We start from the raw sequence: 113,765 nt of genomic DNA on the forward strand, positions 1-113,765 counted from the left end.
GCGCCATCGGTCTTGGCCGCCTCGAACACGTCCTGCGGCAGGGATTCGAGTCCGGCGAGGAACAGCAGGAAGCAGAACGGCATCCAGTGCCAGATGTCCACGATCACCACCGACAAGAGCGCGGTGGAGGCATTGCCCAGCCAGTCATGCGGGCCAAGGCCGAAGAGCCCGATGAACTGGTTCAGTAGCCCGAAATCATAGTTCATCATCAGCTTCCAGATCGCGCCGATGACGATGCCGGGGATCAGGATGGGGAGGATGAAGATGGCACGGTAGAGCACCTTTCCACGCTCGATGCGCGAGACGAGATAGGCGAGCATGAAGCCCAGCACCATCTGCCCGGTCACCGCCAGAAAGGCGAAGATCAGCGTATTGGTCAGCCCGGCATGCAGCAGGGCGTCAGAAAGCAGGCCCTGGTAGTGGGTGGGGCCCACAAACGTCCAGATCCCCTGCCCCTGCTCCCAGGTGATGTTGAAAAAGCTGGTCGCGAACAGGTTCACGAGCGGCAGGACGCTGAGGAACAGCATCAGCAGCAGCGCCGGCGCAAAGGTCAGCCAGCGCCAGAGCCCATCCGGATCCCTGCCCCGCCTGGGCACGCGCGCCGCTGCCGGCGCCGAAGCCATCGATGTCACGGCCATCCCGGCCTCCCTTGTTTCATTCCGAGTGGCCCAAGACACGCCTTCGAGAGGCCATCACCCTGAGCCTGTCGAAGGGCGAGGACCGCTTGCTCGGTGCATCGCGCCCTCGTGGTTCGAGACGCGGCTACCGCCGCTCCTCACCATGAGGGCTGAAACTTCGCGTACCGCCCTCTCGGCCCCATCGTCCCCTCTCCCCACCGGGGAGAGGGCCAGGGTGAGGGGGCCTTGCCCCACGCGTGATCGCAAGGCCCCCTTACCCGGCCCACGGCCGACCTCTCCCCCAAAGGGAAAGGTGAAGAGGGCATCACTCCCCCAAGAGGCCCTCACCCTGAGGAGCCCCACCGGGGCGTCTCGAAGGGTTCTGAGCCGCCCATGCAAAGGCCAGTGGACCTTTGCCGCGAAAGAACGTCCGAAGTGCTACGCGCCCAAGGGCACTCCTCACCATGAGAGCTCAAACGCCGCCCTCGCGGCCCCATCGTCCCCTCTCCCCACCGGGGAGAGGGTCAGGGTGAGGGGCCTCGCCGCTTGCTCCGCGCTCCCCTCAGCTCAGCGCCGGCAGCGTGCCTGTCTTGTAGTTGTAGCGGCTCATGATGGTGTGGATCTCGTCCGCCATCGTGTTGAGCGCGTCGGTCGAGGTGATCTCCCCACCGATCGCCCGGTTGAGCCCCAGCTCCAGCACCGCGATGACTTCGCTCGCCTCGGGGAACTGGTAGATGTTCACCGACGTCTTGAGCGCCTCGTCGAGCGGCTTCATCCAGCGGAAGTTGCGCTCTTCGGCCATCGGCTCGCGATAGACCGCCGCATTGATCGGGATGCCGCCGGCCTGGGCGGCCGCGATCTGGGCTTCCTTGGTCTGGAACCAGCGGAAGAACTCCACGGCGGCGCGCTTGCGATCGTCGGGGATGTTCTTGGAAATGCCGCCCAGCCAATGGCCAAGGCCCGGCGCGGAGGGAATGCCCGGCAGGCTCGGGGGCGCGGCGAATTCCACCTTGTCCACCACGATGGACTTGGTCGGGTCATCCATCTGCGACCAGGCGGCGATCACCATCATGATGTGGCCGGCCTTGCCGGTCACCATGTTCTGGATCACTTCGGCCTGGTCGAGCGCGGCCGTCTGCGGATGGCCGGCTTCCTGGGCGAGGCGGATGTAATAGTCGAGCGCTTCCTTGCCCTCGGCGCTGTTGAGCGTCACCGAATAATCCGACGCCAGCTGGTCGGCAAAGATGCCGCCGCCATGGCCGTAGAGATAGGGATAGAAGTCGAACGCCACGGCATGGGCGGCACGGGCGCCGCGCTGCACGATGCCATACATGCCCGGCGGGTTGTGCAGGGCGCGGGCATTGGCCTCGAGCTCGGCAAAGGTCTTGGGAACCGTGAGGCCCTTTTCGGCATAGAGATCGCCGCGATAATAGAGCAGCGGAATGAGCGGCGAGATCGGCATGGACATGAGCTTGCCGGTGGCCGGCATGGTCCGCGTCGCCTCGTCCCAATAGACGGTGTCGCCCAGGGTATAGACTTCCGGATCCAGCTGGAAGCCGGGGTCGATATCGGTGATCGCCTCGACGAAGCCGCCGGCATACATTTCGGCGAACCAGCCCGAATTCATGATCAGGATGTCGTACTGGCCGGCCGCAGAACGCACCGAATTGCGCTGCTTTTCCAGCGAGCCGGCAAACGGGTTGACGTCGAGCTCAACCTGGTTGCCCGTCTCGGCCTCATAGAGCTCCACGGTCTTCCGGAAGCTGTCGAACCAGGGCGACTGGTTGATCACGATGGTGATCGGCGCCACGCTCGACTGGGCAAAGCCCGCGCGCGGCAGGCCCGCAAGCGCGGCGCCCGCACCGATACCCACAAGCGCCTGACGGCGATTGAGTTTGAAAAGGCTCATTGGTTCAGTCCTCCCTCTTGCACCCTTTGGGTGCGTTGAGATCGACAATGACATGGCCTTCGCCATGCCCACAAATAATAAGCATTCCACCTGCCATAGCCCATTGGCATGGCAGCAGAAGCGTGCGCGCAGTGTGGCCACCCCGCGCGTCCCTGTCCAAGCATGGTCCCATCGCCAGGCCGTCCTGAAGCGAAAAAGCGATGCGCAAATCGCCCCTGCGGCGCAGCGATTGGTCTAGCGGTTCGATGGACTGGCTCCCGCGTCCCCCCACACCTACGCCCCACCCACCGCGTCGTCCCTGCGGAAGCAGGGACCTCCGTTCGCCAGTCCGCCCCCCCAAAACAGAGGTCCCTGCTGTCGTAGGGACGACTTCGGGAACGGGGTTGGAAGGGTGCTGAAACAAGGGACTCTCGGCGCTCTTCACCACGAGGCGCCTCTCTACAATTCCCGAAATCCTCATGCTGAGGAGCCTCGCAGAGGCGTCTCGAAGCACGAGGACCGGCCCCCTCAGTTCATCGGGTCCGCCACGCAGATGGCCCGCAACTCCGCGATCACCTCGCGCGCCGCCGGGTTGAGCCAGCCATCCTTGCGCGTGATCACCCCGGCCTCGCGCCGCGCGGCGAGCGCCGGCACGTCGAGCATGCGCAGCCCCGCCGCCTCGGGCGCCAGCAGCGTCGTCGAGACCGTGAAGGTCAGGGCGTCCGAATGGCCCAGCATCTGCAAGAGGAACGCCATGGATTCGGTTTCGCACACGATGGTGGGCGGCGGCAGGTCGTGCGACACAAAGAGCGCATTGAGCCGCCTCTGCGCCCGCGTCCGGTGCGGCGGCATCACCCAGGGAAAATCCAGCAGCGCCCTGAGCGGCACGCCCTTCCGCCCCGCCAGCGGATGCCCCGCCCGGCAGCAGGCCCCGAGGCTGTCGGCCGAGAGCGGATCGATCGCCAGGTCGCGCGTCATTTCGGGCGAGGGCAGTTCGGCCACGACGAAATCCACCTCGCCCGAGCGCAGCGCCTTGAACAGCATGTCGTCGAACCCGCCCACCACATGCACCCGCACCGCCGGATGCCGGGTCACGAGCCGCGCCACCGCCTGCGGCAGGTGCCGCCTCAGCCAGGCCGGGCCGGCCCCGATCGTCACCGTGCCGCTTTCCCCGCCCGAAAGCGCCGCCACTTCCTCCCCGGCATCCTTGACCTGCAGGGCCACGCGCTCGGCATGGCGCATCAGCACCGCCCCGGCCGGGGTGAGTTCCACCCCGCGCGGCAGGCGCTCGAACAGCGTGGTGCCCAGCTCCTGCTCCAGCCCGCGGATGGATTTGGTCAGCGTCGGCTGCGCCACCCCCAGCTCCCCCGCCGCCGCCGTAAAACTCCCCGTCCGCGCCACCGCCAGCAAATAGTCGAGCTGTCTCAGATTCATGCTTCAGGGCCCCCGAATATCCGCGAGGGTAGCATACGCCACGAGCCGCTCTCCTATCCCTCATAGTCGATCGCCTCCCGCCGTCCGCTGCGGGCCGACCGATAGGCCGCGTCGATCATCGCGAAGGCCCGCCGCCCATCGGCGATCGTCACCGGCACCGGCGCACCGGTCACCAGCGCCTTCACGAACGCCGAGGCGACCTGCTCGTGGAACAGTCCGGTCTTGAACCCGGGCACCGTCGGGCTCGTCCGCCAGCCTTTTCGCGGCCCCTCGCGCTCGAAGATCGACAGGAACCCCGTCTCCCGCGTCGGCCGGCTGGCGATGTCGACGCCCGAGAGCAGCAGCGTGCCGCCCGTGCCATAGATCTCGATCGAATGGTCGGCCGCCGCAAAGCTCCAGCTCGTCGCGACCTCCGCGATCATGCCGTTGGCATAGACAAAGCTCGCCACCGCGCTGTCTTCCACCCGCAAGCGCAATGGCGAGGCGATGGTCGCCGACACGCTTTCCGGCTCGCCGAAGCACCAGCGCAAAAAGTCAGCCGCATGAATGCCCTCATCGATGAGCGTGCCTCCGCCCGAAAGCGCGGGGTCGCAGAACCATTGGGCACCAAAGCTCGGGTCGAGCCCGTGGCTGTGCCCGTGCCGCACGCGCACCAGCGTGATCCTGCCCAGGGCGCCCGAGGCCAGCACCGCGCGGATCTCGGCGTTGATGGGGTCGAACCGCTTGGGAAAGCTCTGCATCACGGTGAGCCCGGCATCCTCGGCCAGGGCCGCGATGCGGGCGCCCGCCTCGACGCTGGTGGCAAGCGGCTTTTCGCACAAAACCCATTTGCCGCGCCGCCGCGCCACCGCTGCGATCAGCCCCTCATGGTCGGCCGTTGCCGAGCAGATGGCGAGGCCGTCGCAGGCGGCGATCAGCCCGTCGCGCTCGGTCCAGCGATCGATGCCATGCTCGGCCCGCGCCGCGTCCGCCAGCCCGTCATAGGCCTCCCAAAAGCCCATGAGGGCGATATCGGGGGCGGCCTTGAAAGCCCGGGTCCAGAAATTGGCATGATAATGAGCAAAGCCCAGGATGCCGATCCGCCGGCGGGTCATGCGCCTCGTCCCCTCACGACATCGCTCCCTTTTCCCTCATCCACGACCCTCGGCGCGTCTGGCAGTGCCGCTGCACAGTGCATCCATCAGGCGAAGAGCTGCACTTTGCATCCCATGGAATACGCGCGGTCTCTGCCCGCGTCCACACGAACGAGCGGCAATCATCGTATTCCGCGTGTCAGGCACCTGAATTCCACGTGGGCGGGCTTGCCAATCATGTGCGCTGGGCTATGCATCTCACAAAGATACAGTTCCGCTGACGTGAGGATCGGCGCCTTGGCATCGTACGAAACCGTGCTTGCGGCACTGCGCGATCTGGCCACGCGGCTCGAGGATGGTGCGCGCCTGCCCACGGTTCGCGACCTTATGAAACGCTTCAAGGTCAGCCAGGCCACCGTGCAGCAGGCCTTCGCCGAACTGCGGCGCGAGGGGTTGCTGGTCAGCCAGGTCGGGCGCGGCACCTATCTGCGCAAAGCCGCCGATGGCGGCCTTCATGCCGATGTCACCCCGCCATCGGCCCTCTCAAGCCTCCTGATGCTCTCGAGCATCCGCATGAACGAGCGCTGCGTTCTCGTGCAAAATCAGATCGTTGCGGCCATGACCGGCGAAGGCACGCGCGTCGTCCAGATGTCCTGGCACGATCCCGATCACCTCATGCAGATCCTGCAATCCGTGCCGCGTTTCGATGCCGCCATCCTGCAATCTCATTATGACAGCGTGCCGATCCGCCTGCTCGACCTGCTCAAGCAAAAGACCCGCGCCGTCGTCGTCGATGGCCACTCCCTCTGGGGCATGGACATCGACCATATCGGCACCGATTGGGAGGATGCGCTGGATCTGGCGCTGGCCGAACTCACCGCGCTCGGCCATCGCCGCATCGGGCTCGTCACCATAGACAGCCCGGCCCAGCCCATCGTCGCCACCCGCCGCGCCTTCGCCCGCCTTGAGAACTGGCGCGGAACCGGGCTCGATCCCTTCCCGCCCATCGTCATGCCGGGCATCGCCAATCCCACCCAGCTCGTCGCCGAAGGGCTTGCCGATACCCTTTCACCGCTCATTTGCGAGGATGGCGGCCTGCCATTCACGGCGCTCTTAACCCTCGGCATCTCCGATGGTCCGGGCATCGGCCAAGCCCTTGCCCGCCTTGGCCTCGATGGCCCGGCCGGCCCCAGCATCTTCGTGCTCGGCCATCACGATGTCTCCTCCGAGCATTTCGGCACCTATGCCATTGCCGGCTCGTCACACGTCGAAGCCGCAGCCGCCCTCCTCCAGGCCATCCGCGACCGCATACGCTCCCCGCTGGCCCCGCCGCGCGTTACCTTCCTCGCCTGCGCCGCCACCCCGCGCCCCTCGATCCGGCCCCTCCCCTCCCCCGGTGCACCCCGCACCCGCATCCGCTCCGTGTGAGGCGGAAACAGCGGGGATAAAGTCCCACTTATCCCCGCGAAAAGCGCTTCCGGGCGGGCCTTTTTCTGGCGTATTGAGGATGCAATAGGTACATATTGTACATCCTGAAGCGGGGTCAACATGCTGAAACGTCGCCTGCCCGAGCGGCTGATGCCGCTGGCCACCAGCCTCGGCGTTCGCCCGCTTTACGGCGATGTCCACAACCATTCCAACCTGTCCTATGGCCACGGATCACTCGCGGACGCGCTCAGGCGCGCTGCCCGGCAGCTCGATTTCGTCTCCATCACTGGTCACGCTCACTGGCCCGACATGCCCGTTGACGACCCGTCGGTCGCCCATATCGTGGCATTCCATGTCGAGGGTTTCGCCCGCCTGCAGCGGCTCTGGCCCGGCCATTTCGCAACCCTTGCCGAAGCCAGCGGCAGCGGCCTCACTGTCTTCCCCGGCTATGAGATCCACTCCGGCGAGTGGGGCGATTACACCATCCTTTACAAGGACTTGACCCCGCGCGACATCGTCCTCGCCGATGGTCCGCAAGCGCTGCGCAAAGCCCTCGAAGCCCGCTATCCGGGCGCCTACATGGCCTTCCCCCACCACATCGCCTACCGCCAGGGCGCCCGCGGCATCAACTGGTCGGGCCTTGATCCAGAGCTCTCGCCGGTGCTCGAAATCGTCTCCATGCACGGCCTTTCCGAGACCTCGCTGGGCGACCGCCCCTTCCTCCATTCCATGGGTCCGGGCGATGGCACCCAGACCCTGGCGCATGGCCTCGCCAGTGGCCACGTCTTCGGCGTCCTCGGCAATACCGATCACCACTCGGCCTATCCCGGCTCCTATGGCCACGGCCGCACCTGCCTCTATGCCGCTGAAAACACACGCCAATCGATCTGGGATGGCCTCTGGGCCCGTCACACCAACGCCCTGACCGGAGACTGCACGCATCTCCTCATCGCCCATGGCAATGCCATCCAGGGCGACATCGTCCGGCCCGGCCCCTGCGACCTCCGGCTCGAAGCCGTGGGCGGTGGACCGATCGAGCATATCGACATCATCCGCGACGGCCGGCTCGTCCACCGCATCTCGCCCGAACTCACCCCTGCCCCCGTCGACGCCGGCGATGGCACCGAGACAATCCTTGTGCTGGAAGTGGGCTGGGGCGCCCGCGGCTCCTCGCATCGCTGGCAGGGCACGCTCAGCCTCGATGGCGGCGAGATCCTCGCCGTCGAGCCGCGCCTCCGGGGCTCGGAAGTCGTCTCTCCCCTCGAAGGCGAGGCGGATGCCGCCGATAGCGACGAAATCCTCTATGCGGACAATGTCATACGCTTCGATATCCGCGCCCACGCGAATCCGAATAATCTGACACCGATGATGCAGGCCATCGCCGCCCGCATCCGCCTGCCCGATAGCGGTGCCGTGCGCCTGTCCTTTGGGGGTGAGGAGATCGTGGTTCCCGCCGAGCGCCTGCGCTATGCCGCGCTTTCGGGCAATATCGGGCCGATCGACAGCCCCGCCTGGCGCCTCCATCCCCTGCCCCGGCCCGAGCGTTGGCAATGGCAGGGCAGTGTGCCCCTTGCACCGCTCGAGGCGGGCGAGACGATCTATACCCGCATGCGCCAGTCCAGCGGCCAATGGACCTGGACCTCGGCACTGTTCTGCCGGGCCTGAGCCGAAACGAAAAATGGCGCCCTCCTTTCGGACGGCGCCATTCCTGGGTTCGCGACAGACGAACGACTACTGGAGGCGATAGCGCACGGTGCCGCGAAGCTCGTGGATCATGTTGTGGTCGATAAAGTAGGGCCCGAGCGCCGGCGGAGCCAGGGCCGCATCGCCATTGCTGATCTGGGGCATGTAGATACCGCGATAGCCCACATCGGCGACCATGGCGCCCAGGTCATAGGCAAGGCCGGCCATGACGGCACCGGCCGCGGTAAAGGTCTTGCCCTCGGGGCCCGGATTGGGTCCTTCCGAGCTGACATGGTTGTGAGCAAAGCCGAGACCGGCACCCACATAGCCGCCGAGCCCATAGCCCTGGCCGACGCCGCTGATCGGGAAATCGTAATAGACGTTGGCGAGCGCCAGCGTAGACCGCAGGTCGACGTCATAGACGCCGTCGCTGATGTCGTTGACCGAGAGATAGTCGATGGTCAGGTCGGCGCGCAGGCCGTCGCCCGTCTCGTAACCGATACCGGCGCCGATGGAATAGCCATAGCCGGCCCCGATCACCTCATTGGTCACGACCTCCGGCTCGCCGACGCCGCACGGATCATCCGGGCACTCGCGATAGCGCATCTGCTTGGCCCACCACGCATTTCCCGCCAAGGACCCGCGCAGGTAGAAATTGCCCCCCATGCCCTGGTCGACCGGGGGAATCTCGATTTCGGGATAGAGCATGTCGGCGGCCAGGGTCGGGCTGGCTGCCATAGCAATCGCGGTCGCAGCCGCCAGTGCCAGAAATTTCCGCATTTTCAGGTCCTCAGTTCTTGCACGACGACAGCGCTCGAATTGAAGCCAGATTGACGCGATTGTCTTAAAAGCCGCTTAACCCTAAGGCTTAACCCTAATATTCTCTTGCATCGGTTTTGCCTGATGTCTCGCCCCAAGACCTCCGCTCCCGGCGCCCTCGACTGGGCGGCGCTGTTCCTGCTCATCGCCGTGTGGGGCACCTCGTTCGCGGTCATCAAGATCGCGCTTGCCGGCATCGGCCCGAACTGGCTGGCGGCCGGCAGGCTGACCATTGCCGCTATGCTCGTGGCCATCGTGATCGCGCCCCGGCTCCGCCCCCTACCCCGGCGGCGGGACTATCTCGCACTCCTGCTGCTGGGGATCGTGGGAAACACCGTGCCCTTCGTCTTCATCGGCTGGGCCAGCCTCACTGTGCCGTCCGGAGTGGTCGGCCTCGTCATGGCGACGAGCCCCATCCAGGTCATGCTCCTGTCGCTCGTCCTGCTGCCCGAGGAAAAGCTGACGCCGGCTCGCCTCGCCGGCCTGCTGCTCGGATTTTCAGGTGTCGCGCTGGTCATCTTCGGGCGCGAACAGACCGGGGTCGCCATGGCCCCTGCTGCCGATGTGCTGCCCTATCTCGCGCTTCTCGTGGCAGCCGGCTGCTATGCGCTCAACACCATCATCGCCAGAAGGCTGGGCGCCATCCCCGTTGCCGCGCGGGGCTTCGGGGTGCTCGCGGGAGCGGGACTGGCAGCAACGCTCTTTGCGGCGCTTACCGAGCCCTTTCCCGTCACGGCGCCGGCCGAAAGCCTGCTGGCCCTGCTCTATCTCGCCGCCATCCCCACGGCGGCAGCCGGCATGCTGGTCTACTGGCTGCTCGATCGCACATCGGCGCGCTTCGTCGTCCAGACCAATTACATCGTGCCGGTCATCGCCGTGGCGGTGGGCGCGGTGATGCTGGGTGAAACCCTTGGCCCGCTGCAATATGGCGGCGTGCTCGTCATCCTTGCCGGCCTGCTGCTCGCCGAGCAGGTCTGGCGACGGCGATAGAGGGCGCAGCCGGCAACCGCAAGGCAGGCCGGCAACGCCGCGTCGATCGAGGGTCAGGCGACCTCGCGGATCGCAGCCGCGATGTCGTTGACCACATGGCTCACCAGCGTCTCGTCATCGCTTTCGGCCATGACGCGGATAACAGGCTCCGTGCCCGAGGGCCGGATGACCAGCCGGCCACCGGTGCCGAGCCGGGCCTGGCCTTCGGCGATCACCTGGCGCACGAGCTTGTCGTCGAGCGGCTTACCCTGCTTGTAGCGGACATTGTGCAGCAGCTGCGGCACCTTCTCGAAACGACGGCAGACCTCCGAGACAGGCCGGCCCTCCTGCTTGACCACCGAGAGCAGTTGCAGCGCCGCGACGAGCCCGTCTCCCGTCGTGGTGAAATCCGAAAGGATGATGTGGCCCGATTGCTCGCCACCGACATTGAAGCCCTTGGCGCGCATGGTTTCGAGCACGTAGCGGTCGCCGACCTGGGTGCGCTCGAGCGACAGGCCGATCGAGCCGAGATAGCGCTCCAAGCCCAGATTGGACATGACGGTGGCCACGAGGCCACCGCCGCGCAGCTCGCCCCGCGCTGCCCAGGATTGCGCGATGACCGCCATGAACTGGTCGCCATCAACGATCTCGCCCTTCTCGTCGACGATGATCACCCGGTCCGCATCGCCATCAAGCGCAATCCCGATATCGGCGCGCAGTTCGCGCACCTTGGACACCAGAGCCTGCGGCGCGGTCGAGCCGACCTTGTCGTTGATGTTGAAGCCATCGGGCTCCACCCCGATGGTGAAGACTTCGGCACCAAGCTCCCATAGGGCCACCGGAGCCACCTTGTAGGCGGCGCCATTGGCGCAATCGAGCACGATCCGCAGGCCGGAGAGGTCGAGCTCCTTGGGCAGGGTGCGCTTGGCAAACTCGATATAGCGGGTGCGGGCTTCCTCGTCGCGCCACGCCCGGCCGATCTCGCGCCCTTTCGCGAGATGCTGGCAGAGGTCGCCGTCGATCATGTCCTCGATATCGGCCTCGATTTCGTCCGACAGCTTGTAGCCGTCGGGCCGGAAGAGCTTGATGCCATTGTCATCATAGGGATTGTGCGACGCCGAGATCATGACGCCCAGATCGGCGCGCAGCGAGCGGGTCAGCATCGCGACGGCTGGGGTGGGCATCGGCCCCAGAAGGTAGACATCCATGCCGACGGCGGTGAAACCGGCCGTCAGCGCGCTCTCGATCATGTAGCCCGATCGCCGCGTATCCTTGCCGATCACCACGCGGTTGCGGTGGTCGCCGCGCACGAATTTCAGGCCCGCGGCCATGCCCAGACGCATCGCCAGGTCGGGCGTCAGCTTGTCGCCATTGGCGAGGCCCCGCACGCCATCCGTGCCGAAATACTTTCGCGCCATCTTGCACTTTCCCCGCTGTCAACTCGCCCAGCCTCGGGCTTTGCTGCGACTATAGGCAGTCTATAGCAAGAAATGGGTTAACTGGGCGATGGGGCGCGGTTTGGGCGGATTGAGGGCAAAGAAAAAGGCCGCTTGAAAGCGGCCTTTTTGCATCACCCTTCGGGCTGGGGCTCCAGCCCCGGATCGGCATCCGGGCGCTTCTTGCCCACCTTGCCGGCGCTCGGAACACCCGAAACCTTCGGAGCAGGTTCGGCATCGGCATCGCGATGCGGCATCTGGCCGTTGATGATGCCGCGAATCTCGTCGCCCGAGAGGGTTTCGAACTCGAGCAACGCCTTGGCGATGCCGTGCAGGTCATCGATATTCTCGCGGATGACCGTCTGCGCCGTCTTGTAGCCATCGTCGACGAACCGCTTGATCTCCTCATCGACGATCTTCTGCGTCTCGTCCGACATGTGGGTCGAACGCTGCATCATAGAGCGGCCGAGGAACACCTCGTCCTGGTTGTCGCCGTAAAGCAGCGGCCCGAGTTTGTCCGACATGCCCCATTCGGTGGCCATGGCGCGCGCAAGGCCCGTCGCCATCTTGATGTCGGCAGAAGCACCCGAGGTCACCTTGTCGTAGCCGAAGATCTCCTCTTCGGCCACGCGGCCACCCATGGCAACCGCCAGGTCGGCAAAGGCCTTGCGGCGGGTCAGCGAGACCTGGTCGCGCTCGGGCAGGCGCATCACCATGCCAAGGGCCCGGCCGCGCGGGATGATGGTGGCCTTATGGATCGGGTCCGAGGCATCCATCTTGATAGCGAGCAGGGCGTGGCCGGCTTCGTGATAGGCGGTGAGCTTCTTGTCTTCTTCGGTGAGGCTGAGGGTGCGGCGCTCCGCGCCCATCATCAGCTTGTCCTTGGCGTCCTCGAACTCGGCCATGGTCACGAAGCGCTTGTTGCGCCGCGCAGCCAGAAGGGCCGCCTCGTTGACGAGGTTCATGAGGTCGGCGCCCGAAAAGCCCGGCGTACCACGCGCGAGAACCTTGAGATCGACATCGGGGGCCAGCGGCGTCTTGCGCACATGCACCTTGAGGATGCGCTCGCGGCCGATGACATCGGGATTTGGCACCACGACCTGACGGTCGAAGCGGCCCGGACGCAGCAGCGCCGGATCGAGCACGTCAGGGCGGTTGGTAGCCGCGATCAAGATGATGCCCTCATTGGCCTCGAAGCCGTCCATCTCGACGAGAAGCTGGTTCAGCGTCTGCTCGCGCTCGTCATTGCCACCACCGAGGCCCGCGCCACGGTGACGGCCGACGGCGTCGATTTCGTCGATGAAGATGATGCAAGGGGCATTCTTCTTGGCCTGCTCGAACATGTCGCGCACGCGGCTGGCGCCGACGCCCACGAACATCTCGACGAAGTCCGAACCCGAGATGGTGAAGAAGGGCACATTGGCTTCGCCGGCAACCGAGCGGGCGAGCAGCGTCTTACCGGTACCCGGCGGGCCCACCAGCAGCACGCCACGCGGGATCTTGCCGCCCAGGCGCTGGAACTTGCCCGGATCGCGCAGGAATTCGACGATCTCCTCGAGATCCTGCTTGGCTTCGTCGACGCCCGCCACGTCTTCGAAGGTGATCTTGCCCTGCGCTTCGGTCAGAAGCTTGGCGCGGCTCTTGCCAAAGCCCATCGCGCCGCCACGACCCCCGCCCTGCATCTGGCGGATGAAGAAGAACCACACGCCGATGATGACGATGAAGGGCAGCCAGCTCGAGAGCAGGATCGACCAGAACGGGCTTGTATCCGGTGCACGGGCGGTGATCGCCACGCCGCGCTCTTCGAGCCGCGAAACGATGTCGGCGCCGGCCGGGACCACCGTTTCGAAGCGCGATCCGTCGCGCAGCGTCCCGGTCACGATATTGTCCGTGATCGTCACGCTCGACACGCTGCCGGCATTCACCGCCGACACCAGCTCGCTATAGCTGCGGTCAGCGACCGAAACCGAGCGCGTCGAGGACTGGAATACCTGGAACAGGCCCATCAGCATGAACAGGATGACGAGCCATATTGCGAAGTTACGGAAGTTGACGTTCATTGAAACCCGATCCGATCGCCGGCTGGCGGGGTCTGATGCCGGCTTTGACGCGAATGTAAGCCCCGTACTAAGGCGTTACAAGGGCAGCTGCTCAAGCCCTTCCGGTCGGAACGCCGCACCCTTTGCCCGTTTGGGTTAATACGCAGTCACGACCGCAGCGGTTCCTTTGTCGATCTTCGCGGTGGCGACCGCCGGGCCGGCTCGGGCCTGATGCGGATGGTGACGGGCCCCGCCGAGACCACGCAGCCATTCAGCGTCGTCCGAAAAGTGCCCTGCCCCAGCCGCTCCACCAGCCTTTCGACCGCCGAAAGCCCATGGGGCCTTTGCGCCCCCCCGACATCGCGGAGGAGCTTTGAGACGAGCCGTGTAGCCACTGCTTTGGGCAGGAGGGAGAGGTCTCGGCGCAGGACTGAGACGCCCAAGGGATCGATCGGCGTGACGAGCGCACGAGCCCTCTCCGCTTCAGCAGTCAGCGCCGCCTCGGCCTCGCCCGCACGCCGGGCGAAGGTGGTAATACGCTGCGCATCGAGCCCAAGCGCCGCAAGCTGCGGCAGCATCTGGCGCCAGCGCACGCGCTCGTAATCGGTGTCGGCGTTGGATGGATCGGCGGCAGGCACGAGGCCCTCGTCCCGGACCAGCGCCCTCAGTGCCTCGGGATCGACATGAAGGAGCGGACGGACGATCCGGAGACCGTCGATCACGGTGTCGCGGTCCATGCCCCGCAAGCCCTCGAGCCCGCTGCCGTGGGCCATGCGCATCATCACCGTCTCGGCCTGGTCGCCGAGGTGATGGGCCGTTGCGAGGGCTTCGCAGCCATCCTCTCGCATCGCCGCGTGGATGAGCTCATACCGAGCCGCCCGGGCCGCAGCCGACACACCGGTTGCAGGCTTGGGCCCCGTCCAGACGAGCCCTCTGGCTGGCAACCGGCGGGCGGCGGCCACAGCGAGCACCATCGCCACTTCGTCGGCCGCTTCGGGCCGTAGCCGGTGATCGACGGTATAGACGGTGTATCGACCGGGGTGGCCCAGTGCCGCCTCATGCCTCTGGGCGAGGAGCAGGAGGGCGAGGCTGTCGGCCCCTCCGGAAACGGCGAGGCCGACTTTGGTGAACCGCTCGAGCGGGGCGAGAAGCGCTTGGGCGTCGAGCCCGGCCGCCGCCATGCTCAGGCGGGGCACTGATGCCGGGTGCGTTCCTCGGCGAGCCGGTTGGCGAAGGCAGGCGAAACGCTGGTATAGCGCCGGCTGACTTCGGAAAAGGTGCGGCAGGCGGTTTCAGGCTCGCCCGCACCCGCAAGCGCGATGCCCAGCTTGAGCAGCAGGTCGGGTGCACGCGGCGATTCGGGATAGGCCTGGAAACCGGTCAGCAGCGCATCTGCCGCCTCTTCATAGGCCCCGCGCGCCATCAGCGCCTCGCCCAGCCAGTTGGTCGCATCGGGCGCCTGCGCATCCTGCGGATAGAGCGCCACGAACTGCCGGAACTGTTCCTCGGCAAACCCGTAGTCGCCCCGCACGATGGCGTCGTAGCCGGCTTCGTACTGCGCCCGCGCATCGCCGTTGGAGACATCCTGTCCGCCATCGAGGCTGAGATTGAGCGGTCGTCCGCGCCCGAGATTGGCGAGATCCTCCTCGCTCAGCGTGCCCAGCGCACTCTCGCGGCCCGGTCCGCCCAGAAGCGGATCGCGGCTGTCGCCCAGCCCATCGCCCGGCTGGGCCAGAGGCACGGGCGAGAGCGCCGGGTTAGCCGGCGGTTCGGCCGGAAGACGATCGGGGATCTGCGGCAGCCCCGCGGCTGGCACAGCGCCGCCGGATTGGACTGCCGCATCAGTTTTTCCCGCGTCACCGCCTTCCAGGGCCGTGAGCCGCGCTTCGGTATCCTGGGCTGACCGGTCGACCATCTGCTTGAGCTGGTTGACTTCGTATTGCAGCGTCTCGACCTGGCCGGTGAGGCTGCGGATCGACTCTTCCATCTGCTGCATGCGGAAGATGAGCTGCGCCAGCTCCTGGCTCTGCGCCATCGCGCTTGTCGGGATCATGGTGGTCGAGATCAGGGCAAGCAGCCCGATCCGTGCGCACCAGCGTCTCGTGGTCGATCGTTTCAACGCGCCCATGGGCACCTCTCGTCATTGCCTCTGATCGGGGCATATAGGCACCGATCATGGTCAAAACAAAGCGCCGGACACAAGACGTGCCCGGCGCCAGACTGTTGATATCGCCGGAATTACTGGACGACGGTGACGGCGCGGCGGTTCTGCGAGAAGCAGCTCTCCTGCGAGCAGATCGCCACCGGACGCTCCTTGCCGAAGGACTTGGACGTGATGCGGTTGGCGCTCACGCCGCGGCTGACGAGATAATTCACCACCACGGCAGCACGGCGTGCACCAAGCGCGATATTGTATTCGCGCGTGCCCATCTCGTCGGCATGGCCTTCGATCATCACGCGGTAATTGCCGTAGCGATTGAGCCAGGCGGCCTGCTTGTCCAGCGTTGCCTGGGCCTCGGCGGTGAGGCTCGAGGAATCGACCGTGAAGAAGACGCGGTCGCCGACGGTGACGAGGAATTCCTGCTGGCTGCCCGGAGCGGCGCCGCCGGGCCCGAGATTGCCGACGCCGGTGGCCGGATTGCGCGAACAGGCGGCCAGAACGACGACGAGGGCGACCATCGCGACAGCGCGGATGAAGCCGAAGGGGGGCGTGATGGAACGCATCCGCTTATGTCTCCTGAATTCGATAAGAACTTAGGCACGCTGTTTACTGCGCGTAACCTTAAGCCCGCGTGTGCCGATAGGGTTAATCTTGCGTCAATCGGGCCCAAATGTGGCCGGAAACCGGGGTTTGAGCTGCCGTTGCAAATGCGCAACAGGCCGCCGCCTCATCGCGAGATGGTTAGGATCGGTCGTCCACGCCGGTGAGCGTGCCCTGCGCAACGGCAGTCTCGAGCTGCTCCACTGCGTCGGCGAGCTTTTCGTCGATGATGGCGAGATACCGCGTCCAGTCGGCGAGCCCGCCCAGTTCGGCATCGCCATCAGAGATGCCCCTGAGCCCGATGAGCGGCAGCCCGAAATGCCGGGAGACGCGGGCCACGGCATAGGTTTCCATATCCACCATATCGTCGGCGATCGCGTCATAGGCCTTGCCCGAGACGATGTCCGAGCCGCTTGACAGGGTGGCGCGGGATAATCCGGGAATGAACGGCCCCAGCCTGAGGGTGGGCGGCAGGTCCAAAAACGGTACGACGCCCCGCGCAAATCCCAGTGGCGTCGCATCCATGTCGCGCCAGCTGACGGCGCTGGCTTGATGAAGGCTGCAGGGCGGCAGGCGGGCGGACCCTGCCGACCCCAGAGACACCACGAACTTTGGCATGCTGCCGGCAAAGTGCCGCCGGGTCAGCGCCTCGGTCAGATGCAGCGTCGTCTCGACGAGTCCGACGCCCGTGATCAAGGGATCGATGCGGCCGCGCAGCGACGGGCCATATTCCTGCGCCGTCGCCATCACGTAGAGGATATCCGCCATCGTCGGCCGCCCGAAATCAGGCGCGCAGCGGCGACCAGGCCGGGTCCGATGCAAAGCTTTCGGTGCGGATCTGCAGCTCGTTGCGGCCCCAGATGTCGATGGAATGGAGGCTCGGCCCGCCATCCCCACCGGGATCCTTGAAGAACATGATCACCCGGCCATTGGGCGCCCAGGTCGGCCCCTCGGCGCGGAAGCTCGAGACGAGGATACGCTCGTTCGAGCCATCCGGCGCCATCGTGCCGATGTGGAATTGCCCGCCTGACTGGCGGGTGAAGGCGATGAGATCGCCCTTGGGCGACCAGACCGGGGTGGAATAGCTCCCCTGCCCGTAGGAAATGCGCTGCGCCCCGCCGCCGCCGGCGCTCATCACATAGACCTGCGGATTGCCGCCGCGATCGCTCTCGAACACGATGCGCGAACCGTCCGGCGAATAGCAGGGGCTGGTATCGATGGCTGCCCCGCTGGTCAGTTGCTGGGGTTGGCTCGATCCGATCGGCAAAACGAAGAGATTGGTGGTACCCGCCCGTTCCACCGAGAACACGACATTGCGGCCATCGGGCGAAAAGCGCGGGGCGAAGGTCATCTGGCCGAATGAGCCCAGCCGCTGCTGGCTGCCCGTCGCCAGATCGAGCAGATAGACCTGCGGATTGCCCTCGTCGAAATTCATGTAGGTCAGCATCTGCTGGTTGGGCGAAAAGCGCGGCGTCAGCACCAGCGAGCGGCCCGAGGTGATGTACTGCACGTTGGCGCCATCCTGATCCATGATGGCGAGGCGCTTGACGCGATTGGCCTTGGGCCCGCTTTCGGCGACATAGACGACGCGGGTGTCGAAATACCCGGTCTCGCCGGCAAGCGCCTCATAGATGGCGTCCGAAATGATATGCCCGATGCGGCGATAGCTTTGCGGGCTCGTGGCATAGGAGCGGCCGACCACCTGCTGGGCCTGGGCGATGTCCCAGATGCGCACCGCGCCGTCGATCTGGCCACCGCGCTCGGCCGACCCCATCACAAGGCCTTCGGCCCCGGTATTGCGCCAGGCGGCGAAATCGGGCTGGGCAGCCACATCGCCCACCTGCTGCGGCAACCGGCCGGGATCGACGACGGCGAAGAGCCCCGAGCGCGACAGGTTGTTGCGCACGATATCGGCCACTTCGCGCCCGAAGGCGGGGTCCGAGGATGCGAAATCGGGGATGGCGACGGGGAGCGGCTGGAAGTTTGCGCCCTCCACCACGATCTGTAACTGGGCCAGGGCCGGCAGGCCACCTGCGAGCAGCGCCCCGCCGGCAAGGCCGAGCTTGAGCGCGTTCCGGCGCGTCATGAGGGTCATCTCGTCTCTCCGTTTCAGCGCAGCCTTCTGGCCACGGCATTCGTCATCAGGGTCTGAGTTCAACGTCGATCTGCCGCCATTGGTCGTAGGAGGCAGGAGAAAGCATGGTGTAGGGCCCGCACTGGGTCACGGCGCGCGCGGCAGCGCGGGCGATCTGCCCGCCCTGCGGGGAGGGATCGGCGCGCAGAATCTGCGGTTGCCCCGAGACCGACCCGTCGGGGTTGAGATCGACAAGGAGCCGCACCGCGAGCCCGCTGCCGATATCGCTGGGCAGAAGGGTCCAGCAGGTGCGGATCTTGGCGATGAGCCCGGCGATCTCGGACTGGCTCAGCGTCGCCGAGGTGCCGGTTTCACGGCCCAGCGTCGGCGTGCCGCCGGCCCCGGTCGTGGCGCCGCGCGAAGTCTCGTTGTTGATCAGTTCCGAAATGCGATCCGCGTCGCGCTGTTGCTGCTGCTGGGCCTGGCGCTGGCGTTCGGCTTCGGCGGCACGGTCGCGCTCGGCCTGCTGGGTGCGCTGGCGCTCCTGCTCGGCACGACGCTTGGCCTCTTCCTCCTCGCGCTTCTTGCGCTCGGCGGCCTCCTGCACGGCACGTTCCTGCTGTCGCTTGTATTCGGCGCGCTTCTGGTCGATCGAGGCCGTCCGCATCACGGGGCGCGGCGCAACCTCGCGCGGCTCTTCCACCGTGGTGGGCGCGGCAAGTTCGGGCGTCTGGGGCGCCGGCTCGGGCTCCGGGGCAGGCTCGGGCTCTGGGGCAGGAGGCGGCGGCTCGGGAACCGGCGCGGGCTGGGGCGCCGGCGGTTCGGGCGCGGGCGGCTCGGGTTCGGGCTCAGGCGGTGTCGGCTCGGGCTCCGGTGCCGGGGGCGGCGGAGGCGGCTCGGGCACCGGCACGGGGTCGGGCTCCGGCTCGGGCTGGGCCTCGGGCGCGCTCGATATGGTAGGGGCCGGCGTCGGCGTGGCCGTCGCCTCGGGGGTCGGCTGGTCCTCGCTGGTATTGCCGGTCGGCTCGGCGATCTCGGCGGGCTGGTCGCTCTCCACGATCGCTGGCGTCTCCGTCTCCACAATGGTGGAATCGAGCACGCCGCGGCGGATGTTGGAAAAATCGGAGATGGGCACGAGGTCGACGGCGATGGCTTCCATCGGAGGCGTCTGCAGGCGGTCGGCCGCGCCCAGGCCCATCAGCCCGAACGCGATCAGTGCCACATGCGAAACTGCTGATACCGTGAGCCCGGTGCGCATGTTAGCGGGCCTGCTCCTGCTCGGTGATCAGCCCGATCCGCGCGAATCCGGCAGCCGAAAGCACGCCCATCACGCGCATGACCGAACCATAATCGGCAGTCATGTCTCCGCGCACATAGATGCGGTCCTCGGTGCCGTTGGCGGCGACCGCGGTGACCTGCTCGACGAGCGTTTCGAGCGACGAGGGATCCTCCCCGACAAAGACGGCACCGTCCGGCGTCACCGAAACGGTGATCGGCTGCTGCTCGGTATTCATCTGCCGGGCCTGCGTCTGCGGCAGGTCGATCGGCACGCCCACCGTCATCAGCGGGGCGGCCACCATGAAAACGATGAGCAGCACGAGCATCACGTCGACCAGCGGGGTGACGTTGATCTCGCTCATCGGGGCCTTGCCGCCGCGACGCCGGCCGCGCCGTCGGCCGCCCGCTCCGCCCCCGCCTGCTGCTGCCATGCCCATCAGCGCTGGCCCCGCGCTTCGAGCTGGCGGGACAGGATGGTGGAGAACTCGTCGGCGAAGCCTTCAAGCCGCGAGATCATCTTGTTGGCGTCGGCCGAGAGCTTGTTATAGGCGATAACGGCGGGAATGGCGGCGAGAAGGCCGATGGCCGTGGCAAACAGCGCCTCGGCGATCGGGCCGGCGACGACGGCCAGATTGGTGCTCGAGGCGGCTGCGATGGCCGTGAACGCGTTCATGATGCCCCATACCGTGCCAAAAAGGCCGATGAATGGCGATGCCGAGCCGACGGTCGCAAGGAAACCAAGGCGCTTCTCCAGCATCTCGCTTTCCCGCGCGATGGCCACGTCGAGCACCTTGTCGAGCCGGCTCTGCATGCCGATGGGCGAGGCGGCGTTCTGCTCGTGGCTGCGCTTCCATTCCTTCATGGCGGCGACGAACACCGTGCCCAGCCCCATGCTCGGGCGCTCGGAAAGTTGCTGATAGAGCTCTTCGAGCGACTGACCCGACCAGAAGACGCGCTCGAACTGGTTCATCTGCCGCCTGACGCGGGAATAGAGCATCGACTTGTCGACGATGATGGCCCACGACCAGATCGACGCCAGGAGCAGTCCGAGCATGACCGACTTGACCACCAGGTCGGCCTGCATGAACAGTCCCCAGATGGAGAGGTCGGTATGCGCGGCAGCCGAGCCTACGGCTTCGAGTTCCATTGGAAATCCCTTTTCGGCCTGGTCATTCCGGCCCTGAGAGCCGGTCGTTGCGGTTCGAATTTGTCAATTTTAAGAGAAATGCCCGGCAGTTCCGGCACTGGCGTCCCTGGGCACGGCTCACGGCCACACTTATGGTCAAGAAGGGGTTAACATTCCGACTCCGTCCCGGCGGCGGAACGGATGGCTGCTATGCGAAATGCGCGACCAGCTGTCGCGGCAGGCGCGTCGCACCCCCGCCGATGCGGATGGCAACCACCGTCAGCGTCACATCGCAGAGCAGCGTCTCGCCGCGAAAGACCTTCTGGCTCAATCTCAGCCGGGCACCCGTCGCGCCAAGGCTTTCCGTCACGACGGCGAGTTCGTTGTCGATCCGCCCGGCTGCAAGAAACCGCAGCTGCATCTCGGTGACGGCAAAGGCGATCCCCTGCCCCGCAAGCTCGGCATGATGGACGCCGGCCGCGCGCAGCATCTCGGTCCGCGCCCGTTCGCAGAATTTGAGATAGGCGGCGTGATAGATGCTGCCGGAAAAATCCGTGTCTTCGTAATAGACGCGGACCGTGAAGCGATGCGGCTCAGTCACGTGCCAGGCCCCGGTCATCGAGGATCAGGTGCTCCGGCGTATCGGGCAGCGACGCGAGACGCATCTGCAACCAGGCCGGCAACAGATTGGCGCGGGCAAGGAACGCGGGCTCGATCGGGATCCAAGAGAAGCGCAGCACATGCCCCTCATCGGGCCGGGTGAGCGCCACCGCCTCGGGGACGAAGGGAAAGGCCTCGGTCAGCGCCACGCGGTAATAGCGCGACAGCTCGTGGAAAACGATCCCATCGCGCTCGAAGATGTTTTCCACCGAATAGGCCAGCGGCCCGAGCGCCGCTTCAAAGCCGGTTTCCTCGGCGATCTCGCGCAGCAGCGCCTCGTCGCTGCGCTCACCCAGTTCCACCCGCCCGCCGGGCAGGAGCAGATAGGGGTCGTCATCCTCGCGGCAGGCAAGCACATGCCCGTCGCGGATTGCGATGCCGGCGGTCCGGAACTGGAAGCGCCAGGGCTGTGGCCGCTCGATATCGAAGGACAGCATGCGGCGGGCGGGATCAGGCATCGCCTGCCTCTGCCTCTTCGAAAAGGCTCGATTGCAGCCCCATGAAGCCCTGCGGCACGGCCAGCCCCATATGCTGGAAGGCGATCGCCGTCAAAAGTCGCCCGCGCGGGGTACGCTGGATGAAGCCCTGCTGAATGAGATAGGGTTCGACGATCTCTTCGAGCGCATCGCGCGGCTCGCTCAATGCCGCCGCCAGCGTATCGATGCCCACCGGCCCGCCGCCATAATGGGTCGCGATGACATCGAGATAGCGCCGGTCGAGCTGGTCGAGCCCGCGCTGGTCGACATCGAGCCGCAGCAGCGCCTTGTCTGCAACGCTCGCCGTCACCCTGTGCGAGCCTTCCACCAGCGCAAAATCGGTCACCCGGCGCAGGAGGCGGCCGGCGATGCGCGGGGTGCCGCGCGAACGTCGGGCCACCTCCATTGCGCCATCGGTCGTCATCTCAACGCCCAAGAGGCGCGCGCCGCGCTCGACGATGAGCACGAGTTCCTCAGGCGTGTAAAAATTGAGCCGCACCGGAATGCCGAAGCGGTCGCGCAGCGGTGTCGTCAGCAGCCCGGCGCGCGTCGTCGCGCCCACCAGCGTGAACTTGGCGAGGTCGATGCGCACCGAACGCGCAGCCGGCCCCTCCCCGATGATCAGGTCGAGCTGGTAATCCTCCATGGCCGGATAGAGGATTTCCTCCACCGCCGGGTTGAGCCGGTGGATCTCGTCGATGAAGAGCACGTCGCGCTCCTCGAGATTGGTGAGCAGCGCCGCAAGGTCGCCCGCCTTGGCAATCACGGGGCCGGAGGTGGCGCGAAAGCCCACGCCCAGCTCGCGCGCCACGATCTGCGCCAGCGTCGTCTTGCCCAGTCCTGGCGGCCCCACAAACAGCACATGATCAAGCGCCGTGCCGCGCGTCCGCGCCGCCTTGATGAACACTTCCAGATTAGCCCGCGCCGCCGCCTGCCCGATGAATTCGGAAAAGCCGGAAGGCCGGAGCGCCACATCGAGCGGCTCGTCCCGGCCGGCGGAGGCTGAGGTGAGGGAGGTCAAAGGCAATCCTCTACCGCAATCATGGCGTCAAGCCGCTGCGCTCGGATGTCAAACGTCGCCGTTGCCCGGCATCCGCGGGCAACATGGGAACGCGCGATGATTGCATCGGCCAGTCCGCAGCCAAGGCGTTCGCAATCTTCGAGCCCCTCGCGGACGATGTCGGCATCTTCAACCACAAACACATCAGAGCGCAGAACCATCCGCAGGGCCGAAATCACGCGGTCGGCTGGAAATTTCTTTACCCGCGTCAACACGGTATACGTCTCCGCCATGACCACGAGCCCGACATAATAGGGATGATTGGCTTCCTGCCCGACAAGGCGGATCGCAAGCGGGGTCTGAACGGGATCGTCGTCGGCCAGAAACCGGACGAGGATGTTGGTGTCAACGCCCAGCACGAATGCGCTCGTCGTCTTCGGCGAGCTCGTCTTCAATGGCCTTGTCCATTTCCTCGACGGTAAGGGCGCGCGCGACAGGCGGTATGCCCAGGACGCGGACAAGATCCGCGATGCGCGCGGTCCTCGGCTTCAGTACGTATTCCCCGTCCTTCTTGACGAAATCGATCTTGTCGCCGGGCCCGATCTTCAATTCGTCCCGTACCGATTTGGGGAGGGTCATCTGGCCTTTTGACGTCAACGTGGCTGTCGCCATGCATTTCCTCCGTTCATCCTTACCGATCTCAAATAGTAAGGAACCGCAGTTCACGCAACCTTACTGGCTCAACTCCCGCAACCCCAACCGGATGAGCTTTTCGGTCGAAATCTCCTCGCCCTCTCGCGCGATCACCCGCGCCACAGCGGCCGAGGCCTGGGCGCCCTGATAGCCCAGATTGACGAGGGCCGAGACCGCATCGGCCACCGGGCCACGGGCGACGCCTTCGCCGATGGCCGATTGCAGGCCCAGCACCCCGGCTTCGGGCGCATCGAGCTCCGGAATACGGCCCTTGAGCTCGGTGACGATGCGGGTCGCAAGCTTGGGTCCGACGCCATTGGCCCGCCCGATCATCGCCTTGTCCTGCAAGGCGATGGCGCTCGCCAACTCGCTCGGGCGCAACACCGAGAGGATCGAGAGCGCCACCCGCGACCCCACCCCCTGCACCGTCATCAGCGTGCCGAACCAGGTCTTTTCGGCTGGCGTAGCAAAGCCGTAGAGCCGGATCATGTCCTCGCGCACCATCATCTCGATCTCGATAACGGCCGCCTCGCCGACGCGCGGCAGGGATTGCAGCGTGCGCGCGGAACAGAACGCTTCGTAGACCACGCCCTGCACGTCGATGAGGACGTAATCCTCGCCGAACCCGTCGATGATGCCCTTGAGCCGCCCGATCATCGCACGGCCGCCTGTATGCGCAGCGCCGTGCGGTGATGGGCATGGCAGATGGCGATGGCAAGCGCATCGGCCGCATCGGCGCCTTCGAACCGCGCCGCCGGCAGCAGCAGCTTCACCATGGTCTGGATCTGCGTCTTGTCGGCATGGCCGGTGCCGACCACCGATTTCTTGACGAGATTGGCGGCATATTCGCTGACCGCGAGCCCCAGAAGCGCCGGCGTCATCAGCGCTACGCCGCGGGCTTGCCCCAATTGCAGGGCCGAGCGCGCGCCGGCGGAAACGAAGGTCTCCTCGACCGCCGCCTCGGCCGGATCGAACCGGCCGATCAGCGCCCGCAATTCCTCGTGCAATATGCGCAGGCGCTCGGCCAGCGCGGCATCGGCAGGCGGCTGCACTGTGCCGGAGGCGACAAAGCTCAGCCGGTTGCCGGCGGCCTCGATGACACCCCAGCCGCAGCGCCTGAGGCCGGGGTCGATGCCGATGATGCGCACAGGAGCGTGCAGGTGAGCCTCCCCGGACTTGAATCGCCGGGGCACTCTAATCCGGCGCGGTCACACTTACCAAGCCGAAAGTGAACAAACCGAAAACGAAAATCAGCCGGCGAGCTTGGCCATGTCCTCGTCGCTCATCTCGTAATTGGCATAGACGTTCTGCACGTCGTCGTCTTCCTCGAGCGTCTCGATGAGCTTCATCAGGGTCGCGCCCTTGTCGGCATCGATGGGCGTCGAGTTCTGCGGCTTCCAGATCGCCTTGACCGATTCCGCCTCGCCCAGCACCTTCTCGAGCGCCGCCGAAACTTCGACCATGGCCTCGAAGCTGGTGTAGATATAGTGGCCCTCTTCGTCGCTTTCGACGTCGTCGGCACCGGCCTCGATGGCCGCTTCCATCACCTTGTCCTCGCTGCCCACGGCAGCCTTGTAGGTGATCTCCCCGACGCGGTCGAACATGAAGCCGACCGAGTTCGTCTCGCCCAGGGCGCCGCCGTTCTTGGAGAAATAGGAACGGACGTTGGACGCGGTGCGGTTGCGATTGTCGGTCAGCGCCTCGACGATGATGGCAACCCCACCCGGCCCATAGCCCTCATAGCGAATCTCGTCGAAATTCTCGCCATCATTGCCCGACGCCTTCTTGATGGCGCGGTCGATATTGTCCTTGGGCATCGACTGGGCGCGGGCATTGGCCACCGCGAGACGCAGGCGCGAATTGAAGGCCGGGTCGGGCATGCCCATCTTGGCGGCCACGGTGATTTCGCGGGCGAGCTTGGAAAAGACTTTCGAGCGCGCCGCATCGGACTTGCCCTTGCGGTGCATGATGTTCTTGGCATGCGAATGGCCGGCCATCGGAGACCCCGTCTGCGGTGCTGTTGAATGTGGTTGGGCCTTATAGGGAGGGGCGCGAAAAAAGAAAAGCGCCGCCGCGCAACTGCCGGCTCGCGATCAGAAATCGGGCCAGGTCTCGGCAAGGCTTCCGCCCACCCGCAGCGCCCCTTGCCTTACCGCGAGCCCAGTGCGCGGATCGGTTTCGACCATGACGCCGCACAGCGTCGCCGGCCCTTCTGCGGGGGTGAAACGCCCCACGGCCACCCCGGTCAAAAACCGGTTGAGCGGCTCGTCGGCTTCCATGCCGATGACGGAATCGAAATCCCCGCACATGCCGGCATCGGCCATCAGCGCCGTACCGCCCTTGAGGATGCGGTTGTCGGCGGTGGGGATATGGGTGTGGGTGCCCACCACCAGCGTCGCCTTGCCATCGAGGAAATGCCCCATGGCCTGGATCTCGGAGGTCGCCTCGGTGTGGAAATCCACCACGATCGCATCGGCCTGCTCGCCCAACGGACACGCCGCGATCGCCGCCTCGACGGCCCTGAACGGATCATCCATGGGTTGCATGAAAACGCGCCCAAGGGCATTGATGACCAGCACGCGGTGCCCGTTGCGCCCCTCGATCAGCGTCGCCCCGCGGCCCGGCGTGCCCGCGGGCATGTTGAGCGGGCGCAGCAGCCCCTCCTCCCGCGCGATATAGGACAGCGTGTCGCGCTGGTCGAAGGCATGATCGCCCAGGGTCACCACATCGGCGCCCGCGCTGCGCAGATCGGCATGGTGCCCCTCGGTCAGACCCCGGCCGTGACTGGCATTTTCGCCATTGATGACGACGAAATCGAGCCTCAACCGCTCGATGAGGCCGGGCAGGCGGTCACTGATCGCGTCGCGTCCGGCGCGGCCCATGACATCGCCGAGAAAGAGAAGTCTCAAGCGGTTCGTCCTTGCTGATCCTGGGGAGCATCGAAAATGACGGTTCCGTCCTCGGTCACCACCCTGTCAAGCGGCAGGTCGTGAGGCCCGCGCGGAATGCTGTCGAGTTGCTGGGCGGCAAATGCGAGCCCCACGCGCAAAGGCCGCTGCGCGAAGGCTGCGAGGGTCCGGTCGTAATAGCCCCCGCCATAGCCGAGCCGTGTGCCTTTGGCGTCAAAGCCCAGAAGCGGAATGATCACCACGGCCGGCTCCACCCGTGGCGCGGCCTCACCGGGGGCGAGCGAGCCGAAGCCGGCCGGATAAAGCTCGGCATCCGCCTCCCAGAGCCGCATCTGAAGCGGCGCATCGGCTGCAGTCACCACCGGCAGGCAGATGGGCTGCCCCATCGCCATGAGCTGGGTAAGGATAGGCAGGCAGTCGATCTCGTCGCGGATCCGCCAGTATCCGGCAACCACGCCGGCCGGGCCGAGCGGAATGTCCTCAAGAAAAAAGCGCGCCGCCTGATGCGCCGCTTCGCGACGATAGACCTCGCCCAGCGCCGCCCGACGCCGGCGCGCTGTTTCGCGAAGCTGCGCCTTGCGGCTCTCGATATCGGCCTCTGCCATGCGGTGGGGTCGAAAAGCCTTCTTTTGCCACCCATCGCCCGAAGCGGTGACGCGGTCGGAATAAGGTGCCGCCCTGGCCGTGGGACAGACGATCCCGGGAACCTACTCACGTAGGTGGGCGCCGTATGTCCGAGCCCACGGGCCCGGTCAGGGACAGCTCCCTTAAGGATCGATAAGGCCCCGGGGATACTGGTGTCCATCACGCACCGGGCAGCGCCACCAATATAGGCTGGCTTGATGCGCCGTGCAAAGGGTCAGAATGCGTCGCCAACATCCTGGTGGCCGTGCAGCACGCGCAGGACGACGATCTCATTTTCATCGACGCGGTAGATAACGTGATGGGATCCGTAGCGGCTCAGCCGCAGATTGCCGAGGTCGGGCCTCAGCGTTCCGTATGAGGGAAACCGCGCGATATGCTGAAGGTGCCTGTCGAGGCCATCATAATATCTGTCGGCCTGCGCAAGACCAAAGTTGAGAATGCTGGCCCGATAGAGGCGCTTGATATCCGTCTTCGCCGGAAGGCTGGTTCTAAGCCGCATCGGCATCGGCGATGCCCAGTTCGGCACGAACTTCGGCGCGAAGCGTATCCATATCCAGATCCACCACCGGGCTTGCCAGCCCTTCGTCGATCAGCGCCTGCATGCGGGCGATGGCGTCGGCCCGCCCCTGCTCCTTGCGGATGAGATCTCGCATCAGGTCACTGGCATTGGCGTATCGGCCGGTGGCCACCTGCGCCTCGACCCAGGCCTTCATCGCATCGGGCAGGGAGATATTCATCGTCGCCATGGCAAACTCCTTCAGCCCACCCTAGCACAGGCGGCGGTCTTGGCAAAGTTTGCCAAACCCTGCCATCAGCCTTGCGGCTGGGGTGCGCCGGTGTCGTCGATGGCGGTTGCGATGGCTTCAACCTTTCGAGCGGCTTCTGCCAGCCGGCGGGCAAAGCGGCGCTCGAGATCCTCGGCCTCCTGCGACAGCGCCTCGCCGGCCGCGGTAAGGTCGGCGACATCCTGCTTGAGCGAGGCGATCCGGCGCTCGGCTTCCCCCAACTCGTCGAGCACCGCGATGCCAGCCATGACGGTGAGGCGGTTGTCCCCGATCTCCCCGAATGCGCCCTTGAGCTGCTCGATCTGCCGGTTGAAGCGCTCGGCAAGGCTCAGCAGATGCGGCTCCTGCCCGTCCTCGCAGGCCATGCGATATTTGCGGCCATTGATCTCGACATTGACTTCCGGCATCGGCGTCCTCCTGTTCGGGGCGAAGTCCCGGCCCCTCGCGGGCAGCTGCTCAGCGCGACAAGACCGCGCGCACATCCTCCATCGCCGCCACGAGACGGCGCGACACATCCTCGGCGCCTTCGTCGAGCCGGCGCATCCGGGCATTGGCCTTGTCGAGTTCGCTCGCAAAACGGGCCCGCTCGGCCACGAGCTTTTGCGTGTCGGCCTCGATGCGGGCATGGGTGCGCATGCGGCCATTAAGGCTGCGCACGCTGGCCTCGAGCCGCGCAAAGGCCCGGTCGAGCCGTGCAGAGGCCGACTCGAAGCCCTCTTCTTCTCTGTTCTCGCTCAATCGAGCACACCCGAAAGCTCGTGCAGGGGAAGCCCATTATTGCCCGAAGCTGCCACGAAGATGCAACAGCGGGTGGGTCCGGCTGGGCATTTCCCCCCGCTTGCCCCACAGATTGACAGGGGGTTGGAACCTGTTAAGCGTCAACCCGCCTTGCCGCCCGGCCATTTCCAAGGCATCCCGGCCGGTAAGGATCAGCGGATGGAGGACCCGGCTATGCCCAACACCAAGACCCAGAACGACCTGGCAAATGCCATCCGGTCCCTCTCCATGGATGCAGTGGAGAAGGCCAATTCCGGCCATCCCGGCCTGCCCATGGGCTGCGCCGATATCGCCACCGTGCTCTTTACCAAGGTCATGAAGTTCGATCCGTCCCAGCCCTGGTGGGCCGATCGCGATCGCTTCGTCCTTTCGGCCGGCCATGGCTCGATGCTGCTCTACTCCTCGCTCTATCTCCTGGGCTACGAGGACATGACCATCGAGCAGATCCGGAATTTCCGCCAGCTCGGCTCCAAGACGGCCGGTCACCCCGAATATCACTTCGCCCCCGGCATCGAGACCACCACCGGCCCGCTCGGCCAGGGGCTCGGCAATGCCGTCGGCATGGCGATTGCCGAAGCCAAGCTCTCGGCCGAATTCGGCGCCGATCTCGTCGATCACCACACCTGGGTGCTTGCCGGCGATGGCTGCCTGATGGAGGGCATCGCGCAGGAGGCGATCTCGCTTGCCGGGCACCTCAAGCTCAACAAGCTCACCGTCATCTGGGACAATAATGACATCACCATCGACGGTTCGGTCTCGAACGCCGATTCCACCGACCAGATCGCGCGCTTCAAGGCCGTCGGCTGGAACACGATCGAAGTCGATGGCCACGATCAGGATGCGCTCGAAAAGGCGCTGCTGACTGCCAAAGCGAGCGATCGCCCCACCCTGATTGCCGCAAAGACCACCATCGGCTTCGGCGCGCCCAACAAGGCCGGCAGCCACGCCGTGCACGGCTCGCCGCTGGGCAAGGACGAGCTTGCCGCCGCCAAGGCGCAGCTGGGCATCGACTATCCCGCCTTCGAAATCCCCGCCGCGATCCTTGAATCCTGGCGCGCCGCCGGCACCCGTTCGGCCAATGCGCGCGGGGCCTGGGAAGGCCGCCTCGCCGCTGCCGATGCCTCCCTGCGCAGCGAGTTCGAGCGCCGCATGGAAGGCAAGCTGCCCGAGGGTTTTGCCGAGGCCATCAACGAGGCCAAGCGCAAGCTCGTCGCCGACAAGCCCAAGGTGGCCACCCGCAAGGCAGGCCAGATGGCGCTCGAGGTCATCAACGGCCTTCTGCCCGAGACCATCGGCGGCTCGGCCGACCTCACTGGTTCCAACCTCACCAATACCAGCCACACCAAGCCCTTCACCGCCACCGACCGGCTCGGCCGCTACATGCGCTACGGCATTCGCGAGCACGAGATGGCGGCGGCCATGAACGGCATTGCGCTCCATGGCGGGTTTTTGCCCTATGGCGGCACCTTCCTCGTCTTTACCGACTATGCCCGCCCCTCCATCCGCCTCTCGGCGCTGATGGAACAGCGCGTGGTCTATGTCATGACCCATGATTCCATCGGTCTGGGCGAAGACGGGCCGACCCACCAGCCGGTCGAGCACCTGACGGCGCTGCGTGCCATTCCCAACCTGCTCGTCATGCGCCCCGCCGATGCGGTGGAGACGCTCGAATGCTGGCAGATCGCGGTGGAAAGCAGCGATGCGCCCGCGATCCTCGCGCTTTCGCGCCAGAACCTGCCGGCCCTGCGCATAACCGACAGCAGCGAAAACCTCTCTGCGCGGGGCGCCTACCGCATAGCCGGAGAGGCGGGTGCGGCTGCCGCGATCTTTGCCACCGGCTCGGAAGTTGCCATCGCCGTCGAGGCGCAGAAGACACTGGCCGAACAGGGCATGTCTGCCCAGGTCATCTCCGTGCCCTCGATGGAGCTCTTTGCCCGCCAGCCGCAATCCTATCGCGACGACCTGCTCGCCGGCGTCAAGGCCAGGGTCGCCATCGAGGCCGGGCTCGGCATGAGCTGGTGGAAGCTTCTGGGCGACAAGGGGCGCTTTGTCGGCATGGAGGGCTTTGGCGCCAGCGCGCCGGCCGAGGCGCTCTACGCCCATTTCGGCATCACCGCCCAGCACGTTGTTGAAGCCGTCACCGCGCAGTTGTAAGAGCGGCGGCAGCCGCCCCGTTCCTCTTAATCCGCCAAGGAGAGCCCCATGGCCGTCCGCGTCGCAATCAATGGCTTTGGCCGCATCGGACGCAACATCCTGCGTGCCATCGTCGAAAACGGCCGTACCGACATCGAGGTCGTGGCCATCAACGATCTCGGTCCGGTCGAGACCAATGCGCACCTGATCCGCTTCGACAGCGTGCATGGCCGCTTCCCCGGCGTCGTTACTGTCGAGGGCGACACCATCAATGTCGGCACCGGACCGATCCGGGTGACCGCCATCCGCAATCCCGCCGAGCTGCCGCACAAGGAGCTTGGCGTCGATATCGTGCTCGAATGCACGGGCCTGTTCACCACGCGCGAGAAGGCTGCCGCCCATCTCGCCGCCGGCGCAAAGAAGGTGCTGGTTTCGGCCCCCGCCGATGGCGCTGACCTGACCGTGGTCTATGGCGTCAACCACGACAAGCTCGCCTCCGAGCATATCGTGGTCTCCAACGCCTCGTGCACCACCAATTGCCTGGCGCCGCTCGCCAAGGTGCTCAACGACACCGTCGGCATCGAGAAGGGAATGATGACCACCATTCATTCCTATACCGGTGACCAGCCGACGCTCGACACGATGCACAAGGATCTCTATCGCGGCCGCGCCGCCGCGCTGAGCCAGATCCCGACCTCGACCGGTGCGGCCAAGGCCATCGGCCTCGTGCTGCCCGAGCTCAAGGGCAAGCTCGATGGCGTCTCGGTGCGCGTGCCGACGCCCAACGTCTCGCTGGTCGATCTCAAGTTCATCGCCAACCGCTCGACCACCGTCGAAGAGATCAACGATGCGCTGAGCGCCGCCGCTTCGGGCGCCCTCAAGGGCGTGCTCGCCGTCACCCGCCACCCCAATGTCTCGATCGATTTCAACCACGACCCGCATTCCTCCACCGTGGCGCTCGACCAGACCAAGGTGATGGGCGGCAATTTCGTCTGCGTTTTGTCGTGGTACGACAATGAGTGGGGCTTCTCGAACCGCATGTGCGACACCGTCGCCGCGCTCGGCCGGACGCTTTAAGACTTCGGCCGCAGAGGCGGCCGCGATCCACAGGTTCGAAGGGCCCGCCGGCATCGCCGCGGGCCCTTCGCATTGAGGGAGGATACCCACGATGCCCGATCATCTGCTGCGCTGGCGCGGGCTCGAAACCGTGGGGCTCGAGCACTGCCATGTGCGCGAAGCCGAAAACGGGGTCACCGTCGAAAGCCTGCTGATCGCTTCGGCCGGTCCAAACCCCATTGCTGCCGCCTACACGATGGTGCTCATGCCGGACTGGACGTTCCGCAGCATCCGCATCGAGCGCCCGGGCCATGCACTCTGGCGCCTTGCCCACGACGCAACCGGCCGCTGGACCATCAACGACACCCCCGCCCCTCATCTTGAGGGCTGCATCGATATCGACCTGTCGGGCTCCCCGCTCACCAACACCCTGCCGATCCGGCGCGCCCGCCTCCTCGCCAATGTTCCGCAACGCTTCGAGATGGCGTGGATCGACGTTGCGGACCTCAGCGTGCATCGCGATGGCCAGATCTACACCCGCCTCGATGCTCATCGCGTCCGCTACCAGTCGGCCGACAGCGAATTCGAGGCGGTGCTGACCCTCGATGACCACGGCTTTGTGCGCGACTATCCGGGGCTCTTCACCCGGCTCGGATGATCGCTCACCCGTTCCGCTCGGCAGCCCACCCTGCTATACCCGCCGCGATTGCATCCAGCGGAGACCGGCAATGGCCAGCTTCAAGACCCTCGAGGACGCCGACCTTTCCGGCAAGACCGTCATCGTGCGCGCCGATCTCAACGTGCCGGTCGAAAACGGCGAGGTCACCGACGCCACACGCATCGAGCGGCTGGTGCCGACCCTCAACGAAATCCTCAAGCGCGACGGCAAGGTGGTGCTGCTCTCCCATTTCGGCCGCCCCAAGGGCAAGGTCGATCCCGAATTCAGCCTCGAGATCGTCGCCCCTGTTCTGGCCGAGCTCGCCCATGCACCGGTCGGCTTCGTGCCCACCGACTGGGTCGACCTCGCGGAGGCCCGCAAGGCGATCGCCGAAGCCCCGGCCGGCGCGATCCTCCTGATGGAAAACACCCGCTTCCACCCCGGCGAGGAAAAGAACGACATCGAGCTCGCCCGCCGCATGGCGTCGCTGGGCGAAATCTATGTCAACGACGCCTTTTCGGCGGCCCACCGCGCCCACGCCTCCACCGAGGCGCTGGCCCATCTCCTGCCCGCCTTTGCCGGCCGCTCCATGGCCGACGAGCTTCTGGCCCTCGAAAAAGGCCTTGGCGCGCCGCGCCGCCCGGTGATCGCGCTGGTCGGCGGGGCCAAGGTCTCCTCCAAGATCGACCTGCTCGAAAACCTCGTCACCAAGGTCGAGGCGCTGGTGATCGGCGGGGGCATGGCCAACACCTTCCTTCACGCGCTGGGCATGGGCGTCGGCCGCTCGCTCTGCGAAAAAGACCTCAAGGACACCGCCCTGCGCATCATGGACAAGGCCGAGACGGCGCGCTGCGCCATCATCCTGCCTATCGATGCCACCGTTGCGTGGAAATTCGAGGCCGAAGCCCCGCACCGCTTCTATGGCGTCGATGCCATCGATCCCGACGGCATGATCCTCGACATCGGCCCCGGCTCTATCGAGCGGGTCAAGGCCGCCATCGACGAGGCCGGCACGCTGGTGTGGAACGGCCCGATGGGCGCCTTCGAGATGCATCCCTTCGATACCGGCACGCTCGACATCGCCCATCACGTCGCAAAGCGCACCAAGGCGGGCAAGCTCGTCTCGGTCGCCGGCGGTGGTGACACGGTTGCGGCCCTCGCCAAGGCTGGCGTCAAGGATGAGCTGAGCTATGTCTCCACCGCAGGCGGGGCCTTCCTCGAATGGATGGAAGGCAAGCCGCTCCCGGGCGTCGAGGCCCTGAAACAGGCCTGAGACCGCGGCTCGGGCGGCACGATCGGCGCGCAGGCCAGGAATTTCGCCTGCGCGCAGAAAGTTCCGCGCCCCGCCATCAAACCAATGTCTAATCGCGCCCGGCCCGGCCTGTGCCTATTTTCCGCGCAGGTCCCAGCAACCCGGAGCAGCACACAGATGGCGTCCCTCAACGCGATAGCCCAGAAACTCGTTGAAAGCGGTAAGGGCATTCTCGCTGCCGACGAATCGGAGGGCACCATCGCCAAGCGCTTCGCGCTGATCGGGCTGCCGGTGACGCTGGAAAGCCGCCGCGATTATCGCGAGATGCTGTTCCGCTCGACCGAGGCGATGACCAATTACATCTCCGGTGTCATCCTGACCGAGGAAACGCTGGAACAGTCCGCCGCCGACGGCACCCATTTCCGCGACATCCTCGCCGAAGCCGGCTGCATCCCCGGCATCAAGGTTGACCGCGGCACGATGCCGATGCCCGGCAGCAAGGACGAGAAAATCACCGAGGGCCTCGATGGCCTGCGCCAGCGTCTCGGCCATTATGCCCGCCTGGGCGCGGGCTTTGCCAAGTGGCGCGGCGTCATCGCCATCACCGGCTATGCCCCCACCCGCAACGGCATCCGCTCCAATGCCCATGTGCTGGCCCGCTACGCCGCCCTTTGCCAGGAGGCCGGCATCGTGCCGGTGGTCGAGCCCGAGGTTCTGGCTGATGGCGAGCCCGGCGATCACGACATCGCCCGCTGCGAGGAAGTGACAGGCGAGACCTTGGAGGCCGTGTTCAGCGAACTGCGCCTTGCCGGCGTCGATCTCTCGGGCATGCTCCTGAAGCCCAACATGGTGCTGGCCGGCACCCGCGCCAAGGATCGCCCCTCGGTCGAGGAGGTCGCGCGCCGCACCGTCGCCACCCTGCGCGCCCATGTGCCGGCCGCCGTGCCGGGCATCGCCTTCCTCTCGGGCGGCCAGTCCGACGAGGAAGCCACCGCCCATCTCTCGGCCATGAACCAGAGCGCCAACCTGCCCTGGAAGCTGACCTATTCCTATGGCCGCGCGCTGCAGACCGCTGCGCTCGTCACCTGGGGTGGCGATCCGGCCAATGTCGCCAAGGCGCAGGAGGCCTTCACCCACCGCGCCCGCATGAATTCCCTGGCCTCTCTCGGCCAGTGGCGGCCCGAGCTCGATCTGGCCGCCTGACCCCCTATTCAGAGCTACGTCTTCCCGACGTAACCTTGGGGCGCCTCGCAAGGGGCGCCCTTTTTCTTGGTCCACGCGCTTGAAGCTCCACGAAAACCTGCGGCATCGCTGCCGGGCGCGCGTGCCCCCGTGCATTCCCCATTGGCCTCGGTTATAACCCCCGCCATGTCAGACGCCTCGCTCTCAACCCAGATCTATCTCGTCATGCCCCGCCAGGGCTCGGCCGGCGACCTCCTGCCGCGTCTCTCGGCGGCGCTTGCCGCCCATCCCGTCGCGGCCGTGCTCGTTCAGCGCGGCGAGCGGCCCGAGGCGGCCTACAAGACCCTTGTGAAATCCCTGCGCGAACCTGTGCAGCAGGCCGGCGCCGCCCTCATCATCGAGGGTGAGCCGGGCTTCGTGCGCCTCCTGGGCGCCGATGGGCTGCATGTCACGGGCGGCACGGGCGCCGTGCGCGAGGCGATCGAGACGCTGCGGCCCGATTTCATCGTCGGGGCCGGCGATGTGCGCACCCGCCACGATGCCATGGCCAAGGGCGAGCTCGAGGTCGACTACATCCTATTTGGGCCGCTTTCCGGGTCTATCTCGGACGAAAGCCGCGAAATGGCGCGGTGGTGGGCTGAGACGATGGAAATACCGAGCGTGCTTGCCGATCCCGAGGCCGATCTGGCCGATCTCGACCCGGGCGTGTGCGAATTTGTCGGCGTCGGGCTTGCGGCGCTGGAGCGCGGCTGAGATGGCGCGGCGCCTTGCCGCCCTCGGGCTTGCGGTGCTGCCCCTGCTCTTTCCGGCAAGCCTGCTCGCCCAGCAGGGCGGCGATGCCGAACAGGCCGAGCAGGCCCGCTCGATCAGCGAGCAGATTTTCGGCGCACCCGAGCCGTCGGGCGGGACACCCGTGGCGCCGGCCCTCCCCACTGCGAGCGATGCGCCGACCCTGCCGTCCCCCACGGAGCCTGCCCCCGCCGCCGCACCCGCTGCCCCGGCCAACGAAGTGACGCCCGAAGTGCCGCAGGCACCGGCCCGTCCGATCGACGAGGCCTATGGCGCCTTCCAGCGCGGCTATTTCCTCACTGCGCTGGCCATCGCTCTGCCCCGCGCCGAAGCCAATGATGCCGCCGCCCAGACCCTCATCGCCGAAATCTACGCCAAGGGCCTCGGGGTGGGCCAGAATTTCGAGCGCGCTGCCGGCTGGTACACGCTGGCAAGCCGCAATGGCGACCGGCTCGCGACGTTCGAGCTCGCCATGATGTATAATGAGGGGCTGGGCGTGACACGCGACCGGGCGCGCGCCGCCGAACTCTTCCGCCAGGCCGCCGACCAGGGCTATCCGCCCGCCAAGTACAATCTCGCCCTGCTCCATGTCGAAGGCCAGTACGCCACCCCCAGCCTCACCCGCGCTGCCGAGCTCATGGCCGAGGCCGCCGCTGCCGGTCTCCCCGAAGCCCAGTATGATTATGGCATCATGCTGATGGAAGGCGCCGGCATTGCCCCCGATGCCGCCGCCGGCGCGGCCCAGATCGAGCTCAGCGCCCAGCAGGGCTATGTCGCCGCCCAGGTCGAATATGCCACGCTGCTCTATCTCGGGCGCGGCGTCGAGCGTGACCGCGCAGGCGCGGTGAACTGGTATCGCGAGGCCGCCAATGCCGGCAATGCCGTGGCCCAGAACCGCCTTGCCAAGCTGCTCGCCGTCGGCGAAGGCGTCACCCTCGACCTCGAGGACGCCGCAATGTGGCGCGCCCTCGCCCGACGGCAGGGCCTCAACGATCCCGAGCTCGATCGCCTGCTCGTCTCGATCCCCGAGGCCGATCGTGCCCGTGCCGAGGAACGCGCCCGCTTTTGGCCCTCCCAGCCCCCCACTGCCACCGCCGATGCGGGCACGCCCGTGCCCGATTTTGGCGGCGTCGAGCTCGCAACGCCCTGATCTCGCGCAACCGGCCTTGAACCGCGCCCCGATCTGGGGCACAAGGCCGGCCCATCCCCCTTTTCACCGATTTCGAGGCAGAAGATGCGTTCCGCCCTGCTCAATGTCATGGTCCAGGCCGCCCTTGCTGCCGGCAAGTCGCTGGTGCGCGATTTCGGCGAGGTCGAGCATCTGCAGGTCTCGCGCAAGGGCCCGGCCGATTTCGTCTCCAATGCCGACCGCCGCGCCGAGCAGGTCGTCTTCGACGCGCTGCGCAAGGCCCGCCCCACCTATGCCTTCCTGATGGAAGAAGGCGGCGAGGTCGCCGGCACCGATGGCCAGCATCGCTGGATCGTCGACCCCCTCGACGGCACCACCAATTTCCTCCACGGCATCCCGATGTTCGCCGTCGCCATCGCGCTTGAGCGCGGCGACGAGATCGTCGCCTCGGTCATCTACAACCCGGTGATGGACGAGCTCTACACCGCCGAAAAGGGCGGCGGCGCCTGGCTCAACGATCGTCGGCGCCTGCGCGTCGCGGGTCGCCGCCATCTCGCCGACGCCGTGGTCTGCACCGGCATCAAGGTCACCGGCACCGAGAACGATACCCTCACCCTGCGCCAGCTCGGACAGATCGCTCCGGCGGTGGCCGGAATCCGCCGCACCGGCAGCGCATCCACCGACCTCGCCTGGCTTGCCTCTGGGCGCTTCGATGGCTTCTGGGAAGCCAGGCTCGCCCCCTGGGACGTGGCGCCGGGCCTGTTGATGGTGCGCGAGGCCGGCGGCAAGGTCACCGATTACGCCGGCTCCACCGGCGCGATCTGGAACGGCCAGGTCGTTGCCGGCAACGAGCAGATCCAGGGCCAGCTCCTCAAGCTCGTCCAGGGCGTCCGCTGAACCGGCTGTGACCGCTCCGACCGTCAAATGCGCCGGCCCGTGCCCCAGCGGCATGGCCGCCAAGCCATTGTCACGCCTTGATGGTGTGACTAAGGTCCTCTTAACCTCTTCTCATCGCGGGCCCGGCAATGTCGCAGAGCTATGATCCCTATCATCTGGCCAGCCCGACGATCTACCTGATCAAGATCATCGTCTTCCTCGTGCTCGTCGCGCTGGTCGGTGCCATCCTCTACAGCCAGATCCTGACCTTCTTCTGGGCCAACCCGTTCATCAACGGGCTGATCTTCATCACGCTGTTCATCGGCATCATCCTGAGCTTCCGGCAGGTCATACGGCTCTTTCCCGAGATCGCCTGGGTCAATTCCCTGCAGGATGGGCAGATTCCGCAGCAGCAGCCCGTGCTGCTCGCGCCCGTCGCCGGCATCCTGCGCAATCGTCTGGGCGAGGCGATCATCACGCCGGCCTCGATGCGCTCGATCCTCGATTCGGTGGGCAACCGGCTCGATGAAGCCAAGGATACCTCGCGCTATCTCACCGGCCTGCTCGTCTTCCTGGGCCTGATGGGCACCTTTTACGGCCTGCTCGAAACCGTCACCTCTGTGGCCGGCGTCATCCAGGCCCTCGATGTCACCGGGCGCGACACCACCACGCTCTTTGCCGATCTCAAGGATGGGCTGGCGGCGCCTCTGGGCGGCATGGGCACGGCCTTCTCGTCCTCGCTGTTCGGGCTCGCCGGCTCGCTGGTCCTCGGCTTTCTCGACCTCCAGACCAGCCAGGCGCAGAACGCCTTCTATACCGATCTCGAGGACTGGATGACCTCGATGACCGAGCTCGACCATCCCATGACCCAGATGCAGGCCACCGGCCTCGGGCTTTCGGGCGATGAGATGAGCGAGATGTTCGAGCGGCTGGGCACCACCATGCAGTCCTCCAATTCCTCACAGAACGCCATCCGCGCCATGGCGGAGCTGGCGCGCGGCATCGATGGGCTCGTCAAGCATATCCGCGCCGAACAGGCCGATCTGCGCACCCACATCACCGAGCAGGGCGAGACCAACCGGCGCCTGCGCGAGCTGATCGAAGCCATGCTGCGCGAAGACGAGAAGGACAGGCGCACGTGACCGCGCTGCTGCCGGCCCCGGCGAAAGGGCGCTGAGCCATGGCATCGCTCTCGCGCAATCGTCGCTCGCAAAGCGCCAATTACTGGCCCGGCTTCGTTGATGCGCTGTCGAGCCTCCTGCTCGTCATCATCTTCCTGCTCTCGCTGTTCATGCTCACCCAGTTCTTCCTCAACCAGGAGATTCTGGGGCGCGATAGCGCGATGGCGCAGCTCAATTCGCAGATCGCCGAACTGACCGAGATGCTGCAGCTCGAGCGCGCCGATGCCGAGGATTTCGAGACCTCCATCGCCACCCTCAGCGCCACGCTGATGGATACCGAGGCGCAGCGCGACAGCCTGTCCGCCCAGCTTGCGGCGCTGGGGTCCGGCGAGACCGACAAGGACGCGACCATCGCCGGCCTTTCGAGCGATCTCGAGGCCGAGCGCGATCTCTCGCGCGAAGCCTCGGCCCAGGTGGCGCTGCTCAACCAGCAGCTGGCCGCCCTGCGCACCCAGATCGCAGCGCTCGAACAGGCGCTCGAGGCTACGGAGGCGCGCGACACCGAAAATCGCGGCCAGATCGCCGATCTCGGGCGGCGGCTCAACATCGCGCTGGCCCAGCGCGTGCAGGATCTTTCGCGCTATCGTTCGGATTTCTTCGGGCGCCTGCGCGAGATCCTTGAGGGCCGCGCCGATGTGCGTGTGGTGGGCGACCGCTTCGTCTTCCAGTCCGAGCTGCTCTTTGATGCCGGCCTTGCGGAGGTTTCGCCCGAGGGCATACCCGGCCTGCAATCGCTCGCCCAGGCTATCCTCCAGCTCCAGACCGAGATCCCGCCCGAGATCAACTGGGTGCTGCGCATCGACGGGCACACCGACGTCAGGCCCATCAACACCCCGCAATTCCCCTCAAACTGGGAATTGTCGGCGGCCCGTGCCATCTCGGTGGCGAAATATCTCGTCTCGCAGGGCGTCCCCGCCAACCGGCTGGTCCCCGCCGGCTTCGGCGAATTCGCCCCCATCGATCCCGGCAACACCGACGAAGCCTACCGCCGCAACCGCCGCATCGAGTTCAAGCTCACCGAGGGGTGACTCTATTGAGAACCTCATGGTGAGGAGCGCCGCAAGGCGCGTCTCGAACCACGAGGGCCGGGCACTCCACGATTCCTGCCCCCGCAAGTCGCCCCTGCGAAAGCAGGGGCCTCAGTTTACAATGCGTTCCCGGTCAACAGAGATTCCTGTTTTCGCAGGAATGACACCGCGAATGTAGCAACACCACGCCCCCCGCCCTCGTGGTTCGAAACGCCTCTTCGAGGCTCCTCACCATGAGATCGATCGAGCCCTGCGCCAGTCAGACCCTCACCCCGAGGAGGCCCGCAAGGGGCGTCTCGAAGGGCGAGGTGCGGGCACGCCCCCCTACCCTGCCTGCGCCAGCTCGCCCCGGAACTGCAGCTTCGCCAGCTCGGCATAGCGCCCGCCCTTGGCGACCAGCGCGTCATGGGTGCCCTGGTCGATGAGCCGGCCCTTTTCGAGCACGAGGATGCGGTCAGCGTCGCGGATGGTGGCGAGGCGGTGGGCGATCACCAGGGTCGTGCGCCCCTCCATCAGCCGCTCCAGCGCCGTCTGCACCAGTTGCTCGCTCTGGGCGTCGAGGGCGCTCGTCGCCTCGTCCAGCAGAAGGATGGGCGCGTCCTTGAGCAAGGCCCGGGCGATGGCGAGGCGCTGCTTTTGCCCGCCCGAGAGCATCACGCCGCGCTCGCCCACCAGCGACTGGTAGCCATTTTCGAGCGCAACGACGAAATCATGCACCAGCGCCGCGCGCGACGCCGCCTCGACTTCGGCATCGGTGGCATCGGGCCGGCCGAAGCGGATGTTTTCCGCGATCGTGCCGGCAAAGATCGTCGGCTCCTGCTCCACATAAGCAAAGCGCTTGCGCAATTCGGCGGGCCGCACCTGCCGCACATCGATGCCATCGACGAGAATGGCGCCTGCCGTCACGTCGTAAAAGCGCTGCACCAGCGAGAACACGGTGGATTTTCCGGCGCCCGACGCGCCAACCAGCGCCACCGTCTCCCCCTTTGCCACGCTGAACGAGAGATCGGTCAGCACCCGGTCGTCGTCGCGCGTGCGATAGGCGAAATCGGCGTGGCGGAACTCAACCGTGCCCCTGGGCGGCACCGGCAGCGGCAGCGGATTGGCAGGCGCCTCGATGGTCGACTTGGTATCGAGGATCTCGATCAGCCGCTCGGTGGCGCCGGCAACGCTCGCCAGCGTGCCGGCCAGTTCCGAAAGCGCCGTCAGCGCATTGGTCGCCATCAGCGCATAGATGATGAACTGCGCCAGTTCGCCGGCCGTCACCGCACCATCAAAGACCGATTTGGCGCCCCACCAGATCAGCACCACGAGCGCCGTGGTCACCATGAACATGATGCCGCCCATGAGGCCGGCGCGCGCCCCCAGGCGCGTCACCTCGGCGACATAGCTCTCCTCGGCGCGCTGCGAATAGAGCTGGCCCTGCACCGGCTCCTGCACGAAGCTCTTGATGGTCTTGGTCGCGCCCAGCGCCTCGGTCGCCATGGCCGACATCTCGGCGAGCGCATCCTGTGTCCGCCGCGACATCCTGCGCAGCCGCCGGGCCAGCAGGATCACCGGAATGATGAGGCTCGGCGCCACCACCACCACACCCATCGCAAGGAAGGGGCTGGTGAGGAACATCATGATCACCGCGCCCGTCATCGTCACGATGCCGCGCAGGATCATCGAGAGGCTCGAGCCGATGGCGCCACGGATCGTCGCCACGTCGCCATTGAGCCGCGAAGTCAGCTCGCCCACCCGATGAGTATCAAAGAAGGTCGCATCCAGCGTCAGGAGGTGCTCGAACACGGCGCGCCGCAAATCGGTCAGCACCCGCTCGCCCAGAAGCGAAACGAAATAGAAGCGCGCCGCGCTCGCGGCCGCCATCACCGCGGCGATGGAAATGATCAGCCAGCCATAGCTCGCCACCATTTCGAGATTCTGGGCGATGAAGCCCTGGTCGATCACCCGACCCGCGATCGCCGGGATGCCCAGCGAAGCGATGGCCGCGACCAGCAGGAACAGCAGGGTGAAGGTCAGCCGCCACGGATAGCGCAGCACGAAAGGCAGCAGCCGCCGCAGCGGCTTCAGCGATCGGCGCCTCGCCGCCTCGGCGGCATCGGGCTCATTGGGGCCGGCCGATCTTTGCCGACGGCCGAAGACGTTTGGTGCGGTTCTCAAGGCGCCATCGGTATAAGGAGGTTCCCGCTCCCCCGCAAGCGCGGCGGCGCCGCAGGCAGGCATCGGGCCTGCCTCTGCGCCAAAGGCCGCATGCCGGCCCGCCAGCCCTTGCGGAGGCCGGTGTTTTTCTCTAAGGAGACGCCCAAGATCACGCAACGGCTTTGCGGGCGCCTTGGCGCCCGTTTGATTTGAGGCAGCGCCATGAAGAAAGACATCCACCCGGACTACCACGAGATCACCGTGGCGATGACCAACGGCACGACCTACAAGACCCGCTCGACTTACGGCAAGGCCGGCGACGTGCTGCAGCTCGATATCGACCCCTCCACCCATCCGGCGTGGACCGGTGGCACGGGCCAGCTCACCGATCGCGGCGGCCGCGTCTCGCGCTTCAAGGAAAAGTTCAAGGGCTTCCTGGGCAACTGAGCCCGGCGCAGCACTTTCGAAAATGCGAAAGCCCGGCCATCGCGCCGGGCTTTTTGTTGGTCCTTGCCCTGGCGGTCTGCCGGGAGGGCGCCGCTCAGCCCTGCCGGCCGAAAGCGGCCTTGAGCCGGGCCATCTGGTCGGCGAGGTCGTTGGCATGCAGGGTCGCGCGCTCGGGCATGCTGCCGCGCTCGAGCCTGTCGAACTGCACCACCCGCTCGAAGAGCCTGTCGCCGCGCCCGATGAAGACGCGCAGCGTTTCGGGCAGTTCGGAAAAACCGGGGCCGCCCCGCTCCGATGGTGTGGCGGAAAATTTCACCTTCTCTTTTTCCTTGCGGGCATTTTCGGGCGTGATCTCGCCCTCGTTCACCGCCCGCTGCAGCAGCAGCCATGAGGCCAGTTGCATCAGCCGCGTCGTCAGCCGCATCGATTCGGTGGCGTAGAGAAAAGCGCATTCGCGCGACAGCGCCAGGCTTTGCGAGCGTCCGTCGCCATCGAGATAGGCGGCCACCTCCTCGATCAGCGCCATGCCTTCCTGATAGAGCCCGGCAAACCCTCCCGAGGACACGATGCGCGGGCCGATCGCCACTGCGGAGGGAAGATCTTGTGTCATGAAAAGCCGATATCCTGCCTGTTCGGGCCTTGGGCCAGCAGAAACCTGCCCGAAGGTCGCCGCGACAGCATAAACCGCAAAGCGTTGACCAAGCATTGACTTGCCGGCAATTTTGGCCTTGCCGATGCAGCATTGCTGGACAAAGAAAAAGAGCCGCTGAAGACAGCGGCCCTTGAAAGTTAACAGGGAGGCGTCAAACAGAGAGAAAACCGCTCTGCAAGAGTCCAAGCTGGACACTGCTCAATTTAGAGGCAAAAACTTAACCGGCGATTAAGGGCAGAGGATTTCTTAACCCTGATGCGCCTCAGAGCTTGAACAGTGCCTCGGCCGCTGCACGCGTCGACCGGCGTTCGCCGATCGCGGCCCTGAGCCGGGCGATCTCGGCCTCGAGCAGCCCGATGCGCCATTCGAGTTCCTCAGCCGAGAGCGTGTCGATCACCATGCCCAGATCGTGGCTGACGGGTTTGCCCCTGCGCGCGTCCTCATCCATCCTCGCCTCCTCACCATCCTTGCGTCAGACTCTAGCGTGCCCGATCGCGCCTGCAAGCGCCGCGGGGCAAAACAGTGGAATCGGCTGCCAAACCCGCCTGGAGCGGGGACAATTCAATTGAAATGCTGAGGTCCTCCGCCTATATTGGCGCTCGTTCCCCCTCAGCACTGCGCAAGAGGCGGAGCGGTCCGGAAGCTCCCGGGCCGCGCCAGAAGGAGAAGTATTACCATGGCTACGCCGCTGCTTATGCCCAAGGCCACCGCCGTATGGCTGGTCGACAACACGGCCCTGAGCTTCGAGCAGATCGCCGCCTTCTGTGCCCTGCATCCGCTCGAGGTCCAGGCCGTGGCCGATGGCGATGTCGCCGGCGGCATCATGGGCGTCAACCCCGTCCAGAACGGCCAGCTGACCCGCGAGGAGATCGCCAAGGCCGAGGCCGATCCGAGCTACCGCATGAAGATGAGCGAGCCCAAGGTGCGCGTCGCCGCCGCCAAGCGCAAGGGCCCCCGCTATACCCCGATTTCGCGCCGCAACGAGCGCCCCAACGCCATCAAGTGGCTGTTGCGCAACCATCCCGAAATGAAGGATGCGCAGCTCATGCGGCTCGTGGGCACCACCAAGTCCACCATCGATTCCGTGCGTGACAACACCCACTGGAACTCGGCAAATCTGGTCGCGATGGACCCGGTGACGCTCGGGCTGTGCAGCCAGATCGATCTCGACCTCGAGGTCAAGCGCGCCTCCAAGGGCCAGGCCGTGCCCGAGGAAAGCGATGGCGGCACGCGCCTGCTCACCGCCGAGGAAGCCCTCGCCAATGCCGCAGCGCGCAGCGGCGCCACCGAGCATGGCGGGGATCGGGAGGATGTGCGGCGCGAGGAAGAGCTCGATGCCGCCTCAGTCTTCGCCCGCCTCAAGTCGCTGAAGTCGAGCGACGACGAGTAAGCCCGTCCCTGTCCGCGATACGAAAAAGGCCACCGCGCCGCCGCGCGATGGCCTCCGATAAAACCCTAGAACCGGCGAAAATTTCGGCGCCGGCAGCCCGGCAGAAGGTCAGGCGGCGACCTTCATGCGGGCGAGTTCGTCCTTGATTTCGAGTTTCTTGCGCTTGAGGGCCCTGATCAGCAGCTCGTCGCGGGTGGGCCTCAGCATTTCCGCGTCGATCTGGCGGTCCAGTTCATTATGCCGTCTTTCCAGAGCGGCGATATGGCCTTCAGTCGTCATGACAACTCCTTTCAGGGGTTTGGACGAAACGATCGTCACAGAACTTTCATCTGTTGTCGATGGGCTCCCGTCCTTCGCGATCGCGTCGCGCCATCGAATGCTGATGCAATTCCGTTACCGATCCCTTAACCACTTGGGGACGAAATACGAGGCTTCAACCCCGCCGCGAGACGATTCTCATGCTGCCGCTGACACGGGAACAGGAAGCTGCCCTCGGTCTCGAACTGGCCGCCAAGCGGCAGGAGCATGCCGATCTCGATGCGGCCATTCACACCCTCGTGACCTCGGGCGTTGCCGACCGCATGCTCATCCAGCGGCTCAAGAAGCGCAAGCTGACCCTCAAGGACCGCATCGTCCAACTCGAGAAGATCCTGCTCCCCGACATCATCGCCTGAGCCCTCAGCCTTTCGGCTGGCTTGAACGCCGGGCGGCTTTCCGCTATTGCCCGATTTTGCCGCGTCCGGGGGCCTGCCGATGCTCGAATCTCCGCCCGTCGCCATTGTCATGGGCAGCCAGTCGGACTGGCCGACCATGCGGCATGCCGCAGACACGCTCGACACGCTCAAGATCGACTATGAGGCGCGCATCGTCTCGGCCCATCGCACGCCCGAGCGGCTGGTCGATTTCGCCACGCGCGCCAAGACCGATGGATTTCGCATCATCATCGCGGGGGCCGGCGGCGCTGCGCACCTGCCCGGCATGATCGCGGCGATGACCCCCCTGCCCGTCTTTGGCGTGCCGGTGGAATCCAAGGCGCTGTCGGGGCAGGACAGTCTCCTCTCCATCGTGCAGATGCCCGGTGGCATTCCCGTGGGTACGCTCGCCATCGGCAAGGCCGGTGCCATCAATGCCGCGCTGCTTGCTGCGGCCGTGCTCGCACTGTCTGATGAGGACATCGCAGACCGCCTCGACGCGTTCCGCCGCGAGCAGACCGAATCGGTTGCGCTGTTCCCAGCCGATGAGGGCTGAGCCCGCAACCGCGCCCCCTCTCCGCTTCGCGCTGACCCCTTTCACCCGCGCATTCCACTCGCCCTGTCTCAAGGTTTGCCCATGTCTGCTCTTCCCCTCGGCGCCACCATCGGAATTCTGGGCGGCGGACAGCTGGGCCGCATGCTGGCCCTCGCGGCGAGCCGGCTCGGGGTTAAAAGCCATATCTATTGCCCCGATCCGGCCAGCCCGGCCTTCGACGTCACCCCGCTCAAGACGGTTGCGGCCTATGAGGATGAAGAGGCGCTGCGCCGCTTTGCCGCCTCGGTCGATGTCGTGACCTATGAATTCGAGAACGTGCCGGCCGAGACAGCCCGCATCATCGCCGGCATCGTGCCGCTGCGCCCCGGCGCCGAGGCCCTCGCGGTCTCGCAGGACCGGCTGGCCGAAAAGCAGTTCATTTCCGGCGTCGGCATTCCCGTCGCCCCGTTCTGCAAGGTCGAAAGCCTTGCCGATCTCGACGCGGCCATCGCGGCGCTTGGGCTTCCCGCCGTGCTCAAGACCACGCGGCTCGGCTATGACGGCAAGGGCCAGCGCACGATCCACAAGCCCGAGGATGCGGCCGAGGCCTTCGCTGCGCTCTCGCCCAAGCCGCTGGTCCTCGAAGCCTTCATCCCCTTCGAGCAGGAGATTTCGGTGGTCGTCGCGCGAGGGCTCGATGGCGCGCTCGCCGCCTTCGATCCGGCAGAAAACCTCCACCGCCACCACATTCTCAAGACCAGCACCGTGCCGGCCGCCATCCCCGCTTCGCTGGCCGCCGAGGCGGTGCGAACCGCCGGCGCCATCGCCACCGCGCTCGACTATGTCGGGGTCATGGGGGTCGAGTTCTTCGTTGCACCGGGCACACCGGGCGGGCTCATCGTCAACGAGATCGCGCCGCGCGTGCACAATTCGGGCCATTGGACCGAGGCCGTCTGCGTCACCGACCAGTTCGAGCAGCATATCCGGGCGATTTTGGGCTGGCCGCTGGGCGATCCGATGCGGCTGGCCGATGTCGTGATGGAAAATCTCGTCGGCGACGAGATCGCCGCCATCCCCGATTCCCTGGGGCCCGGCATGCGCCCGCACGCCTATGGCAAGGCCGAATCCCGCCTAGGCCGCAAGATGGGCCACATCAACCGGATCATCCGGCGGACCGGCGCAAAATAGGCGAATTTCGGCGTTTCGGGGGAGTGGACAAGGCAGGGGCGGTGCTCTATATACGCCCACCAACGGTGACTGGCATTGCTGGTCGGCGCCCGGCCCTTTGGCCCGGACGTTTATCCTCATAGACCCGAGATGGATGAAGGGCGGTAGCGCTTGCAAGTAGTTGTTCGCGATAACAATGTCGATCAGGCCCTCCGGGCACTGAAGAAGAAGCTCCAGCGCGAAGGCGTCTTCCGCGAGATGAAGCTTCGCAACTATTACGAGAAGCCGTCTGAGAAGAAGGCGCGCCAGAAGGCCGAGGCCGTTCGCCGCGCCCGCAAGCTGGCTCGCAAGCGCGCCCAGCGTGAAGGCAGCCTGCCCACGCCGGTTCGTGCCGCCCGGCCGTAAGATTCGGTCACCTGGAATTTGAAGACGCCGTTCCGCAAGGGGCGGCGTTTTTGTTTGCGCCACCCTGCCCTGCCGATGGATGGCATTGCATCTTTCGCGTTCAGCCGCCGTTCAGTGGCAGCGGTGCAGATGAAGGCCGACCATTCGCGGCCTCACCAAGCCGCGACTGGTGGCGGACGTCCTGATGCGGGAGCCGCAGTGTCGGGGGGCAGGCGCAGCTTGCTTCCCTAATCTGCGCATCTCGAATAGAATTTCCGCCATTGGGGCATCATTCACCGAGGGACTACCCATGAAGAAGATCATTGCCGCGGCCGTCGCGGCGCTCGTTATTGCCGCGTCCGGCACAGCCGCCCAGGCGCAGTCGCGCGTGGAAGTTGGCCGCCTGTCCTGCGATGTCGCTGGCGGCATCGGCTTTATCATCGGCTCGTCCAAGGACATGACCTGCCGGTTCATCCGCAAGGGGCACCGCACCGAGGTCTATCAGGGCCGCATCGACAAGATCGGCTTCGATATCGGCGTCACCGGCCGCACGCAGATCGAATGGCTGGTGTTTTCCGGCTCCACCAACCGCGTCGGCCCCCGCTCGCTGGCCGGCACCTATGCCGGGGCCTCGGCTGAAGCCACGCTCGGCGTCGGCCTCGGCGCCAACTGGCTCGTCGGCGGCTCGCAGCGCGGCTTTGCCCTCCAGCCCTGGAGCATCCAGGGCCAGACCGGCCTCAACTACTCCGTCGCCCTTGCCGGCCTGACGCTCTACTGATCGCAGCGCGTCGTATTCTGAGCGCACTACGATCCTCATCCTGAGCCTGTCGAAGGACGAGGATCGTCTTCCCCGATGACGGTTACAGGCCGGTCTAGCGACCGGCCGTTTTCATTGCGCCATGGCGCTTTCGATGAAGGGCTCCGCCTCGGCCCAGATACCGCGATCCCACAGGTCGCTGTGCCCGGCACCCTGCACGATCCACAACGGCCCCGGATTGCGCAGCCGCTGGTGCACCCGCTCGCCATGGGACACCCCGATGGTCTCGTCGGCGGTGCCATGCCCCACAAAGGTCGGCTCATCGACCATCTCGATCCAGCGCTCCACAGGGAACTGGTCGAACATCAGCCATTCCACCGGGAAGAACCAGTACCGGTCCCGCGCCACCGAAACCGCTGACAAGAACGGGGTTTCGAGAATGAGCGCACGGGCATCCCGTTCGCTCGCCAGATAGCTGGCCGGCCCTGATCCCAGCGACCGGCCCCAGATGACGATGGGAGCACCCTTCTCCGCCAGCCAGTCATAGGCAATGAGCGAATCGGCCAGAATATTGGTCTGGCTGATCTCGCCCGGCGATCCCGGAAAGCCGCGATAGTCGAAGGAGAGGAAGCCGTAGCCGGCCTCCTGGAAGGCCTCGAACCGGTAGTGCTCGAAGGTGTAGCTGCCCGCATTGCCGCGCAAATAGAGGATCACCGGCTTGCCCGGCTCCCTCGGCGGCGCATACCAGCCGGCCACCACCTGTCCGTCGCTCACCGGCAGGCTGATGGTCTCGACGCCGGTAAGCGTCGTCTCGCTCAGCGCATAGACGCGGCCGGTGGGGTCGTACTGAAACTGCCGCTGCAGCACATAGAGCCCCACGAGCCCGGCCAGATAGGCGAGCACGGCGACGAGCCCCAGCCCCACTATGATTCGGCGTATGATCTTCACGCGATCCTCCCGCGAGCGCAGCGTGGTCGCATGCGATTACATCGTCATGCGTGGACGTGGGAAGGGCTCTCAGGCGGCGGGCACGCTCTCTTGAAGGGCGCGGGCCAGCGCCTGGTCGAAGACATCGGCCGGCTGGCAGCCGGACATGGCGAGCCGCCGCTGGAAGATGAAGAACGGCACCCCGTTGATCCCCTGCCGCGCCGCGTCGAGCGCCAGATCCTCGGTTTCGCCCAGCGCATCGGCATCGCCGACGACCTGCAGCGCCTCCTGCCGGTCAAAGCCGAAGCGGATTGCAATCTCGGCGAGGATATCGGGGTCATTGATCTGGCGATGCTCGAGAAAATAGGCCTCGGTGATCGCCGTCGCCAACCCATGCTGGGTGCCCTTGGCCCGCGCGGCCCGGATGAGCGTATGAGCCCTGGCAGTGGGATAGGCCCGCGGCTGCTTGGAAAGATCGAGCGCGATACCCGTCGCCCGGGCCTCACCTTCGACCCGCTCCCACATCTCCTTAGGCTCACGTCCATACTTCTGGCGGAGCATGTCGGCCACCACCACGCCCTCGGCCGGCGCGTTGGGGTCGAGATAGAAGGGGTGGTTCTCGATATCCACCGTCACATCCGGCCCGAGCCGAGCGATGGCCTGATCGAGCCGGGCCGATCCCACGAGGCACCAGGGGCAAACGATATCGGTAAAAACGTCGATTTTCAGGGACGTGGCCACACTATTCTCCGGGTTGCAGCGCGGCACATGGGTGCCATGAGACGGCTTCGCAAGGAGGCACACCGGTGTTTCCGGCTACGCTCAGCCCCAATAGGGCGCCTCGCCCCGCGCCGCCTTCAATGCCCTGCCCCACCACGCCATGCGCTCGAACATCACCTGCGCGGCAGCCCTGGTCGCAGCCAGATCCAGCGGTTGCCCGTCCTCGCCGAAGGTGCGGCTCGACCCGTGAAAGCTCAAGCCCTCCCGCACGTTGACCGCATGCATCTCGACGAACACCTGCCGCAATTGCTCCACCGCCCGCAAGCCGCCAGACATCCCGCCATAGGAGGCGAAGGCCACCGGCTTGGCCGCCCATTCCCGCACCGTCTGGTCGATGGCATGCTTGAGCCCGGCTGGATAGCCGTGATTGTATTCCGGCGTCACGACAAGGAAGGCATCGGCCTCGGCCAGTTGATCGCGGAATGCCGCGACGCCTTCGACTGAGAGATCCCAGCGGCCCTGGATCGGCAGCGAATCGGGCGGGTTGAGCCCCATCACCCTCACATCGAAGAGCCCGCTCTGCTGGGCTTCCCCGGCAAGCCAGCGGCCCAGCACGTCGCCGAAGCGGCCCTCTCCCGTCGTTCCGATGATGAGGGCGAGCCTGAGCCGGTCGGGCATGGATAATCCTTTGAATTGCCTTGCTTCGGCGCTTCCGTTACAACCTCAACTAATGTTGAGGTCAAGGGGTTTCTCACCATGCCGAGGGAATTGTCGGTGGGCGAGGTGGCACAGCGCAGCGGCGTTCCCGTCTCGACGCTGCATTTTTACGAATCGCGCGGGCTGATCCGCAGCCACCGCACCAAAGGCAACCAGCGCCGCTTTGATCGCGATGTGCTGCGTCGGGTCTCCATCATCCGCGTGGCGCAGGAGGTCGGTATTCCGCTGGCGGAAATCGGGGCAGCGCTGGCCGCGCTGCCTGATGCTCGTACGCCGACGCGCGATGACTGGATCGCCCTGTCGCAGCGCTGGGCGGCCGATCTCGATCGCCGCATCGCCCAGTTGCAGAAGCTGCGCGATGGCCTGGGCGACTGCATCGGCTGCGGCTGCCTGTCACTCGAAAGCTGCCCCATCCGCAATGGCGACGATCGTCTCGCCAATGAGGGGCCGGGGCCGCGATGGCTGCTGGCAGGCGGTTCAGCCCCGGGTTGACCAGGCCAGCCAGCCTGCCACGACGACCAGCAGGCCCGCAAAGATCAGGCCCATGCGCCGACGCGGCCCGGCCTGCGTCAGCAGCGGTTGCAGGCTGCCTGCGCCCAGCACCACGCCGGCATGGATCGCCGTCGCAACCGCGACGAAGATGAGACTGAGCACCGCCGTCTCCGAGCGGATGGCGCGTGTGGGGTCGGTGAAGCCGGGCAGCACGGTGAGATAAAACAGCGCCGCCTTGGGGTTGAGCAGATTGCTGATCAGCCCGCGGCGGAAAAAGCGCATGAGGCTGCCGCCGGCATCCTCGTCCAGCGGGCGCCGGGCATCCCTCCAGGCTTCCCACGCGAGCCAGAACAGATACGCCACCCCGCCCCACCGCAACCCCTGATAGAGCAGGCGGTTCTCCATGATCAGGGGGCCAAGCCCCAGACCGACGATGGCAGCGAGGAGCGTCAGCCCGAGAGCGACACCTGCGACGGCGGCGAGACCCGGCCGGGGTCCGCGCGCCGCCGATACGATGGCGAGATAGGCCATGTTGGGGCCCGGCGTCAGCTCGATTGCAATCGCCGTCGCTGCAAACGCCAGGAGGGTGGAGGTGTCGGGCATCGGGCCGGGCCGGCCGGGCGCTCGGCGCCCGGTGTCAGTGCGCCATGGCCTTGACGATCTCCTCGGTCACCTTCTTGGCGTCACCGAAGAGCATCATGGTGTTGTCGCGGAAGAACAATTCGTTCTGCACGCCGGCATAACCAGCCGCCATGCCGCGCTTGATGAAGAGCACGGTGCCGGCATCCTCGACGTTCAGGACCGGCATGCCGTAGATCGGCGAGGTCTTGTCGGTCTTGGCCGCCGGGTTGGTCACGTCATTGGCGCCGATGACGAAGGCGATGTCGGACTGGGCAAACTCGGAGTTGATGTCCTCGAGCTCGAAGACTTCCTCATAGGGCACGTTGGCTTCGGCCAGCAGCACGTTCATGTGCCCGGGCATACGGCCAGCTACCGGATGGATGGCATATTTGACCGTGATGCCTTCCTTCTTGAGCAGGTCGGCCATTTCACGCAGCGCGTGCTGGGCCTGCGCCACCGCCATGCCATAGCCGGGCACGATGATGACCTTGCCGGCATTCTTCATCATGAAGGCGGCGTCATCGGCCGAGCCCTGCTTGACCGGCCGGGTTTCTTCTTCGCCCGATGCCGAAGCGACCTCGGCGCCGAAGCCGCCCAGGATCACGGAGATGAAGCTGCGGTTCATCGCCTTGCACATGATGTAGGACAAGATGGCGCCCGAGGACCCCACCAGCGCGCCCGTGATGATCAGCGCCGTATTGCCCAACGTGAAGCCGATGCCCGCCGCCGCCCAGCCCGAATAGGAGTTGAGCATCGAGACCACCACCGGCATGTCGGCGCCGCCGATGGGGATGATCATCAGCCCGCCCAGCACCAGCGCGACGATGGTGATGAGCCAGAACCAGACCGGGTCGGCGGTCACCGCGAAGAGATAGACCAGCACCAGCAGCACGGCGCCCAGACCCAGATGGATCATGTGACGGCCCGGCAGGATGATCGGCTTGCCCGACATGCGACCATCGAGCTTGAGGAAGGCGATGACCGAACCGGTGAAGGTGAAGGCGCCGATCGCCACGCCAAGGCTCATCTCGATGATCGCCTGCATGTGGATATGGCCGGTCGAGCCGATGCCGAAGGCCTCGGGCGCATAGAGCGCCGCCGCCGCCACGAACACCGCCGCGAGACCGACCAGCGAGTGGAACGCCGCCACCAGCTGCGGCATGTCGGTCATCTTCACCCGCCGCGCCAGCACCGCCCCGATGCCGCCACCGATGGCAAGCCCGCCGATGATCAGCGCCCAGGACACGAGGTCGCGGGGGCCGGCCACGGCCAGCGTCGTCACCATGGCGATGGCCATGCCAATCATGCCGAAGCGGTTGCCCTGCCGCGCCGAGGCCGGGCTCGAAAGCCCGCGCAGCGCCAGGATGAAGAGCACGCCCGATACGAGGTAGAGCAGCGCTGCGATATCGGCCGAGATCATCTCATTTCCCCCTGCGCAAGAGCCTGTCGGCAGCCCTGCGGAAATTCTCGAGTATCTGTTCGTCGCTCGGCGTCCTCGGCAGCTTCGGCCAAGGCTCGTCGAGCCGTGTGATCAACCGTCGGGCTGCATCGCGCAGGCCCGCCTCGTCGAGGTCGTTCTCGCCCCTCAGCGCTGGATCGGCGCAATAGGCGTCCACCTCGTAAAACATCAGGTCGGCAGCGTAAGGAACGCGTTCCCCCCGCGCGGTGGCGTCCCGGCTGGCCGCCAGAAATTCATCCTGAAACTGCGGCCCGTCCATCTCACCATCGAGCAGCGCCTGCATCAGGCGCTCCCAGGGCTGCTTGTCCGGCGCCGGCAGCATCAGGGCCCAGCCTCGCCCCGGCCCCGCAGCAGGAGCCCGGCGGCGACCAGAAGTCCCGCAACCAGCACCCCGCCGCCCGCCACCATGAACATCTCGGCGCCCGCCCCGAGGCTCGTTGCGCCCGTGGCCTGCGACAGCGCGAAGGCCGAAACAGCCAGCGCGATCAGCGAGAAGGCGGTGAGCCGGCCCGAAAGGCTGCGGATTGAAGGCCGGCCCACCGTGCCCACCACCAGCACGATGAAGAAGATCAGCCCGGTGAGGATCTGGAAGAGCGGCGGCAGCATGTCGCGCATGGCTCAGCCCTTCTTGCGATACATCGCCAGCATGCGTTGCGTGACGAGGAACCCCCCGAAGATATTCACGCTCGCAAAGATCAGCGCGATGAAACCGAAGAGCTTGGAAAGCCAGCTCGAATCGCCGGCCAGCGACACGCCCACTGCCAAGAGCGCACCCACCACGATCACCGAGGAGATCGCGTTGGTCACGCTCATCAGCGGAGTATGCAGCGCCGGGGTCACCGACCACACGACGTAATACCCCACGAAGATCGCGAGCACGAAGATCGCGAGGCGGAAGATGAAGGGATCGATGGCCCCGCCTGTCGCGGCGGCGGCGATCGCTGCCGTCGTATCGGCGGCATGAGCGGCTGCAGTGCTGTCCATGACGGGCGTCCTAGGCTGCGGTGCCGGCAGGGGCCGGATCGACCTTGATGTTGGGGTGGACCACGAGGCCGTCGCGCGTCAGGACCGTCGCCTTGACGAGCTCGTCATCCCAGTTGATCGCGAGTGCCTTGGCCTTCTTGTCGATCAGCGTCTCGACGAAGGCGAGGAGGTTGCGCGCATAAAGCTGGCTGGCGCTGGTGGCGAGCCGACCCGGCACGTTGCGGTGCCCCACGATGGTCACGCCACCCACTTCGACCACCGAACCGGGCACGGTCAGCTCGCAATTGCCGCCGCGCTCGGCCGCCAGATCGATGATCACCGAACCCGGCTGCATGCTTTCCACCATGGCGCGCGTGATCAGCCGTGGCGCCGGACGCCCCGGAATGAGCGCGGTGGTGATGACGATGTCCTGCTTGGCGATATGCGCGGCCGTCAGTTCCGCCTGCTTCTGCTGATAGGCGGCCGACATCTGCTTGGCGTAGCCGCCGGCCGTCTCGGCCTGCTTGAATTCCTCGTCCTCGACGGCGATGAACTTGCCCCCGAGGCTTTCGACCTGCTCCTTGGCGGCGGGGCGCACGTCATTGGCCGAAACCACGGCACCGAGCCGCTTGGCCGTCGCGATGGCCTGGAGGCCGGCAACGCCCGCCCCCATCACGAAGACCTTGGCGGGCCGCACGGTGCCGGCGGCCGTCATCATCATCGGCATGGCGCGGTCGAAGGCGGCGGCGGCATCGATCACCGCCTGGTAACCGGCGAGGTTCGCCTGGCTCGAGAGCACGTCCATCACCTGTGCACGGGTGATGCGGGGCATGAATTCCATCGCCACCGCAACGGCGCCGCTGCGCCCGATGGCCGCCACGTCGGCCTCGTTACCATAGGGGTCCATGATGCCGATGACGAGCGCGCCCGGCGCCACGCCCGCAAGTTCGGCCAGCCGCGGCCGCCGCACGCCGAGCACGATGGCGGCGCCCGCCAGTGCTTCGGCCGCGCTCGGCACGATGGTCGCACCGGCGGCGGCGAAGGCCGCATCGGGTATGCGTGCCCCCTCGCCCGCACCGGCTTCGATGCTGACGCTCGCCCCCAGAGTGGCGAATTTGGTCACGGTCTCAGGCGTGGCGGCGACGCGGGTTTCCCCCTCGGCGCGCTCGCGCAGCACGGCAATCTTCATCGGCGCCCCCAGGCCGGTTGTCACCAGTTCAGCCCGGGCGCCCTGCCCGGCCGATCAGGCGATGATCAGGAAATACAAAACCACCAGCAGGACAGCGACACTGATGATGCTCCACTTCAGGAACACCATGAAACCCGAATAGGTCCGCTCGATCATGGGATAGTCCATGGCGGGCGGCTGGGTATCGGCGGCGGCGTGCGGCATCTTTGCCATTGGGTCCTCAGTTCAATCGAGTGTCAGGATGGAGCGGTTGCGGCCAGCTCGTCAATCAGCCTTTCGACCATACCCAGCCCCAGCGACCAGAAGCCCGGGTCGCGGGCATCGAGGCCGAAGGGCTTGAGCAGTTCGGAGTGATGCTTGCTGCCTCCTGCACGCAGAAGGTCGAGATAGCGCTCCGCGAACCCCTCGCTGGCCGTCTCATACTGCGCGTAGAGGGAGTTCACAAGGCAGTCCCCGAACGCATAGGCGTAGACGTAGAAGGGGGAGTGGATGAAGTGCGGGATATAGGCCCAGAACACTTCATAACCCTCGTTGAGGGTGATCGCCGGCCCCAGGCTCTGGGCCTGCACCTCGAGCCAGAAGCGGTTGAGATCCTCGGTCTTGAGCTCGCCCTTGCGGCGCGCCGCATGCACCTTGCGCTCGAAACTGTAGAAGGCAATCTGCCGCACCACGGTGTTGAGCATGTCCTCCACCTTGCTCGACAGCATGGCAAAGCGCAGCCGCTTGTCGGTGGTCTTGTCGAGCATGGAGCGGAAGGTCAGCATCTCGCCAAAGACGCTCGCGGTTTCGGCCAGCGTCAGGGGCGTCGGCGCCATCAGCGGCCCCTGCGGCCCGGCGAGCACCTGGTGCACGCCATGGCCCAGCTCATGGGCCAGCGTCATCACATCGCGCGGTTTGCCGAGGTAATTGAGCATCAGATAGGGGTGCACCGATGGCACGGTGGGGTGGGCGAAGGCGCCCGGCCCCTTGCCCTCGGTCACCGGCGCATCGATCCAGCCCTTCGCGAAAAACGGCTCGGCGACCTTGGCCAGTTCGGGCGAAAAGGCCGAATAGGCCTCCATCACCGTGTCGCGCGCGCTCGCCCAGTCGAACACCCGGTCATCGCTGGTGGGCAGGGGGGCGTTGCGATCCCAGGCGTTCAGCGTCTCCTTGCCGAACCACTTGGCCTTCATGGCGTAATAGCGGTGCGAGAGGCGCGGATGGGCCTCCTGCACGGCCTTTTCGAGCGCATCCACCACCTCGCGCTCGACCGAATTGGCCAGGTGCCGGCTGTCGGCGATATCCTCGAAACCGCGCCAGCGATCCGAGATTTCCTTGTCCTTGGCCAGCACATTGGTGATGTGGGTAAAGAGCCGGGCATTGGCGCCCAGCGTCTTGGAGAGCCCATGGAACGCCGCTTCGCGCTTGGCCTCGCGCTTGTCGGTGAGAAGGTTCAGCGTCCCCTCGAGCCCCAGCGTCTGGTTGTCGACCTCGAATTTGAGGCTCGCCATCGTGTCATCGAAGAGCCGGTTCCATGCCGTGGCGCCCGAGACGGACTTGTCGTGGAAAAGCTGCTCCACCCGGTCTTCGAGCTGATAGCGCTTGGCCTTGCGCAGCTCGGCGAACCAGGGGCGGTAGCGCGCCAGTTCGGGGTCGGCGGCAAAGGCCGCTTCGAGCACGCCATCATCGATCCGGTTGAGTTCGAGCTCGAAGAAGATGAGGCCCGAGGAGAGCTCGGTCAGCGCCTCGCCCATGTCGCCGAGGAATTTGGCGCGATCGGGGTCGGCGGTGTTCTGCACATAGTAGAGATAGGAGTAGGAGCCGATGCGCCCGGTCTTTTCGCCCAGCGCCTCGGTGCGACGGATCGCCTCGATCAGCCGGCCCTCCCGCGTCAGCGTCTCGAGCTTGCCCTGATAGTCGGAGGCGAAGGCCTTGGCCTCGGCCCGGGCCCAGTCGAGGTCGGCGATCCGCTCGGGCGCCTCGGGGCCTGTGTAGAGATCATCGAGGTTCCAGCGCGGCAGGGCGCCCAGCTCCGGCGACGGATCGGCGGCGGGCGCAGCGTCGGCCGCCATGCGGGGAAAATCGATCATCGGGACTATCGGGCTCCACTCGTCAACGCGCGGACCATAGCCAGCCCGCCCCCGAGCGACAAGCATGCGCGCCCCGATTGGCGAAAGGCCGCAGGGTTAAAGGAGGCTTAACCCGAGGGCCCGAAAGTGACCCAGAACGGCACGGGCGATTCGCCTGGCCCCATCCCGACCATCCACGACCCGCTACAGCAATCTTCCATGGCCCGCATCCTCGTCGTCGATGACGATCACGCCCAGCGTCTCCACCTCTCCGCCCTCGTCGCAGCGCTCGGCCATGAGGCCATCCCTGCTCAGGGCGGCGACGAAGCGCTCGCGCTGATCGCGCAGGATGGCGACCTTGCCCTTATGCTGCTCGATCTGGTGATGCCCGAGCGCGACGGCATGGCCGTTCTCGATGCCCTCTCGCGGCACGGGGCCTCCCTGCCCGTCATCGTGCTCAGCGGCCACCCGAGCCGCGACGTCATCGCGACGGCGCGCCAGCGCGGGGCAATCGACTATCTCGCCAAGCCGGTGGTGCCCGAGCGGCTCGAAATGTCGATCGATACCGCGCTCGCCCACGCCGCCCTCCGCCGCCAGCTCGAAGCCGAGCGTCATCGCAGCGGCGGCGAATGTGACCTCTCCCGCGTCGAAAGCGTCGATCCGGCCATGCGCCGCGTCATCGCCCAGCTTGGCAAGGCGGCCCGCTCGGGGCTGCCGGTGCTGCTCGAAGGCGAGGCCGGCACCGGCAAGAGCCTCGTCGCCCGCGCCCTTCACGGACAGAGCGATCGCGCCGGCCGGCAGTGCCTGGCGCTGTCGCTTACCACCATCGCTCCCGAGCGCATGGAAGACGCCCTTTTTGGCAGCACCGCCGCCGGGTCCGACGCGCGCGGCCTCTTGCGCGCCGCCCATGGCGGCACGCTCATCATCGAGGATATCGCCCGCCTGCCGCTTGCGGCGCAGGCCCGGCTCGCGACCTATCTTGCCACGGGCAACGCCGCCCCGGCCGGCCAGCGTCCGGATCGGCCGAATACGCGGATCATCGCCACCACGCGCCGCCGGCTGCTCAATCTCGCCCGGCTGGGCACGCTGCGCGAGGATCTCTACAACCGGCTCAACCTCATGCCGGTCTATCTGCCCCCTCTGCGCCAGAGGCCGGGCGACATCCTCGCCCTGGCCGAGACTGCCGCCCGCCGCATCGGCGCCGAAGAGGGCCGCATCCTGCGCGGGCTCACCGCCGACGCCGAGGCGCTGCTGATGGCGCATGACTGGCCCGGCAATGTCGCCGAGCTCTTGCGGCACGTCGCCCGTGCCGTTGCGATCAGCGAAGGCGAAAGGCTGCGGCCCGCCGATTTTCCTGCGCTTCTCCGGCTCCTGCGGGGGCCGGCTGCAGCTGCCCAGCATCTGTCGGAGGCGGCACGGCCTTCAGCGCCCGTTCATATCGATGCTGCCATCCTCTCGAGCATCGAAACAGCGGAGATCTCTGCAACCGGGACCGCACCCGCCATGTCCGACCGCTTCATCGGCGCGGATGGCACGCTTGCGAGCCTTGCCCAAATCGAGCGCGAGCTGATCGTCTTTGCCCTCGAGCGTCACGCCGGCCACATGTCGAAAGTGGCGCGCACGCTCGGCATTGGCCGATCGACCCTTTATCGCAAGCTGCGCGACTATGGCATCGATGGCGGCTGGGCGGCCGATGCCGCCTGACCCCGTTGCACCTTGGACACAGAGCAGGCTCACAAAACGGTGAGCAATTGTCAGCGTTAAACTTTCTACGCTAAGCCGAAATCATCGCGCGGATTCCATTCAAAGTATCCGCAAAGGCCGGAGTTTCGAATGAACAGACGCAAGGCAGCCCTTCTCATCGGTACGGCCTTCATCGCGCCGGCGACCCTCGCCTCCGGCCAGGAAGTCGTGAAGGTCGCAGGCGTCGAGGCCACCCGCGTGGTGATCGCGCCGCCGCGCACCGAACTGGCCCGCCTCATCCGGGCCGGCCTCTCCGCCGCCTATCACGGCACGCCCAAGGATGCGCCGGGCTATGAACAGGCCCAGAAGCTCTATTTCTTCTATGGCGCGCGCGGCTTCGAGCCCCTCTGGCTCTCGGAGGACGAGAGCGGCACCATCCGCTTCTCGGACAATGCCAGCAAGGTCATCGCGCTGTTCGAAAAGGCAACGTTCGAGGGCTTCCGCCCCTCCGACTATCTCACCCCCGCGCTCGACATCGCCGCCGCCGGCACCGATCCCGCACGGCTCGCCGCGCTCGAAACCGCATTCTCGGCCGCCGCCACGCTTTATGGCCAGCACGCCTATGCCGGCCGCCTCAAGCCCACCGATGTGAGTTCGGTCTGGACCATCACGCCCAAGCGCATCGATGAGGCGGATTTGCTGATCCGGCTGGCCGAAAGCGACACGCCCGACCAGATCCTGCGCGATCTTTCGCCCAAGCACCGCGAGTTCGTCCGCCTGCGCGAGGCGCTCGCCCGCTTCTACGACGGCAGCGTCGTCGATGAAGCCGTAAAGATCCCCGAGGGTCCGCTGCTCAAGCCCGGCATGCGCGACGAGCGCGTCACGCTCCTGCGCCAGCGGCTCGATGTGCCCGAGCCCGACATTCCGGAAACGGCCGGCACAGCCGCCGCCCCCGACTTCACTTATGACGAGCCGCTGGTCGCCGCCGTCCGCGCCTTCCAGGAAGGCCTGGGCCTCACCGTCGATGGCGTCATCGGGCCGGCCACCGTTGCCGCGCTCAATGGCGGCACGGCCACGACGCGCGAAGACATCGTCGCCAACATGGAGCGCTGGCGCTGGGAGCCCGACGCGTTCGGGGATTTCCACGTCTTCGTCAACATTCCCGAGTTCCGCCTCGCGATCATCAACCGCGATCAGGTGCACTACACCACCCGCGTGGTGGTCGGCACGCCCAAGCACCAGACCCCGGTGTTCTCGGACATGATCCGCCACATCGTGGTCAATCCCTACTGGAACGTGCCCGCCTCCATCGCCCGCAACGAGATCGCGCCCAAGCTCGCCGCCAATCCCTATTACCTAGACAGCCAGAACATGGAGATGCTCTATGGCGGCCAGGTGATCAACGCGGCGGCGATCGACTGGCGCAGCACCAATGTCAACCGCTTCCACATCCGGCAGCGGCCGGGCCCGAGCAACGCGCTGGGGGCGGTGAAATTCCTCTTCCCCAACCAGCACGACGTCTATCTGCACGATACCCCGTCCAAGTCGCTGTTCGCGCGCTCCTTCCGCGCCTACAGCCATGGCTGCGTGCGTGTGGAAAACCCGATGCAGTTCGCCGATGCCCTGCTCGCCAACGAGCCCGAGATGAGCGCCGCGCGGCTCGAAGCCATGTATGGCCCCAACGAGCGCTGGGTGAACCTCAAGACGCGCGTGCCGGTGCATCTGAGCTATTTCACCCTGCGTGTCGACGCCGATGGCACCATCCGCTCCTATGGCGACGTCTATGGCGCCAACAAGCGCGTCATCGAGCTGCTCGAAGCCTGATCGGCCGCTGTTCTTCGTGATCTGAGGCGACCCGGTGGTGGATACACATGTCTACCGCCGGGTCGTTCGTTCGAAAGGCCTTGGTTCGGCCCCGTTTTTTGCCTACACATTTGCGCGAGGGTGGCGTTTCACGCTGCCGGGTCTGGCCGTTCCGTCAGCGTTAAGGGTCCGTAATGGACTTGGGTCTAGGCTGGCGCGATCGGACCAACCACGAACGGGTTCTGGGGCGTGACGGGCAGAACAAGCGACGCGATCACGAGGCCTTTGCGCCTTCTGGCTCTGGCGATGGCAGCGATGATGTCGCTGCTCGTCGTAACCGGCGCGGCTCTGGCCGCTTCCGGCGACCGGACACTGACCTTCTATTACACCCATACCCGCGAGACCGGCACCTTCACCTTCCGCCGCAATGGCCAGTATGACCAGAAGGTCCTGGGCCAGCTCAACCAGTTCCTGCGCGACTGGCGCCGCAACGAGCCGGCCAAGATGGATCCGGCGCTCTTCGATCTCATCTGGGAAGTCTATCAGGATGTGCGGGGCAGCCAGCCCATCCACATCGTCTCGGCCTATCGCTCGCCCAAGACCAACGAGATGCTGCGCTCCAAATCCTCGGGCGTGGCCGAAAATTCCCAGCACATGCGCGGCCATGCCATGGATTTCTTCATCCCCGGCGTGCCGCTCAACCGCCTGCGCGAGGCCGCGATGCGCCGCCAGGTCGGCGGCGTCGGCTATTACCCCACCTCGGGCAGCCCCTTCGTGCATCTCGATACCGGCACCGTCCGCGCCTGGCCGCGGATGACGCGGGCCCAGCTTAAATCCGTCTTCCCCGATGGCCGCACCCTGCACCTGCCCACCGATGGCAAGCCGCTCTCCAACGAAGGCCGGCGCTATGCCGAAGCCGAGTGGAACAAGTGCCGCATGGTGCCGTGCAGCGGCGCCGCGCGCCCCGCCACCACCATGCTTGCATCCTCGGGCGAACCGCCCGTTCCCGCGCGACCCAGCCGCACGCTTGCCAGCATGCTGTTCGGCAATGGCCAGCAGCAGCCGGCCCAGCCCGTGGTTGCCGAAGTCGCCGCCCAGGAGCCGGCGCAGCGCAGCGTGCAGACGGTTGCCATCGCCGCGCCCATCCCTGCGCCCCTGCCCGCCCAGCGCGCCGCCTTGCGTGACGACGAGGTTGCGCCCGATACGACGCCCGCCGTGATGGTCACGGCCCTCGTGGCCCCCGTCCCGGCCCGCAAATCCTCAACCATGATGCTCGCGACCCGCGCGCCCTTGCCGCGCGAAAGCGCCGTGACCGCGGTGGCCGCCTTTGGTGGCGCCACGGCGTCCCCGCCCGGGTCCGCCGAGGGTCTCATGGCCGCCTATGCGCCGCCCATGGCGCAGGATCCCGATGCCCAGCGCGCCCTGCGCATGCTGATCGAGCGCGAGACTGCCGCTGCCGCACGCCCCGCCAGCGTGCCGCGCGCTCCCGTGCTGTCGCCCGTATCCGCCCCCGAGATCGGCATCGATTCCATCCGCACAGCTTCGATCGGTTCTTCGGCCATCGATGCGGTCAAGGGCCTCTTCGATACGACCTGGTCGGCCGTGAGCCGGGTCGGCGCTCCCGACCAGATGAGCGTCGCCCTGCAATCGCTCGTCGAGCGCCGCAGGCCCGTTGCCAGCCTCCAGACCCGCCCGGTGACGCTGATCGCGCCCGAAGTCGACCATGTCAACGAGACCCTCGTCCATCCGGTCTTGATGTCGGACGGGCATTTCGCCGTGCTCTATGATGCCGAGGGGTATCTCGACAAGGCCACGGAACTGGGCCCGCGCACCGCCAGTTTCGGCTTCGTGCCGGAGACCACCCCGCTCCCGGTCTCGGATCGCTTCGTGGGCAACACTCCCCAGTTTCTCGCAATCCGCTGAGACCGGCGCGGTTGCAATGGCTCGCGGGCCTCTCTAAACCAAGCAAGGTGCTCTGCCGTAGCAGAGCTTGAGGGGAGTGTCCCCTGCCGTTTCGAGGGGCTGCCGTGTCGGATAAACCAAAGACGCCACTGCTCGACAAGGTCAGCTATCCTGCAGACCTCAAGGGCCTGAGCCGCGAAGAGCTCAAACAGGTCGCGGACGAGTTGCGCACCGAGGTCATCGACGCCGTGTCGGTCACCGGCGGGCATCTGGGCGCCGGGCTCGGCGTCATCGAGCTCACCGTCGCGCTGCACGCCGTGTTCGACACCCCCGAGGATCGGCTGATCTGGGACGTCGGCCACCAGGCCTACCCCCACAAGGTGCTCACGGGGCGTCGCGACCGCATCCGCACCCTGCGCCAGAAGAACGGGCTCTCCGGCTTCACCCGCCGCGTCGAAAGCGAATACGATCCCTTCGGCGCCGCCCATTCCTCGACCTCCATTTCCGCCGGCCTGGGCATGGCCGTGGGCGCACAGCTTTCCGGCAAGAAGCGCAATGTCGTCGCCGTCATCGGCGATGGCGCCATCACCGCCGGCATGGCCTATGAGGCGATGAACAATGCCGGCGCCATGGATGCGCGGCTCATCGTGGTGCTCAACGACAACGATATGTCGATTGCCGCACCCACCGGCGCCATGCGCGCCCATCTGGCCAAGCTCGTCTCGGGCCCCACCTATCGCGGCCTGCGCCACACCGCCAAGCAGATCGCCAAGGCCCTGCCCCCGATTTTCCACGAGCCGGCGCGCCGCGCCGAGGAATTCACGCGCGGCTTCTTCACCGGCGGCACGCTCTTTGAAGAGCTCGGCTTCTACTATGTCGGCCCCATCGACGGGCACAATCTCGACCACCTGATCCCGGTGCTCGAGAACGTCCGCGATGCCGAGGAAGGGCCGATCCTCGTCCACGCCATCACCAAGAAGGGCAAGGGCTACGGCCCGGCCGAAGCGGCCGCCGACAAATATCACGGCGTCAACAAGTTCAACGTCATCACCGGGGCGCAGGCCAAGGCGCCCTCGAACGCCCCTTCCTACACCTCGGTCTTTGCCCAGAGCCTCATCACCGAGGCGCGCGAGGACGAGCGCATCGTGGCGGTCACAGCCGCCATGCCGTCGGGCACCGGGCTCGACAAGTTCGCCGAGCACTTCCCAACCCGCACCTTCGATGTCGGCATCGCCGAACAGCATGCGGTCACCTTTGCGGCAGGGCTCGCCTGCGAGGGGCTCAAGCCCTTCGTTGCGATCTACTCCACCTTCCTCCAGCGCGCCTATGACCAGGTGGTGCACGACGTGGCTCTGCAGGGCCTGCCCGTGCGCTTTGCCATCGATCGCGCCGGCCATGTCGGGGCGGATGGCCCCACCCATGCCGGCAATTATGATTCGGCCTATCTTGGCGCCATCCCCGGCATGGTGCTGATGGCGGCCGGCGACGAGGCCGAACTCAAGCACATGGTGGCCACCGCCGCCGCCTATGATCAGGGCCCCATCGCGTTCCGCTATCCGCGTGGCGACGGGCTCGGCGTCGAGATGCCCGAGCGTGGGCTGGTGCTGCCCATTGGCAAAGGCCGCATCCTGCGCGAGGGCTCGACTGTCGCCATCCTGTCCTATGGCACGCGACTGGGCGAAGTTCTGGCCGCCGCCGAGCGGCTCGCTGCTTTCGGGCTCAACCCCACCATTGCCGATGCGCGCTTCATGAAGCCGCTCGACGAGGTGCTGATCCGCCGGCTCGCCGCCGAGCATGAGGTGCTGCTGACCGTCGAGGAAGGCAGCATCGGCGGCTTCAGCAGCCATGTGGCCACCTATCTCGCCGCCAATGGCCTGCTCGATTCGGGCCATCTGCGCTTCCGCCCGATGATGATCGGGGATCGCTATGCCGAGCAGGGCTCGGTCGATGGCATGTATGGCGAGGACCATCTCGACCGCAACGGCATCGTCGCCACGGTGCTGCGCGCGCTCGGCAACGAAGCCGAGGCCATGCGCATCCTCAACGCCGGCCGCGACTGACAGACGGCCTAGAGCGTTTCCAGGCGAACTGGGTACCGGTCCGCCGTCCGAAAACGCGACGAAAAAGCTATAGATGTAAGTGTGGCGACGCGCAGAGCGTCGCCCGGGCGCTCCGGCGGCAGAAGCAGAGCCCCCGCCGCCAGCATAAGCGCGATCAGAACCGCTACTTCACCGCCGCGAGCGCATCGAGCACCCGCACCCAGGAGCGGATGCCCTTGTGGAAGCTCTTGAGGTTGTACTTCTCGTTGGGCGAATGAATGCGGTCGTCGATGCGGGCAAAGCCGATCAGCAGCGTATCCATGCCCAGCCGGCGCTTGAATTCGCCCACCACGGGGATCGAGCCGCCTGAGCCGACAACCACAGCCGGCTTGTTCCACTCATCGGTAAGCGCCGCAAGCGCCGGGGCGAGATAGGGGCCATCGACCGGCACGGTGATGGCCGGCGAGCCGCCATGGGGCTTGAAACTGACCGTGCAGTCGGCGGGCAGCCGGGCTTCGACATGGGCGCGGAAGGCGGCGCGGATCTTGACCGGATCCTGCCCCGAAACGAGGCGGAAGGAAATCTTGGCGGAGGCCTTGGACGGAATCACCGTCTTGAAGCCATCCCCGGTATAGCCGCCCCACATGCCGTTGATCTCGCAGGTCGGGCGCGACCAGATCTGCTCGAGCACGCTGCGTCCGGCCTCCCCCGCCGGCGTCTTGAGCCCCACGCTGCCGAGATAGCCGGCTTCGCTGAACCCCAGATTGCGCCACTGCTCGGCAACCGCCGCCGGCACTTCGGCGACATCGTCGTAAAAGCCCTCGATGGCGACGCTGCCATCGGGGTTCCGCAGGCTGGCGATGATCTCGGCCAGAACCTGGTTGGGGTTGCGGGCCGCCGAGCCGAACATACCCGAATGCAGGTCCTTGTCGGCGCAGGTGATGGTGAGTTCCTCGCCCACCAGCCCGCGCAGCATCGAATTGATCGAGGGTGTGTCGGGTCCCCACATGTCGGTGTCGCAAACCAGCGCGACATCGGCACGCAGTTCGTCGCCGGTGGCATCGAGGAAGGGCAAAAGGCTCGGGCTGCCGCTCTCCTCCTCACCCTCGAAGAGGAAGGTGACGCGCAAAGGCAGCGTGCCGTGCACGGCCTTCCACGCGCGGCAGGCCTCGACGAAGGTCAAGAGCTGCCCCTTGTCATCCGAGGTGCCGCGACCGGTGATTTCCTTCTCGCCATCGGGCCCCTCGCGCAGCGCCGGTTCGAACGGGTCCGAGCTCCAGAGGCCGATGGGGTCGACCGGCTGCACGTCGTAATGGCCATAAAACAGCACATGCGGGCCCGAGGTCGCGCCCTTGTCATGGGCCACCACCATCGGGTGCCCCGCGGTCTGGCGCAGCGAGGCATCATAGCCCTGCCCCGCCAGATCATCGACGAGCCACTGGCCGGCCTTGGTGCACTGGGCCGCATAGGCCGGGTCGGTCGAGATCGAAGGAATGCGCACCAGCGCCATCAGGCGCTCGAGGCTCTCCCCGATATGGGCATCGACATGTGCGAGGACGGGATCGACGGCGGCGGACATGGGGAACTCCGGAAGAGGCCCCCATGGCGCGACAGGCTCACCATGAGGGGTGCGGAACGTTGTGAGGACCTCATCCTGAGCCTGTCGAAGGACGAGGTCCGGACACAAATCAGAGGCTCACGACGAGCCGGCGCCATCCTGCCGCACGAAGGCGATGCGCAGCATGTTGGTGGCGCCGGGGGTGCCGAGCGGCACGCCGGCGGTGATGGCGATGCGGTCGCCCGGGCGGGCGAAGCCCTCCTGATAGGCGATGACGCAGGCGCGATCGACCATGTCCTCGAGGTTCACCGCATCCTGGGTTTCGACGCAATGGACGCCCCACACCACCGAAAGCCGGCGCACGGTGCGCAAATTCGGCGAGAGCGCGAGGATGGGCTTGGAGGGCCGCTCGCGCGCCGCGCGGATGGCCGTCGAGCCCGACGAGGTATAAGTGACGATGGCCGCCAGATCGAGCGTTTCGGCGACCTGCCGCGTGGCGGCGGAGATCGCGTCGGCGGCCGTCGCCTCGGGCTCGGTGGCCTGGGCGCGAATGATGCCGCGATAGTTGATGTCGGTCTCGACCGCGCTCGCCACCTTGCTCATCATGGTCACAGCTTCGACCGGATACTGGCCGGAGGCGCTTTCGGCCGAGAGCATCACGGCGTCGGCGCCCTCGAACACCGCGATCGACACGTCCGACACTTCGGCGCGGGTCGGCACGGGCGAGGAAATCATCGATTCCAGCATCTGGGTGGCCACCACCACCGGCTTGCCATAGCGGCGCGCCACGCGGATCATGCGCTTTTGCAGGCCCGGCACGGTCTCGAGCGGCAGCTCGACACCCAGATCGCCGCGCGCCACCATGAAGGCATCGCACAGCTTGATGATCTCCTCGAGCCGCTCGACGGCCTGGGGCTTCTCGATCTTGGCCATCACGCCGGCGCGGCCCTGCACCACCTTGCGGATATCGATGATATCCTCGGGGCGCTGCACGAAGCTCACCGCGATCCAGTCGGCCTCGTTCTCGAGCGCCTTGAGCAGGTCCGCATGGTCCTTCTCGGTGAGCGAGCCCATGGCCAGCAGCGTATCGGGCAGGCTGACGCCCTTGCGATCGCTGAGCTTGCCGCCATAGATCACCTCGGTCTCGATGGCCCCGCCACCGACCTTCACGGTGCGCAGCTGCAGCTTGCCGTCGTCGAGCAGCAGCCGGTCGCCCACGCCCACCGATTCGATGATTTCGGGATGGGGCATGAACACGCGATCGACGGTGCCCGGCGCGTCGGAGCTGTCGAGCGTGAAGCGGGCGCCGGCGGCCAGCTGGATGCTGCCTTCGGCGAAGCGCCCGATGCGCAGCTTGGGGCCCTGCAGGTCGACCAGCACCCCCAGCGGATGCCCCAGCCGCGTCTCGACCGCGCGGATGCGGTTGACGGTCTGGGCGAGGAGCTCATGGCTGGCATGGCTCATGTTGATGCGGAACACATCGGCACCGGCGCGGGCGAGATCCTCGATGGTCTTCTCGTCCTGCGAAGCCGGTCCGAGGGTCGCGACGATCTTCACGCGTCTCGAGCGTTTCATGGATTGGTGCGCCTTCCCGGTTCGACTGGGCTGCCGGCAAGAGGGGCCGGGCCCGCTGTTATTGGTGCAGACCTTCCGTTCTGATGCGGAAATATCGTGCTTTTCTGGTCTTGAAGTTCCCGGGATCGACGGATCAGCCCGCCCGGAAACGGTTACGGTCCTCGTCACGACACGCGTCCGGAGCGACGGCGTCGTCTCTCCGTTCCGGAGATGCCGGGAGCCTTTTCACCGCCCTGTCGGGATGGCGATAGGCCCCAGCGCCTCGTCTGGTCGCCGTTCCCAATCGCAGAACCGCTGCCGGTTCTGCTGGAAACGCTCTAGTCCGCCGCCCCCTCGTCATCCGGCCCGATCCCGTCTTCCATCGGAACATCCTCGTCTCCCGCAGAGACGGTGGCGCCCGATGCTGACGGCTCGGTCAGTTGCAGCATCCAGTTGCTTCGGTTCTGCGTGTCGACCTCGAAGAACCCTGTTCGTTCGTAGCCGCGCGCCAGACAATCCTCAACCCCGAATATGGTGAAAGTCTCGTCGCGGGTGCACATGTACACCTGCCCGTCCCACGAGCCGCCGCCGATGTCATCGGCTGCGTACACATAGTAGTAGCGTGCATCCAGCCGGCCATTATAGACGGTCTGGCATTCGCCGGGGCCCGCGACCCACCACCCTTCCGATTGCCAGCCGCGCTCGGCCCGATAGCCGAAGGCGATCGATACCGGATTACCCGTCTGGTTGCAGACGCGGAAGCTGCCATCGGTGGAATCGGCCTGGATCGGCTGGTTTGCGGCCGCAGGCGCCTGCGGCGATGCCGCATCGGCGGCCGGAGCGGGCACGCTGGCCTGCGCGACGATCACCTGGGGTTGCGCCGCATTCACCGGGGCGGGCGAACGGCTCATGAAGAACCAGGTCGAAAGTGTCGCCAGGATCGCGACGGAAACGGCTGAAAGGATAAGGAGTGGGCGCACGCTCAGGTCCGGTCGAGGCTCGTTGATCATCCCGACGCCAGCGTTTTCGCGGGCACGGCGGGGAGTGTCAACGGGTAACGAACGCTTTTGTCGGAAATGGGGGTGAAGAGGACGCAATGATTCGCGTCCCCGGCCTTGAACCCGCCCTCGCCTTAGGGTTCAAGGACCCCACAATCTAGGACGCCCAGAGCAAGGAGTAGCCATGGATACCGATAGCGTTGCACAGGACCAGCTGAGGGCCTTCGTCGAGCGGATCGAGCGCATGGAGGAAGAAAAAGCCGCCATTGCTGAGGATATCAAGGAAATCTACGCTGAGGCCAAGGGCAACGGCTTCGACACCAAGGTCCTGCGGCAGATCATCCGCATCCGCAAGCAGGACCACAACGAGCGCATGGAGCAGGAGGCCATCCTCGAACTCTACCTCGCCGCCCTCGGCATGCAGGCCGCCCCGCCCGAGCGCTGAGGCGTGATTTGACCGGAGGACGGGTGGGCATGACGCTGCCCGCCTTCTTACTTTCCCACCCCGGTCATCCCTGCGAGAGCAGGGCCGACCGGGGTGGGACCAGAACCGTGCTCCCGCCCTCGTGGTTCGAGACGCCTCTTCGAGGCTCCTGACCATGAGGTCTCTCCCAAAATTCACAAAGGTCCTCATCCTGAGGAGCCCGCAGGGGCGTCTCGAAGGACGAGGGCCGGGCGCAGATGCCTCGGCTCCATCGTCCCTCTCCCTTTGGAGGAGAGGGCCAGGGTGAGGGGGCCTTGCCCCACGCGAGATCGCGAGGCTCCCTCACCCGGCCTTCGGCCGACCTCTCCCCCAAAGGGAGAGGTAAGGTGGGCGCGAGCCTCCGGAGTCGAGACAGTTCCGGCAGGCTACCGGGCATGACACCTCTCTTCACCTCTCCCTTCGGGGGAGAGGTCGGCGCGTCAGCGCCGGGTGAGGGGGCCGTGGCCACAGGCACGAAATTCCGTATGTCACTGAGATCGCTACTGGATTCCCGCTTTCGCGGGAATGAACCGGTGGGGAGGCGTCTAGCACCGTGCTCCCGACCTCGTGGTTCGAGACGCCTCTTCGAGTCTCCTCACCATGAGGTCGCTTCCAAAATTCACAAAGGTCCTCATCCTGAGGAGCCCCGCAGGGGCGTCTCGAAGGACGAGGGCCGGGCACAGATGACTCGGCTCCACCGTCCCCTCTCCCTTTGGAGGAGAGGGCCAAGGTAAGGGGGCCTTGCCCCACGCAAGATCGCAAGGCCCCCTCACCCGGCCTTCGGCCGACCTCTCCCCCAAAGGGAGAGGTAAGGTGGCGCGAGCCTCCGGAGTCGAGACAGTTCCGGCAGGCTACCGGGCATGATACCTCTCTTCACCTCTCCCTTCGGGTGAGAGGTCGGCGCGTCAGCGCCGGGTGAGGGGGCCTTAGCCGCAGGCACGAAATTCCGTATGTCACTGAGATCGCTACTGGATTTCCGCTTTCGCGGAATGACCCGGTGGGTGGGACCAGAACCGTGCTCCCGACCTCGTGGTTCGAGACGCCTCTTCGAGGCTCCTCACCATGAGGTCTCTCCCAAAATTCACAAAGGTCCTCATCCTGAGGAGCCCCGCAGGGGCGTCTCGAAGGACGAGGACCGGGCACAAGACTCCTCGCATTTCACGGTCGTTCCTGCGCAAGCGGGAACCTCCGTTTCCGATGCAGATCCAGTCAACAGAGGCTACAGCTTTCGCAGGACCGACTTGGTGGGGCTTACCACCGCCCCCCCCCGAAATCGGTGACCTCCGCCCCCCAAAACAAAAAGGCCCGCCGAAGCGGGCCTTTTGCATGTCTTAGCCGATGCGGCCGATCAGCCCTGGCGGGCCTTGTAGCGCTTGTCGACCTTGTTGATGATGTAGACACGCCCGCGACGGCGGACGAGCTTGTTGGCACGGTGACGGGTCATCAGTGCCTTGAGCGAATTCCGGACTTTCATCGTCGAACCTCAATACGAACAAAAAGAGGCGCGACGCGCCCTCAGGGATTGGCCGGACTGATACGGGCAAACCGGCCTCCTGTCAACGCTCGGCCGCCTGTTTCCGGCGCTTTCCAAGCCAATGGCGCGCGCCGATTAACCGTCTCGAAACACCCCCGCCCTAGCGTTGTCTCAAAACCGCGGGTGCCCATGTCCACACCGTCCATCGAACGCCTCAGCGTGCTGATCGTCGAGCCTTCCCCGCAGATGGCCTCGCTGGTGGCCTCCATGCTGCGCACGCTGCGCATCCGGCTGATCCAGGATTGCGCCGATGCCAAGTCGGCCGGCCGGCTGGTGCAGACCCGGGCCTTCGATGTGATCATCATTGATGATGCTACTCCGCCGATCGGCGGGGTGGGCTTCGTAAAGGGGTTGCGGGGCTCCACCGATTCGCCCTCGCGCCAGGCCGCGGTGATCATGATGTCCTCGGCGCCCGATACGGCCAACATCATCGCGGCGCGAGATGCGGGCGTCACCGAATTCCTGCGCAAGCCCTTCGCGACCGACCACCTGCGCACGCGGCTCGTCTCCATCGTCAGCCGCCCGCGCGACTTCGTGGAAAGCCCGGCCTATGTCGGGCCGGACCGGCGTCGGCGGGAACAAGGTCCCGAGGGCGAGGAGCGTCGGGCGCCCAAGCCCGACTGACCTTGCTTCAGGCGCGTTCGACCAAGGCCGCCACGCCCATGCCGCCGGCGGTGCAGACCGAGATCAGCGCCCGCTGCTTCTGCTCAGCCTGCAGCAGCTTGGCGGTGAGCCCGAGAATGCGCGCCCCAGTCGCCGCGAAGGGATGGCCATAGGCAAGGCTCGAGCCCTTGACGTTGATCTTTTCGACCGGAATGGCACCCATGGGTGTCTCGCGCCCCAGAACCGTGCGGCAATAGTCAGGGTCTTCCCAGGCCCTGAGTGTGCACAGCACCTGCGCCGCGAAGGCCTCGTGGAGCTCAAAGAAGTCGATATCGTCGAAGCCGAGACCGGCCCGGGCCAGAAGCTCGGAGACCGCGATGGTGGGGGCCATCAACAGCCCGTCGCCATGGGCGAAATCATTGGCCGCCACCCGCCCCATGGTGAGATAGGCCAGAACCGGCAGGCCGCGTTGCCGCGCCCAGTCTTCGGAAGCCAGCAGCACGGCGGCAGCGCCATCGGTCAGCGGGGTGGAATTGGCTGCCGTCAGCGTACCCTGCCCCGATTGGCGATCGAAAGCGGGCTTGAGGCTCGCCATCTTCTCCAGCGTCGAATCGGCTCGCACATTGTTGTCCTTGAGCACCCCGGCATGGGGCACCACGAGGTCGTCGTGGAAGCCTTCGTCATAGGCGCGCGCCGCGTTGAGATGGCTGCGCAGCGCCAGCTGGTCCTGCGCCTCGCGGGTGATGCCCCATTGCCTGGCCATCAGTTCGCAATGTTCGCCCATCGAGAGGCCGGTCCGAGGCTCGCCGGCCGTCGGCGCTACGGGCTTGACCTCGCCGAAGGAGAACCCCTTGAACGTCTCGAGCCGCTCCTTGGCCGTCCGCGAGCGCGACAGCGCGATCATGCGATGGGCGAAGCGGTCCGAGAACACGACCGGGCTGTCCGAGACGGTGTCGGAGCCGGCCGCGATGCCGCTCTCGATCTCGCCCGAGGCGATCTTGCTGCCCAGCATCAGCGCTGCCTGCAAGGATGTGCCGCAGGCGATCTGAAGATTGGTGCCGGGGGTGGAGGGCGAAAATCCGGCGTCGAGAAGCGCCTCGCGGGCGAGGTTGAAGTCGCGCGTATGGGCCAACACGGCTCCGGCCACGACTTCATCGATTTTGGCACCTGAAAGTGCGTGTTTCTCACCTAATCCCGCAAGCGCGCGTGCGAGCATCGAGAGGTTGGTTTCGCGCCCATAGGCGGTATGGGCGCGGCAGAACGGGATACGGGAGGAGCCGATAATGGCGACCCTGCGTAACTCAGCCATGGCGATCTCCTATGCCCTTCCGTCCTTGCGCGCCTGCAGCGGCCCGCCGAGGAACGGGGCGAAGCCCGTTCCGAGGATAACGCCGATATCGGCCAGGTCGTCATTGGCGACAACGCCCTCGCGCACGACGATTTCTGTCGTATCCACAAGGGGTTGAACCAGTTCCCGGCCCAGCGCCACGAGGTTGGGATGGTCGGGCGGATCGGCCTTTTGCACCTTGCCCTTCTCCCATTTGTAAAAGCCCTCGCCGGTCTTGCGACCGAGCTTGCCCTCGGCGATCAGGCGGGCGAACTGGCTGTTGTCGGGCACCGAATGGCCCAGTTCCAGGGCCACGAACTTGCCGACGTCGAGCCCGATCGTATCCATCAGCTCGATTGGCCCCATCGGCATGCCGAAAGCCACGGCGGCTGCGTCAAGTAGTTCTTTATTCTCGCCTTTTTCCACCCGCTCCACCGCCGCCATCATATAGGGCAGCAGCACCCGGTTGACGAGGAAACCCGGAGCCGAGCGGACCACCACGGGGCTCTTGCCGATGGCGAGGGCGAAGCTGGAACCAAGGGCGATCTGGCGGTCGGTGTTGAAGCGGGAACGGATGATCTCGACCAGCGGCAGCTGCGCGACGGGATTGAAAAAGTGCAGCCCGATCAGGCGGTTGGGATCCTTGAGGGCCTCGGCGATACGCTCGAGTTCGATCGATGAGGTGTTGGTGGCGAGAATGGCGTTGGGGCCGGCCTTGGCTTCGGCTTCGGCGAAGATCTTCTGCTTGATCTCGAGCTTTTCGACCACCGCCTCGATGACGACATCGGCGCGGGCGAGCCCCTTGCCGGCAGGATCGGCCTCGAGGCGGGCTACGGCCGCGTCGATTTCTTCTTTTGTTTTCAGTCGCTTGCGAAAGAGAGACTTGGCGCGGGCGAGCGCCGGCTTGATGCGATCGAGATCGAGATCCTGAAGCGTCACGCCCATGCCGCGCAAGGCGCACCAGGCAGCGATATCGCCCCCCATGACGCCCGCGCCGACAACATGCACGCGCGTGAAATTCGGCTTTTCCACGCCCCGCAAACCCTGTTTTTTGAGGCTTTCCGTGAGAAAGAACACGCGCCGCAGGTTGGTCGCCGTTTCGGACGACAGCAGCGGCACGAAGGCCTCGACTTCGCCGGCAATCATCGCCCGCCAGTCATTGCCCTTCTTCTCGAAGAGCTCGATCAGCGCCCAGGGCGCCGGGTAGTTGAGCCGCGGCGCTTTTCGCGCGACGGACTTGCGCATCTGGTTGGCGACATAGTCGCGCATGGGTCCCATGGCCATGACGCGCTTGGCAAAGCCGGCCGGCTTGGCGCGCCGGTCCTGCAGCACCGCCTTGCGGCCTTCCCAGCGCAGCATGTCGCGATGGCGGACGAGCTTGTCGACAAAGCCCTTGGCCCGGGCTTCGCTCGCACGCATCGGCTTGCCGGTGAGCATGGCGGTCATCGCATCGACGGGCCCGGCCTGGCGGATCGAGCGGCCCGTGCCACCAAAGCCCGGGAAGATGCCGAGATTGACCTCGGGGAAACCGATGCGGGTCTTTTCGTCGTTGACCGCGATGCGATAGTGGCAGGCCAGTGCCAGTTCCAGCCCGCCGCCGAGGCAGAAGCCATGGATGCCGGCAACCACCGGCACCTTGAGCATCTCGATCCGCGCGAAGAGGGAATGCGTGCGCCGCAGCATGTCGGGCAGGATCGAGAAATCGGCCATGGAGTCGAATTCGGAGATATCGGCCCCGGCGATGAAGCCGCTCTCCTTGCCCGACAGCAGCACCACGCCCTTGATCTGCCCGGAAGCAGCAAGGTCCTCGATGCGGGTGACCATGGTCTCGAGCTCGGCCAGGGCCTGCCGGCTCAGCGTGTTGACCGGCCCCTTGGGGGCATCGATGGTCAGCCAGCCGATGCCCTCGACATCCGTCTCGAAACGCCAGTGCTGGGTTGCGGGCAATTGGGAGTCGGGCATGGCGCGTTCCTGAACCTCTTACTCGGCAGCCGTACCGGAATAGCGAGTCAATTGACGGGGCGCCAGTTCATCCGGATCGAAATCATCAACGCGGATAACGCGATCGGTCGCCTGATCGGCCAGCCGCAGCAGCGCGGCCTCGGCCTCGGTGAGGATGCCGGCATCCACCGCATCGGAGATCGCATCGCGGTCGAGGCGGCGCTCCACCTGCCCTTTCTTGATGGCACGCACGAACTTGGTCTCGATCTCCTCGGCGCGCGCCACCTTGATCAGGGCATCCTCGAGAACGCCCGTCACGTCCTTGGGGTTGCTGGTCTGATAGGTGCCCGCCGTCAACCGGTCGCGGAAGCCGCCGGGGCGAAGCACCGAGCGCACGAGGCGATAGGTCTCCTTGTCGGACGCAGGCTTGGCATGCCGACCCAGCGGAAAGACGAGGACGCGCATCAGGGTCGCCAGCACCGGATTGGGAAAATTGGCGAAGACGGCGGCGAACTGGGTTTCCATGGCATGGATGCAGTCGCGCGCGATGGCATCGACCAGAGGCCGATCCTCGGCCTGACGCCCCTCGTCCTCATAGCGCTTGAGAACTGCGGAAAGCAGATAGAGCTCGGAGAGGATATCGGCCATGCGGCCCGAGAGCCGCTGCTTGCGCTTGAGATCGCCCCCGAGGAACGCCACAGTCCAGTCGCCGACAAGCGCGAAGCTCTGCGCGTAGCGGGCCAGTTGCCGATACCAGCGCGACATTTCGTGATTGACCGGAGTGGACGCGAAAGCGCCACCCGAAAGTCCGTGGAGGAAACTGCCCGTCATGTTGCGCAGCATGAAGCCGACATGGCCGGAAAACGCGGTGTCGAAGGCGCGTAGGCCTGCCTTGCGGTCGGCGTTCTGGGCCGCTGCGATCTCGGCATAGAGATAGGGATGAGCCCGCAGGGCCCCCTGCGCGAAGGTGATGAGCGAGCGCGTCAGGATATTGGCGCCCTCGACGGTGATGGCCACCGGCGTCGTGGCATAGCCGGCAAAGAGATAATTGGTCGGACCATCCTGGATAGCGCGCCCGCCATGGATATCCATGGCATCGTTGACGGCAAGCCGCATGGCTTCGGTTGTGCGATATTTGAGCAGGGCCGACAGCACCGAGGGCTTCTGGCCTTCATCGACCATGGATGCGGTGAGGGCCCGGGCCGCCTCATAGGTATAGGCGGTGCGCACCATGCGCGAGAGCGGCTCGGCGACCCCTTCCATCAGGCCCACCGGAATGCCGAACTGCCGGCGAATGCGGGCATAGGCGGAGGTGACGCGCAGGGCGTGCTTGATCGAGACCGTGCCGATTGCCGGGAGCGAAATGGCGCGGCCGGTGGCAAGACACTCCATCAGCATGCGCCAGCCCTGCCCCGCAAAGGCCGGACCGCCGATGAGATAATCCATCGGCACGAAGACGCTGCGGCCGCGGGTCGGGCCATTCATGAAGGCCGAGCGCGCCGGGAAATGCCGGCGGCCGATCTCGACGCCCGAATGATTGGCCGGAATCAGCGCCAAGGTGATGCCGATATTTTCTTCGCCACCCAAGAGACGTTCGGGATCGCGGAGGTGGAAGGCGAGGCCCAGCAGCGTCGCGACAGGGGCGAGCGTGATATAGCGCTTGTCCCAGGAGATCTTGACGCCAAGCGTCTTCTTGCCCTGGTAGAGTTCGTGACAGACCACCCCGATGTCGCGCATGCCGGCCGCATCGGAACCCGCATGCGGGCCGGTGAGCGCAAAGCAGGGGATTTCCTGTCCCGTGGCGAGGCGGCGCAGATATTTCTTCTTCTGCTCGGGCGTTCCGTATTTTTCGAGAAGCTCGCCCGGCCCGAGCGAATTGGGCACCATCACGGTGATGCCGGCAGCAACCGAGCGACTCGCGATCTTCGAGACCACCATCGACTGGGCCTGGGCAGAAAAGCCCAGCCCGCCATGCTCCTTGCCGATGAGCATGCCGAAAAAGCCCTTGTCCTTGATGAAGCGCCAGACTTCGGGCGCAAGATCGGCGCGGTTGTGCCGGCTGTCCCAATCGTCGATCATGGCGCAGAGTTCGTTGACCGGTCCGTCAAGAAAGGCCTGCTCTTCAGGGGTAAGGGTCGGCTTGCGCACGCCGAGAAGCTTTTTCCACCCAGGGCGGCCCGAAAACAGCTCGGCATCCCAGCCGACGGTGCCGGCATCGAGCGCCTCCTGCTCGGTGCGGCTGACGCGCGGCAGGATCTTGCGCACCATGCCATAGGCCGGGCCGGTGACGAGCGCCATGCGAATGGCGGGAATGGCGAGAAGGCAGAGGATGATGCCGGGCAGAAGCGCGATGACCCAGCCCGCAAGGCCCGTGGCGATCACGGGCCCGGCCTCAGTCCAGCCCAGACGGGACAGCGCACCGATGACGAGGGCGGCGAGCCCCCAGTGCCAGACCGGCGACCGGCGCATCGCGAGACCTGCCGCAGCGATCAGGGCGAGAGCAACGAGCACAAGGGCCACGGCAATACCTCCTCAAAATCGCCGCACCCGAACAGAGGTGGCGCAGGCGCGGCGTCATCGCAACAGTTAAGCATGATTGACGTATACGTCAACGTCCGGTCGCGAGGCTTCCGGTCACGCTTGCGGCAAGACCCGGGACCGCTGCGGACAGCCGAAGATGGCACGGATCGCCGCATGACGCTGCGCCTCACAATTGACGCTTGGGTAAGGCCATGAAATGGTTTGGCAAAGCGCGATGGCGCGAGGGCCGAATGGCTGGAGGAGAATGGTGACCATGACGGATGTTTCGGAGACCGGTCATGCCCGCCCCTGGGTCGACAACTATCCGCCCGGCATCAGATGGGACACGCCCATCGAGACCACGCCGATCCATGAGCAGGTGCTGGCCGTGTGCCGGCGGACCCCGCAGGCTCCGGCGCTCGACTTTTTGGGCGCTGTAACGACCTATGCAGAGCTCGGCGACGCCATCGAAGCCTTTGCCGGCGCGTTGCAGCAGCGCTTCGGCATCGGCAAGGGCAGCCGCGTGGCGCTGCTCTTGCCCAACACGCCCTTTTTCGTGATTGCCTATTACGGCATCCTCCGGGCCGGCGGCACGGTGGTGAACTGCAACCCGCTCTACACGGTATCCGAGCTCTCGCACATCGTGGCCCATTCCCGTGCGGACCTGATGATCACGCTCGACCTGACCCAGCTGTTCGAAAAGGCGCAGGCGCTGGTCGAGGCGGGGCACGCGCGCAAGCTCATCGTCTGCCACTTTCCCGAAGCGCTGTCCTTCGTGAAGAAATGGCTGTTCCGCATCGTCAAGGGCAAGGAACTGACAAAGGTGGGCGCCAGCCCCATCGCCGATCGCTGCACCGATTTCGGCAGTCTGGTGAGGCTCGGGCTGAAGCCGGCGGCGGTGACGATCGATGCCACGCGTGATGTTGCCGTGCAGCAATATACCGGGGGCACGACGGGCCTGCCCAAGGGCGCGCTTCTGAGCCACGCCAATGTCGCGGCCAATGTCAGCCAGATCAACGCCTGGGGGGAACAGTTGTTCTTTCCGCCCAGCAAGGTGGTGGCGGTGCTGCCCTTCTTCCACATCTTCGCCATGACCACCTGCATGAATCTGCCTTTGCGCAACGGCGCGCAGGTGGTGATGCTGCCCCGCTTTGAACTCAAGGCGCTGGTCGACCTCATCGCCCGGACAGAGGCCAATGTATTGATGGCGGTGCCGACGCTGCTGGCGGCGCTGGCCAAGGGCGTCAAGGAGCCCGCAAAGCTCGCCTCCATCAAGGTGGCGGTTTCGGGCGGTGCGCCGCTGTCGGAGGAGACGCGCACGCGCTTTGCCAAGATATCGGCGGCGCTTCTGGCCGAGGGCTATGGGCTGACGGAGGCGTCGCCGGTGGTGTGCTGCGCGGCGCTGCGGGTGCCCTCCAAGCCGATGTCGATCGGCCAGCCCCTGCCCGGCACGGACCTGCGCTTCGTCGGTGTCGACAGTGGCGAGGTGCAGGCACCGGGCGGGCGCGGCGAAATCCAGGTCAAGGGCAAGCAGGTGATGCTGGGCTATTTCGAGGATGAGGAGGCCAGCCGGTCGGCCTTCGCCGATGGCTGGCTGCGCACCGGCGATGTCGGCTATGTCGACGAGGATGGCTATGTGTTCATCGTCGATCGCATCAAGGACCTGATCATCGTCTCCGGCTTCAACGTCTATCCCCGCGTGATCGAGGAAGCACTGGTTCGCCACGAGGCGGTGGACGAATGCACGGTGATCGGAGCCCCGGACCCCTATCGTGGCGAAGTGCCGGTGGCATTTGTCAAGCTCAAGGACGGCAAGAGCGCGACCGAGGAAGAGATCAAGCGCTTCCTGTCCGAGACGCTCAACAAGCTCGAAATGCCGCGCGAGATCATCTTCAGGGACGCATTGCCCAAGACGCTGATCGGCAAGCTCTCGAAAAAAGAGTTGCGCGAGGAATACCGGCAGAAAAAGGCGGGGCCCGGCGCATGAACAAGCCCGCAGCGGCGGAGCGCGATCTTTATGCCATTGCCGATCTCGCCAAGGAGTTCGGCATCTCGACGCGCACCATCCGCTTCTACGAGGCCAAGGGCCTGCTCGCGCCCGAGCGGGTTGGAGCGACGCGGGTGTTCCGCCGTCGCGACCGGGCACGGCTGATGCTGATCCTGCGCGGCAAGCGGCTGGGGTTTTCGCTGCGCGACATCGCCGAATATCTCAGCCTCTATGACGCGCAGGCCCAGGCCCCGCAGGTCAAGCTGCTGGTGGCAAAAGTGCGCGAGCGCATCGGGCTTCTGGAGCGGCAGAAGGTCGATCTCGAAACGACGCTGAGGGAGCTGCGCGAAATCGAGGCGCTGGCGCGCGAAAGGCTGGGCCCGAGCGTGTGAGGCCAAGGCCGCTGGCGGCGCCGGCGTCTCATGAGCAGATGAACCGGAGGTCGCGATGCGCGCCATGGGTCTTGTGCTGGGGATGGTGATGGCGGGCATCCTGCTCGCGGGCTGCACCATCTCCTCAACCGATCTGCTGATCGCGCCTGAACATCTCGCGACACCCCTGCCCGCGGCCTTTGCGCTCACACCCTACAAGAGCGAGGACGGCACCCTCTATCTCGCTGACCGCGAGGCGGGAGCGCGCGCGTTCAAGCTCGAAGATGGGGCCTATGTCAGCGAAGACGGCAGCCTGGCGCTGCGCTTTGAGGCCCGCGAGGCGGAAGGCTTCACCGTCGCCGCCTCGTCCCCGGATGGCGAACATCTTTACGGGTGGGGCACGATTTCGGGCGACATCCTCGTGCTCGAGATGATCCTCGACAATCCCGAAGACGCGATCGCGCTTCTGGCCGAGGCTGAGGCGCGGGGCGAGACCCGGGCCGCCGCAGCCGCCATCGAGGCAACGCCGGACGGGATCCGGGTCTCGGACCCGCAAGGCCTCGCCCTCGTCATCTCGTGGGTGGCCGAAGGGGCGTTGCGCGCCGAACCCATGGTGGTCCATGTCGGCCGAGAGGGCGAGACCGCGCCTGAGAGCATTGCGCAAGAGGGCGACAGCTGGCGAGCGCAGTAGGCGCTGGATCGGGCGCGCTTTGCCTATTTGCGACCGCGCGTCATGGGATCGGGCTTTTTCGGGGGCGTCCAACCCTTGGGCGGGGCGACGACGGGGATGTGGGTACCCAGCCCCATTTCGCCCGGGGGCGGCTTGCGCACGGCTGGTGCACCGCCGTCTTCGCCGCGCAAGGCAGCGATCTCGTTGCGCAGGCGCGCTGCCAGCTCGAAATCCTCAGCTTCCGCCGCCGCCAGCATGCGCTTTTCAAGCTCGGCGATCTTGCGCGAAATCGCGCTCAGCGACATGTCGGTCTCCTTCAGCTGGCCGGAATGAAAGCGAGCATTTCGTCGATCGTGGCGGCCTCGCCCGCCGGCTTGTCCCAGCGGATGCGGTTGATGCGCGGAAAGCGCAGCGCCACGCCGGATTTATGGCGATTGGAGGTCTGGGCGCTGTCGAAGGCGACCTCGAACACCAGCTCCTTGCGCACTTCGCGCACCGGGCCGAAACTGGCGATCGTGTTGTTGCGGATCCAGCGATCCAGCTCCTTCAATTCGGCATCGGTGAAGCCGAAATAGGCCTTGCCCACCGGTACGATCTCGTTGCCCTTCCAGACCCCGAATGTGTAGTCCGAATAAAAGCTCGAGCGCTTGCCATGGCCGCGCTGGGCATACATGAGCACGGTATCGACCACATTGGGATCGCGCTTCCACTTGTACCAGAGGCCCTTGGGGCGGCCGGGCACATAGGGCGAGGACCGGAGCTTAAGCATGACGCCCTCATGCCCCTCCTCGTCAGCGCCGCGACGACGGATGGCCGCCAGCATTTCGGCATCGGACCAGTCGATCACCGGCGAAATGTCGATGACATGCTGCTTTTCGCGCGAGAGGAAGGCTTCGAGCCGGGCCCGCCGTTCGGTCCAGGGCAGAGCGCGGATATCCTCGGCGCCATCAAAGAGCATGTCATAGGCCCGGATGAAGGCCGGCAGTTCGGCAATGTGCTTGGCCGAGGCCGTCTTGCGATTGAGCCGCTGCTGCAGATCGTTGAAGGTTGCGGGAACGAAATCCCTGCCCACCAGCAATTCGCCATCGAGCACCGCATCGCCGAAAACCCGGTCCACCACGTCGGGGAAGGCATTGGCGATGTCGTCGCCGGTGCGCGAAAACAGCGATACCCGGCCGCCCGAGGCAATCAGCTGCACCCGGATGCCGTCCCATTTCCATTCGGCGGCATAGTCGGCCGGAGAGAGCGCCGGCAGGTCCCTGGCCTCGTCGATGGGGTTGGAGAGCATCATCGGGTGGAAGCGGGCGGCGTGGTCGATGTCGGGCCGGTCCGAGCGCCCTTCGAGCCAGTCGAACAGTTCGGAATAAGGCATTGAAATGCCGTGCCAGACTTCTTCGATGGCCTGAAGGTCGCGCCCGCTCATGTCGGCCAGCGCTGTCTTGGCCAGCCGCGCGGAGAGCCCGATGCGCAAGGCCCCGGTTGTCATTTTGACCAGCGCCCAGCGCTCATTGATCTCGGCGCGAGTCAGAAGCGAGCCGATCAGCCCCGGCAGCTTGGGCTTGGGCGTGATGGTGAAGAGCTCGACCAGTTCGGCGAGCGAGGGGAGTTCCTCGGTGCCGCCATGATGGGGCCAGATGAGCGCGATGGTCTCGCCCAGATCCCCGACATAGTCATAGGAGAGCGCGAACAGATGCGGGTCGACCTCGGCCAGCACCGTTTCCTTGAGCAGCGCCGGCTTGACGTTCTTGAAGCTCATCGCGCCCGTGAGGATCGCCAGCGCATAACCGCGATCGGGATCGGGCGTCGTGGCGAAATAGCGCGACAGCGCCTCGATCTTGCGATTGCGCGAGGGGGTGAGCGCGAGGATTTCGAGCAGCTGGGCGAAGGCTTTCATGGGTGGGCCTGCCTCACGGGGCCTTGCCGAAAGCTCGCAGCCCCCCACCCTGCCCCTCCCCGCGAGGGGGAGGGAACGCCCATATGATGTTCAGTGCGCCGGTCGGAATTGCCACTGAAGCCTGCGCTCCCCTCCCCCTCGCGGGGAGGGGCCGGGGGTGGGGGACCTGGATCTGTCAACTGATGATCGCCGACCCTCATTCCACATCCTCCGGGCCGTCATCATAGGCGGTGATGTTGAGCGGTTCGGCGGCAAGGCCCTGCTGCTGGCAATAATAGACCAGCGCATCCTCGCGGCCGTGGGTGACCCAGACGGTCTGGGCGCGGGTTTCGGCGACGGTCTGGCGCAGCTCGTTCCAGTCGACATGGTCGGAGATGACGAGGGGCAGTTCCACCCCGCTCTGGCGCGCCCGCTGCTTGACGCTCATCCAGCCCGAAGCCACGGCGAGAACCGGATCGGGCAGCCGCCGGCTCCAGCGATCCTTGACCGCGGAAGGCGGAGCGATGACGATCCGGCCTTCGAGCCCGGCCTTGGGCACATCGAGCGCCGGGAGCAGCGGGCCAAGCGGAATGCCAAGCTCTTCGTAAAGCGCGCAGAGCCGGATCATCGCGCCGTGGAGATAGATTGGGGCATCATATCCGCCTTCGCGCAGGAGCGAGATGACGCGCTGCGCCTTGCCCAGCGCATAGCAGCCGATGACATGGGCCCGCGACGGATAGGCGGCTACCGAGGCCAGCAGCCGGCGGATTTCAAGGGCCGGATCGGGATGCTGGAAGACCGGGAGGCCGAAGGTAGCTTCGGTCACGAGGAGATCGCATTCCAGGAGTTCGAAGGGCTGGGCCGTGCGGTCGGGCAGGCGCTTGTAGTCGCCGGTGACGACAATCCGCTGGCCGCCAAATTCCATCAGCACCTGGGCCGAGCCCAGAATGTGCCCGGCCGGATGAAGGCTGATGCGCATGCCATCCATTTCAAGCACCTCGCCATAGGGCAAGGGCTGGAAGGTGCGGGCACAGTCCTCGCCATACCGGGTCTTCATGATGGCGATGGTGTCGGGGGTTGCGAGCACCGCCCCATGGCCCGAGCGTGCGTGATCGCCATGGCCATGTGTGATGATGGCGCGCTCGCGCGGCACCGGCGGGTCGATATAGGCATCGATGGGGCGGACGCGCAGGTCGCGGTCGAGAAAGGGCTGGGCCATGGCAGTGCCTATAACGCCGCGCGATCGAGGGTGGTTCAGCCCCATCGGCTGGCCTTTTTCGCGGCTTTTTCCTTGTCGCGCAGGGGGGCGAGCGGGTAAAGCCCTGCGCCATGACCGTGACAGAACCCCATGCCGACCGCCCGCTCCGCACCAAGCGCCCGCCCCACGAGACGCGGCGGACCTTCGCCATCATCTCGCACCCGGACGCCGGCAAGACGACGCTGACCGAAAAGCTGCTCGCATCCTCGGGTGCGATCCAGCAGGCGGGCATGGTGCGCGGACGCGCCAACACCCGCGCCACCCGCTCGGACTGGATGGAAATCGAGCAGCAGCGCGGCATTTCCATCACCTCGTCGGTAATGACCTTCGAACATGACGGGCTGACCTTCAACCTGCTCGATACGCCGGGCCACTCGGACTTTTCCGAGGACACCTATCGCACCCTGACGGCGGTGGATGCGGCAGTGATGGTGATCGACGTGGCCAAGGGCATCGAAAGCCAGACCCTCAAGCTCTTCGAGGTCTGCCGGCTGCGCGATATTCCCATTATCACCTTTGCCAACAAGGTGGACCGCGAAGGCAAGGACCCGCTCGAAATCCTCGACGAGATCGCCGATACGCTCGCGCTCGACGTGACGCCCATCGTCTGGCCGCTGGGCCAGGGCGTGGACTTCAAGGGCACGGTGGATCTGGTGGGCGGCCGCGTGCTGCATCCCGATGGCACCGAATGGCGGCGTTTCTCGGACCCCGAGGAGTTGCTGAGCGATGCCGAGCTCAATGCCGATCCCGTGGTCGCCACGTCGCTCGAAAACCTCGAACTGGTGCGCGACGGCCTGCCCGCCTTCGATCTCGAGACCTATCGCGCCGGACATCTGACCCCGGTGATCTTCGGGTCGGCGCTGAAGACGATCTCGGTGGCCGAGTTGCTGCGCGCGCTCGGGCAATGGGCGCCCGATCCGCGTCCGCAGCCGGCAGAACCCGCCCCGATCGATCCGGCCGACCCCAAGGTCACCGGCTTTGTGTTCAAGGTGCAGGCGAACATGGACGCCAACCACCGCGACCGCATCGCCTTCGTGCGGCTCGCCTCGGGCACCTTCCGGCGCGGCATGAAGCTGAGAAATGTGCGCTCGGGCAAGGAGCTGGCCGTTTCCAACCCGATGTTCTTTTTTGGCCATGATCGCGAACTGGCCGAAGAAGCGGTGGCCGGCGACATCGTCGGCATCCCCAATCACGGCACGCTGAGCGTGGGCGACACGCTGGTGGAAGGCACGCAGATCATCAAGGTCACGGGCATCCCCAATTTCGCCCCCGAGATCATCCGGCGCGTGCGCCTGACCGATCCGATCAAGGCCAAGCAGCTGGGCAAGGCCCTCTCCGATCTGGCCGAGGAAGGCGTGGCGCAGGTTTTCCGCCGCATGATCGGGGCGGACTGGATCGTGGGCGTCGTGGGCCAGCTGCAGCTCGAAGTGCTGCAGGCCCGCATCGCCAAGGAATACAATACGCCCATCAGCTTCGAGAGCATCAATTTCGAACTGGCTCGCTGGGTGGCCTGCGACGACAAGCTCGAACTCAAGCGCTTCGTCGATGCCTCCAAGATGGAGATGGCCGAAGACAAGGATGGCGACCCGGTCTATCTGGCCCAGAGCAGCTGGTGGCTGGGCCGGGCCGAGCGCGACTGGCCCAAGATCAAGTTTCTCTCGACCAAGGAACGGGCTTGAACTGAACTCTCGAGCCCCTCATCCTGAGCCTGTCGAAGGACGAGGGGCGTCGCGGGATGGTGATCGCCGTCTATATTCTGAGATGTTGCGATGGCAGCTACTATGTCGGCAACACGCGCAAGCCGATCGAGGCGCGATTGTGGGAGCATCAGCAGGGGCTGGGCAACGGCTTTACCGCCGGGCGACGGCCGGTAGAGCTTGTTTATTGCGAAGCCGCCGATAGTCTTTTGGCAGCCTTTGCCCGGGAACGGCAGTTAAAGGGGTGGTCGCGGCGCAAAAAGGAAGCCCTGATCGCAGGCGATTACGACGCGTTGCCGGGGCTGGCGCGAACTGCAAACACCGGTGCCACAGAACCTCCTCCTTCGACAGGCTCAGGATGAGGTTCTGTGGCGCAGCCGAAACAGCGAGGACACCGCAATGAACAAGCGCAGGCTCGGCAAGACCGGCTACGAGGTTTCAGAGATCGGGCTGGGCTGCTGGCAGCTCGGGGGGGATTTCGGGCCGGTGGACGACGGCACGGCCTATTCCATCCTTGGCCGCGCCGCCGATCTCGGGGTGAATTTTTGGGATACGGCCGATGTCTATGGCAGCGGGCTCTCGGAAACGCGCATCGGCAGCTTTCCCCGCAAGGCCGGGGTGCGGGTGGCCACCAAGGTGGGGCGCGGCTCGGCGCTGTTTCCCGATAAATACACCCGCCAGAAACTGCGCGAGAACATCGAAGCCTCGCTGCGGCGGCTCGGGACCGAGCGGCTCGATCTCGTGCAGCTCCATTGCGTGCCGCGCCCCGTGCTCGAGGATGGCGAGATCTTCGCGTGGATGGATGGGCTCAAGCGCGACGGGCTCGTGGCCCATTATGGCGCGAGCGTCGAGACCATCGAGGAGGGCATGATCTGCCTCCGGCATGACGGGGTTTCGACGCTGCAGATCATCTTCAACCTCTTCCGCCAGGATGCGGCCGAGGACTTGCTGCCTGCCGCGGCCGAAAAGGATGTCGGCATCATCGTGCGCCTGCCGCTGGCGTCGGGGCTGCTCTCGGGCAAATATTCCGCTACAACGGCATTTACCGCCCATGATCACCGCCATTTCAATCGCGACGGGCAGGCCTTCTCGGTGGGCGAGACCTTCTCGGGCATTCCCTTCGAGACCGGGCTGGCTCTCGTCGATGCGCTGCGGCCGGTGGTGCCCGAAGGCTGGCCGATGAGCCATCTGGCGCTGCGCTGGATTCTCGATCATCCGGGGGTTTCCACCATCATCGCCGGGGTGACGCGGCCCGACCAGCTCTCTGACAATGTGGCGGCCGCCGGCCTGCCCAACCTCCCCGAGGCGTACCGTTTCAAGCTCGCCGAATGGTATTACGAGCATGTGCGGCCGCAGGTGCGCGGCGACATCTGAGTTCGCCGCTTTTCCCGCGACCTTGATGGCCTGGCAGCGCCCGCGCCCCTAGCCAGCGCGAACTTGCATGCCTAAGTGAAGGCCAGATTTCAGCCTCTTTAAGATCGGATTGCCGATGACTCACCCCGCCTTCGACCTCGTCCGCGAGACAACCATCCCCGAGATCGCCTCCGGCGCGACACTCTACCGGCACAAAAAGACCGGGGCCGAGGTGCTGTCTCTGGCCAATGACGACGAGAACAAGGTGTTCGGCATCACCTTCCGCACCCCGCCGGCAGACTCGACCGGCGTGGCGCACATTCTCGAGCATTCGGTGCTGTGCGGCAGCCGCAAATATCCGGTCAAGAAGCCGTTCGTGGAGCTGCTCAAGGGCTCGCTCCAGACCTTCCTCAACGCCATGACCTATCCGGACAAGACCGCTTATCCGGTGGCGAGCCAGAACCTCCAGGATTTCTACAACCTGGTCGATGTCTATCTTGATGCCGTCTTCTTCCCGCTGATCTCGGAGGACACCTTCCGGCAGGAGGGCTGGCACTACGAGCTCGATTCCACCCAGGGGCCGATGGTCTACAAGGGCGTGGTGTTCAACGAGATGAAGGGCGCCTATTCCTCGCCCGCCGCCGTGCTCGCCAAGGCCAGCCAGCAATCGCTTTATCCCGAAACCACCTATGGCGTGAATTCGGGTGGCGACCCCAAGGCCATTCCGGACCTCACCTATGAGGATTTCAAGGCCTTCCACGCCCGCTTCTATCATCCCTCGAACGCCCGCATCGTGTTCTATGGCGATGACGCGCCCGAACAGCGCCTCGCGATCCTCGAGGAGTATCTGAGCCAGTTCGAGCCGATCCGTCCCGTCTCCGACATCGCGCTGCAGCCGCGCTGGCAGAGCCCGCGCAAGGAGGTGGTGACCTATTCGGCGAGCGAAGCCGAGGCCGGCAAGAAGACGGGCATGATCTCGGTCAACTGGATGCTCGACGAGATCGCCGATCCCGGCGAATTGCTGGTGCTCAACGTGCTCGAGCAGGCCTTGGTCGGCACGGCAGCCTCGCCGCTGCGCAAGGCGCTGACCGATTCCGGGCTGGGCGAAGGCCTCACCGGCTCGGGCTTTGCGGAGGAATATCGCCAGCCCTATTTCACCGTCGGGCTCAAGGGCATCGACGAGGCCGATGGCGATGCGGTCGAGGCGCTGATCCTTTCGACGCTCGAACGGCTTGCCCGCGAAGGCCTCGATGCCGAGACGGTGGAAGCGGCGCTCAACACCATCGAGTTCCGTCTGCGCGAGAACAATACCGGTTCCTATCCGCGCGGGCTGGCCGTGATGTTCCGCTCCATGCGCTCATGGCTCTACGAGCAGGATCCGCTGTCCCCGCTCGCCTTCGAAAAGCCGCTCGCCGACCTCAAGGCCCGGCTGGCCGCGGGCGAACGTGTGTTCGAGGATCTGATCGCGCGCCACATCGTCAACAACTCCCATCGCAGCACCGTGCTGCTCAAGGCCGATACCGGCCAGGCCGCGCGCGAGGCGGCCGAGGAGCGCGCCCGGCTCGATGCGGCGCGGGCCCGTATGGATGCCGCCGCCGCCCAGGAGGTTGCCGAGATCACGCGCAACCTCAAGGCCTTGCAGGAGGCCGAAGATGCGCCCGAAGCACTGGCACAGATCCCCGCGCTCGGGCTTGCCGACCTGCCCCGGACCAACAAGCCGATCCCCTCGGCCTGGGACGAGATCGCCGGCATCCCGGTGATGACCCATGACCTGCCCACGGGCGGCATCGTCTATCTCGACCTCGCCTTCGACATGCGCGTGCTGCCGGCCCGGCTCCTGCCGCTTATGCCGATCTTTTCGCGCGCCCTGTTCCAGACCGGCACGGCCAAGGAAGATTTCGTCTCGCTGAGCCAGCGCATGGGGCGCTCCACCGGCGGCATCGGAGCGATGCGCTGGGCCTCGGCGCGGCGCGACACCGGCGAAGCGGCGGCGCGCCTCTTCCTGCGCGGCAAGGCGGTGCCCGACAAGGTCGGCGAGATGCTCGCCATCATCACCGACGTGGTGGGCTCGGCGCGGCTCGACAACAAGGCGCGCATCCGCCAGCTCGTGCTCGAAGACAAGGCCGGGTTTGAGAGCGGCCTCGCCGGACGCGGCAACGGTATCGTCAACATGCGCCTGCGGGCCCGCTTCAACGAGGCCGATTGGGCAACCGAAGAGATGAGCGGCGTGCAGTCGCTGTTCTTCCTGCGCGAGCTGATCACCCGCATCGATACGGACTGGGAGAGCGTCGAGGCCGATCTCGAAGCCATCCGCACCGTCCTGCTCGGGCGCGCCGGCCTTATCGGCAATCTCACCACCGATGCGGCAACGTTGGGCACCGTCCGGCCGCTGCTGGGCGACTTCCTTTCGGCGCTGCCCGCCGGCTCGGGGGCGATCGCGCCCTGGCAGACCGACGCGACCAAGGGCGCCGAGGCGCTCACCTTCCCCGGACAGGTCAATTATGTGGGCAAGGGCGCCGACCTGTCGGCCCTGGGCTTCGAACCGACCGGCGCTTCGGCCGTCGCGGTGCGGCACATGAACACCACCTATATGTGGGACAAGGTGCGCGTGCAGGGCGGCGCCTATGGCGGCTCGGCGAGCCTTGATCCGCAGGCCAAGACGCTGAGCTTCCTCTCCTATCGCGATCCCAACCTGCTCGAGACCCTCGCCGTCTATGACAAGGCCGCCGCCTTCATGGCCAAGGGCATCGGCGAGCAGGACCTCGTGCGCTCGGTGATCGGGGTCATCGGCTCGATCGACGCGCATCGCCTGCCCGACGCCAAGGGTTTTGCGGCGCTGATGTTCCACCTGATGGGTGAGACCGATGAGAGCCGCCAGGCGCGCCGCGAAGAGGTGCTGGGCACCACCGCGGCCGATTTCAGGCGCTTCGCCGAGGTTCTGGGCGAAGTCGCGAACCGGGGCGAAGTGGTGGTGCTGGGTTCGGCCGAGGCTGCAGCCAAGGCCAATGAAGATAAGGCGCTGTTTGCCAGGATCACCAGGGTGCTCTGAGCAGCAGACCCTTGCCATCTATGAAAAAGGGCCGCTCCAAGGAGCGGCCCTTTCCGATTTCGCAAGGATGCCGAGGCCTTGCCGGACTTGGAAAGCCCGGCGGACCATTCGCTCAGCGCGGGAACTGCCCCACGCGATCGGAGACTCCAAGACCTTCGGAAACCTGCGAGTTCGCAAAAGACATTGGATCACCTCCTTCCGTTTGTTGACGATGCCCCGATGCTGAACCGCTTCGGGTCGACTGGCAAGTGGCAAGGCTGCAACGGGCGGCGCCCCGAGGTGCTCCTTGGAGCGGGACCTGCCGGCTCACACCGGGTCGTTCCTGCGAAGCAGGACCCTCTGTTTGCAGGCGAAGAAAACGGAGGTCCCTGCTTTTGCAGAGACGACTTGGCAGGGTATGGCGAAACTTCGTGCCCTTTGGCGCTGCCATGCGTCCAATCAGGACGAGGGCTGTCTGCTCAAGGGCCTTGCAGCCCTGCGAGCATAGCGCTCCGGGCCTTAGCCTATCAAATCCCTCCACCGGAGGGATTCGCCGGCAGGGCCTCGCCGCCCTTCGACCATAGGTCTCAGGGCCTTCGTCGCTCGCGTCGCTCCACCGGAGCGACGCGTTCCTGCGGACCCTGCCCAAGCCCTGCGAGCATAGCTCTTCGGGCCTGAGCCTCTCAAATCCCTCCACCGGAGGGATTTGCCGGCAGGGCCGGACGAGGCTCAGTCCTTCGCGCGTTCGACGTAGGAGCCGTCGGCGGTCATGATGACGACGCGGGTGCCGACGCCGATATGGGGGGGCACCATGGTGCGCACGCCATTGTTGAGCGTGGCGGGCTTGAAGGAGGAGGACGCCGTCTGGCCCTTCACCACCGGCTCGGTCTCGACGATCTCGAGGGTGACGCGCGCCGGCAGTTCGATGGCGATGGCATTGCCCTCGAAGGTCTTGAGATAGACCTTCATGCCGTCGGCGAGATAGGCCTTCTGGTCGCCCACCACGTCGTCGCCCACCACCAACTGCTCGTAATTCTCGGGCTCCATGAAATGGTGCCCCTCGCCATCCGAATAGAGGTAATCATATTCGCGCTCGTCGACATCGGCCTTCTCGACCATCTCGACAGTGCGCCAGCGGCCGATGACCTTAACGCCATCGGAGATGCGGCGCATGTTGACGTTGGTGACCGAGTTTCCCTTGCCGGGATGGACGTTTTCGGCGGTGAGAACGACGTGCAGGGCGCCGTCCTGCTCCACCACATTGCCCTTGCGCAGCGAAGAGGCGATGACCTTGACCATTATTTCTTCCTTGTGGGTTCGTGCGGCGCGTCGTAGAGGCAGGGCCGTCGCGCGCCAGGATGCAAATCCTTCGGAGCGCCCACTATCGCATTCTGGCGAAAATCTCCAGCCCGCGAACGCGAAAGGTCGCGACACATGGTGAGCACGCCAATCCCCGCTCCCTCGCCTTGGTGGTCGCCATCCCGGCATGAGGATCGCCGCCCGCTGCTTCTGGCACGCAACCGTATCGTAACGGCCTTCCGCGCCCATCTCGAAGCGCAGGATTTCCTCTTCGTCGATCCCCCTGCCCTGCAGCGCTCGCCGGGCAACGAGACGCATCTGCATGCCTTTGCCACCGAAATGATCGGCAATGACGGCAGGGGCCATGCCGCTTATCTCCACACCTCCCCCGAATTCTCGATGAAAAAGCTCTTGGCGGCGGGGGAAAGCCGCATTGCCAGCTTCGGGCATGTGTTCCGCAACCGCGAGCGCGGGCCGCTGCATCACCCCGAATTCACCATGCTCGAATGGTATCGGGCCGGCGAGGATTACGATGCGGTGATCGATGATTGCGTCGCCCTGGTGCGCCTCGCTGCCGAAACGGCGGGCACGACCACGCTGCGCCATCGCCAGCGCACGGCCGATGCCTTTGCCGCGCCGCAGCGCCTGTCGGTGGCCGATGCCTTTGCCGAATTCGCCGGCATCGACCTGATGGCGACCATCGATGCGACGGGCCGGCTGGATGCGGAGGCGCTGGCCGAGGCGATGCGGCGCACAGGCCTTGCCCTGCCGCACGACATTACGTGGAGCTATCTCTTCTCACGCGTGCTGGTGGAAAAGATCGAGCCGATGCTGGGCGATGGTCGGATCACGGTGCTCGATCGCTACCCCCTCTGCGAGGCGGCGCTGGCCCGGCCGGCCGCCGACGATCCGCGCGTCGCCGAACGCTTCGAGCTTTATGGCTGCGGAGTGGAACTGGCCAATGGCTTCGGGGAATTGACCGATGCCGGCATCCAGCGCGAGCGCTTTTCGGCCGAAATGGCGGAAAAGGAGCGGCTCTATGGCGAGCGCTATCCGATCGACGAGGATCTGCTCGCTGCCCTGCCCCTGATGAAGCCGACAAGCGGCGTGGCGCTCGGCTTTGATCGGCTGGTGATGCTGGTGACCGGCGCCCCGCATATCGAGCAGGTCATCTGGGTGCCGGTGATGGAGCCGGGCCGATGAAGCTTGATCGCACGCTGCGCAATCCGGCCGACCTCGTGGCCGCCGGCCTGCTGCCAGAGGCGCGACAGGCCGAGGCAGACGCCGTTGCGGTGCGCTATGCCGTGGCCGTGACCCCGGCGATGGCAGCACTGATCGACCGGGGTGATCCTGCCGACCCGATCGCGCGCCAGTTCGTGCCCGATGCGCGTGAGTTGCAGACCACCCCGGAAGAGCGCGACGACCCTATCGGCGATCTCAGCCACTCGCCGGTCGAGGGCATCGTGCATCGCTATCCCGACCGGGTGCTGCTCAAGGCCGTGCATGTGTGTCCGGTCTATTGCCGCTTCTGCTTCCGCCGCGAAATGGTGGGGCCCGAAGGGCTGGGCACGCTCTCGCCCGACGCGCTCGACCGGGCAATCGGCTACATCGCTGCGCATCCCGAGATCTGGGAGGTGATCCTCACCGGCGGCGATCCGCTGGTGCTGTCGGCGCGCCGGCTGCGCGAGATGATGGAGCGTTTGGCTACCATCGACCATGTCCGGATCGTGCGCATCCACACCCGCGTGCCCGTGGTTGCGCCGGAGCGGATCGATGCGGGCCTCGTTGCCGCCATAAGGTCATCGGGCAAGGCCAGCTACCTTGCCGTGCATGCCAACCATGCCCGCGAGCTGACCCCCGAGGCACGCGCCGCCTGCGCGCAGCTTTCGGATGCCGGCATCGTGCTCCTCGGCCAGACTGTGCTGCTGCGGGGCGTGAATGATGATGTGGAGACGATGGCTGCCCTGATGCGCGCCATGGTCGAGACCCGCATCAAGCCCTATTACCTGCACCACCCCGATCTTGCGCCCGGCACGGCGCATTTCCGCGTGCCGATCGCCGAAGGGCAGGCGCTGGTCGCGGCGCTGCGCGGGCGCATCTCGGGGCTCTGCCAGCCGACCTATATCCTCGATATTCCGGGCGGGCACGGCAAGGCGCCGATCGCGGCGAACCCGATCGAGGAGGTCGCGCCGGGCTGCCATGCGGTCACCGACTTCCGCGGTCAACGCCACCTCTATCCGCCGGCCCCCGAAAGCAGCGGCGACAGCACGTCGTAGGAGAGCTTGAACGCGAGGCCGGTGAGCACCACCAGCACGATCCGGCCAAAGGCCCCGGGGTCCATGCGGGTGCCCAGCCAGTTGCCGAAGGTCATGCCGGCAAAGACCGGCGCGATGGCCATGGCGCTCAGCAGCAGCCAGTCGGTTCGCAACTGCCCGAGGCCGAACAGCGTCAGGGTCTGAACGCTGCCGAACATGAGGAACAGGGTCGAGACCGAAACCACGAACTGCGGGCGGGGAATGCCGAGCGCATTGAGATAGGGCAGCGAGGCGGGCGCCGAGAGCCCGGAGGCGCCCTGCAGCAGCCCCGAGATCCAGCCCGCCGGCAGGGCAAGGCGCTTGGCGGCCTGAGGGCTCAAGGCCCAATGCGGCTTGAGCAGCCGAAAGATGACGTAACTGACCAACGCCGCGGCAAGCACCCCGGTCAGCGCCGTGATCGGCAGGCCCACCAGCATGAAGCTGCCCATCAACACCCCGATGAAAGCAGCGATGACGAAGGGCGCGAGGAAAGGCAGGCCGACGAAATTCCGCCTGTAGGCCACAAGCTGCCAGGCATTGGTGACGATCGTAGGCAGGAGCATAGTCACCACTGCCAGCCGCACATCGTAGATCGCAGAGATCGCCGGCACGGCCAGGAGCGGCGCGCCGGCGCCCGTTGCGCCTTTCAGCACACCGCCAATGGCGAGGCAGAAGGCGATGATGGCAAGATCGATCGGTGACACGAAGCGCGGCGTCCTTGGGCTTGGCCCGCTCTATAGCGCCGCGAGCCGGGCCCAGGCTACCGCGCCAAAGGGCTTAAGGCTTCAGCGCCGCGCCACCACCGGCACATAGTCGTCGAGCACCTCACCGGCCCTGACCGTGCGGCCCTCTTCGGCCGATTTGTAGAGCGCCATCAGCATCTCGGTCACCGCCACGCCATCATGGAAGGTCTCCATCGGCATCTGGCCCTTGCGGAAGGCCTCCACCATGTGGCGGTTTTCCTCGGTATAACCATAGACGCCGGCTTCGTCCTCGAGCACCGGCATCAGCCCCTGCTCGGCATTCTGCTTTTCGACGAGGTCTTCGCCCTCGGCGCCCTCGACGGCACGCGACATGAACACCTTGAGCCCGCTCGAAAGCGAGGAAAACTCCATCGCATATTCTGGCCCCAGCAGTTCGAGCTGGATGCGCAGCCCTGCCCCGACATAGGCCCAGGAGGTGGTGGCCTCGACGATCACCTCCGAGCCATCCTCTGCCTCGAAGGTGATCATGCCGCGCGCAAAATCCTCCGACGGGTGGCGGGTATAGTCGACGCCCTTCATCCGCCGTGCCAGATCGGCAGCGTAATGGGGCTTGGTCCATTTGAGCATGGCGATGGCGCCGGTGGCATTCTTGAAGGTCAGCGACGACCGGGGCGCGCCCGGCGCTGTCAGCATGAAGCGCGCCACTTCTATGGAGTGGCACATCATGTCGAGCAGCGCACCGCCGCCCTGCTCGTCGCCCTGCCAGAACCAGGGCTCGTGCGGGCCCGAATGCTCTTCGGCAGCACGCGCGAGATAGGGGCGGCCGGTTGCCGGCACGGCGCGGCGCCAGATGATCTCCTTGCCCCGGAGCACGGCGGTCGAGAACAGCTGGTTTTCGAGATAGCCGTGCAGCAGGCCCGACCCCTCGGCCAGCGCCAGCATCGCCTTGGCCTCCTTGAGGGTGCGGGCGAGCGGCTTTTCGCAGGCCACCGCGAAGACCTGCGAGCGCTTGGCCGCAACGGCATCGGCAATGGTCTGCATCACGCCGAGCCGCGTCGGGTTGGGCGAGAGGATCCAGATGGCATCGACGTCATCGGCCTCGACGAGGGCCTCGAGGCTCTCATGCACGCGGCAGGCCCCGAGATCGAGTTCACCCACCGCATCGGCAAAGGCCTGGCGCTTGGCCGGGGTGGGCGAATAGACGCCCGTGACCTCGACATTGCGCACCCCAAGCAGCGACTTGAGATGGAAATGGGCGATGAAGCCCGAGCCGACAAAGCCGATGCGGAGCGTCTTGCGGGGGAAGGAGGTGGTCATCGCAAAAGAGCCCTTCTTGCGTTCACGGTACAGGGAGCGGCGGAAGCCCGTTCGACGAGTTCGACGGGCAGGATGGCGTTGGCGGGATCGGCACGGCCTTCCAGCAGGTCGATCATCATCGCCATCGACGCACGGCCGATCTCGCGGCGCGGCTGGCGCACGCTGGTCAAAGGCGGATCGGAGGCGGTGGCAAAGACGATGTCGTCAAACCCCACCACCGAGATATCGCCCGGCACGCTGAGACCGCGGGCGCGCAGCGCGTTGATCGCGCCGACAGCCATTTCGTCATTGGAGCAAAAGAGCGCCGTGAAGGCGGCAGCGCCCGACAGCAGCTGTTCGACTGCCCTCTGCCCGCCCTCGTAATGGAAATCGGCGTGGACGGTGAGAGCCGGGTCGACAGGCAGTCCGGCCGCAGCCAGCGCGGCGCGGTAGCCCTCATGCCGCTGGCGCGGCATCACATCTGTCATCGGGCCGGTGATATGGGCGATGCGGCTGTGGCCAAGCCCGACGAGGTAATTGATGGCAAGGGCGGCGGCGGCGCGATTGTCGATGGCAATGGTGGGCAGGCGCACGCCATCGACCAGTTCGAGCGAGACGACGATGGGCGGCAGGGGCGCCGAATGGATGGCCTCGGGCACCCGGCCGGTCATCAGGATCAGACCATCGGCCTGCCGGTTCCGCACCATTTCGACATAGCGAAGGATGCGCTGGTCATCATGGCCGGCATCGCCCATCAGCACGCGATAGCCATTGGCATAGGCGTGCTCTTCCACGCCGCGATAGATATCGAGATAGAAGGGGTTGGAGATGTCGCGCACGAGCAGCACGACATTGCCGGTGGAGCGGCGGCGAAAATCCACCGCCTGCCGATTGGGGATGAAGCCCGTGGCCTTGACGGCGGCCAAGACCTTTTCGCGCGTCGCGTCGGTAACCTTGTCGGGGTGCGACAGCGCCCTGGAAACCGTGGCGATCGACACGCCGGCCAGTTCGGCGACCGCCCTGATGGTGGGCGCGCTCATGCCCTGAGGCGCCCGGCCCGGCCGTAAAGCAGCATCAGCATCAGCAGCACGGCGCCAAAGATCAGCTGACGGCCCCAGAATTCGAGCTGGAGGGTGGTCAGCACGCTGGTCAGAAGCGTCAGCGCGATGGCCCCGAGCATGGCGCCGAAATAATTGCCCTGCCCGCCGGCCAGCGAAATGCCGCCGATGACCACCGCGATCACCGAGGGCAGCACATATTGGTCGCCCACCGAGACGAAGCTGTTGCCGGTATAGCCGATGACGATGACGCCGGTCAGGCCGGCAAACAGCCCTGACAGCCCATAGAGCAGCGTGCGGATGGCGCGCACCGGCAGGCCGGTGAGTTCGGCGGCCCGCTCGTTCGAGCCTATGGCGTAGATGGCGTAGCCGAGCCGCGTGCGGCGCAAAAGCACCCACATCAGCACGCCCACCAGCGCCCAGAGGATGAGGATGCCGGGCAGGCCGAACACCAGCGGCCGATTGACGAAGGCCATCAGCGCCGGGGCGGCATTGCCCGAGGGGATGCCGCGTGAGATCACGATCAGCGCGCCCTGCACCACACCGGTCATGCCCAGCGTCATCACGAGCGGGGGGATGCGCAGCATCGTGACACCCAGCCCGTTGATAAGCCCGATGAGGAAGGTCGCCCCGCCCGCCACCAGCACGGCGAGGAAAATAGAACCATCCTGCCCCGCCATGACATTGCCGGCGAGCACGGCGCCGAGTGAAATCGAGGCGCCGACCGACAGATCGATGCCCTCGCGACCGCCAATGACGACGAGCGACTGCCCGGCCGCGACGAGCCCGAGAATGGCGGAGACGACGAGGAGCCGCACAATCTGGTCGCCGCGCGCAAAGCCGGGAGACAGGGCCTCGCCGGCCGCCAGCAGCACGAGGATGGAGAGCGTCGCGAGAACCAGCGGATCGGTGAGGGTGGAGCGCAGGCGGTTCATCATCTGGCTCCTAGCGCCGCGCCACCAGCACGCCGCCGGCCAGCGCCAGCAGGGTGATGAGGCCCTGGATGAGGGTCTGGTACTCGAACGGGAAGCGGGCAAAGAAGATGACATTGCCGATCATGCCCAGCACCAGCGCGCCGAGCACCGCGCCGAAGGCGGAGCCCGATCCGCCCGCGAGCGCAGCGCCGCCGAGCACGACCGCAGAGATCGAAGAGAGGGCGAGAAGGCGGCCCATCAGCGGATCCCCGCTCGCGGTCTCTCCCGTAAGACACAGGCTGGCAAAGGCGGCAAAGAGGCCGGCGAGCACATAGGCAAGGATGCGGATGCGCGCCACCGGAAGCCCGCTCTGGAAGGCGGCCTGCCGCAACCCGCCCACGGCCGAGAGATGCTTGATGAAGGGGCGTCGCGCAATGATCGCGATGATGACGAGCGCAAGGATCAGCACCCAGAGCACCACCGGCAGGCCGAGCACGGCTCCACCATAGGTGCGCCAGTATTCGGCCGGCACCGGCAGTCCGGCCGTCGGCAGGATGCGCAGCGCCAGTCCGCCGAAGATGATGCCGGTGGCAAAGGTGGTGACGATAGCCTGGAAGCGCAGGCCGGCGATCAGGAGCCCGTTGACGAGCCCGCAGGCGACCCCGGTGAGGATGCCCGCCCCGATCCCTGCGAAAATCGCCGGCACCCCGCCGCCCAGCGCCGCGATGACCGAAACGGTGACCACATTGACCAGCGCCACAATGGAGCCCACCGACAGGTCGATATCGCCGCCGAGGATCACATAGCTCTGCCCGATCGCGACCAGCACCACCGGCAGGAACACGGTGAGGTTGGACTTGAGCACATTGGGCGTGACGAGATTGGGCTGGAGGATCCAGTTGATGACAAAGAGCGCAATGAGCGCGCTCAGCGTCACCAGCCAGACGCGATTGCGCAGCGCGGCCATGGCAGGGTTTGTGCGGGCCGGGGTCATGCGGCCCTCCCATAGGCGGCGTTCGTAAGGTTGTAGGCGGTCAGCGCCTCGCCCTCGAGTTCGCCGGCCACGGCGCCGGAATTGAACACCAGGATGCGATCGCAAAGGCTGAGCAATTCGGCATCCTCGGAGGAGTAGAACAGGATCGCCGCGCCCTCATCGGCCAGCCGCCGCGCCAACGCGAAGAAATCGGCCTTGGCGCCCAGATCGATGCCCTTGGTGGGGTCGTCGAGGAGCAGAACCGAGGGCTGGGTGGCAAGCCAGCGGGCGATGAAGATCTTCTGCTGGTTGCCGCCCGACAGCGAGCCGATGGGGGCGGAAAGGCCGGCATATTTGGTGGACAGCGTCGCTGCGGCCTTGGTGAATCGCTCGCGCAGCCGGCCCGGCCAGACCATGGCCGGCCGTTCCTTGGAAAAGCTTGCCGCCGCGATGTTCTCGAAGATCGAGCGGCCGTGAAAGGCGGCATCCCGGCCCCGGTCGCCCGAGACATAGGCGATGCCCTTGCCGATCGCGTGGCTGGGCCGGGAAATGCGGACCTGCTCGCCATCGAGCCTGATCGTGCCCGAGGTGAAGGGCGCCGCGCCGAACAGCCCCTGCAAGAGGCTCGACTGCCCCTGCCCTTGCAAGCCACCGAGCCCGACGATCTCGCCGGGCCGGAGCGACAACGAGACTTGCTGCACGCGCTTGTTGCCCACGCTTTCGAGAACGAGCCGGGCCGGCTTGTCCGATCTCGGCCGGGCGGCGGGGCGCTCGGCGAGTGCCGTCACATCGCCGACCATGGCATGGACCACGGCCTGCCGGTCGGTCTCGGCGGTGACGAAGCGCGCCACGGTTGCGCCATTGCGCATCACCGTGATGCGGTCGGTAATCTCGAAGACTTCATCCATTCTATGGGTGATGAAGATCGAGGAGACGCCTTCGGCCTTCAGTTCGCGCAGAATGGCAAAGAACAGCGCCACCTGGTTGCGGTCGAGCGCGGCAGTGGCTTCATCGAAGATGATGATGCGCGGCTTGCGCGCCAGGACCTTGAGGATCTCGACGATCTGCCGCTGGTCGGGCGACAGATCGGACACAAGCGCATCGGCCGAAAAGCCGGCGCCGGCAACCTCGGCAAACCGGGCGATCAACTGTTCGGTATCGCGCCTCAGCGCGCGGGCATCGAGAAAGCCGGCGCCTGAGCGCTGCTCGCGCCCGAGGAAGATATTGTCGGCCACCGAGAGCTGCGGAACGAGCGACAGTTCCTGGTAAAAGAGCGCCACCCCCAGCGCCTCGGCTTCGCGCGGCCCGCCGATCTCGACCGCGCGGCCGAGGATGGAGAGCGTGCCGCTGTTCTTGGCCACCGTGCCGGCGATGATCTTGCACAATGTGGATTTGCCGCAGCCATTGGCGCCCAGAAGCGCGTGGATCTCGCCCTGTTCGAGCTCGAGCCCGCCATCACTGAGGGCGACGACGGCGCCATAGCGCTTGGTGATGCTTTCGGCCTTGAGCAGAAGGGTCATCGCGGCGTCTCACCAGGGCTCGATGGGATCGGCATGAGAATGGGCACGCCGGAACGCCGGCGTGCAAGAGGGTTCGGCCAAGGCCGACACCCATCGCAGTGCATGTGAAAGGGGCCGGCAGCCTTGGCCGCCGGCCGATCGCCAGCTTTACTGGAAGAACGCCTCGGCGTCCTCGACGCTGAGCTCGTCGGTCACCGACCAATGGCCGGGCTTGCCATCGGCCGCCGCCACGGCATCGGCCAGAGTGTCATTGTTGATGAAGGGGATGTCGAGGAAGATGGCGTTGCCATAGACGCCGCCGAAGATGCCTTCCTTGAATTCCTTGCCCTGGAGCTTGAGCACCGCGACGTTGAGGGCCGAAGCCATCACGCCCGGCGGATTGACCGAGGCGCCAGAGGTGTAGTTGCCCGCCGACCAGAGGTCGAGGAAGTCCTTGCGGACCTCGCCGGTGGCGGCGATGTCGGCGGTCTTGCCGGCCGCCTCGATGGCGCGCCAGGCGCCGGCAGCCATGCCGTCCTGCACATAGACGCCATCGATCTCGGGATAGGTGGCGAGCAGGTTCTGCATGGTCTGCTGGCCCTGCGCCTGATCCCAGTTGGCGTTGGTCTCGTTGAGCACGGTGATGCCCGGAGCGGCAGCCAGCGACTCGCGGCAGCCGGCAACGCGCATCTCGTTGGCCGGGTGGCCCGAAACGCCGTTGATGGTCACCACATTGCCCTGCCCGCCAAGGGTCTCGGCCAGCCAGGCGCAGCCCTTGCGACCGTAATCGGTCTGGTCGATGCCGACATAGATGGCGTCGGGCGAGGACACTTCGGCGTCCGTCGCGACGACGAGGATGCCGGCGGCAGCGGCCTGCGCGAAGATCGGATCGAAGGCGGTGGGGCTGTTGGGGTTGATGATGATGGCGTTGACGCCTTCATTGATCATGTTGCGCACGGCGCCGATCTGGCCCTGCACATCGACGTCAGAGCTCTGGATCACGAGCTCGATATTGACCCCGCGCTCGGCCCAGGCGGCGGCCGCGGCCTGCGCTTCCTCGATCATCTGGGTGCGCCATTCGGAGCCGACCCAGCCATTGCTGAGGCCGATCTTGTAGTCTTGTGCCAGTGCCGTGCCGCCCATGAGCGCGACGAGGCCAGCTGCAAGCCATGCAGACTTCATGTTCTTGACTCCTCCCGTAGCCGGGAGCCATTTCCCGGCATCCCTGGTCCGACAAGCGAACCTTGGGATGCAATGTAACCGGTTACATGGATGAGTCAATCGGTCGCGTTGCTGATTTCGTTATCACCGGGCCGGAGGGTCAGCGGCGGCCGAGCCGCGCCACGAGGCTGGAGGTATCCCAGCGCCCGCCGCCCATCGCCTGCACATCGGCGTAGAACTGGTCGACCAGCGCGGAAACGGGCAGCGCCGCACCGTTGCGGCGGGCTTCGGCCAACACGATGCCCAGGTCCTTGCGCATCCAGTCCACCGCGAAGCCGAAGTCGAACTCGCCCCTGTTCATGGTGGCGGCACGGTTCTCCATCTGCCACGAGCCGGCGGCGCCCTTGGAGATCACGTCGATGACCGCATCGACATCGAGACCCGCCGACTGCGCGAAATGCACGCCTTCGGCCAATCCCTGTACCAGGCCCGCGATGCAAATCTGGTTCACCATCTTGGTCAACTGGCCGGACCCGACCGGGCCCATCAGCCGCACTGCGCGGGCAAAGGCGGAAATCACCGGCTCGGCCTTGGCGAAGGTTTCGGCCTCGCCGCCGCACATCACGGTCAGCACGCCATTGCGCGCGCCGGCCTCGCCGCCCGAGACGGGTGCATCGATGAAGCCGACGCCACGCGCCGCGCAGGCCTCGGCCAGTTCGCGCGCCACGTCGGCGGAGGCCGTGGTGTTGTCGACAAGGATCGCGCCGGCTTGCATGGCGGCGATGGCGCCATCGGCACCCAGCATCACCTCGCGCAGGTCATCGTCATTGCCGAGGCAGGCAAAGACGAAATCCTGCCCCCGCGCAGCCTCGGCGGGGGTTGCAGCGCTGCGGCCACCGGTCTCGGCAACCCAGGCTTCCGCCTTGGCCGCCGTGCGGTTGTAGACGGTGAGGTCGTGGCCGCCCTTGTCCTTGAGGTGCCGCGCCATGTGCCGGCCCATCACGCCAAGTCCGAGAAATGCCACCTTCATCGTCGCCTGCTCCGTCTGTGTGCCTGCCCCGGTGATGGCATGGCAGAACGCCGCCTGTCAGCCCCCGAAGGTGACGGTGATCGGCGAAAATCCGGCGCAGCTGGCCGTGGCCTTGCCCGACGGGACGGGGATCGGCCCGATGCGGGCGCCGGTGATGACTACGTCGCCCTTGCGGATCGGGCGACCGCGACGGGCGGCTTCCTCGGCCATCCAGCGCAGCGCCTTGAGCAGCGCGTCCCGATCAAAACGGGTATGGACGACAACCGGATCGGCGCCGCTTTCGAAGCTGAGCTCGATCGTCTTGTCCCCGGTCTCGGGCATGTCGCGCGCGACCCCAAGGATGATGCCGGCGCTCGACTGGAAATCGGCAAAGCGCGAGGCATCCGGCCAGCTCTTGGGATTGCTCAGCCGCGAGGCCACGAGTTCATAGACGAGCGCCACCTCGACCACCGTAGCGGGGTCGAGCGGATCGCCCTGCGGGAGAAGAGCGAATTCCACCTCGAGCCCGCCGATCGGCGGGGCCGGCAGGGAGACGCCGTCGCCGTAGATCCAGGCGGTCGGAATGGGCGCGCAGGCCGGCACCTTGCCCTCGACCCAGGGTCCAACCTTCCAGGCGCGGCTCTCGCCCAGTTCGGCCAGCACAGCCTCCTGCACGTCATAGGCCTGAGCCATGTCGGCAGGCTGCTCGCTGACGCTGGCGGGATCGACGGGTGTTCCGCTCCTGTGCGCGGCGAGAAGGGCTTGGGCGAGGCTTTGGGTGGTCATCGGGGCACCAGCTGGAACTCATGTCGGCCGGAGACCAATCGCTCCGGCATCGCGGCGGCACTATCTGCGAGTCGGAAGTTGGGCGGAAGGCTTACTTGCCCTTCGGTCCCCGGTGGCAGCAGCACCGACCACGACACCGTGCCCTCCGCACCACACTGCCAGCGGCTTTCGACCAAGCCGCGCGTCGAGCGATAGCGCGCCTCGCACTGCCCGATGCGCGGCTCGAACCAGGGCGAAAGCGCGATGACCCGATAGCCGGGGGCCGCCTCCGTTGCGTCGATGCCGGCAAGGCGCGACCAGAGCCACTCCCCGACCGATCCATAGGCGTAGTGGTTGAAGGAGTTCATGTTGGCGCTCTGGAAGCCGCGCTCAGGCGTCCAGCCATCCCATCGCTCCCAGATGGTGGTAGCGCCGTGGCCGATCGAAAAGCCCCAGCTGGGATAGCTGTCCTTGAGGACGAGGTCGATGGCGAGGTCGTCACGCCCGATGCCACTGAGCACGGGACAGAGATGGCGAACGCCGAGGAACCCGGTCTGCAAATGCCCATCAGCGGCAGTGATGAGCGCGACAAGCCGGTCCGCCGCGCGGTCGCGATCGGGGCCCGAAAGAAGACCGAAATCGAGCGCCAGCAGGTAGGCCGTCTGCGTGTCGCCCAGAAGCCGGCCGTCGGAGCCAAGAAATTCACGGCGAAAGGCGTCGCCGATGGCATTCGCCAGTTGCCGATAGCGCGCCGCATCGGACATGCGGCCGAGCACGTTCGCGAGCTTTTCCATGAGATGGGCGATACGATACCAATAAGCGGTCGCCACGAGGGTTCGATCCGAAGCGGGCCCGACGCTCAGCCAGTCGCCATAATTGTTGTAGACGGCGTTGCGGCGCAGAAAATCGGGGTTGGGTGCGCCGATATGGGCCATCCAGCGTTCGAAGGCGGGGTAATAGGCTTCGACGAGCTCGCGATCGGCATGGCGCAGCCAATGCTCCCAGGCAAGGATGATGGGCGCATCGCCCCAGCCGGGCGCCCCGGGCTGAGGGGTCAGCCGATAGGGGTTGAGCGGCTTGGTGGGCGCCACGTCGGGAAAGGCGCCCTCCGGGCTCTGGCCATCTGCGATGTCGAGCATCCATTTGGCGAGGAAGGCCGAGCAATCGGCGAAATAACCCGCTGTCTTCCAGAACACCTGCGCGTCGGCGGTCCAGCCATAGCGCTCGTCGCGCTGCGGGCAATCGGTGGGCACGGCGATGAAATTGTCGCGCTGGCTCCAGTTTATATTGCTGACCAACCTGTCGAGCATCTCGTGCCCGAAACTCAGCGTGCCCGTCTGCGGCGTGGCGGTGCTGATGGCGATGCCCGAAAGCCGGACGTCCTCAGGGCTCAAACCATCGGGCAGGGTCAGCTCGACATAGCGGAAGCCATGGAAGGTGAAGCGCGGACAAAAGCGCTCCTCGCCCTGCCCCGCCGCAATGAAGATGTCGGTCGCCACCGCGTGGCGCAGATTGGCGACATAGAGTTCGCCCGCGCCATCGAGGATTTCGCCATGGCGCAGGACAAATCGCGCCCCGGCTGGTGCAAAGACGGTCAACGCGCAATAACCGGCGATATTCTGCCCCAGATCGAAGAGCGCAGCGCCCGAGGCCGAATAACGCAGGAACCGCGCCTCGAGGCGGGCAATCTCGCGCACGGGCTGGGCTCGGGCGGCTTCGAGCAGCGGTGGGCGCGGATCCGGCACGAAGCATTCGACCGGCTGCCAGCCCTCGAGACGGCCGGGCCGTTCGCTCCAGCCCTCCAGCGCCAGACGGGCATCATACATCTCGCCCATGAGGAAATCCGAATAGCAGATCGGCCCCTGCCGGGTCTGCCACTGGTCGTCGCTGGCGATGATCTCGACCCGGCCATCGGCATGGTGCAGATGCAGCGCACAGATGAGCGCCGGCCGTCCGCCATAGTGATTGCCGGCCCGCCGCTGATTGTGCCCGACGCGGCCCGAATACCAGCCCTCGCCGAGTATGGCACCGATGACGTTCTCGCCCGCTACGACATGGTCGGTGACGTCGTGGACCTGATACTCCACACGCGTGTGATAATCGGTCCAGCCGGGCGCGAGCACATCCTCCCCCACCCGCTGCCCGTTGAGCCAGGGCTCGTAAAGCCCGAGTGCGCTGATATAGAGCAGCGCCCGCACCGGCCGATCGGCAACCGCGAAGCTGCGCCTCACATAGTCGGCGGGCCGTGCCTGCCAGCGATTGTCGTAGATTGTGTCGGCGGGCACTTCACGACCGGCCGGCAGCACGAAATAGCGCGCGATCCACTGGCCGGCCCAGTCCTCCTGCCGGAGGCCGGTGAAGATCGGTGCCGGGGGCCGCGCGTCCGAAAGCGCGCCCGTCTCGTCCCAGACCGACAGCTGCCAGGTGAGCACCGCATCGCGCGGCAAGGGCGGCCCGGCATAGGGCACGTGCTGGCTTTGCGGCGAAGCCACCCTGCCGCTGTCCCAGAGGAGGGTTTCGCCGCCGAGGGTCACCTCGAACACGCGGATGCGCCAGGCCGTCTGGTGCGCACCCATACGCTCGGATGCGAGCGCCCAGCTGAACCGCGGCGTTGCGGTGTTGAGACCCCTGGGCTCGGCGAGATGTTCGACGCGCAGGTCGAGGGCCGAGAGCCCGCTCATAGTTCCATCGCCCGTTCGCGGGCGTTCATGATGTGGCGATCCATGGCATCCATGGCGGCATGAGGATCGCGCGAACGGATCGCGGCGATCACAGCGAGGTGGTCATTGAAGGCGGAGGGCAGCACGTTGGCCGACAGCGTGATGCGGTCGAGCTTGATGAGCCGGATGCGGATGGCATTGACCGCATGGGCCTGGATGAGGAGATCGTTCTGGGTGGCGACGATGAGCAGGGTGTGGAACCCGTCATCGACCCGCTGGCCGCGCTCGAAGACTTCGGCCGGAGCGCCCGCGGTCACCTCGGCCATGATGGCGCGATGCAGTGCCTCCTGCTGGGCGAGCGTACCGTCATCGAGCTTGCGCACCGCATGCAGCACCGCCTCGCGCTCGAGAGCCATGCGCATCTGGAAGGCCTGCCGGATCATCGGCAGATCGATCTGGGTGATCTGGATGCCGCGCTGCGGCATCACGTTGAGCAGCCCCTCGAATTGCAGCCGCGGCAGCAATTCGCGCAGCGCCCCGATCGAAAGGCCGAGGAGGGCCACGAGTTCGCGCTGCGACACGAACTGGCCCGGCCGCAGGCGCCCATCGAACAGCGCCTCGCGGAAGCGTTCATAGGCCGCCTGCTTGACCGACCGCAGTTCTGCCGGTTCGACGGCAGGGGTCTGTGGTTCGGCAATCGACATCAGGCGTCCTCCAGCGCAGCCGCCCCTCAGGCGGCGCGTTCAAACCCGCTTTCGGCGAAACGTGCGATCAGCCCAGCGCGCTCTGCGGCCTCGAGCGCGCGCAAGGGCGGCAGAGCCCGGGCATAGTTTTCATCGCCCAGATAATGCGCCAGAGCGGCCTTGAGAGCCACCAGCGATCCGTTGCTGTCCACCGCCTCGATGCGCAGAGCCTGCTTGTCGAGCAGGTCGGTGCGGCCGGGGGCGTCGTAAAGGCTGCGCAGGTCGCGGGCAAAGACGTTGGGCATGCCCCCGATCATCCCGGCCCCGCCATTGGCCAGAAGCGTCGGCAGAACGCGATCATCGCCGGTGAACACCGACAGCTCGGGGAAGCTGCGCGCCAGCATCACGCCGTTCTCGATATCCCCGGTGCTGTCCTTGATCCCGACGATGCGGCTGCCATGGCGCGAGAGGATCGCCCGGACGAGCTCGGGGGTGAAGCGCACGCGGCTGAGCTTGGGGATGTTGTAAAGCAGCAGGTCGATGCGCGTGGTACCCTCGGTGCGCGCCACGAGTGCGTCGAACCAGTCGGCAATGCCGGCTTCGGAGGTGCCATAATAGAAGGGCGGCAGCACGAGCGCTGCGCGGCAGCCGAGGGCGGCGATGCCGGTGACCATTTCGGCGGCGTCATCGAGCGTCGGGGTCATCACGCCGGGGATCTGCCGCGACATGTCGGCGCCTGCCGCCTTGAGTGCGCCGAGCGCGGCGAGCTTTTCGCGCGTCGAAAAGGACGCGCCCTCCCCGGTGGTGCCGAACGTCGAGACGAAGCTGCACCCATCGTTCAGGAGCCGGGCGGCATGGGCCGCAAGGCGCGGCACGTCGACGCCGAGTTCGGGGGTCACGGGGGTGATGGAGGCGGCGATGACGCCCCTCAGGTCGGCTGCGGCCACGGCGGGTCTCCTCATTGGCAACTGATACAATCAGTCAGCACATCAGTCGTTAGATCACTGTTTACACCAGCCGGAGTTTATTGCAAGGTGCGCCCGGTTAGAGGCGCCCGGGAGGCATGGCGCCGCGCTCATCGCCCCTTTGGAGGAGGGATCATGACCCATCTCAGAACGCTCGCTTTGTCCGCCGTCTCGGTTATCGCACTGGCTGGCGCTGCCCTGGCGCAGGACAAGATCGAACTCAAATACACCGTGCCCAGCGTCCCCACCGACCTGCACACCCAGGCGATGAAGGTCTTTGCCGAAAAGCTCGAGGAACTGGCGCCGAGCCGCTTCGACATCCAGCTGTTCGATTCGGGTTCGCTCTTCGGCCAGGGCGCCGATCTCGACGCGCTACAGCGCGGCAATGCGGAAATGACCTACGTGTCGTTCCAGCTCATCGCCGACGCCATTCCCGAATACGGCCTGCTGACCGCCGGCTACCTGTTCCAGAGCCCGGCCCATTACCGCGCCTTCATGGCCAGCGACATCGGCACGGAATTCCGGCAGCGCGTCTCCGACGAGATGGGCATCCAGCTGCTCGACACCTGCTATCTGGGCACCCGCCAGCTCAACCTGCGCCAGGAGCGGGATGTGAAGACCCCGGCCGATCTGGCCGGCGTCAAGCTGCGCATGCCCTCTTCCGATGCCTGGCTCTTCCTGGGCCAGGCGCTCGGCGCCAATCCCACGCCGCTTCCGTTCGGCGAAGTCTATCTCGGCCTTCAGGCCGGCACGATCGACGCGCAGGACAATCCCCTGCCCACCGTCGAGGCGGCCAAGTTCTATGAAGTCACCGAGCAGATCGTGCTCACCAGCCACCTGGTCGACGGCATCAACGTCGCGGTCAACAACCAGACCTGGGAAAAGCTGAGCGACGCCGAAAAGTCGGCAATGACCGAGGCGGCGGTTGCGTCCTGCGACTGGAATAACGAGAAGCGCAGCGAGAACGAAGAGCGTCTCGTGGGCTTTTTCGAAGAGCAGGGCCTGACGATCACCACGCCGGACGTCGCCGCGTTCCGCGAGCACGTGCAGAACTTCTATCTGCAGTCCGATCGCGCCGCCGCCTGGCCGGAAGGCTGGATCGAGCAGATCAACGCGCTGGCGGCCCAGTAATGTCGCAAGCCCAGCAGATGGCTCGGCCGCTGCCGGGCTGGCTCCTCACGCTCAAGAAGGGCGCCGATCTCGTCGGCGTCCTGCTGTTCACCGCCGCGTTTCTGGGCTTCATCGCCCAGATCTTTTTCCGCTACGTCGTCAACCGCCCCATTCTGTGGACGGAGGAGGCGACGATGATCGCCTTCATCTGGACGGTGTTCTGGGCTGCCGCCTTCATGGTCAATATCCGCGAGCACGTCGCATTCGACGTGGTCTATGAAGCGGTTTCGCCACGGATCAAGCGCATCATGGCGATCTTTTCCATGCTCGTGCTCATCGGCTGCTTCCTGCTGCTCATCCCCGCGACGGTGGATTACCTCGAGTTCCTGCTGCGCAAGCGCAGCCCGGTTCTGCGGATACCGATGACCTGGATTTACGGCTGCTACCTGCTGTTCGTGGTCAACTTCACCATTCAGGCCGCGCTGCGGCTCTGGCGCCTGTTCACGCCCGGCTGGCAGACCCAGGTCTAGCGCCAAGCGAGGTTCACAATGCTGGCCGAATACGCCCTCCCCATCATGCTCGTCGTTCTGGTGGCCACCACGGTGGCCGGCCTGCCGATGGGCATCGCCATGATCGCCTCGAGCGTGCTCTATCTCTTCATCTCGGGCCGCGACATCGGGCTGGGCGCCGAGATGGTGCTCAACGGCATCTTCGGTAATTTCGCCGCCGTGGCCGTGCCGCTCTTCATCTTTGCCGCCAACATCATGGATGCGGGCAAGATTTCAGACCGGCTGCTGCACTTCTGCCTCGCGCTTGTCGGGCGCAGCCCAGGCGGCATGGCGCAGGTGAACATCCTCACCAGCCTCATCTTTTCGGGCATGAGCGGTTCGGCCATTTCTGACGCGGCCGGGGTGGGCAAGGTCGTCAACGACATGATGATGCGCGAGAACCGCTATCCGCCCGGCTATGCCGGCGCGCTGACGGCGGCAACCGCCGTGGTGGGGCCAATCTTCCCGCCCTCGATCCCGATGGTCTATTACGCGCTGGTCTCGTCCGCCTCGATCGGAGCGCTGTTCCTCGGCGGCGTCGTCCCGGCCCTGCTCATCGTCGCCTTCCAGATGGTGGCGGCCTACTTCACGGCCAAGCGGCGCGGCTTTCCGGTTGAAGACGCCATTCCCTTCCGCCAGTTCCCGATGATCTTCCTCCGGGCCTTCCCGGCGCTGATGATGCCGGTGATCCTTCTGGGCGGCATCTATACCGGCGTCTTCACCCCGACCGAGGCCGCGGCCGTCTCGGCCTTCTACGCCCTGCTTCTGGCGCTCTTTGCCTATCGCACACTCGGGCCCCGGAGCTTTTTCGCCGTGGTCTATGCGACGGTCAAGACCACGGCGGTGGTCTCCATCGTGCTCTGCGGCGCCTTCGTCTTCAACTATGTCATCGCCGTCGAGCGCATTCCGCAGATGGTCTACGAGTTTTTCGCCTATTATCAGATGGAAGCGTGGCTGTTCCTGCTGCTGCTGAACATCCTCTTCCTGATCCTGGGCTGCTTTCTCGATGTTTCGACCATCCAGCTCGTCATCGTGCCGCTCTTCATCCCGACCGCGCTGGCGCTTGGCATCGACCTCGTGCATCTGGGCGTCGTGCTGGTGCTCAACATGATGATCGGCCTCATCACCCCGCCGATGGGCATGCTGCTCTTCGTGATCAAGGCAGTGAACGGCATTCCGATCAGAGACATGATCAACGAGCTCTGGCCGCACCTGCTGCTTCTCGTGGCCGTGCTCTTTCTCATAACCTACATCCCCGACATCGTGCTCTGGCTGCCGCGACAGGCCGGCGCGATGCAATGAGAAAAGGGGCCGGAATGATCCGGCCCCTTCGCTTTTCGCAGCACCCTCGGGCTCAGTAGACGATCTTTTGCCCGATCACCGGGATCTCGCGGGGCGCGAGCCCCAGCGTCAGCAGGCGATAGCCGGTCTCGGTCACCACCAGCAGGTCCTCGGTGTGATAGGCGACGCGGTTCTCGTCGAAGGTCGAGGGCTCGATGTTGAACACCATGCCGGGCTTGAGCACGGTCTTCTCGCCGGCGCGCAGCATGGGCGCTTCGTGCAGTTCGAGCCCGAAGCTGTGGCCCACATGCGGCATGTAGAATTGCAGCCCGTGCTTTTTGAACTGGTCGCGGCAGAAAAAGAATACGTCCTCGGCGAGGATACCCGGGCGGATGATGTCGATCGTCGCCGTCTCGATATCGATGAGGGTCGAATAGGTCTGCTTCTGGAGGTCGGTCGGGCTGCCGGCCGAATAGGTGCGGGCAAAATCCGATGACCAGGCACCATATTGCCCGCCCACATCGAAGCGGATGATGTCGCCTTCCGACACATGCGCCCAATCGAAGGCCGGCGCGTGGAAGAGATGGGTGTATTTGCCGCTGCCAAAGCACATGAAGGCCGTGCCGTCGGCACCGTTCGCGATCATGTTTGCGGCGATGCGGTCCGATATGACCTTCTCGGTCTCCCCCACCCGCGCCGCTTCCATGGCATCGAGCACCGCCTTGTGCGTGCCCTTGGCCGCCTTTTCGAGAATGGCGACCTCGGCATCCGACTTGTGGGCCCGGAACGCGCCGAGGGCCGCCGTCGTATCTACGAACTGGGCCTGCGGCAGGGCGTTGCGCAGGAGCATGAAGGCGGCCGCCGGCAGATAGTGCAGGTCGAGCCCGATGCGGCCCTTGCCCAACCCTTCGGCCCGCAGCTCCTCGGCGAAGCGCTCGACCGGCTGGTCGGTGAACTCCACATAGGTGCGGATATCAGAGATCGGCGTCTCGGAGGAGAGCAGGTTCTTTTCGAGGTTCACCACCACGAGGAACTGCTTGCCTGAGGCGGTCGTGACCGCAAAGCCATGCCGGGTGGGAATGGTGCGGGCGGTGGGCACATGCGCGCCGGTGACATAGCCGAAATTTTCGGGCGACGTCGCGGCGATCGCCTCGAGGCCGAGCTCGCCGATGAGGCTCTGGACGTTTGCACCGGCGGCGGGGTTGAGGCCGTGGCTCATGGGATTTCCTTTATGCTCAGCGGCCGGCATAGCCGACGGGGACTTCGAGATTCTTGCGCACGATATTGCCCAGGATCTGCACGATGGAGATCGAGGTCTCGCCATCGAGCCCGTCGACGAGGAAGTCGGCGGTGAACGCCGAGGCCTCGAGCACGCCGGCCTCGAAACAGCGCCGCAAAATGCGCTCTTCCATCTCGGGCGGATGCATCAGCTCGGGGCGCTTGAGGAGGAAAGCGAGGCACGCCTCGATGCCATAGGCACCCCAGTTCGAGGTCATGGCCGGCAGCACGAGATCGGCGGAAACCGTGGTGGCCAGTTTCTCGCCATGCGGCATGGTTGCGACCACGGTATCATAGATGGTGCCGAAGCCCAGTTCGTTGCCATGGTCGCCGATACCGATGGTGAGCGCCCCGGCCGCCTTGGCCGCCGGCATGACACCTGAAATATCGACCAGCCCCTCATTGATGGCATTGGGCCCCGACAGCGGCAGGCCCTTGGCGGCATAGATGGCGCCATCCTTGCCCGGCGACAGCCGCTCGCAACCGATGACGGCCGCCGGCTTCATCTCATCGACGATGCTCGCGATCCATCCGGGCACCGCGTACTGACTATCGGGCGCGATGGCGAAGGCGGCGCCCATTTTTTGGTCGCGCGCATGGACGAACTTGCGCAGGCCCAGCCCAGCAGCGGTCGCGGCCGCCGACATGACGTCGACATGGTTGGCTTCCATCACGAAGACCGGCACGGCGCCGAGCCCCTTCTGAAGCACCCGCGCCAGCGCGGCGGCGCCCGGAGGGCCATCGCTCTCGCCTTTTTCCATCGTCGGCACATAGCCGGCGCCCGTGACGATGAAGACCGTGTCGCCCGGCCTGATCCTGGCTTTCAGCGCCTCGGCGATGAGTGCCGTGAGCGGCCGACCGCCATGCAGGGTGCGTGCGGCTTTATAGAGCGGCGCGAGAATGCCATGCGGGCCGCCCCGGTTCTTGACCTCTATGGTGATCAGCTGGTCGACGGCTTCGCCGATATAGTCGGGCATGAGACTTCCTTGAAAATTCAGCGCCGGGCGATGGCGCGGCGCTCGAGCCGGGAGGCAAGGCGCACCGCCGGCCAGAGCAGGATGAGATAGATCACCGCCGCGGCGATCAGCGGCGTGGCGTTGTAAGTGTTGCCCTGGGCGATACGCGCGCTGCGCAAAAGCTCTGGCATCGCCACCACGGACGCCAGCGACGTCGCCTTGACAAGCTCGATGATGTTGCCGGTGAGCGGGGCCAGCACGTTGCGGATCGCCTGGGGCAGGACGACATGGATCATCGCCTGCAACGGGGTAAGCCCGCTCGCAACCGCAGCCTCATACTGCCCGCGCGGGATGGACGCGATGCCGGCCCGGAAGATCTCGCCGAAATAGGCGGCCCCGTTGAGCGTCGCGGCAAGCACGAAGGACACGAATTCCGAAAAGCGGATGCCCAGGAACGGCAGGCCGAAGAAGATGAAGATGATGAGCACGAGCGGCGGAAAGGCGCGGAAGAGGTCGATATAGACCACCAGCAGCGCATTGAGCCATTTCTGCCGGAGATCGAACAGCATGGCGATAACGAGGCCGGCGATCATCGCGAGCGGAACGATTGAGATACTGAGCCAGAGCGTCAGTATCAATCCGTTCTGGAGATAAGGAAGCGCCTGCCGCAGCACCGAGAGATTGAAATAGGACGAGATGATCTGGTCCATGGCTCAGCGGCCCTTGCCATAGTGATGTTCGAGATACCGGCTGAGAAACACCAGCGGCAGGAACATCAGGATGTAGAGGATGGCCGCAAGCGTCAGCGGCGTCGGATTGGCCAGCTGCGCCTGCTGGGTCGAGGCCTGGTTGAGGATCTCGGGCACCGAGACCGCCGAGGCGATGGCGGTATATTTGGTGATCGCGATGGTGCGGTTGGTCAGCGGCGGAATGACCATGCGGATCGCCTGCCCCAGAACCACATGGCGCAGCGTCTGGGTGAAGGTGAGGCCGGTCGAGCGCGCCGCCTCCCACTGCCCCGGATTGACCGCCGTGATGCCAGCCCAGAAGATCTCGAGCGAAAACGCCGCGAGGACGAGGCTCAGCGTGATCACGACGCTGGTGATCGACGAAAAGGTGATGCCCACCGATGGCAGCGCGAAATAGACCAGCATCAGGATCACGAGAGCCGGGATCGCGCGGAAGATGTCGGCAAAGGCGATGATGAAGATGTTGAGGATGCGGATCTGGAAGGCCCGCACCACCGCCAGCCCCAGCCCCAGCGTCAGCCCGCAGGCGATCACCATCAGCGCGATGCCGATGGTGAGCCAGAGCCCGTTGAGCAGGAACGGCAGGCTCTGCCGCATCACGTCGAGGTTGAAGAAGTAGCGGTAGATATTGTCCATGGCCGCTAATGCCCGAGCCCCTTGGAGAGGAAGTCGCGCAACCTCTCCGACTTGGGCGCCGAAAAGATCTGGGCGGGCGGCCCCTGCTCGACGATCTGGCCGTGATCCATGAAGATCACATGGTCGGCCACGTCGCGGGCAAAGCCCATTTCGTGGGTGACCACCACCATGGTGTAGCCCAGCGCCTTGAGATCGCGGATGACCGCCAGCACGCCGGAGACCAGTTCCGGATCGAGCGCGGAGGTGGGCTCGTCGAACAGCACGACCTTGGGCTCCATGGCGAGCGCCCGGGCAATGCCGACGCGCTGCTGCTGGCCGCCCGAGAGCTGGGCCGGAAAGGCGGTGAACTTTTCAGCAAGACCCACGCGCGACAGCGTCTTTTCGGCCGTTGCGTAGGCCGTGGCCTTGCTCTGCCTCAGCACCTTGCGCAGCGCCAGGGCGACATTGTCGCGTGCGTTGAGGTGCGGGTAGAGGTTGAACTGCTGGAACACCATGCCGATGTTGCGGCGCAATTCGTTGAGCCTGGCGTTGCGCGCCGTGATCTCGTCGCGGCCCAGGAAGATGCGGCCGCTATTGGGTTCCTCGAGCCGGTTGATGCAGCGCAGCATG

The 113,765-nt window shown here is 65.9% G+C and carries 111 protein-coding genes and 1 other RNA gene (2 of these 112 only partly in view); 39 read left to right on the forward strand and 73 right to left on the reverse strand.

Annotated elements, in window-relative coordinates; genetic code table 11:
• From BT183_RS08450 to BT183_RS08465, 4 genes are all read right to left on the reverse strand, one after another.
• Nucleotides 1-638, reverse strand: partial view of a carbohydrate ABC transporter permease gene (locus tag BT183_RS08450; RefSeq protein ID WP_210185447.1) — the 5' portion only. Its footprint begins 295 nt before the window's first position; the window shows 638 of its 933 coding nt (coding positions 1-638); its start codon is at nt 636-638; its stop codon lies beyond the left edge, outside the window.
• A gap of 541 nt (nt 639-1,179) precedes the next feature.
• Nucleotides 1,180-2,526 (reverse strand): extracellular solute-binding protein, encoded by a 1,347-nt coding sequence (locus BT183_RS08455; RefSeq protein WP_177282450.1) that lies wholly within the window; start codon nt 2,524-2,526, stop codon nt 1,180-1,182.
• Between the two features lie 507 nt (nt 2,527-3,033).
• A complete protein-coding gene (locus BT183_RS08460; protein WP_072340924.1) occupies nt 3,034-3,939 on the reverse strand; it encodes a LysR family transcriptional regulator in 906 nt (301 codons plus the stop codon).
• A 53-nt stretch (nt 3,940-3,992) separates the two neighbouring features.
• On the reverse strand, nt 3,993-5,033 hold the full coding sequence (locus tag BT183_RS08465; protein ID WP_072340925.1) for a Gfo/Idh/MocA family protein: 1,041 nt from the start codon (nt 5,031-5,033) through the stop codon (nt 3,993-3,995).
• A gap of 276 nt (nt 5,034-5,309) precedes the next feature.
• Here BT183_RS08465 and BT183_RS08470 point away from each other — a divergent pair, with 276 nt between their 5' ends.
• Both BT183_RS08470 and BT183_RS08475 read left to right on the forward strand, forming a co-directional pair.
• The gene (locus tag BT183_RS08470; protein ID WP_177282452.1) at nt 5,310-6,440 is read left to right on the forward strand and encodes a GntR family transcriptional regulator; all 1,131 of its coding nucleotides are present in this window, start codon (nt 5,310-5,312) and stop codon (nt 6,438-6,440) included.
• A gap of 120 nt (nt 6,441-6,560) precedes the next feature.
• The gene (locus tag BT183_RS08475; RefSeq protein ID WP_084603347.1) at nt 6,561-8,105 is read left to right on the forward strand and encodes a CehA/McbA family metallohydrolase domain-containing protein; all 1,545 of its coding nucleotides are present in this window, start codon (nt 6,561-6,563) and stop codon (nt 8,103-8,105) included.
• Between the two features lie 66 nt (nt 8,106-8,171).
• Here BT183_RS08475 and BT183_RS08480 read toward each other — a convergent pair whose 3' ends face one another.
• A complete protein-coding gene (locus BT183_RS08480; RefSeq protein ID WP_084603348.1) occupies nt 8,172-8,903 on the reverse strand; it encodes an outer membrane protein in 732 nt (243 codons plus the stop codon).
• A gap of 123 nt (nt 8,904-9,026) precedes the next feature.
• On the opposite strand from BT183_RS08480, the gene BT183_RS08485 reads away from it, so the two are divergent.
• A complete protein-coding gene (locus BT183_RS08485) occupies nt 9,027-9,932 on the forward strand; it encodes a DMT family transporter (RefSeq protein WP_072340934.1) in 906 nt (301 codons plus the stop codon).
• Nucleotides 9,933-9,985: 53 nt separating this feature from the next.
• On the opposite strand, the gene glmM is transcribed toward BT183_RS08485, so the two are convergent.
• The 25 genes from glmM to BT183_RS08610 all read right to left on the reverse strand — a co-directional run bounded on the left by glmM (nt 9,986) and on the right by BT183_RS08610 (nt 28,531).
• Nucleotides 9,986-11,329, reverse strand: coding sequence for a phosphoglucosamine mutase (gene glmM, locus BT183_RS08490; RefSeq protein WP_072340936.1), 1,344 nt, complete (start codon nt 11,327-11,329; stop codon nt 9,986-9,988).
• A 152-nt stretch (nt 11,330-11,481) separates the two neighbouring features.
• Nucleotides 11,482-13,407, reverse strand: a complete 1,926-nt coding sequence (ftsH, locus tag BT183_RS08495) for an ATP-dependent zinc metalloprotease FtsH (RefSeq protein WP_072340939.1) — start codon at nt 13,405-13,407, stop codon at nt 11,482-11,484.
• A gap of 146 nt (nt 13,408-13,553) precedes the next feature.
• Complete coding sequence (gene tilS / locus BT183_RS08500; protein ID WP_143145709.1) at nt 13,554-14,582, reverse strand: tRNA lysidine(34) synthetase TilS; 1,029 nt, start codon at nt 14,580-14,582, stop codon at nt 13,554-13,556.
• Nucleotides 14,570-15,514, reverse strand: coding sequence for a tol-pal system protein YbgF (gene ybgF / locus BT183_RS08505; protein WP_084603350.1), 945 nt, complete (start codon nt 15,512-15,514; stop codon nt 14,570-14,572). Before ybgF ends, tilS begins: the two co-directional genes overlap by 13 nt.
• A 110-nt stretch (nt 15,515-15,624) precedes the next feature.
• Nucleotides 15,625-16,110, reverse strand: coding sequence for a peptidoglycan-associated lipoprotein Pal (gene pal / locus BT183_RS08510; protein ID WP_072340944.1), 486 nt, complete (start codon nt 16,108-16,110; stop codon nt 15,625-15,627).
• Nucleotides 16,111-16,288: 178 nt separating this feature from the next.
• Nucleotides 16,289-16,915, reverse strand: a complete 627-nt coding sequence (locus BT183_RS08515; protein ID WP_072340946.1) for a 5'-methylthioadenosine/S-adenosylhomocysteine nucleosidase — start codon at nt 16,913-16,915, stop codon at nt 16,289-16,291.
• Between the two features lie 16 nt (nt 16,916-16,931).
• Nucleotides 16,932-18,242 (reverse strand): Tol-Pal system beta propeller repeat protein TolB, encoded by a 1,311-nt coding sequence (gene tolB / locus BT183_RS08520; RefSeq protein ID WP_084603351.1) that lies wholly within the window; start codon nt 18,240-18,242, stop codon nt 16,932-16,934.
• Nucleotides 18,243-18,288: 46 nt separating this feature from the next.
• On the reverse strand, nt 18,289-19,443 hold the full coding sequence (locus tag BT183_RS20455; protein WP_143145710.1) for a hypothetical protein: 1,155 nt from the start codon (nt 19,441-19,443) through the stop codon (nt 18,289-18,291).
• Nucleotides 19,444-19,480: 37 nt separating this feature from the next.
• Nucleotides 19,481-19,936 (reverse strand): protein TolR, encoded by a 456-nt coding sequence (gene tolR, locus BT183_RS08530; RefSeq protein ID WP_072340955.1) that lies wholly within the window; start codon nt 19,934-19,936, stop codon nt 19,481-19,483.
• Nucleotides 19,936-20,646, reverse strand: coding sequence for a protein TolQ (gene tolQ, locus BT183_RS08535; RefSeq protein ID WP_072340958.1), 711 nt, complete (start codon nt 20,644-20,646; stop codon nt 19,936-19,938). Before tolQ ends, tolR begins: the two co-directional genes overlap by 1 nt.
• A 187-nt stretch (nt 20,647-20,833) precedes the next feature.
• Nucleotides 20,834-21,226, reverse strand: coding sequence for a YbgC/FadM family acyl-CoA thioesterase (locus BT183_RS08540; protein ID WP_280173921.1), 393 nt, complete (start codon nt 21,224-21,226; stop codon nt 20,834-20,836).
• Nucleotides 21,219-21,743 (reverse strand): NUDIX hydrolase, encoded by a 525-nt coding sequence (locus tag BT183_RS08545; protein WP_072340964.1) that lies wholly within the window; start codon nt 21,741-21,743, stop codon nt 21,219-21,221. Before BT183_RS08545 ends, BT183_RS08540 begins: the two co-directional genes overlap by 8 nt.
• The gene (gene ruvB, locus BT183_RS08550; protein WP_072340968.1) at nt 21,736-22,782 is read right to left on the reverse strand and encodes a Holliday junction branch migration DNA helicase RuvB; all 1,047 of its coding nucleotides are present in this window, start codon (nt 22,780-22,782) and stop codon (nt 21,736-21,738) included. The genes BT183_RS08545 and ruvB overlap by 8 nt, the downstream gene beginning before the upstream one ends.
• Entirely contained in the window at nt 22,779-23,180 is a 402-nt protein-coding gene (locus BT183_RS08555) for a type II toxin-antitoxin system VapC family toxin (protein ID WP_072340971.1), read from the reverse strand. Before BT183_RS08555 ends, ruvB begins: the two co-directional genes overlap by 4 nt.
• Nucleotides 23,167-23,433 carry an AbrB/MazE/SpoVT family DNA-binding domain-containing protein gene (locus BT183_RS08560; RefSeq protein ID WP_072340974.1) on the reverse strand — a complete coding sequence of 89 codons (267 nt, stop codon included), beginning with the start codon at nt 23,431-23,433 and terminating at the stop codon, nt 23,167-23,169. Before BT183_RS08560 ends, BT183_RS08555 begins: the two co-directional genes overlap by 14 nt.
• A gap of 60 nt (nt 23,434-23,493) precedes the next feature.
• On the reverse strand, nt 23,494-24,111 hold the full coding sequence (gene ruvA, locus BT183_RS08565; RefSeq protein ID WP_072340977.1) for a Holliday junction branch migration protein RuvA: 618 nt from the start codon (nt 24,109-24,111) through the stop codon (nt 23,494-23,496).
• A complete protein-coding gene (gene ruvC, locus BT183_RS08570) occupies nt 24,108-24,647 on the reverse strand; it encodes a crossover junction endodeoxyribonuclease RuvC (protein WP_244545265.1) in 540 nt (179 codons plus the stop codon). Before ruvC ends, ruvA begins: the two co-directional genes overlap by 4 nt.
• Nucleotides 24,648-24,704: 57 nt before the next feature.
• Nucleotides 24,705-25,451, reverse strand: a complete 747-nt coding sequence (locus BT183_RS08575; RefSeq protein WP_072340980.1) for a YebC/PmpR family DNA-binding transcriptional regulator — start codon at nt 25,449-25,451, stop codon at nt 24,705-24,707.
• Between the two features lie 96 nt (nt 25,452-25,547).
• Nucleotides 25,548-26,363 carry a TIGR00282 family metallophosphoesterase gene (locus BT183_RS08580; protein ID WP_072340982.1) on the reverse strand — a complete coding sequence of 272 codons (816 nt, stop codon included), beginning with the start codon at nt 26,361-26,363 and terminating at the stop codon, nt 25,548-25,550.
• On the reverse strand, nt 26,360-26,968 hold the full coding sequence (locus tag BT183_RS08585; protein WP_072340984.1) for a 5-formyltetrahydrofolate cyclo-ligase: 609 nt from the start codon (nt 26,966-26,968) through the stop codon (nt 26,360-26,362). The genes BT183_RS08580 and BT183_RS08585 overlap by 4 nt, the downstream gene beginning before the upstream one ends.
• 61 nt (nt 26,969-27,029) lie before the next feature.
• Nucleotides 27,030-27,188: non-coding RNA, 6S RNA (ssrS, locus tag BT183_RS08590), on the reverse strand.
• A gap of 34 nt (nt 27,189-27,222) precedes the next feature.
• Nucleotides 27,223-27,513 (reverse strand): type II toxin-antitoxin system RelE/ParE family toxin, encoded by a 291-nt coding sequence (locus BT183_RS08595; RefSeq protein ID WP_084603353.1) that lies wholly within the window; start codon nt 27,511-27,513, stop codon nt 27,223-27,225.
• Nucleotides 27,497-27,754: a type II toxin-antitoxin system ParD family antitoxin gene (locus BT183_RS08600; protein ID WP_072340987.1), complete on the reverse strand. Its 258-nt coding sequence runs from the start codon at nt 27,752-27,754 to the stop codon at nt 27,497-27,499. The genes BT183_RS08595 and BT183_RS08600 overlap by 17 nt, the downstream gene beginning before the upstream one ends.
• 65 nt (nt 27,755-27,819) lie before the next feature.
• Nucleotides 27,820-28,200: a cell division protein ZapA gene (locus tag BT183_RS08605; protein ID WP_072340990.1), complete on the reverse strand. Its 381-nt coding sequence runs from the start codon at nt 28,198-28,200 to the stop codon at nt 27,820-27,822.
• A gap of 49 nt (nt 28,201-28,249) precedes the next feature.
• Nucleotides 28,250-28,531, reverse strand: coding sequence for a DUF4164 family protein (locus BT183_RS08610; protein ID WP_072340993.1), 282 nt, complete (start codon nt 28,529-28,531; stop codon nt 28,250-28,252).
• A gap of 198 nt (nt 28,532-28,729) precedes the next feature.
• Here BT183_RS08610 and tkt point away from each other — a divergent pair, with 198 nt between their 5' ends.
• The 10 genes from tkt (at nt 28,730) to BT183_RS08660 (ending at nt 39,854) form a co-directional block, all read left to right on the forward strand.
• Nucleotides 28,730-30,724: a transketolase gene (gene tkt / locus BT183_RS08615; RefSeq protein ID WP_244545266.1), complete on the forward strand. Its 1,995-nt coding sequence runs from the start codon at nt 28,730-28,732 to the stop codon at nt 30,722-30,724.
• 48 nt (nt 30,725-30,772) lie between these two features.
• A complete protein-coding gene (gene gap / locus BT183_RS08620; RefSeq protein WP_072340998.1) occupies nt 30,773-31,780 on the forward strand; it encodes a type I glyceraldehyde-3-phosphate dehydrogenase in 1,008 nt (335 codons plus the stop codon).
• 91 nt (nt 31,781-31,871) lie between these two features.
• A complete protein-coding gene (locus BT183_RS08625) occupies nt 31,872-32,417 on the forward strand; it encodes a putative glycolipid-binding domain-containing protein (protein WP_072341001.1) in 546 nt (181 codons plus the stop codon).
• 70 nt (nt 32,418-32,487) lie between these two features.
• Nucleotides 32,488-33,690, forward strand: a complete 1,203-nt coding sequence (locus tag BT183_RS08630; protein ID WP_072341004.1) for a phosphoglycerate kinase — start codon at nt 32,488-32,490, stop codon at nt 33,688-33,690.
• Nucleotides 33,691-33,846: 156 nt separating this feature from the next.
• Entirely contained in the window at nt 33,847-34,872 is a 1,026-nt protein-coding gene (locus BT183_RS08635; protein WP_072341007.1) for a class I fructose-bisphosphate aldolase, read from the forward strand.
• Between the two features lie 165 nt (nt 34,873-35,037).
• Nucleotides 35,038-35,604, forward strand: coding sequence for a thiamine phosphate synthase (locus BT183_RS08640; RefSeq protein ID WP_072341010.1), 567 nt, complete (start codon nt 35,038-35,040; stop codon nt 35,602-35,604).
• A gap of 1 nt (nt 35,605) precedes the next feature.
• Nucleotides 35,606-36,790: a tetratricopeptide repeat protein gene (locus BT183_RS08645; RefSeq protein ID WP_072341013.1), complete on the forward strand. Its 1,185-nt coding sequence runs from the start codon at nt 35,606-35,608 to the stop codon at nt 36,788-36,790.
• An 84-nt stretch (nt 36,791-36,874) separates the two neighbouring features.
• Entirely contained in the window at nt 36,875-37,666 is a 792-nt protein-coding gene (locus tag BT183_RS08650; protein ID WP_072341016.1) for an inositol monophosphatase family protein, read from the forward strand.
• 128 nt (nt 37,667-37,794) lie between these two features.
• A complete protein-coding gene (locus tag BT183_RS08655; protein WP_072341019.1) occupies nt 37,795-38,787 on the forward strand; it encodes a flagellar motor protein MotA in 993 nt (330 codons plus the stop codon).
• Between the two features lie 38 nt (nt 38,788-38,825).
• Nucleotides 38,826-39,854, forward strand: coding sequence for a peptidoglycan -binding protein (locus BT183_RS08660; protein ID WP_072341022.1), 1,029 nt, complete (start codon nt 38,826-38,828; stop codon nt 39,852-39,854).
• Nucleotides 39,855-40,178: 324 nt separating this feature from the next.
• On the opposite strand, the gene BT183_RS08665 is transcribed toward BT183_RS08660, so the two are convergent.
• Nucleotides 40,179-42,017, reverse strand: a complete 1,839-nt coding sequence (locus tag BT183_RS08665) for an ABC transporter transmembrane domain-containing protein (RefSeq protein WP_072341806.1) — start codon at nt 42,015-42,017, stop codon at nt 40,179-40,181.
• 201 nt (nt 42,018-42,218) lie between these two features.
• Here BT183_RS08665 and rpmE point away from each other — a divergent pair, with 201 nt between their 5' ends.
• The gene (gene rpmE, locus BT183_RS08670; protein ID WP_072341025.1) at nt 42,219-42,443 is read left to right on the forward strand and encodes a 50S ribosomal protein L31; all 225 of its coding nucleotides are present in this window, start codon (nt 42,219-42,221) and stop codon (nt 42,441-42,443) included.
• Nucleotides 42,444-42,537: 94 nt separating this feature from the next.
• On the opposite strand, the gene rcdA is transcribed toward rpmE, so the two are convergent.
• On the reverse strand, nt 42,538-43,053 hold the full coding sequence (gene rcdA, locus BT183_RS08675) for a protease adaptor protein RcdA (protein ID WP_072341809.1): 516 nt from the start codon (nt 43,051-43,053) through the stop codon (nt 42,538-42,540).
• Nucleotides 43,054-43,357: 304 nt separating this feature from the next.
• Nucleotides 43,358-43,543, reverse strand: a complete 186-nt coding sequence (locus tag BT183_RS08680) for a DUF1192 domain-containing protein (protein WP_072341028.1) — start codon at nt 43,541-43,543, stop codon at nt 43,358-43,360.
• 228 nt (nt 43,544-43,771) lie between these two features.
• Between BT183_RS08680 and BT183_RS08685 the strand changes: the two genes are divergently transcribed.
• Complete coding sequence (locus BT183_RS08685) at nt 43,772-44,485, forward strand: DUF1013 domain-containing protein (protein ID WP_072341031.1); 714 nt, start codon at nt 43,772-43,774, stop codon at nt 44,483-44,485.
• A gap of 108 nt (nt 44,486-44,593) precedes the next feature.
• On the opposite strand, the gene BT183_RS08690 is transcribed toward BT183_RS08685, so the two are convergent.
• A complete protein-coding gene (locus BT183_RS08690; RefSeq protein WP_072341034.1) occupies nt 44,594-44,764 on the reverse strand; it encodes a YdcH family protein in 171 nt (56 codons plus the stop codon).
• 179 nt (nt 44,765-44,943) lie between these two features.
• Between BT183_RS08690 and BT183_RS08695 the strand changes: the two genes are divergently transcribed.
• The 5 genes from BT183_RS08695 to BT183_RS08715 all read left to right on the forward strand — a co-directional run bounded on the left by BT183_RS08695 (nt 44,944) and on the right by BT183_RS08715 (nt 48,041).
• On the forward strand, nt 44,944-45,159 hold the full coding sequence (locus BT183_RS08695) for a YdcH family protein (RefSeq protein ID WP_143145711.1): 216 nt from the start codon (nt 44,944-44,946) through the stop codon (nt 45,157-45,159).
• A gap of 79 nt (nt 45,160-45,238) precedes the next feature.
• On the forward strand, nt 45,239-45,733 hold the full coding sequence (gene purE / locus BT183_RS08700) for a 5-(carboxyamino)imidazole ribonucleotide mutase (RefSeq protein ID WP_072341037.1): 495 nt from the start codon (nt 45,239-45,241) through the stop codon (nt 45,731-45,733).
• A gap of 81 nt (nt 45,734-45,814) precedes the next feature.
• Nucleotides 45,815-46,900 (forward strand): 5-(carboxyamino)imidazole ribonucleotide synthase, encoded by a 1,086-nt coding sequence (locus BT183_RS08705; RefSeq protein ID WP_072341039.1) that lies wholly within the window; start codon nt 45,815-45,817, stop codon nt 46,898-46,900.
• Nucleotides 46,901-47,050: 150 nt separating this feature from the next.
• Nucleotides 47,051-47,284, forward strand: coding sequence for a 30S ribosomal protein S21 (rpsU, locus tag BT183_RS08710; protein ID WP_072341042.1), 234 nt, complete (start codon nt 47,051-47,053; stop codon nt 47,282-47,284).
• Nucleotides 47,285-47,573: 289 nt separating this feature from the next.
• On the forward strand, nt 47,574-48,041 hold the full coding sequence (locus tag BT183_RS08715; protein ID WP_072341045.1) for a DUF992 domain-containing protein: 468 nt from the start codon (nt 47,574-47,576) through the stop codon (nt 48,039-48,041).
• Between the two features lie 111 nt (nt 48,042-48,152).
• On the opposite strand, the gene BT183_RS08720 is transcribed toward BT183_RS08715, so the two are convergent.
• The 3 genes from BT183_RS08720 to BT183_RS08730 form a co-directional block, all read right to left on the reverse strand.
• Nucleotides 48,153-48,968 carry an alpha/beta hydrolase gene (locus BT183_RS08720; RefSeq protein ID WP_143145712.1) on the reverse strand — a complete coding sequence of 272 codons (816 nt, stop codon included), beginning with the start codon at nt 48,966-48,968 and terminating at the stop codon, nt 48,153-48,155.
• A gap of 69 nt (nt 48,969-49,037) precedes the next feature.
• Nucleotides 49,038-49,688, reverse strand: a complete 651-nt coding sequence (locus BT183_RS08725) for a DsbA family oxidoreductase (RefSeq protein ID WP_177282453.1) — start codon at nt 49,686-49,688, stop codon at nt 49,038-49,040.
• Between the two features lie 81 nt (nt 49,689-49,769).
• Entirely contained in the window at nt 49,770-50,345 is a 576-nt protein-coding gene (locus tag BT183_RS08730) for an NADPH-dependent FMN reductase (RefSeq protein WP_072341053.1), read from the reverse strand.
• A gap of 78 nt (nt 50,346-50,423) precedes the next feature.
• On the opposite strand from BT183_RS08730, the gene soxR reads away from it, so the two are divergent.
• Nucleotides 50,424-50,876 carry a redox-sensitive transcriptional activator SoxR gene (soxR, locus tag BT183_RS08735; RefSeq protein WP_072341056.1) on the forward strand — a complete coding sequence of 151 codons (453 nt, stop codon included), beginning with the start codon at nt 50,424-50,426 and terminating at the stop codon, nt 50,874-50,876.
• On the opposite strand, the gene BT183_RS08740 is transcribed toward soxR, so the two are convergent.
• Genes BT183_RS08740 through BT183_RS08775 form a run of 8 tightly spaced genes read right to left on the reverse strand, consistent with a single transcriptional unit; the run spans nt 50,862 to nt 57,177 of the window.
• Entirely contained in the window at nt 50,862-51,479 is a 618-nt protein-coding gene (locus tag BT183_RS08740; RefSeq protein WP_072341059.1) for a LysE family translocator, read from the reverse strand. The two genes, soxR and BT183_RS08740, sit on opposite strands and share 15 nt — an antisense overlap.
• A 34-nt stretch (nt 51,480-51,513) precedes the next feature.
• Nucleotides 51,514-52,917, reverse strand: a complete 1,404-nt coding sequence (locus BT183_RS08745; protein ID WP_425290546.1) for an NAD(P)(+) transhydrogenase (Re/Si-specific) subunit beta — start codon at nt 52,915-52,917, stop codon at nt 51,514-51,516.
• Nucleotide 52,918: 1 nt separating this feature from the next.
• The gene (locus tag BT183_RS08750; protein WP_177282454.1) at nt 52,919-53,239 is read right to left on the reverse strand and encodes a colicin immunity domain-containing protein; all 321 of its coding nucleotides are present in this window, start codon (nt 53,237-53,239) and stop codon (nt 52,919-52,921) included.
• 38 nt (nt 53,240-53,277) lie between these two features.
• Complete coding sequence (locus BT183_RS08755) at nt 53,278-53,571, reverse strand: hypothetical protein (RefSeq protein ID WP_072341065.1); 294 nt, start codon at nt 53,569-53,571, stop codon at nt 53,278-53,280.
• A 3-nt stretch (nt 53,572-53,574) separates the two neighbouring features.
• Nucleotides 53,575-53,940: a proton-translocating transhydrogenase family protein gene (locus BT183_RS08760; protein WP_084603356.1), complete on the reverse strand. Its 366-nt coding sequence runs from the start codon at nt 53,938-53,940 to the stop codon at nt 53,575-53,577.
• A 10-nt stretch (nt 53,941-53,950) separates the two neighbouring features.
• The gene (locus BT183_RS08765; protein WP_072341822.1) at nt 53,951-55,108 is read right to left on the reverse strand and encodes a Re/Si-specific NAD(P)(+) transhydrogenase subunit alpha; all 1,158 of its coding nucleotides are present in this window, start codon (nt 55,106-55,108) and stop codon (nt 53,951-53,953) included.
• Nucleotides 55,109-55,162: 54 nt separating this feature from the next.
• A complete protein-coding gene (locus tag BT183_RS08770; RefSeq protein WP_084603357.1) occupies nt 55,163-55,321 on the reverse strand; it encodes an aa3-type cytochrome c oxidase subunit IV in 159 nt (52 codons plus the stop codon).
• Between the two features lie 23 nt (nt 55,322-55,344).
• A complete protein-coding gene (locus tag BT183_RS08775; RefSeq protein WP_084603358.1) occupies nt 55,345-57,177 on the reverse strand; it encodes a M3 family oligoendopeptidase in 1,833 nt (610 codons plus the stop codon).
• Nucleotides 57,178-57,303: 126 nt separating this feature from the next.
• On the opposite strand from BT183_RS08775, the gene BT183_RS08780 reads away from it, so the two are divergent.
• The 4 genes from BT183_RS08780 to dxs all read left to right on the forward strand — a co-directional run bounded on the left by BT183_RS08780 (nt 57,304) and on the right by dxs (nt 64,604).
• On the forward strand, nt 57,304-58,860 hold the full coding sequence (locus tag BT183_RS08780; protein ID WP_143145713.1) for a sigma-54-dependent transcriptional regulator: 1,557 nt from the start codon (nt 57,304-57,306) through the stop codon (nt 58,858-58,860).
• A 129-nt stretch (nt 58,861-58,989) separates the two neighbouring features.
• On the forward strand, nt 58,990-60,663 hold the full coding sequence (locus BT183_RS08785; protein WP_072341073.1) for a L,D-transpeptidase family protein: 1,674 nt from the start codon (nt 58,990-58,992) through the stop codon (nt 60,661-60,663).
• A 228-nt stretch (nt 60,664-60,891) separates the two neighbouring features.
• Nucleotides 60,892-62,565: a peptidoglycan L,D-endopeptidase MepK gene (gene mepK / locus BT183_RS08790; protein ID WP_244545267.1), complete on the forward strand. Its 1,674-nt coding sequence runs from the start codon at nt 60,892-60,894 to the stop codon at nt 62,563-62,565.
• Nucleotides 62,566-62,669: 104 nt separating this feature from the next.
• Complete coding sequence (gene dxs, locus BT183_RS08795; RefSeq protein WP_072341079.1) at nt 62,670-64,604, forward strand: 1-deoxy-D-xylulose-5-phosphate synthase; 1,935 nt, start codon at nt 62,670-62,672, stop codon at nt 64,602-64,604.
• A 163-nt stretch (nt 64,605-64,767) separates the two neighbouring features.
• On the opposite strand, the gene BT183_RS08800 is transcribed toward dxs, so the two are convergent.
• From BT183_RS08800 to BT183_RS08810, 3 genes are all read right to left on the reverse strand, one after another.
• Nucleotides 64,768-66,162: a M20/M25/M40 family metallo-hydrolase gene (locus BT183_RS08800; protein ID WP_072341082.1), complete on the reverse strand. Its 1,395-nt coding sequence runs from the start codon at nt 66,160-66,162 to the stop codon at nt 64,768-64,770.
• 117 nt (nt 66,163-66,279) lie between these two features.
• Entirely contained in the window at nt 66,280-67,716 is a 1,437-nt protein-coding gene (pyk, locus tag BT183_RS08805; RefSeq protein WP_072341085.1) for a pyruvate kinase, read from the reverse strand.
• 317 nt (nt 67,717-68,033) lie between these two features.
• Nucleotides 68,034-68,675, reverse strand: coding sequence for a DUF1036 domain-containing protein (locus BT183_RS08810; RefSeq protein WP_072341088.1), 642 nt, complete (start codon nt 68,673-68,675; stop codon nt 68,034-68,036).
• Nucleotides 68,676-68,877: 202 nt separating this feature from the next.
• Here BT183_RS08810 and BT183_RS08815 point away from each other — a divergent pair, with 202 nt between their 5' ends.
• A complete protein-coding gene (locus tag BT183_RS08815) occupies nt 68,878-69,138 on the forward strand; it encodes a DUF2312 domain-containing protein (RefSeq protein WP_072341090.1) in 261 nt (86 codons plus the stop codon).
• A 1,366-nt stretch (nt 69,139-70,504) separates the two neighbouring features.
• Here BT183_RS08815 and ykgO read toward each other — a convergent pair.
• Nucleotides 70,505-70,630: a type B 50S ribosomal protein L36 gene (gene ykgO / locus BT183_RS08820; protein ID WP_046136523.1), complete on the reverse strand. Its 126-nt coding sequence runs from the start codon at nt 70,628-70,630 to the stop codon at nt 70,505-70,507.
• Between the two features lie 189 nt (nt 70,631-70,819).
• On the opposite strand from ykgO, the gene BT183_RS08825 reads away from it, so the two are divergent.
• Nucleotides 70,820-71,314, forward strand: a complete 495-nt coding sequence (locus tag BT183_RS08825) for a response regulator (protein WP_072341092.1) — start codon at nt 70,820-70,822, stop codon at nt 71,312-71,314.
• A gap of 7 nt (nt 71,315-71,321) precedes the next feature.
• Here BT183_RS08825 and BT183_RS08830 read toward each other — a convergent pair whose 3' ends face one another.
• The 3 genes from BT183_RS08830 to BT183_RS08840 are packed head-to-tail and all read right to left on the reverse strand — an operon-like array spanning nt 71,322 to nt 77,081.
• The gene (locus tag BT183_RS08830; RefSeq protein WP_072341094.1) at nt 71,322-72,602 is read right to left on the reverse strand and encodes an acetyl-CoA C-acetyltransferase; all 1,281 of its coding nucleotides are present in this window, start codon (nt 72,600-72,602) and stop codon (nt 71,322-71,324) included.
• A gap of 9 nt (nt 72,603-72,611) precedes the next feature.
• A complete protein-coding gene (locus tag BT183_RS08835; RefSeq protein ID WP_072341096.1) occupies nt 72,612-74,582 on the reverse strand; it encodes a 3-hydroxyacyl-CoA dehydrogenase NAD-binding domain-containing protein in 1,971 nt (656 codons plus the stop codon).
• An 18-nt stretch (nt 74,583-74,600) separates the two neighbouring features.
• Nucleotides 74,601-77,081 (reverse strand): acyl-CoA dehydrogenase, encoded by a 2,481-nt coding sequence (locus tag BT183_RS08840; RefSeq protein WP_072341100.1) that lies wholly within the window; start codon nt 77,079-77,081, stop codon nt 74,601-74,603.
• Nucleotides 77,082-77,355: 274 nt separating this feature from the next.
• Here BT183_RS08840 and BT183_RS08845 point away from each other — a divergent pair, with 274 nt between their 5' ends.
• From BT183_RS08845 to BT183_RS08855, 3 genes are read left to right on the forward strand one after another with little or no spacing between them, the layout of a single operon-like run.
• Nucleotides 77,356-79,068, forward strand: coding sequence for a long-chain-fatty-acid--CoA ligase (locus BT183_RS08845; RefSeq protein WP_072341831.1), 1,713 nt, complete (start codon nt 77,356-77,358; stop codon nt 79,066-79,068).
• Entirely contained in the window at nt 79,065-79,460 is a 396-nt protein-coding gene (locus tag BT183_RS08850; protein ID WP_072341103.1) for a MerR family transcriptional regulator, read from the forward strand. Before BT183_RS08845 ends, BT183_RS08850 begins: the two co-directional genes overlap by 4 nt.
• Before the next feature lie 55 nt (nt 79,461-79,515).
• Nucleotides 79,516-80,130, forward strand: coding sequence for a hypothetical protein (locus BT183_RS08855; protein WP_072341106.1), 615 nt, complete (start codon nt 79,516-79,518; stop codon nt 80,128-80,130).
• 23 nt (nt 80,131-80,153) lie between these two features.
• On the opposite strand, the gene BT183_RS08860 is transcribed toward BT183_RS08855, so the two are convergent.
• From BT183_RS08860 to BT183_RS08870, 3 genes are all read right to left on the reverse strand, one after another.
• On the reverse strand, nt 80,154-80,414 hold the full coding sequence (locus BT183_RS08860) for a UvrB/UvrC motif-containing protein (RefSeq protein WP_072341109.1): 261 nt from the start codon (nt 80,412-80,414) through the stop codon (nt 80,154-80,156).
• An 11-nt stretch (nt 80,415-80,425) separates the two neighbouring features.
• Nucleotides 80,426-82,003, reverse strand: coding sequence for a cisplatin damage response ATP-dependent DNA ligase (locus tag BT183_RS08865; RefSeq protein ID WP_072341112.1), 1,578 nt, complete (start codon nt 82,001-82,003; stop codon nt 80,426-80,428).
• Between the two features lie 196 nt (nt 82,004-82,199).
• Nucleotides 82,200-83,201 (reverse strand): ligase-associated DNA damage response exonuclease, encoded by a 1,002-nt coding sequence (locus tag BT183_RS08870; protein WP_072341115.1) that lies wholly within the window; start codon nt 83,199-83,201, stop codon nt 82,200-82,202.
• A 110-nt stretch (nt 83,202-83,311) separates the two neighbouring features.
• Here BT183_RS08870 and BT183_RS08875 point away from each other — a divergent pair, with 110 nt between their 5' ends.
• The 4 genes from BT183_RS08875 (at nt 83,312) to BT183_RS08890 (ending at nt 89,339) form a co-directional block, all read left to right on the forward strand.
• The gene (locus BT183_RS08875) at nt 83,312-84,919 is read left to right on the forward strand and encodes a peptide chain release factor 3 (protein WP_084603360.1); all 1,608 of its coding nucleotides are present in this window, start codon (nt 83,312-83,314) and stop codon (nt 84,917-84,919) included.
• 56 nt (nt 84,920-84,975) lie between these two features.
• Nucleotides 84,976-85,299, forward strand: a complete 324-nt coding sequence (locus BT183_RS08880; protein WP_072341116.1) for a GIY-YIG nuclease family protein — start codon at nt 84,976-84,978, stop codon at nt 85,297-85,299.
• A gap of 37 nt (nt 85,300-85,336) precedes the next feature.
• Nucleotides 85,337-86,311 (forward strand): aldo/keto reductase, encoded by a 975-nt coding sequence (locus BT183_RS08885; RefSeq protein WP_072341119.1) that lies wholly within the window; start codon nt 85,337-85,339, stop codon nt 86,309-86,311.
• Between the two features lie 115 nt (nt 86,312-86,426).
• On the forward strand, nt 86,427-89,339 hold the full coding sequence (locus BT183_RS08890) for an insulinase family protein (RefSeq protein WP_072341122.1): 2,913 nt from the start codon (nt 86,427-86,429) through the stop codon (nt 89,337-89,339).
• A 708-nt stretch (nt 89,340-90,047) separates the two neighbouring features.
• Here the strand turns inward: BT183_RS08890 and efp are convergent.
• Nucleotides 90,048-90,617 (reverse strand): elongation factor P, encoded by a 570-nt coding sequence (efp, locus tag BT183_RS08895; RefSeq protein WP_072341125.1) that lies wholly within the window; start codon nt 90,615-90,617, stop codon nt 90,048-90,050.
• A 150-nt stretch (nt 90,618-90,767) separates the two neighbouring features.
• Here efp and epmA point away from each other — a divergent pair, with 150 nt between their 5' ends.
• Together epmA and BT183_RS08905 are read left to right on the forward strand one after the other, a co-directional pair.
• A complete protein-coding gene (gene epmA / locus BT183_RS08900; RefSeq protein WP_210185458.1) occupies nt 90,768-91,820 on the forward strand; it encodes an EF-P lysine aminoacylase EpmA in 1,053 nt (350 codons plus the stop codon).
• Nucleotides 91,817-92,893, forward strand: coding sequence for a lysine-2,3-aminomutase-like protein (locus BT183_RS08905; protein ID WP_072341132.1), 1,077 nt, complete (start codon nt 91,817-91,819; stop codon nt 92,891-92,893). The genes epmA and BT183_RS08905 overlap by 4 nt, the downstream gene beginning before the upstream one ends.
• Here BT183_RS08905 and BT183_RS08910 read toward each other — a convergent pair.
• The 12 genes from BT183_RS08910 to BT183_RS08965 form a co-directional block, all read right to left on the reverse strand.
• Entirely contained in the window at nt 92,851-93,615 is a 765-nt protein-coding gene (locus BT183_RS08910; RefSeq protein WP_072341135.1) for a sulfite exporter TauE/SafE family protein, read from the reverse strand. The two genes, BT183_RS08905 and BT183_RS08910, sit on opposite strands and share 43 nt — an antisense overlap.
• Before the next feature lie 81 nt (nt 93,616-93,696).
• Nucleotides 93,697-94,932, reverse strand: coding sequence for a Gfo/Idh/MocA family protein (locus tag BT183_RS08915; RefSeq protein WP_072341138.1), 1,236 nt, complete (start codon nt 94,930-94,932; stop codon nt 93,697-93,699).
• Nucleotides 94,929-95,951 (reverse strand): LacI family DNA-binding transcriptional regulator, encoded by a 1,023-nt coding sequence (locus BT183_RS08920; protein WP_072341141.1) that lies wholly within the window; start codon nt 95,949-95,951, stop codon nt 94,929-94,931. The genes BT183_RS08915 and BT183_RS08920 overlap by 4 nt, the downstream gene beginning before the upstream one ends.
• Entirely contained in the window at nt 95,948-96,904 is a 957-nt protein-coding gene (locus BT183_RS08925) for an ABC transporter permease (protein ID WP_425290547.1), read from the reverse strand. The genes BT183_RS08920 and BT183_RS08925 overlap by 4 nt, the downstream gene beginning before the upstream one ends.
• Nucleotides 96,905-96,914: 10 nt before the next feature.
• Nucleotides 96,915-97,877, reverse strand: coding sequence for an ABC transporter permease (locus tag BT183_RS08930; protein WP_072341147.1), 963 nt, complete (start codon nt 97,875-97,877; stop codon nt 96,915-96,917).
• The gene (locus BT183_RS08935) at nt 97,874-99,376 is read right to left on the reverse strand and encodes a sugar ABC transporter ATP-binding protein (RefSeq protein WP_072341150.1); all 1,503 of its coding nucleotides are present in this window, start codon (nt 99,374-99,376) and stop codon (nt 97,874-97,876) included. The genes BT183_RS08930 and BT183_RS08935 overlap by 4 nt, the downstream gene beginning before the upstream one ends.
• A gap of 147 nt (nt 99,377-99,523) precedes the next feature.
• Entirely contained in the window at nt 99,524-100,537 is a 1,014-nt protein-coding gene (locus BT183_RS08940; RefSeq protein ID WP_072341152.1) for a substrate-binding domain-containing protein, read from the reverse strand.
• 139 nt (nt 100,538-100,676) lie between these two features.
• Nucleotides 100,677-101,582, reverse strand: coding sequence for an NAD(P)-dependent oxidoreductase (locus tag BT183_RS08945; RefSeq protein WP_342078588.1), 906 nt, complete (start codon nt 101,580-101,582; stop codon nt 100,677-100,679).
• 21 nt (nt 101,583-101,603) lie between these two features.
• Complete coding sequence (locus tag BT183_RS08950) at nt 101,604-102,311, reverse strand: hypothetical protein (RefSeq protein WP_072341158.1); 708 nt, start codon at nt 102,309-102,311, stop codon at nt 101,604-101,606.
• Entirely contained in the window at nt 102,308-104,971 is a 2,664-nt protein-coding gene (locus BT183_RS08955; protein ID WP_072341161.1) for an alpha-L-rhamnosidase, read from the reverse strand. Before BT183_RS08955 ends, BT183_RS08950 begins: the two co-directional genes overlap by 4 nt.
• On the reverse strand, nt 104,968-105,654 hold the full coding sequence (locus BT183_RS08960) for a GntR family transcriptional regulator (RefSeq protein WP_072341164.1): 687 nt from the start codon (nt 105,652-105,654) through the stop codon (nt 104,968-104,970). Before BT183_RS08960 ends, BT183_RS08955 begins: the two co-directional genes overlap by 4 nt.
• Nucleotides 105,655-105,680: 26 nt before the next feature.
• Complete coding sequence (locus BT183_RS08965) at nt 105,681-106,580, reverse strand: dihydrodipicolinate synthase family protein (RefSeq protein WP_072341166.1); 900 nt, start codon at nt 106,578-106,580, stop codon at nt 105,681-105,683.
• A 153-nt stretch (nt 106,581-106,733) separates the two neighbouring features.
• Here BT183_RS08965 and BT183_RS08970 point away from each other — a divergent pair, with 153 nt between their 5' ends.
• Genes BT183_RS08970 through BT183_RS08980 form a run of 3 tightly spaced genes read left to right on the forward strand, consistent with a single transcriptional unit; the run spans nt 106,734 to nt 109,558 of the window.
• A complete protein-coding gene (locus tag BT183_RS08970; RefSeq protein ID WP_072341169.1) occupies nt 106,734-107,729 on the forward strand; it encodes a sialic acid TRAP transporter substrate-binding protein SiaP in 996 nt (331 codons plus the stop codon).
• Nucleotides 107,729-108,238 (forward strand): TRAP transporter small permease, encoded by a 510-nt coding sequence (locus BT183_RS08975; RefSeq protein WP_084603361.1) that lies wholly within the window; start codon nt 107,729-107,731, stop codon nt 108,236-108,238. The genes BT183_RS08970 and BT183_RS08975 overlap by 1 nt, the downstream gene beginning before the upstream one ends.
• 18 nt (nt 108,239-108,256) lie before the next feature.
• On the forward strand, nt 108,257-109,558 hold the full coding sequence (locus BT183_RS08980) for a TRAP transporter large permease (RefSeq protein ID WP_072341172.1): 1,302 nt from the start codon (nt 108,257-108,259) through the stop codon (nt 109,556-109,558).
• Nucleotides 109,559-109,610: 52 nt separating this feature from the next.
• On the opposite strand, the gene BT183_RS08985 is transcribed toward BT183_RS08980, so the two are convergent.
• The 5 genes in view from BT183_RS08985 to BT183_RS09005 are tightly spaced (at most 17 nt apart) and all read right to left on the reverse strand, a layout consistent with a single transcriptional unit that may run on beyond the window.
• Nucleotides 109,611-110,756: a M24 family metallopeptidase gene (locus BT183_RS08985; RefSeq protein ID WP_177282455.1), complete on the reverse strand. Its 1,146-nt coding sequence runs from the start codon at nt 110,754-110,756 to the stop codon at nt 109,611-109,613.
• Between the two features lie 16 nt (nt 110,757-110,772).
• Complete coding sequence (locus BT183_RS08990) at nt 110,773-111,792, reverse strand: glutamate cyclase domain-containing protein (protein ID WP_072341176.1); 1,020 nt, start codon at nt 111,790-111,792, stop codon at nt 110,773-110,775.
• Between the two features lie 17 nt (nt 111,793-111,809).
• Nucleotides 111,810-112,481, reverse strand: a complete 672-nt coding sequence (locus BT183_RS08995) for an amino acid ABC transporter permease (RefSeq protein WP_072341179.1) — start codon at nt 112,479-112,481, stop codon at nt 111,810-111,812.
• 3 nt (nt 112,482-112,484) lie between these two features.
• The gene (locus BT183_RS09000) at nt 112,485-113,156 is read right to left on the reverse strand and encodes an amino acid ABC transporter permease (protein ID WP_072341182.1); all 672 of its coding nucleotides are present in this window, start codon (nt 113,154-113,156) and stop codon (nt 112,485-112,487) included.
• 5 nt (nt 113,157-113,161) lie between these two features.
• Nucleotides 113,162-113,765, reverse strand: the 3' portion of a protein-coding gene (locus BT183_RS09005) for an amino acid ABC transporter ATP-binding protein (protein WP_072341185.1). Its footprint extends 182 nt past the window's final position; only the last 604 of its 786 coding nucleotides appear in the window; the start codon falls outside the window, past its right edge; the stop codon is at nt 113,162-113,164.

The sequence above is a fragment of the Devosia enhydra genome (assembly GCF_900119845.1).
In the GTDB taxonomy this organism is placed as follows: domain Bacteria; phylum Pseudomonadota; class Alphaproteobacteria; order Rhizobiales; family Devosiaceae; genus FPKU01.

Coding starts and splice junctions, on each gene's coding strand:
- BT183_RS08950 (WP_072341158.1), bottom strand. CDS start 102,311: ATGACCACCCAAAGCCTCGCCCAAGCCCTTCTCGCCGCGCACAGGAGC.
- BT183_RS08915 (WP_072341138.1), bottom strand. CDS start 94,932: ATGACCACCTCCTTCCCCCGCAAGACGCTCCGCATCGGCTTTGTCGGC.
- tolR (WP_072340955.1), bottom strand. CDS start 19,936: ATGGGCATGGCAGCAGCAGGCGGGGGCGGAGCGGGCGGCCGACGGCGC.
- BT183_RS08850 (WP_072341103.1), top strand. CDS start 79,065: ATGAACAAGCCCGCAGCGGCGGAGCGCGATCTTTATGCCATTGCCGAT.
- pyk (WP_072341085.1), bottom strand. CDS start 67,716: ATGAAACGCTCGAGACGCGTGAAGATCGTCGCGACCCTCGGACCGGCT.
- BT183_RS08865 (WP_072341112.1), bottom strand. CDS start 82,003: ATGAAAGCCTTCGCCCAGCTGCTCGAAATCCTCGCGCTCACCCCCTCG.
- BT183_RS08560 (WP_072340974.1), bottom strand. CDS start 23,433: ATGGCGACAGCCACGTTGACGTCAAAAGGCCAGATGACCCTCCCCAAA.
- BT183_RS08960 (WP_072341164.1), bottom strand. CDS start 105,654: ATGTCGATTGCCGAACCACAGACCCCTGCCGTCGAACCGGCAGAACTG.
- BT183_RS08815 (WP_072341090.1), top strand. CDS start 68,878: ATGGATACCGATAGCGTTGCACAGGACCAGCTGAGGGCCTTCGTCGAG.
- BT183_RS09000 (WP_072341182.1), bottom strand. CDS start 113,156: ATGGACAATATCTACCGCTACTTCTTCAACCTCGACGTGATGCGGCAG.
- BT183_RS08990 (WP_072341176.1), bottom strand. CDS start 111,792: ATGCCCGACTATATCGGCGAAGCCGTCGACCAGCTGATCACCATAGAG.
- BT183_RS08475 (WP_084603347.1), top strand. CDS start 6,561: ATGCTGAAACGTCGCCTGCCCGAGCGGCTGATGCCGCTGGCCACCAGC.
- BT183_RS08980 (WP_072341172.1), top strand. CDS start 108,257: ATGCTGGCCGAATACGCCCTCCCCATCATGCTCGTCGTTCTGGTGGCC.
- BT183_RS08705 (WP_072341039.1), top strand. CDS start 45,815: ATGTCTGCTCTTCCCCTCGGCGCCACCATCGGAATTCTGGGCGGCGGA.
- tolQ (WP_072340958.1), bottom strand. CDS start 20,646: ATGGAACTCGAAGCCGTAGGCTCGGCTGCCGCGCATACCGACCTCTCC.
- soxR (WP_072341056.1), top strand. CDS start 50,424: ATGCCGAGGGAATTGTCGGTGGGCGAGGTGGCACAGCGCAGCGGCGTT.
- gap (WP_072340998.1), top strand. CDS start 30,773: ATGGCCGTCCGCGTCGCAATCAATGGCTTTGGCCGCATCGGACGCAAC.
- BT183_RS08775 (WP_084603358.1), bottom strand. CDS start 57,177: ATGATCGATTTTCCCCGCATGGCGGCCGACGCTGCGCCCGCCGCCGAT.
- BT183_RS08630 (WP_072341004.1), top strand. CDS start 32,488: ATGGCCAGCTTCAAGACCCTCGAGGACGCCGACCTTTCCGGCAAGACC.
- BT183_RS08595 (WP_084603353.1), bottom strand. CDS start 27,513: ATGCCGATGCGGCTTAGAACCAGCCTTCCGGCGAAGACGGATATCAAG.
- BT183_RS08690 (WP_072341034.1), bottom strand. CDS start 44,764: ATGACGACTGAAGGCCATATCGCCGCTCTGGAAAGACGGCATAATGAA.
- BT183_RS08880 (WP_072341116.1), top strand. CDS start 84,976: ATGGTGATCGCCGTCTATATTCTGAGATGTTGCGATGGCAGCTACTAT.
- BT183_RS08600 (WP_072340987.1), bottom strand. CDS start 27,754: ATGGCGACGATGAATATCTCCCTGCCCGATGCGATGAAGGCCTGGGTC.
- BT183_RS08575 (WP_072340980.1), bottom strand. CDS start 25,451: ATGGCCGGCCATTCGCATGCCAAGAACATCATGCACCGCAAGGGCAAG.
- BT183_RS08870 (WP_072341115.1), bottom strand. CDS start 83,201: ATGGCCCAGCCCTTTCTCGACCGCGACCTGCGCGTCCGCCCCATCGAT.
- ybgF (WP_084603350.1), bottom strand. CDS start 15,514: ATGGGCGCGTTGAAACGATCGACCACGAGACGCTGGTGCGCACGGATC.
- BT183_RS08455 (WP_177282450.1), bottom strand. CDS start 2,526: ATGAGCCTTTTCAAACTCAATCGCCGTCAGGCGCTTGTGGGTATCGGT.
- BT183_RS08745 (WP_425290546.1), bottom strand. CDS start 52,917: ATGATCTCGGCCGATATCGCAGCGCTGCTCTACCTCGTATCGGGCGTG.
- BT183_RS08970 (WP_072341169.1), top strand. CDS start 106,734: ATGACCCATCTCAGAACGCTCGCTTTGTCCGCCGTCTCGGTTATCGCA.
- BT183_RS08995 (WP_072341179.1), bottom strand. CDS start 112,481: ATGGACCAGATCATCTCGTCCTATTTCAATCTCTCGGTGCTGCGGCAG.
- BT183_RS08860 (WP_072341109.1), bottom strand. CDS start 80,414: ATGTCGCTGAGCGCGATTTCGCGCAAGATCGCCGAGCTTGAAAAGCGC.
- BT183_RS08645 (WP_072341013.1), top strand. CDS start 35,606: ATGGCGCGGCGCCTTGCCGCCCTCGGGCTTGCGGTGCTGCCCCTGCTC.
- BT183_RS08845 (WP_072341831.1), top strand. CDS start 77,356: ATGACGGATGTTTCGGAGACCGGTCATGCCCGCCCCTGGGTCGACAAC.
- BT183_RS08765 (WP_072341822.1), bottom strand. CDS start 55,108: ATGAAGATTGCCGTGCTGCGCGAGCGCGCCGAGGGGGAAACCCGCGTC.
- tkt (WP_244545266.1), top strand. CDS start 28,730: ATGGAGGACCCGGCTATGCCCAACACCAAGACCCAGAACGACCTGGCA.
- BT183_RS08930 (WP_072341147.1), bottom strand. CDS start 97,877: ATGACCCCGGCCCGCACAAACCCTGCCATGGCCGCGCTGCGCAATCGC.
- BT183_RS08480 (WP_084603348.1), bottom strand. CDS start 8,903: ATGCGGAAATTTCTGGCACTGGCGGCTGCGACCGCGATTGCTATGGCA.
- BT183_RS08830 (WP_072341094.1), bottom strand. CDS start 72,602: ATGGCTGAGTTACGCAGGGTCGCCATTATCGGCTCCTCCCGTATCCCG.
- purE (WP_072341037.1), top strand. CDS start 45,239: ATGCTCGAATCTCCGCCCGTCGCCATTGTCATGGGCAGCCAGTCGGAC.
- ruvA (WP_072340977.1), bottom strand. CDS start 24,111: ATGATCGGGCGGCTCAAGGGCATCATCGACGGGTTCGGCGAGGATTAC.
- BT183_RS08730 (WP_072341053.1), bottom strand. CDS start 50,345: ATGCCCGACCGGCTCAGGCTCGCCCTCATCATCGGAACGACGGGAGAG.
- BT183_RS08890 (WP_072341122.1), top strand. CDS start 86,427: ATGACTCACCCCGCCTTCGACCTCGTCCGCGAGACAACCATCCCCGAG.
- BT183_RS08985 (WP_177282455.1), bottom strand. CDS start 110,756: ATGAGCCACGGCCTCAACCCCGCCGCCGGTGCAAACGTCCAGAGCCTC.
- BT183_RS08715 (WP_072341045.1), top strand. CDS start 47,574: ATGAAGAAGATCATTGCCGCGGCCGTCGCGGCGCTCGTTATTGCCGCG.
- BT183_RS08750 (WP_177282454.1), bottom strand. CDS start 53,239: ATGCAGGCGCTGCTCGATGGTGAGATGGACGGGCCGCAGTTTCAGGAT.
- BT183_RS08515 (WP_072340946.1), bottom strand. CDS start 16,915: ATGGCGGATATCCTCTACGTGATGGCGACGGCGCAGGAATATGGCCCG.
- BT183_RS08920 (WP_072341141.1), bottom strand. CDS start 95,951: ATGAGCGCGCCCACCATCAGGGCGGTCGCCGAACTGGCCGGCGTGTCG.
- ftsH (WP_072340939.1), bottom strand. CDS start 13,407: ATGAACGTCAACTTCCGTAACTTCGCAATATGGCTCGTCATCCTGTTC.
- BT183_RS08605 (WP_072340990.1), bottom strand. CDS start 28,200: ATGCCGGAAGTCAATGTCGAGATCAATGGCCGCAAATATCGCATGGCC.
- ykgO (WP_046136523.1), bottom strand. CDS start 70,630: ATGAAAGTCCGGAATTCGCTCAAGGCACTGATGACCCGTCACCGTGCC.
- BT183_RS08825 (WP_072341092.1), top strand. CDS start 70,820: ATGTCCACACCGTCCATCGAACGCCTCAGCGTGCTGATCGTCGAGCCT.
- BT183_RS08755 (WP_072341065.1), bottom strand. CDS start 53,571: ATGCGCGACATGCTGCCGCCGCTCTTCCAGATCCTCACCGGGCTGATC.
- BT183_RS08875 (WP_084603360.1), top strand. CDS start 83,312: ATGACCGTGACAGAACCCCATGCCGACCGCCCGCTCCGCACCAAGCGC.
- BT183_RS08975 (WP_084603361.1), top strand. CDS start 107,729: ATGTCGCAAGCCCAGCAGATGGCTCGGCCGCTGCCGGGCTGGCTCCTC.
- BT183_RS08585 (WP_072340984.1), bottom strand. CDS start 26,968: ATGGCAGAGGCCGATATCGAGAGCCGCAAGGCGCAGCTTCGCGAAACA.
- BT183_RS08770 (WP_084603357.1), bottom strand. CDS start 55,321: ATGGCAAAGATGCCGCACGCCGCCGCCGATACCCAGCCGCCCGCCATG.
- BT183_RS08925 (WP_425290547.1), bottom strand. CDS start 96,904: ATGAACCGCCTGCGCTCCACCCTCACCGATCCGCTGGTTCTCGCGACG.
- glmM (WP_072340936.1), bottom strand. CDS start 11,329: ATGGCGCGAAAGTATTTCGGCACGGATGGCGTGCGGGGCCTCGCCAAT.
- BT183_RS08545 (WP_072340964.1), bottom strand. CDS start 21,743: ATGCCTGATCCCGCCCGCCGCATGCTGTCCTTCGATATCGAGCGGCCA.
- BT183_RS08740 (WP_072341059.1), bottom strand. CDS start 51,479: ATGCCCGACACCTCCACCCTCCTGGCGTTTGCAGCGACGGCGATTGCA.
- BT183_RS08940 (WP_072341152.1), bottom strand. CDS start 100,537: ATGAAGTCTGCATGGCTTGCAGCTGGCCTCGTCGCGCTCATGGGCGGC.
- rcdA (WP_072341809.1), bottom strand. CDS start 43,053: ATGACACAAGATCTTCCCTCCGCAGTGGCGATCGGCCCGCGCATCGTG.
- BT183_RS08660 (WP_072341022.1), top strand. CDS start 38,826: ATGGCATCGCTCTCGCGCAATCGTCGCTCGCAAAGCGCCAATTACTGG.
- BT183_RS08650 (WP_072341016.1), top strand. CDS start 36,875: ATGCGTTCCGCCCTGCTCAATGTCATGGTCCAGGCCGCCCTTGCTGCC.
- efp (WP_072341125.1), bottom strand. CDS start 90,617: ATGGTCAAGGTCATCGCCTCTTCGCTGCGCAAGGGCAATGTGGTGGAG.
- BT183_RS08460 (WP_072340924.1), bottom strand. CDS start 3,939: ATGAATCTGAGACAGCTCGACTATTTGCTGGCGGTGGCGCGGACGGGG.
- BT183_RS08655 (WP_072341019.1), top strand. CDS start 37,795: ATGTCGCAGAGCTATGATCCCTATCATCTGGCCAGCCCGACGATCTAC.
- BT183_RS08760 (WP_084603356.1), bottom strand. CDS start 53,940: ATGGACAGCACTGCAGCCGCTCATGCCGCCGATACGACGGCAGCGATC.
- BT183_RS08785 (WP_072341073.1), top strand. CDS start 58,990: ATGAACAGACGCAAGGCAGCCCTTCTCATCGGTACGGCCTTCATCGCG.
- BT183_RS08635 (WP_072341007.1), top strand. CDS start 33,847: ATGGCGTCCCTCAACGCGATAGCCCAGAAACTCGTTGAAAGCGGTAAG.
- tolB (WP_084603351.1), bottom strand. CDS start 18,242: ATGACCCTCATGACGCGCCGGAACGCGCTCAAGCTCGGCCTTGCCGGC.
- BT183_RS08465 (WP_072340925.1), bottom strand. CDS start 5,033: ATGACCCGCCGGCGGATCGGCATCCTGGGCTTTGCTCATTATCATGCC.
- BT183_RS08885 (WP_072341119.1), top strand. CDS start 85,337: ATGAACAAGCGCAGGCTCGGCAAGACCGGCTACGAGGTTTCAGAGATC.
- BT183_RS08695 (WP_143145711.1), top strand. CDS start 44,944: ATGCTGCCGCTGACACGGGAACAGGAAGCTGCCCTCGGTCTCGAACTG.
- rpmE (WP_072341025.1), top strand. CDS start 42,219: ATGAAGAAAGACATCCACCCGGACTACCACGAGATCACCGTGGCGATG.
- BT183_RS08625 (WP_072341001.1), top strand. CDS start 31,872: ATGCCCGATCATCTGCTGCGCTGGCGCGGGCTCGAAACCGTGGGGCTC.
- BT183_RS08835 (WP_072341096.1), bottom strand. CDS start 74,582: ATGCCCGACTCCCAATTGCCCGCAACCCAGCACTGGCGTTTCGAGACG.
- BT183_RS08935 (WP_072341150.1), bottom strand. CDS start 99,376: ATGACCCTTCTGCTCAAGGCCGAAAGCATCACCAAGCGCTATGGCGCC.
- BT183_RS08855 (WP_072341106.1), top strand. CDS start 79,516: ATGCGCGCCATGGGTCTTGTGCTGGGGATGGTGATGGCGGGCATCCTG.
- BT183_RS08680 (WP_072341028.1), bottom strand. CDS start 43,543: ATGGATGAGGACGCGCGCAGGGGCAAACCCGTCAGCCACGATCTGGGC.
- BT183_RS08685 (WP_072341031.1), top strand. CDS start 43,772: ATGGCTACGCCGCTGCTTATGCCCAAGGCCACCGCCGTATGGCTGGTC.
- pal (WP_072340944.1), bottom strand. CDS start 16,110: ATGCGTTCCATCACGCCCCCCTTCGGCTTCATCCGCGCTGTCGCGATG.
- BT183_RS08955 (WP_072341161.1), bottom strand. CDS start 104,971: ATGAGCGGGCTCTCGGCCCTCGACCTGCGCGTCGAACATCTCGCCGAG.
- BT183_RS08485 (WP_072340934.1), top strand. CDS start 9,027: ATGTCTCGCCCCAAGACCTCCGCTCCCGGCGCCCTCGACTGGGCGGCG.
- BT183_RS08905 (WP_072341132.1), top strand. CDS start 91,817: ATGAAGCTTGATCGCACGCTGCGCAATCCGGCCGACCTCGTGGCCGCC.
- BT183_RS08800 (WP_072341082.1), bottom strand. CDS start 66,162: ATGTCCGCCGCCGTCGATCCCGTCCTCGCACATGTCGATGCCCATATC.
- BT183_RS08640 (WP_072341010.1), top strand. CDS start 35,038: ATGTCAGACGCCTCGCTCTCAACCCAGATCTATCTCGTCATGCCCCGC.